Origin of the sequence: Rhodococcus sp. W8901, from assembly GCF_013348805.1 — a bacterium.
Classification (GTDB): Bacteria; Actinomycetota; Actinomycetes; order Mycobacteriales; family Mycobacteriaceae; genus Prescottella.
In genome coordinates, this window is the sequence record NZ_CP054690.1 from 57,672 (window position 1) to 173,014 (window position 115,343).

Annotated in this window: 107 protein-coding genes and 2 pseudogenes (1 of these 109 only partly in view); 59 read left to right on the forward strand and 50 right to left on the reverse strand. The window is 67.6% G+C overall.

Translation table 11 applies throughout. The features are described from left to right. From HUN07_RS00265 to HUN07_RS00280, 4 genes are all read left to right on the forward strand, one after another. Positions 1–1,230: the 3' portion of a glutamate synthase subunit beta gene (locus HUN07_RS00265; protein ID WP_174907225.1), read on the forward strand. The gene continues 234 nt to the left of window position 1, outside the view; only the last 1,230 of its 1,464 coding nucleotides appear in the window; its start codon lies off the left edge, out of view; its stop codon occupies positions 1,228–1,230. Between the two features lie 234 nt (positions 1,231–1,464). Further along, complete coding sequence (locus HUN07_RS00270; RefSeq protein ID WP_254622701.1) at positions 1,465–3,234, forward strand: Ig-like domain-containing protein; 1,770 nt, start codon at positions 1,465–1,467, stop codon at positions 3,232–3,234. A 22-nt stretch (positions 3,235–3,256) separates the two neighbouring features. After that, entirely contained in the window at positions 3,257–5,005 is a 1,749-nt protein-coding gene (locus tag HUN07_RS00275; RefSeq protein WP_114720356.1) for an Ig-like domain-containing protein, read from the forward strand. 267 nt (positions 5,006–5,272) lie between these two features. Then, positions 5,273–6,187, forward strand: a complete 915-nt coding sequence (locus HUN07_RS00280) for a cutinase family protein (protein WP_174907227.1) — start codon at positions 5,273–5,275, stop codon at positions 6,185–6,187. A gap of 51 nt (positions 6,188–6,238) precedes the next feature. Here the strand turns inward: HUN07_RS00280 and HUN07_RS00285 are convergent, their stop codons facing one another. Beyond that, the gene (locus HUN07_RS00285; protein WP_174907228.1) at positions 6,239–6,838 is read right to left on the reverse strand and encodes a DUF732 domain-containing protein; all 600 of its coding nucleotides are present in this window, start codon (positions 6,836–6,838) and stop codon (positions 6,239–6,241) included. A gap of 339 nt (positions 6,839–7,177) precedes the next feature. Between HUN07_RS00285 and HUN07_RS00290 the strand changes: the two genes are divergently transcribed. Beyond that, on the forward strand, positions 7,178–8,068 hold the full coding sequence (locus tag HUN07_RS00290) for a hypothetical protein (RefSeq protein ID WP_174907230.1): 891 nt from the start codon (positions 7,178–7,180) through the stop codon (positions 8,066–8,068). A 62-nt stretch (positions 8,069–8,130) separates the two neighbouring features. Here HUN07_RS00290 and HUN07_RS00295 read toward each other — a convergent pair whose 3' ends face one another. From HUN07_RS00295 to HUN07_RS00305, 3 genes are read right to left on the reverse strand one after another with little or no spacing between them, the layout of a single operon-like run. Further along, on the reverse strand, positions 8,131–8,937 hold the full coding sequence (locus HUN07_RS00295) for an SDR family oxidoreductase (protein WP_174907232.1): 807 nt from the start codon (positions 8,935–8,937) through the stop codon (positions 8,131–8,133). Beyond that, the gene (locus HUN07_RS00300; protein WP_114720364.1) at positions 8,934–10,595 is read right to left on the reverse strand and encodes an FAD-binding dehydrogenase; all 1,662 of its coding nucleotides are present in this window, start codon (positions 10,593–10,595) and stop codon (positions 8,934–8,936) included. Before HUN07_RS00300 ends, HUN07_RS00295 begins: the two co-directional genes overlap by 4 nt. 3 nt (positions 10,596–10,598) lie before the next feature. After that, positions 10,599–11,270 carry a TetR/AcrR family transcriptional regulator gene (locus HUN07_RS00305; protein WP_114720366.1) on the reverse strand — a complete coding sequence of 224 codons (672 nt, stop codon included), beginning with the start codon at positions 11,268–11,270 and terminating at the stop codon, positions 10,599–10,601. Between the two features lie 54 nt (positions 11,271–11,324). On the opposite strand from HUN07_RS00305, the gene HUN07_RS00310 reads away from it, so the two are divergent. The 4 genes from HUN07_RS00310 (at position 11,325) to sigJ (ending at position 14,543) form a co-directional block, all read left to right on the forward strand. Then, complete coding sequence (locus HUN07_RS00310; RefSeq protein ID WP_254622702.1) at positions 11,325–11,846, forward strand: hypothetical protein; 522 nt, start codon at positions 11,325–11,327, stop codon at positions 11,844–11,846. 56 nt (positions 11,847–11,902) lie between these two features. Then, positions 11,903–12,196: a putative quinol monooxygenase gene (locus tag HUN07_RS00315; protein ID WP_114720368.1), complete on the forward strand. Its 294-nt coding sequence runs from the start codon at positions 11,903–11,905 to the stop codon at positions 12,194–12,196. A 197-nt stretch (positions 12,197–12,393) separates the two neighbouring features. Continuing rightward, positions 12,394–13,641: an NAD(P)/FAD-dependent oxidoreductase gene (locus HUN07_RS00320; protein WP_174907234.1), complete on the forward strand. Its 1,248-nt coding sequence runs from the start codon at positions 12,394–12,396 to the stop codon at positions 13,639–13,641. Next, on the forward strand, positions 13,638–14,543 hold the full coding sequence (gene sigJ, locus HUN07_RS00325; RefSeq protein ID WP_174907236.1) for an RNA polymerase sigma factor SigJ: 906 nt from the start codon (positions 13,638–13,640) through the stop codon (positions 14,541–14,543). Before HUN07_RS00320 ends, sigJ begins: the two co-directional genes overlap by 4 nt. Positions 14,544–14,631: 88 nt before the next feature. On the opposite strand, the gene HUN07_RS00330 is transcribed toward sigJ, so the two are convergent. Together HUN07_RS00330 and lysX are read right to left on the reverse strand one after the other, a co-directional pair. Continuing rightward, on the reverse strand, positions 14,632–15,312 hold the full coding sequence (locus HUN07_RS00330) for a DUF998 domain-containing protein (RefSeq protein ID WP_174907238.1): 681 nt from the start codon (positions 15,310–15,312) through the stop codon (positions 14,632–14,634). A 13-nt stretch (positions 15,313–15,325) separates the two neighbouring features. Next, positions 15,326–18,676: a bifunctional lysylphosphatidylglycerol synthetase/lysine--tRNA ligase LysX gene (lysX, locus tag HUN07_RS00335; protein ID WP_174907240.1), complete on the reverse strand. Its 3,351-nt coding sequence runs from the start codon at positions 18,674–18,676 to the stop codon at positions 15,326–15,328. An 85-nt stretch (positions 18,677–18,761) separates the two neighbouring features. On the opposite strand from lysX, the gene HUN07_RS00340 reads away from it, so the two are divergent. Together HUN07_RS00340 and HUN07_RS00345 are read left to right on the forward strand one after the other, a co-directional pair. Continuing rightward, positions 18,762–18,995, forward strand: a complete 234-nt coding sequence (locus HUN07_RS00340; RefSeq protein ID WP_114720376.1) for an RNA-binding S4 domain-containing protein — start codon at positions 18,762–18,764, stop codon at positions 18,993–18,995. A gap of 73 nt (positions 18,996–19,068) precedes the next feature. Beyond that, positions 19,069–20,637, forward strand: coding sequence for a molybdopterin-dependent oxidoreductase (locus HUN07_RS00345; protein ID WP_174907242.1), 1,569 nt, complete (start codon positions 19,069–19,071; stop codon positions 20,635–20,637). Positions 20,638–20,653: 16 nt separating this feature from the next. Here the strand turns inward: HUN07_RS00345 and HUN07_RS00350 are convergent, their stop codons facing one another. Both HUN07_RS00350 and HUN07_RS00355 read right to left on the reverse strand, forming a co-directional pair. Then, complete coding sequence (locus HUN07_RS00350) at positions 20,654–22,150, reverse strand: adenylate/guanylate cyclase domain-containing protein (RefSeq protein WP_114720378.1); 1,497 nt, start codon at positions 22,148–22,150, stop codon at positions 20,654–20,656. 32 nt (positions 22,151–22,182) lie between these two features. Next, a complete protein-coding gene (locus tag HUN07_RS00355) occupies positions 22,183–22,863 on the reverse strand; it encodes a GntR family transcriptional regulator (RefSeq protein WP_174907244.1) in 681 nt (226 codons plus the stop codon). Here HUN07_RS00355 and HUN07_RS00360 point away from each other — a divergent pair. Further along, a pseudogene (locus HUN07_RS00360) lies at positions 22,789–23,098 on the forward strand (FAD-linked oxidase C-terminal domain-containing protein); the annotation flags it as partial. The gene HUN07_RS00355 and the pseudogene HUN07_RS00360 sit on opposite strands and share 75 nt — an antisense overlap. Positions 23,099–23,166: 68 nt before the next feature. Here HUN07_RS00360 and HUN07_RS00365 read toward each other — a convergent pair. Together HUN07_RS00365 and HUN07_RS00370 are read right to left on the reverse strand one after the other, a co-directional pair. Further along, entirely contained in the window at positions 23,167–23,949 is a 783-nt protein-coding gene (locus HUN07_RS00365; protein WP_174907245.1) for an enoyl-CoA hydratase/isomerase family protein, read from the reverse strand. Further along, on the reverse strand, positions 23,946–25,379 hold the full coding sequence (locus HUN07_RS00370; protein WP_174907247.1) for an acyl-CoA synthetase: 1,434 nt from the start codon (positions 25,377–25,379) through the stop codon (positions 23,946–23,948). Before HUN07_RS00370 ends, HUN07_RS00365 begins: the two co-directional genes overlap by 4 nt. 134 nt (positions 25,380–25,513) lie before the next feature. Between HUN07_RS00370 and HUN07_RS00375 the strand changes: the two genes are divergently transcribed. Further along, a complete protein-coding gene (locus tag HUN07_RS00375; protein WP_114720384.1) occupies positions 25,514–26,251 on the forward strand; it encodes an IclR family transcriptional regulator in 738 nt (245 codons plus the stop codon). A gap of 7 nt (positions 26,252–26,258) precedes the next feature. On the opposite strand, the gene HUN07_RS00380 is transcribed toward HUN07_RS00375, so the two are convergent. Further along, complete coding sequence (locus HUN07_RS00380; protein WP_114720386.1) at positions 26,259–26,912, reverse strand: helix-turn-helix domain-containing protein; 654 nt, start codon at positions 26,910–26,912, stop codon at positions 26,259–26,261. A gap of 279 nt (positions 26,913–27,191) precedes the next feature. On the opposite strand from HUN07_RS00380, the gene HUN07_RS00385 reads away from it, so the two are divergent. The 9 genes from HUN07_RS00385 to HUN07_RS00425 all read left to right on the forward strand — a co-directional run bounded on the left by HUN07_RS00385 (position 27,192) and on the right by HUN07_RS00425 (position 37,671). Next, a complete protein-coding gene (locus HUN07_RS00385) occupies positions 27,192–28,385 on the forward strand; it encodes a Rieske 2Fe-2S domain-containing protein (protein WP_174907249.1) in 1,194 nt (397 codons plus the stop codon). Positions 28,386–28,426: 41 nt separating this feature from the next. Next, a complete protein-coding gene (locus HUN07_RS00390; RefSeq protein WP_254622703.1) occupies positions 28,427–29,455 on the forward strand; it encodes an FAD-binding oxidoreductase in 1,029 nt (342 codons plus the stop codon). Between the two features lie 53 nt (positions 29,456–29,508). Then, complete coding sequence (locus tag HUN07_RS00395; protein ID WP_174907253.1) at positions 29,509–30,387, forward strand: VOC family protein; 879 nt, start codon at positions 29,509–29,511, stop codon at positions 30,385–30,387. Next, positions 30,384–31,715, forward strand: coding sequence for an amidase (locus HUN07_RS00400; protein ID WP_174907255.1), 1,332 nt, complete (start codon positions 30,384–30,386; stop codon positions 31,713–31,715). The genes HUN07_RS00395 and HUN07_RS00400 overlap by 4 nt, the downstream gene beginning before the upstream one ends. Further along, positions 31,708–33,042: an acetylornithine deacetylase gene (locus HUN07_RS00405; RefSeq protein WP_114720396.1), complete on the forward strand. Its 1,335-nt coding sequence runs from the start codon at positions 31,708–31,710 to the stop codon at positions 33,040–33,042. The genes HUN07_RS00400 and HUN07_RS00405 overlap by 8 nt, the downstream gene beginning before the upstream one ends. Next, positions 33,039–33,800: an aspartate/glutamate racemase family protein gene (locus HUN07_RS00410; RefSeq protein ID WP_174907257.1), complete on the forward strand. Its 762-nt coding sequence runs from the start codon at positions 33,039–33,041 to the stop codon at positions 33,798–33,800. The genes HUN07_RS00405 and HUN07_RS00410 overlap by 4 nt, the downstream gene beginning before the upstream one ends. Before the next feature lie 2 nt (positions 33,801–33,802). After that, a complete protein-coding gene (locus HUN07_RS00415; RefSeq protein ID WP_174907259.1) occupies positions 33,803–34,660 on the forward strand; it encodes an alpha/beta fold hydrolase in 858 nt (285 codons plus the stop codon). A gap of 55 nt (positions 34,661–34,715) precedes the next feature. Beyond that, positions 34,716–36,221, forward strand: a complete 1,506-nt coding sequence (locus tag HUN07_RS00420; RefSeq protein ID WP_254622704.1) for a flavin-containing monooxygenase — start codon at positions 34,716–34,718, stop codon at positions 36,219–36,221. Between the two features lie 148 nt (positions 36,222–36,369). Then, positions 36,370–37,671, forward strand: coding sequence for an alpha/beta hydrolase family protein (locus HUN07_RS00425; RefSeq protein ID WP_174907261.1), 1,302 nt, complete (start codon positions 36,370–36,372; stop codon positions 37,669–37,671). Between the two features lie 5 nt (positions 37,672–37,676). On the opposite strand, the gene rraA is transcribed toward HUN07_RS00425, so the two are convergent. Then, entirely contained in the window at positions 37,677–38,147 is a 471-nt protein-coding gene (gene rraA / locus HUN07_RS00430) for a ribonuclease E activity regulator RraA (protein WP_114720402.1), read from the reverse strand. A 62-nt stretch (positions 38,148–38,209) separates the two neighbouring features. Continuing rightward, positions 38,210–38,590, reverse strand: coding sequence for a DUF5313 family protein (locus HUN07_RS00435; protein ID WP_114720494.1), 381 nt, complete (start codon positions 38,588–38,590; stop codon positions 38,210–38,212). 307 nt (positions 38,591–38,897) lie between these two features. Between HUN07_RS00435 and HUN07_RS00440 the strand changes: the two genes are divergently transcribed. Continuing rightward, positions 38,898–39,170 carry a TIM barrel protein gene (locus HUN07_RS00440; RefSeq protein ID WP_174907263.1) on the forward strand — a complete coding sequence of 91 codons (273 nt, stop codon included), beginning with the start codon at positions 38,898–38,900 and terminating at the stop codon, positions 39,168–39,170. Between the two features lie 9 nt (positions 39,171–39,179). Here HUN07_RS00440 and HUN07_RS00445 read toward each other — a convergent pair whose 3' ends face one another. From HUN07_RS00445 to HUN07_RS00460, 4 genes are all read right to left on the reverse strand, one after another. Continuing rightward, the gene (locus tag HUN07_RS00445; protein WP_174907265.1) at positions 39,180–41,030 is read right to left on the reverse strand and encodes an AMP-dependent synthetase/ligase; all 1,851 of its coding nucleotides are present in this window, start codon (positions 41,028–41,030) and stop codon (positions 39,180–39,182) included. Between the two features lie 96 nt (positions 41,031–41,126). Beyond that, positions 41,127–42,761, reverse strand: coding sequence for an ABC transporter permease (locus tag HUN07_RS00450; RefSeq protein WP_174907267.1), 1,635 nt, complete (start codon positions 42,759–42,761; stop codon positions 41,127–41,129). Continuing rightward, positions 42,758–43,657 carry an ABC transporter ATP-binding protein gene (locus HUN07_RS00455; RefSeq protein ID WP_174907269.1) on the reverse strand — a complete coding sequence of 300 codons (900 nt, stop codon included), beginning with the start codon at positions 43,655–43,657 and terminating at the stop codon, positions 42,758–42,760. The genes HUN07_RS00450 and HUN07_RS00455 overlap by 4 nt, the downstream gene beginning before the upstream one ends. Positions 43,658–43,740: 83 nt before the next feature. After that, on the reverse strand, positions 43,741–44,391 hold the full coding sequence (locus HUN07_RS00460; protein WP_174907271.1) for a TetR/AcrR family transcriptional regulator: 651 nt from the start codon (positions 44,389–44,391) through the stop codon (positions 43,741–43,743). 183 nt (positions 44,392–44,574) lie between these two features. Between HUN07_RS00460 and HUN07_RS00465 the strand changes: the two genes are divergently transcribed. Beyond that, positions 44,575–46,173: an acyl-CoA synthetase gene (locus HUN07_RS00465; protein ID WP_174907272.1), complete on the forward strand. Its 1,599-nt coding sequence runs from the start codon at positions 44,575–44,577 to the stop codon at positions 46,171–46,173. Positions 46,174–46,326: 153 nt separating this feature from the next. Here the strand turns inward: HUN07_RS00465 and HUN07_RS00470 are convergent, their stop codons facing one another. Next, positions 46,327–47,628 carry an MFS transporter gene (locus HUN07_RS00470; RefSeq protein WP_254622705.1) on the reverse strand — a complete coding sequence of 434 codons (1,302 nt, stop codon included), beginning with the start codon at positions 47,626–47,628 and terminating at the stop codon, positions 46,327–46,329. An 843-nt stretch (positions 47,629–48,471) separates the two neighbouring features. Between HUN07_RS00470 and HUN07_RS00475 the strand changes: the two genes are divergently transcribed. Continuing rightward, positions 48,472–48,630, forward strand: a complete 159-nt coding sequence (locus HUN07_RS00475) for a hypothetical protein (protein ID WP_174907274.1) — start codon at positions 48,472–48,474, stop codon at positions 48,628–48,630. A 362-nt stretch (positions 48,631–48,992) separates the two neighbouring features. Here HUN07_RS00475 and HUN07_RS27335 read toward each other — a convergent pair whose 3' ends face one another. The 3 genes from HUN07_RS27335 to HUN07_RS00490 all read right to left on the reverse strand — a co-directional run bounded on the left by HUN07_RS27335 (position 48,993) and on the right by HUN07_RS00490 (position 50,417). After that, entirely contained in the window at positions 48,993–49,286 is a 294-nt protein-coding gene (locus HUN07_RS27335) for a flavin reductase family protein (protein ID WP_174907276.1), read from the reverse strand. A 146-nt stretch (positions 49,287–49,432) separates the two neighbouring features. Continuing rightward, a complete protein-coding gene (locus HUN07_RS00485; protein ID WP_174907279.1) occupies positions 49,433–50,077 on the reverse strand; it encodes a TetR/AcrR family transcriptional regulator in 645 nt (214 codons plus the stop codon). A gap of 70 nt (positions 50,078–50,147) precedes the next feature. Further along, positions 50,148–50,417 (reverse strand): hypothetical protein, encoded by a 270-nt coding sequence (locus HUN07_RS00490; protein WP_174907280.1) that lies wholly within the window; start codon positions 50,415–50,417, stop codon positions 50,148–50,150. A gap of 397 nt (positions 50,418–50,814) precedes the next feature. Here HUN07_RS00490 and HUN07_RS00495 point away from each other — a divergent pair. From HUN07_RS00495 to HUN07_RS00520, 5 genes and pseudogenes are all read left to right on the forward strand, one after another. Next, a pseudogene (locus HUN07_RS00495) lies at positions 50,815–51,355 on the forward strand (transposase); the annotation flags it as partial. Positions 51,356–51,923: 568 nt separating this feature from the next. Further along, positions 51,924–53,228 (forward strand): ABC transporter substrate-binding protein, encoded by a 1,305-nt coding sequence (locus HUN07_RS00505; RefSeq protein WP_174907282.1) that lies wholly within the window; start codon positions 51,924–51,926, stop codon positions 53,226–53,228. A gap of 11 nt (positions 53,229–53,239) precedes the next feature. After that, positions 53,240–54,184 carry an ABC transporter permease gene (locus HUN07_RS00510; RefSeq protein WP_174907284.1) on the forward strand — a complete coding sequence of 315 codons (945 nt, stop codon included), beginning with the start codon at positions 53,240–53,242 and terminating at the stop codon, positions 54,182–54,184. Then, a complete protein-coding gene (locus HUN07_RS00515; protein WP_174907286.1) occupies positions 54,181–56,118 on the forward strand; it encodes a dipeptide/oligopeptide/nickel ABC transporter permease/ATP-binding protein in 1,938 nt (645 codons plus the stop codon). Before HUN07_RS00510 ends, HUN07_RS00515 begins: the two co-directional genes overlap by 4 nt. Next, entirely contained in the window at positions 56,115–56,981 is an 867-nt protein-coding gene (locus HUN07_RS00520) for an ATP-binding cassette domain-containing protein (protein WP_174907288.1), read from the forward strand. Before HUN07_RS00515 ends, HUN07_RS00520 begins: the two co-directional genes overlap by 4 nt. A gap of 5 nt (positions 56,982–56,986) precedes the next feature. Here the strand turns inward: HUN07_RS00520 and HUN07_RS00525 are convergent, their stop codons facing one another. Further along, positions 56,987–59,233 carry a helix-turn-helix transcriptional regulator gene (locus HUN07_RS00525; RefSeq protein ID WP_174907289.1) on the reverse strand — a complete coding sequence of 749 codons (2,247 nt, stop codon included), beginning with the start codon at positions 59,231–59,233 and terminating at the stop codon, positions 56,987–56,989. A 299-nt stretch (positions 59,234–59,532) separates the two neighbouring features. Between HUN07_RS00525 and HUN07_RS00530 the strand changes: the two genes are divergently transcribed. After that, positions 59,533–61,902 (forward strand): arylsulfatase, encoded by a 2,370-nt coding sequence (locus tag HUN07_RS00530; RefSeq protein WP_254622707.1) that lies wholly within the window; start codon positions 59,533–59,535, stop codon positions 61,900–61,902. A gap of 91 nt (positions 61,903–61,993) precedes the next feature. Here HUN07_RS00530 and HUN07_RS00535 read toward each other — a convergent pair whose 3' ends face one another. The 4 genes from HUN07_RS00535 to HUN07_RS00550 all read right to left on the reverse strand — a co-directional run bounded on the left by HUN07_RS00535 (position 61,994) and on the right by HUN07_RS00550 (position 65,695). Beyond that, positions 61,994–62,290: a putative quinol monooxygenase gene (locus HUN07_RS00535; RefSeq protein WP_174907293.1), complete on the reverse strand. Its 297-nt coding sequence runs from the start codon at positions 62,288–62,290 to the stop codon at positions 61,994–61,996. A gap of 99 nt (positions 62,291–62,389) precedes the next feature. Continuing rightward, positions 62,390–63,547 carry an acyl-CoA dehydrogenase family protein gene (locus tag HUN07_RS00540; protein WP_174907295.1) on the reverse strand — a complete coding sequence of 386 codons (1,158 nt, stop codon included), beginning with the start codon at positions 63,545–63,547 and terminating at the stop codon, positions 62,390–62,392. An 83-nt stretch (positions 63,548–63,630) separates the two neighbouring features. Then, positions 63,631–64,824: a thiolase family protein gene (locus tag HUN07_RS00545; RefSeq protein ID WP_174907297.1), complete on the reverse strand. Its 1,194-nt coding sequence runs from the start codon at positions 64,822–64,824 to the stop codon at positions 63,631–63,633. Between the two features lie 70 nt (positions 64,825–64,894). Further along, on the reverse strand, positions 64,895–65,695 hold the full coding sequence (locus tag HUN07_RS00550) for a crotonase/enoyl-CoA hydratase family protein (RefSeq protein ID WP_174907299.1): 801 nt from the start codon (positions 65,693–65,695) through the stop codon (positions 64,895–64,897). 196 nt (positions 65,696–65,891) lie between these two features. Here HUN07_RS00550 and HUN07_RS00555 point away from each other — a divergent pair, with 196 nt between their 5' ends. Further along, the gene (locus HUN07_RS00555) at positions 65,892–66,311 is read left to right on the forward strand and encodes an enoyl-CoA hydratase-related protein (RefSeq protein WP_174907301.1); all 420 of its coding nucleotides are present in this window, start codon (positions 65,892–65,894) and stop codon (positions 66,309–66,311) included. Here HUN07_RS00555 and HUN07_RS00560 read toward each other — a convergent pair. The 4 genes from HUN07_RS00560 to HUN07_RS00575 all read right to left on the reverse strand — a co-directional run bounded on the left by HUN07_RS00560 (position 66,280) and on the right by HUN07_RS00575 (position 69,959). Then, the gene (locus HUN07_RS00560; protein ID WP_254622708.1) at positions 66,280–66,660 is read right to left on the reverse strand and encodes a ketosteroid isomerase; all 381 of its coding nucleotides are present in this window, start codon (positions 66,658–66,660) and stop codon (positions 66,280–66,282) included. The two genes, HUN07_RS00555 and HUN07_RS00560, sit on opposite strands and share 32 nt — an antisense overlap. Continuing rightward, entirely contained in the window at positions 66,657–67,598 is a 942-nt protein-coding gene (locus HUN07_RS00565; RefSeq protein ID WP_174907303.1) for an SMP-30/gluconolactonase/LRE family protein, read from the reverse strand. Before HUN07_RS00565 ends, HUN07_RS00560 begins: the two co-directional genes overlap by 4 nt. 37 nt (positions 67,599–67,635) lie before the next feature. Then, on the reverse strand, positions 67,636–69,171 hold the full coding sequence (locus HUN07_RS00570) for a class I adenylate-forming enzyme family protein (protein ID WP_174907305.1): 1,536 nt from the start codon (positions 69,169–69,171) through the stop codon (positions 67,636–67,638). Positions 69,172–69,350: 179 nt separating this feature from the next. Further along, entirely contained in the window at positions 69,351–69,959 is a 609-nt protein-coding gene (locus HUN07_RS00575) for a TetR/AcrR family transcriptional regulator (protein WP_254622709.1), read from the reverse strand. Positions 69,960–70,072: 113 nt separating this feature from the next. On the opposite strand from HUN07_RS00575, the gene HUN07_RS00580 reads away from it, so the two are divergent. The 4 genes from HUN07_RS00580 to HUN07_RS00595 are packed head-to-tail and all read left to right on the forward strand — an operon-like array spanning position 70,073 to position 72,858. Continuing rightward, complete coding sequence (locus HUN07_RS00580; protein WP_254622710.1) at positions 70,073–70,624, forward strand: VOC family protein; 552 nt, start codon at positions 70,073–70,075, stop codon at positions 70,622–70,624. 34 nt (positions 70,625–70,658) lie between these two features. Beyond that, on the forward strand, positions 70,659–71,315 hold the full coding sequence (locus HUN07_RS00585; RefSeq protein WP_174907307.1) for a carboxymuconolactone decarboxylase family protein: 657 nt from the start codon (positions 70,659–70,661) through the stop codon (positions 71,313–71,315). Next, positions 71,312–71,671 (forward strand): DUF6285 domain-containing protein, encoded by a 360-nt coding sequence (locus tag HUN07_RS00590; RefSeq protein WP_174907309.1) that lies wholly within the window; start codon positions 71,312–71,314, stop codon positions 71,669–71,671. The genes HUN07_RS00585 and HUN07_RS00590 overlap by 4 nt, the downstream gene beginning before the upstream one ends. After that, positions 71,668–72,858, forward strand: a complete 1,191-nt coding sequence (locus HUN07_RS00595) for an acyl-CoA dehydrogenase family protein (RefSeq protein WP_114723977.1) — start codon at positions 71,668–71,670, stop codon at positions 72,856–72,858. The genes HUN07_RS00590 and HUN07_RS00595 overlap by 4 nt, the downstream gene beginning before the upstream one ends. Before the next feature lie 202 nt (positions 72,859–73,060). On the opposite strand, the gene HUN07_RS00600 is transcribed toward HUN07_RS00595, so the two are convergent. Further along, positions 73,061–74,062, reverse strand: a complete 1,002-nt coding sequence (locus tag HUN07_RS00600) for a phosphotransferase family protein (RefSeq protein ID WP_254622711.1) — start codon at positions 74,060–74,062, stop codon at positions 73,061–73,063. Positions 74,063–74,121: 59 nt separating this feature from the next. On the opposite strand from HUN07_RS00600, the gene HUN07_RS00605 reads away from it, so the two are divergent. Further along, the gene (locus HUN07_RS00605; RefSeq protein ID WP_174907311.1) at positions 74,122–75,057 is read left to right on the forward strand and encodes a hydroxymethylglutaryl-CoA lyase; all 936 of its coding nucleotides are present in this window, start codon (positions 74,122–74,124) and stop codon (positions 75,055–75,057) included. Here HUN07_RS00605 and HUN07_RS00610 read toward each other — a convergent pair. Continuing rightward, complete coding sequence (locus HUN07_RS00610) at positions 75,025–75,756, reverse strand: GntR family transcriptional regulator (protein ID WP_174907312.1); 732 nt, start codon at positions 75,754–75,756, stop codon at positions 75,025–75,027. The genes HUN07_RS00605 and HUN07_RS00610 overlap by 33 nt on opposite strands. A 145-nt stretch (positions 75,757–75,901) precedes the next feature. Here HUN07_RS00610 and HUN07_RS00615 point away from each other — a divergent pair, with 145 nt between their 5' ends. Continuing rightward, a complete protein-coding gene (locus HUN07_RS00615) occupies positions 75,902–77,116 on the forward strand; it encodes a CaiB/BaiF CoA transferase family protein (protein WP_174907314.1) in 1,215 nt (404 codons plus the stop codon). Positions 77,117–77,163: 47 nt separating this feature from the next. On the opposite strand, the gene HUN07_RS00620 is transcribed toward HUN07_RS00615, so the two are convergent. Next, positions 77,164–77,925 (reverse strand): SDR family NAD(P)-dependent oxidoreductase, encoded by a 762-nt coding sequence (locus HUN07_RS00620; RefSeq protein WP_114723980.1) that lies wholly within the window; start codon positions 77,923–77,925, stop codon positions 77,164–77,166. Between the two features lie 302 nt (positions 77,926–78,227). On the opposite strand from HUN07_RS00620, the gene HUN07_RS00625 reads away from it, so the two are divergent. From HUN07_RS00625 to HUN07_RS00660, 8 genes are all read left to right on the forward strand, one after another. Beyond that, positions 78,228–78,755, forward strand: coding sequence for a hypothetical protein (locus HUN07_RS00625; protein WP_174907315.1), 528 nt, complete (start codon positions 78,228–78,230; stop codon positions 78,753–78,755). Positions 78,756–78,796: 41 nt separating this feature from the next. Beyond that, the gene (locus HUN07_RS00630) at positions 78,797–79,807 is read left to right on the forward strand and encodes a COG1470 family protein (protein WP_174907317.1); all 1,011 of its coding nucleotides are present in this window, start codon (positions 78,797–78,799) and stop codon (positions 79,805–79,807) included. A gap of 143 nt (positions 79,808–79,950) precedes the next feature. Then, positions 79,951–81,504 carry a succinic semialdehyde dehydrogenase gene (locus HUN07_RS00635; RefSeq protein ID WP_174907319.1) on the forward strand — a complete coding sequence of 518 codons (1,554 nt, stop codon included), beginning with the start codon at positions 79,951–79,953 and terminating at the stop codon, positions 81,502–81,504. Between the two features lie 152 nt (positions 81,505–81,656). Next, entirely contained in the window at positions 81,657–82,316 is a 660-nt protein-coding gene (locus HUN07_RS00640) for a response regulator (protein ID WP_254622712.1), read from the forward strand. Continuing rightward, positions 82,313–84,052 (forward strand): hypothetical protein, encoded by a 1,740-nt coding sequence (locus HUN07_RS00645; protein ID WP_174907321.1) that lies wholly within the window; start codon positions 82,313–82,315, stop codon positions 84,050–84,052. Before HUN07_RS00640 ends, HUN07_RS00645 begins: the two co-directional genes overlap by 4 nt. A 171-nt stretch (positions 84,053–84,223) precedes the next feature. Next, entirely contained in the window at positions 84,224–84,901 is a 678-nt protein-coding gene (locus HUN07_RS00650) for a GAP family protein (protein ID WP_174907323.1), read from the forward strand. Positions 84,902–84,930: 29 nt separating this feature from the next. Further along, complete coding sequence (locus HUN07_RS00655) at positions 84,931–86,493, forward strand: carboxylesterase/lipase family protein (protein WP_174907325.1); 1,563 nt, start codon at positions 84,931–84,933, stop codon at positions 86,491–86,493. Between the two features lie 137 nt (positions 86,494–86,630). Beyond that, positions 86,631–88,268 carry a DHA2 family efflux MFS transporter permease subunit gene (locus HUN07_RS00660; protein ID WP_174907326.1) on the forward strand — a complete coding sequence of 546 codons (1,638 nt, stop codon included), beginning with the start codon at positions 86,631–86,633 and terminating at the stop codon, positions 88,266–88,268. Positions 88,269–88,288: 20 nt separating this feature from the next. Here the strand turns inward: HUN07_RS00660 and HUN07_RS00665 are convergent, their stop codons facing one another. Together HUN07_RS00665 and HUN07_RS00670 are read right to left on the reverse strand one after the other, a co-directional pair. After that, on the reverse strand, positions 88,289–88,702 hold the full coding sequence (locus HUN07_RS00665; protein ID WP_397484754.1) for an SPW repeat protein: 414 nt from the start codon (positions 88,700–88,702) through the stop codon (positions 88,289–88,291). Between the two features lie 112 nt (positions 88,703–88,814). Further along, entirely contained in the window at positions 88,815–89,675 is an 861-nt protein-coding gene (locus HUN07_RS00670; RefSeq protein ID WP_174907328.1) for an SDR family NAD(P)-dependent oxidoreductase, read from the reverse strand. A 261-nt stretch (positions 89,676–89,936) separates the two neighbouring features. Here HUN07_RS00670 and HUN07_RS00675 point away from each other — a divergent pair, with 261 nt between their 5' ends. The 3 genes from HUN07_RS00675 to HUN07_RS00685 all read left to right on the forward strand — a co-directional run bounded on the left by HUN07_RS00675 (position 89,937) and on the right by HUN07_RS00685 (position 92,311). After that, positions 89,937–90,452 (forward strand): hypothetical protein, encoded by a 516-nt coding sequence (locus HUN07_RS00675; protein WP_114723991.1) that lies wholly within the window; start codon positions 89,937–89,939, stop codon positions 90,450–90,452. A 66-nt stretch (positions 90,453–90,518) separates the two neighbouring features. Continuing rightward, positions 90,519–91,541, forward strand: a complete 1,023-nt coding sequence (locus HUN07_RS00680) for a DUF916 domain-containing protein (protein WP_254622713.1) — start codon at positions 90,519–90,521, stop codon at positions 91,539–91,541. A 2-nt stretch (positions 91,542–91,543) separates the two neighbouring features. Further along, on the forward strand, positions 91,544–92,311 hold the full coding sequence (locus tag HUN07_RS00685) for a hypothetical protein (protein WP_174907330.1): 768 nt from the start codon (positions 91,544–91,546) through the stop codon (positions 92,309–92,311). 10 nt (positions 92,312–92,321) lie between these two features. Here the strand turns inward: HUN07_RS00685 and HUN07_RS00690 are convergent, their stop codons facing one another. The 5 genes from HUN07_RS00690 to HUN07_RS00710 are packed head-to-tail and all read right to left on the reverse strand — an operon-like array spanning position 92,322 to position 95,710. Continuing rightward, positions 92,322–93,266, reverse strand: a complete 945-nt coding sequence (locus HUN07_RS00690) for a CopD family protein (protein ID WP_174907332.1) — start codon at positions 93,264–93,266, stop codon at positions 92,322–92,324. A 19-nt stretch (positions 93,267–93,285) separates the two neighbouring features. After that, positions 93,286–93,831, reverse strand: a complete 546-nt coding sequence (locus tag HUN07_RS00695) for a copper resistance CopC family protein (protein WP_114723994.1) — start codon at positions 93,829–93,831, stop codon at positions 93,286–93,288. Continuing rightward, entirely contained in the window at positions 93,828–94,490 is a 663-nt protein-coding gene (locus HUN07_RS00700; RefSeq protein WP_174907334.1) for a YcnI family copper-binding membrane protein, read from the reverse strand. The genes HUN07_RS00695 and HUN07_RS00700 overlap by 4 nt, the downstream gene beginning before the upstream one ends. Positions 94,491–94,533: 43 nt before the next feature. Beyond that, entirely contained in the window at positions 94,534–95,061 is a 528-nt protein-coding gene (locus HUN07_RS00705; protein ID WP_174907336.1) for a hypothetical protein, read from the reverse strand. A gap of 19 nt (positions 95,062–95,080) precedes the next feature. Further along, positions 95,081–95,710 carry a DUF6474 family protein gene (locus tag HUN07_RS00710; protein WP_114723997.1) on the reverse strand — a complete coding sequence of 210 codons (630 nt, stop codon included), beginning with the start codon at positions 95,708–95,710 and terminating at the stop codon, positions 95,081–95,083. Positions 95,711–95,924: 214 nt separating this feature from the next. Here HUN07_RS00710 and HUN07_RS00715 point away from each other — a divergent pair, with 214 nt between their 5' ends. After that, positions 95,925–97,484: a TM0106 family RecB-like putative nuclease gene (locus tag HUN07_RS00715; protein ID WP_441346838.1), complete on the forward strand. Its 1,560-nt coding sequence runs from the start codon at positions 95,925–95,927 to the stop codon at positions 97,482–97,484. A gap of 159 nt (positions 97,485–97,643) precedes the next feature. Then, complete coding sequence (locus HUN07_RS00720) at positions 97,644–98,153, forward strand: pyridoxamine 5'-phosphate oxidase family protein (protein ID WP_174907338.1); 510 nt, start codon at positions 97,644–97,646, stop codon at positions 98,151–98,153. 4 nt (positions 98,154–98,157) lie between these two features. On the opposite strand, the gene thrS is transcribed toward HUN07_RS00720, so the two are convergent. From thrS to HUN07_RS00755, 7 genes are all read right to left on the reverse strand, one after another. Further along, positions 98,158–99,411, reverse strand: coding sequence for a threonine--tRNA ligase (thrS, locus tag HUN07_RS00725; RefSeq protein ID WP_302675497.1), 1,254 nt, complete (start codon positions 99,409–99,411; stop codon positions 98,158–98,160). Positions 99,412–99,564: 153 nt separating this feature from the next. Then, on the reverse strand, positions 99,565–100,332 hold the full coding sequence (locus tag HUN07_RS00730) for an SDR family NAD(P)-dependent oxidoreductase (protein WP_114724000.1): 768 nt from the start codon (positions 100,330–100,332) through the stop codon (positions 99,565–99,567). 92 nt (positions 100,333–100,424) lie between these two features. Then, complete coding sequence (locus HUN07_RS00735; RefSeq protein ID WP_174907342.1) at positions 100,425–101,612, reverse strand: VWA domain-containing protein; 1,188 nt, start codon at positions 101,610–101,612, stop codon at positions 100,425–100,427. After that, complete coding sequence (locus HUN07_RS00740; RefSeq protein ID WP_174907344.1) at positions 101,609–103,882, reverse strand: DUF5682 family protein; 2,274 nt, start codon at positions 103,880–103,882, stop codon at positions 101,609–101,611. Before HUN07_RS00740 ends, HUN07_RS00735 begins: the two co-directional genes overlap by 4 nt. Beyond that, on the reverse strand, positions 103,840–104,943 hold the full coding sequence (locus HUN07_RS00745) for an ATP-binding protein (protein WP_174907346.1): 1,104 nt from the start codon (positions 104,941–104,943) through the stop codon (positions 103,840–103,842). Before HUN07_RS00745 ends, HUN07_RS00740 begins: the two co-directional genes overlap by 43 nt. Continuing rightward, a complete protein-coding gene (locus HUN07_RS00750; protein WP_254622714.1) occupies positions 104,940–106,355 on the reverse strand; it encodes a DUF5691 domain-containing protein in 1,416 nt (471 codons plus the stop codon). Before HUN07_RS00750 ends, HUN07_RS00745 begins: the two co-directional genes overlap by 4 nt. After that, positions 106,352–107,641, reverse strand: a complete 1,290-nt coding sequence (locus HUN07_RS00755; protein ID WP_174907348.1) for an SWIM zinc finger family protein — start codon at positions 107,639–107,641, stop codon at positions 106,352–106,354. Before HUN07_RS00755 ends, HUN07_RS00750 begins: the two co-directional genes overlap by 4 nt. A gap of 112 nt (positions 107,642–107,753) precedes the next feature. Here HUN07_RS00755 and HUN07_RS00760 point away from each other — a divergent pair, with 112 nt between their 5' ends. The 8 genes from HUN07_RS00760 to HUN07_RS00795 all read left to right on the forward strand — a co-directional run bounded on the left by HUN07_RS00760 (position 107,754) and on the right by HUN07_RS00795 (position 112,824). After that, the gene (locus HUN07_RS00760; RefSeq protein ID WP_174907350.1) at positions 107,754–108,092 is read left to right on the forward strand and encodes an SAV_915 family protein; all 339 of its coding nucleotides are present in this window, start codon (positions 107,754–107,756) and stop codon (positions 108,090–108,092) included. Between the two features lie 10 nt (positions 108,093–108,102). Further along, complete coding sequence (locus HUN07_RS00765) at positions 108,103–108,405, forward strand: hypothetical protein (RefSeq protein WP_174907352.1); 303 nt, start codon at positions 108,103–108,105, stop codon at positions 108,403–108,405. After that, entirely contained in the window at positions 108,405–109,526 is a 1,122-nt protein-coding gene (locus HUN07_RS00770) for a WXG100-like domain-containing protein (protein WP_174907354.1), read from the forward strand. Before HUN07_RS00765 ends, HUN07_RS00770 begins: the two co-directional genes overlap by 1 nt. Before the next feature lie 232 nt (positions 109,527–109,758). Then, a complete protein-coding gene (locus HUN07_RS00775; RefSeq protein WP_254622715.1) occupies positions 109,759–110,154 on the forward strand; it encodes a hypothetical protein in 396 nt (131 codons plus the stop codon). Between the two features lie 643 nt (positions 110,155–110,797). Further along, positions 110,798–111,136 (forward strand): hypothetical protein, encoded by a 339-nt coding sequence (locus HUN07_RS00780; RefSeq protein ID WP_174907355.1) that lies wholly within the window; start codon positions 110,798–110,800, stop codon positions 111,134–111,136. Between the two features lie 67 nt (positions 111,137–111,203). Then, a complete protein-coding gene (locus tag HUN07_RS00785; protein ID WP_174907356.1) occupies positions 111,204–111,593 on the forward strand; it encodes a hypothetical protein in 390 nt (129 codons plus the stop codon). A 115-nt stretch (positions 111,594–111,708) separates the two neighbouring features. Further along, complete coding sequence (locus HUN07_RS00790) at positions 111,709–112,230, forward strand: hypothetical protein (RefSeq protein ID WP_254622716.1); 522 nt, start codon at positions 111,709–111,711, stop codon at positions 112,228–112,230. Between the two features lie 225 nt (positions 112,231–112,455). After that, on the forward strand, positions 112,456–112,824 hold the full coding sequence (locus HUN07_RS00795; RefSeq protein ID WP_174907360.1) for a RidA family protein: 369 nt from the start codon (positions 112,456–112,458) through the stop codon (positions 112,822–112,824). Between the two features lie 37 nt (positions 112,825–112,861). Here HUN07_RS00795 and HUN07_RS00800 read toward each other — a convergent pair whose 3' ends face one another. The 3 genes from HUN07_RS00800 to HUN07_RS00810 all read right to left on the reverse strand — a co-directional run bounded on the left by HUN07_RS00800 (position 112,862) and on the right by HUN07_RS00810 (position 115,328). Next, on the reverse strand, positions 112,862–113,233 hold the full coding sequence (locus HUN07_RS00800) for a hypothetical protein (RefSeq protein WP_174907362.1): 372 nt from the start codon (positions 113,231–113,233) through the stop codon (positions 112,862–112,864). Between the two features lie 16 nt (positions 113,234–113,249). Beyond that, on the reverse strand, positions 113,250–113,783 hold the full coding sequence (locus HUN07_RS00805; protein WP_174907364.1) for a DUF3558 domain-containing protein: 534 nt from the start codon (positions 113,781–113,783) through the stop codon (positions 113,250–113,252). Positions 113,784–114,092: 309 nt separating this feature from the next. Next, complete coding sequence (locus tag HUN07_RS00810) at positions 114,093–115,328, reverse strand: hypothetical protein (protein ID WP_174907366.1); 1,236 nt, start codon at positions 115,326–115,328, stop codon at positions 114,093–114,095. Positions 115,329–115,343: the final 15 nt, after the last annotated feature.

A 115,343-nucleotide genomic window follows, 5' to 3' on the forward strand; every position in this document is an offset into this window, starting at 1 on the left:
GAGAGCATCGACCGGCTGCACGCGACCAACAACTTCCCGGAGTTCACCGGCCGGCTGTGCCCGGCGCCGTGTGAGGCGGCGTGCGTGCTCGGCATCAACCAGGACGCCGTGACCATCAAGCAGGTCGAGGTCGAGATCATCGACCGCGCCTTCGACGAGGGCTGGGTCCAGCCGGTGCGCGCGTCGCACATCACCGGCAAGAAGGTGGCCGTCGTCGGCTCGGGCCCCGCGGGTCTGGCTGCCGCACAGCAGCTCACGCGTGCCGGGCACTCGGTGACGGTGTTCGAGCGTGAGGACCGCATCGGCGGTCTGCTGCGCTACGGCATCCCCGAGTTCAAGATGGAGAAGCGCCACATCGACCGCCGCCTGGCGCAGATGGAGGCCGAGGGCACGGTATTCCGCACCGGCGTCAACGTCGGTGTCGACATCACCGCCGAGCAGCTGCGCGAGCAGTTCGACGCGGTCGTCCTCGCCGGCGGTGCCACCGAGGCGCGCGACCTGCCGATCCCGGGCCGCGAGCTCGACGGCATCCACCAGGCGATGGAGTTCCTGCCGATCGCCAACCGGGTGCAGCTGGGCGATCTGGCCGAGCCGACCATCACGGCGAAGGGCAAGAAGGTCGTCATCATCGGCGGCGGCGACACCGGTGCCGACTGCCTCGGCACCAGCCACCGTCAGGGCGCCGAGAGCGTGCACCAGTTCGAGATCATGCCGCGCCCGCCGGAGCAGCGTGCCGACCAGACCCCGTGGCCGACGTACCCGCTCATGTACCGCGTCTCCTCCGCGCACGAGGAGGGCGGCGAGCGCGTGTTCTCGGTCAACACCGAGGCGTTCGTCGGACGCGAGGAGAACGGCCGGCAGGTCGTCGCTGCTCTGAAGGCCCACGAGGTCAAGATGGTGAACGGGCGCTTCGAGAAGGTCGAGGGCTCGGACTTCGAGCTCGAGGCCGACATCGTGTTCCTCGCGATGGGCTTCGTCGGCCCGGAGAAGCCGGGTCTGCTCACCGACCTGGGCGTCGACCTGGGCGAGCGCGGCAACGTCGCCCGCTCGTCGGAGTGGGCAACCAACGTCGACGGTGTCTTTGTCGCCGGCGACATGGGCCGCGGTCAGTCGCTGATCGTGTGGGCCATCGCCGAGGGTCGCTCGTGCGCGGCCGCGGTCGACCAGTTCCTCGAGGGATCGACGGCCCTGCCGTCACCGATCAAGACCACCAGCGCGCCCCAGCGCTGATTGCAGATTTCGGCGGGGACCAGCGTCGTTCCCCCGCCGATGTGAAGGCCCGAAGGCCCCGTTCCACGCAATTCGCCTCGCGTGGAACGGGGCCTTCGTCCGTTTCGACACCCTCTTTCTGGACGATCGACCAGAAAACGCTTATGCAACGATCCTGCAACGGCTAGGGTCCGCCTCGTGTGATGTACGCCACATAACCGCCAAGTCGGGGGGCGGGCTACCCGAGGAGGATCTGTGTTCTCGTCAACGCTTCGTAGACTCGCGACACCGGCGCTCGCCGCCGGTGCCGCGCTGGCGGTGATGATCGGCGCCGGTGCCGGCGTCGCCGCGGCCGCTGACCCGCCGTCGAGCAATACCGGCGTCGTCGACAACCTCAATTACTCGAAGACCGTCGTCGGCCCTGCGGTCCTGCATCCCGGCGATACCGTCACCTACAAGAGCGAGATCAGCTTCCGAGGCGGCCTCGAGCGGTCGATCGCCAAGATCAGGGACATTCCGCCCACCGGCTTCGTTCTGCAGAGCGCCAAGGCGACCTACCTCGGCGTCACCACCAGGGCCTCGATCACCAACGAGAGCGACGGTGGCGTCTCGGCCAAGTGCACGAGTGGCTGCACCTTTCTGGTCGGCGGCTTCGTGGTCAAGGGCGGTCAGCCCGTCACGTTGGAGGCTACCTACAAGGTGCCGGACACATTCGCGTTCGGAACCTACGACAGCGGTCTCCTCTTCGACGTGAACGCGTTCACCACCCAGTCGGGGCAGAACCCGTTCAACGTGAACGTGCAGGTGGTCGATCCCAACGTGACCACGGCGACCACGCTGCAGGCGCCGGCGTCGGCCAAGACCGGTGAGTCCGTCACTCTCACCGCCACGGTCGATCCGACGAATGCCGCCGGCCAGGTGCAGTTCAAGGACGGCGACAACAACATCGGTTCGCCGGTCACCCCGGTTAACGGTGTTGCGACACTTCCGCACACGTTCGACACAGTCGGCCCGCACTCGATCAGCGCGGTGTTCACCGCCGGTGCCGGGTTCCACAACTCGACGTCCACGGCGCACACCGTCGACGTCACCGCCGACACCACCACGACACTGCAGGCGTCGCCGAACCCGGCTCTCGTCGGCCAAGATGTGACCGTCACGGCGACCGTGACCCCGGCCTCGGCCGCGGGGCACGTCCAGTTCAAGGTGGACGGCGCGAACTACGGTGAGCCCGTTGCGGTCTCGAACGGTACCGCGAGCATCACCCGCACCTTCCCCGAGGCTTCGGCGCACAGCTTCACCGCCGATTTCGTCGGCACGGGCGGCTACAACAACTCCGCCGCGTCGTCGGCCGACTTCACCGTGAACAATCCCGACTGGAGCACCACGACCATCGTGGTCGAACCGGTGAGCGCCGAGGCCGGCAGCCCGACCAACCTCATGGCCACCGTCCGTCCGATCCCGACCGGCGGCGAGGTCGTCTTCCGCGTCGACGGCACCGAGGTCGGACGTGCCGATGTGGGCACCGCAGACGGTGTCGCAGTTCTCGAGCACACCTTCGACACCGCCGGTTCCTACCAGGTGGTCGCCGAGTTCACCGGCACCGAGGGCTTCGGCGCCTCCACCTCCGCCGAGTTCACTGCCACGGTCGCTCCGGCCGCGCCCGTGCTCACCGCGGTGAACGCGGACCTGAAGGTCCAGGGCCTGTCCGTGGTCGGCCAGACCGTCACGCTCACCGTGGACGTCAATCCCGCCGACGCGCAGGGCACCGTCCAGTTCTACAAGGGTACCGAGGCCATCGGCGGCCCGGTGGCCGTCGTGGACGGCAAGGCCACCATCACCACCTCGCTCGACTCCGAGGGCACGCAGGTGCTCAGCGCGAAGTTCCTCGGCGGCGAAGGCTTCCGGGACACCGTCTCGAATCCCGTGGTGCTGAACGTGTCCGCTGCGCCGGAGAACCCGGGCACGGGTGCAGGGAGCTTGGGCTCGCTGAGCGGGCTGTTCACCGGATCGCTGGGGAGCTGACGAGATGAGTGCAGGAGGATCGATGAATTCCAGGCTTTTCCGCTACATCGCACCGGTTGCGGTGGGTGCGACGGTCGCCTCGGGTGCGGCACTGCTCGGCGCCGCCCCGGCGGCGGCAGAGGTGGTCACGACAGCGTTCAAGAACGCGTGCCAGGCGACTCCGGACTCCAGTCTGGCCGGCGGCCCGCAGCACCAGGTGCAGGAGGCATCGGTGACGGTCGACGCGCCTACGTCGGTCGCGCCGGGCGAAGAGTTCGTGGTGACCATCATCCCGCCACCGATCTCGGTACCGAACGATCTGGGCTCGGGTGCGAGTCTCAACAACGTGTCGCGACTGAAGATCGACGTGGCGATGCCGGAGAACGCGCAGTTCCTCGGCGCCGAGGTGGTGGCGGGCACGAGCTCCGGACTGTCCGGTGTCACGCCCAACGTGCTCGTCGTCAACGAGCAGGGCACCGTGGATGCCAACGGCAAGATCATTCGCCTGTCTGGCAACAACCAGACCATCGGTAACGGTCCGAGCGCTTCGAAGAATTCGGAGGGGGGTATCAAGGCCGCCGCGACGGGCGGCGCGAACACGAGCTTCCAATTGCCGCAGGTCAAGGCGCGACTGAAGGCCGGCGCCACTGGCGAGGTCCAGTTGAAGCTGCGCACGGCAGGCAATGCCGGGAATTACGCCGACGACGCCAACTTCCTGACGTTCCTTCCGCGGGCAAATGCGCCGTGGCCGGTGAGCAACGTATGGGCGCCGACCCAGTGCAGCCCGAGAGACAGTTCCAGTGGTCCGCTCAACACGGGTGCCGGCCCTCTCTCGACTGTGCAGATCCAGCGCGCGGTCGTCGATACCGTCACACGTCTGGACGGCCCCAGTGCTGTGACCAACGGCAGCGAGTTCACTCTCAGCGCGACGGTGGTGCCCACCCCGGACAGCGGGCAGGTTCAGTTCACTCTCGGCGGCGAGAATGTCGGTGCTCCGGTCGATCTGGTGAACGGCAAGGCGTCGCTCACCCAGACGCTCGACGTCGACGGCGACTACAACTACGAGGCCAAGTTCCTGGGCGCGGAGTTCTCCAACCCGTCGTCCGGCTCGAAGTCGGTTTCGGTGACCTCGCTGGACATCCAGACCGCCACGTCAGTCACCGGACCGGATCACGACGCCTACCGTGACCAGCCGGTGAACCTCACTGCGAAGGTCGAGCCGGGCGTCTCCGGCGGCACGGTGACCTTCGAGGTCGACGGCACCGCGGTCGGCACCGCGAACGTGATGGACGACGGTTCCGCGGTGCTCCCGCACACCTTCACTACCAACGGCACTCATCGAGTGATCGCTCGCTACTCGGGTGTGGAGGGGATCTCCCCGTCGGTTTCGCTGCAGTACCCGGTGAGCGTGACCGAGGCCCCGGCCGCGGACGTCGCCACCACGATCACCGTCGATCCGGTCGCCTCGACCGCGAAGGGCTCGCCGGTGACGCTCACCGCCCGTCTCGACCCGGCGGACGCGCGTGGCATGGTGCAGTTCAAGCTCGGTGACACGCTCCTCGGCGGACCGGTGCGGGTGGACGGGAACGGTGTCGCGACCTTGACGACGTTCTTCCAGAACCCGGGCGAGTTCGTCGTCACCGCCCAGTTCACGGCCGACGCCGGCTTCATCGACTCGGCTGCGGCACCCGTGAACGTCAGCGTGACCGGTGACCCGGACACGTTGCCGGGGAACGAAGGCCCGGGAAGTCTCGGTAGCTTGTCGGGGTTGTTCGGCAGCTTGGGAGGCTGATCTGAGTCAGGCGGCGGGCCCCCTCGACAAGTCGAGGGGGCCCGCCGTTTTCGATCCCCGCGCACCCGTTTCGTCGGCTCTGCGAAGGACCCCACACGGAACCGTCCGTCCGGTAACGTGCGTTTACCGATCGTGCACCGTCTCGCAACGTAGACCTGCCAGTATCTACGTGTCGCGTCACCCGGAGGCGTTGTCACGGGAGGGGACGTCACGGCTCGTGGCCATGGGGAAGTGGCCACTCGGATCAGTGAGTGGGGTGCGGTGTTGATGCGTGTGAAGAATTCTCTGACAGTGATCGGCGCCTGCGTTGCAACAGTTTTCGCTTCGGCGGTGTCGGTCGGGGTGGGGTCCGCGCAGGCTGCGCCGGCGTGCCCGAACCTCCATGTAGTCGCCATTCCGGGCACTTGGGAGACGTCGACCGAGGCCGACACTCGGCCCGGACCGGGCATGCTGGCCGCCGTCACCGATCCGCTCCCGTCGACGGCGAGGGTCGATTACGTGACGTACGCCGCGACGGCGTTCCCGTGGGAGGCAGAGGTCTACGGGGCCTCCAAGCGTGAGGCCGTCGACAATGCCCGGGCGATCATCGCCGACGCGGCCCAGCGGTGTGGCAACACCAACTTCGCGATCATCGGCTACAGCCAGGGCGCCGACGCGGCCGGTGACCTGGCCGCCGAGATCGGTACCGGACTCGGGGTGGTGCCCCCGTCCCGGATCGTGGCGGTCGGCCTGTTGTCCGATCCTCGCAGGTCCGAGGGCGACACCCTCATCGGTCCGCCTGTGATCGGCAACGGTGCGGGCGGGCCGCGGATCGGCGGCTTCGGAATGGTCACCCCGCAGACCCGGACGTTCTGCGCGGTCGGTGACCTCTACTGCTCCACGCCCAAGGACGACTTCGTCACCCGCCTGGCCGGATTCCTGGCCCAGAACTCGTCGCCGCTCGCGCCGCTCACCGGGCGGTACACGCAGGAGGCGCTGACGATCGTGCAGGATCTGATCGCGGCGGGCGGCGTGCCGACCCTGCAGGCGCAGTCGTCCGACGGCGCCAACCAGGACCGCGCCGAGAAGCTCACGCAGTTCTACGAGTCCCAGGTGCACCAGGACTACCGGGGCTACGTCGTGGACCGCAACGGCGCGACCGCGACGTCGTGGATGGCGAACTGGTTGCGGTCGTCGGCCTGACGAGCACGGGGTAGAGCCCGCGAGCCGACGGCTCGCGGGCCCTCTCGATTGTCAGCAGTACGTCCGCTCCGCGGTCGAGACATAGATCTCCGCGATCCGATCCGCCGGCATCGGGAGGAACTGTGCGTACGCCGTTCCGACCGAATCGAATTCGGCCAGCACGCTCGACCGGGCGTCGCCGCGCGCGAGAGCCTCGCACGTGCCCTGTGCGTACAACACCTCGGCGGCGTCCATGCCCGTCGGTGGGATCCCCGCCACCCGTAACGCGGCGAGATAGCGCTGCCCGCGCTCCCCGGAGTCGGCGACGATCCGGTCGGGGGAGCGGCTGTCGATGCCGCCCGCTGCAGGGGGCGCCGGCGGCAGCGGGGCCGGTGGCGGCACCGTCGTCACCGGTGGCGCAGGGGCCGCGGTCGTGGTGGGCGGGGCTGGAGCAGTGGGCGATTCGGCCGCAGGCGTCGGGGCGGCCGTGGCCTCGGCCGGTATCGACGTTGCCGACGATGCCGACGATGCCGACGACGTGGAGGACGACGCCGCGGCCGTTGTGGTGTCGTGCTCCGCGCGGACCGTGCCGGAGTCCGCGCCGCTGCACCCGGCGAGGAGCAGTGCGCCGGCGGCCGCGACCACGACGGTAACTGCACGTGTGCTGGTCATGGTCGATCAGTCTTGCACGCAAAACTACCGACTGGTAGACCCTAATCTCCGTAGCGGCGGAAAGCGGCGAATTCCCCATTCGTCGGCATTGCGCTGTGGTATAAACCAGCTCAGCTGTTACCGCCTGTAACAGTGGAACTCGCGCAGAGTTCGTTCCCGAAAATGCAGACTGCTGCGGGTTTTCGGGGCCGTCTCCGGTGCTGTGGAACGCTGACCGCGCTGCGCAGCAGATTGATTCACCGTAGTTCGCGGCGGGCTTGCGTCCGTCGCAGTTCGTTACCTCTGCGCGTCCGCAAACGCGGTCGCGTGTGTCGAGTGTTCGGTAACTGAGGAGAACGCGTGAAGAACGATTCGTCTAATTCGTGGTGGCGCGCCGGTAAGCGCGTGGCCGTTGTGGGGGGCGCGATCGGTGCGTCCATGGCATTGCTGGCGCCCTTGGCATCGGCTGATCCGGTGACCACGCCGGTCCCGGGCGGCGCGGTGTGCGACCCGGACCTCACCGAGGCATGCCTGTCCGTCGTCGTCAGAAACGGCACGTTCTCGAACAACGGCTTCACCCTGCCGATCGGTGACGGTGACATGATCATCGCCGGCAACCTGGGCGAGGTGGACTTCGTTCCGCGGGACGACGGCAGCAACGGCGTCTACAGCAAGCCGCTGACCGTGCCCGGTGGCGTGCTCGGGATCGATCTTCCGTTCGACAACCTGTTCGGGCTGGCCGCGGTGACGTCGACCGTGGAGGCGGTGGATGCTCCGGTCTTCAACGGGATCATCACCGATTTCGACATGACGCTGCCGGTGAGGCTGAAGATCGACAACCCGTTCCTCGGCGACAACTGCTACATCGGGACCGAGGATGCCCCCGTGGTGTTCGAGTTGAACAAGTCGAACCCGATGGACGATCTGCCCGTCACCGACATAACCACTCCGTATCCCGCGGGAACCGCTGCGATCGACAACATCCAGAACACGGCGACGGATTTCCAGCTCCCGGGCGCCACGGGTTGCGGTCCGTTCGGGATGCTCAACCCGATCGTCAACTGGCGAGCCAAGGTGCCCGCCGAGTCCGGTACGACGCTGACGACGAAGTCCACCGGATTCCTGTTCCCGGCGAACGCCGGGGGCACCGATCCGCTCGACGACTCGGGGACCGGCGCCGGTTCGAGCGGTTCCGGTGGCTCCAGTGGTTCGAGCGGCTCCGGTGGTTCGAGCGGCTCCAGCGGTAGCTGATCTCGCATGACGCGCGGGCGTCCCGTCGATCCGTCGGGGGATCGGCGGGACGTCCGTCGGCGTCAGCGCAGGCCGTGGAAGCGGGCCATCATCTTCTCGGTGACGGCGCGCGGCGCGAGGCGGCGCACGGTGAACACCAGCGGTGCCATGTTGCCGACGGCGTAGAGCGGCTTCGGCTTGTCCGCCTCGATCGCCTTGACGACCAGCTCGGCCACCTTCTCGGCCCGGATGCCGCGATCCTCGTTGCGCTGCATCGCATTCGCGACGGTCGTGTAGTCGCCCGTGTAGGGGGATCCGTCGCCGATGTAGCGGGTGCGGCGGTCGCCGATGCCGGTCGCGATGGTGCCCGGCTCGACGGTGGTGAGCCACACCCCGAACGGGCTCAGCTCGCGGCGCGCCGCCGACGCGAACCCCTTGAGCGCGCACTTCGCGGCGACGTACGACGATCGGAACGCGAGCGGAAAGCTCGCGAGCATCGAGCCCACCATCACCACTCGGCCGTAGCCTCGCTCGCGCATCCTCGGCAGCAGCAACTGGGTCAGCTGTACCGCGCCGAGGACGTTCACCTGGAACAGCCGGTCGATCGCGTCGGTGGGCAGCTCCTCGAACGGGCCCATCTGGCTCTCGCCGGCGTTGTTGACGAGGACGTCCACATCGCCCGCGGCCCGCGCGCACGCCTCGATGCTCGTCCGGTCGGACAGGTCCAGGGCGAGGTACTCGACCCCCCTGATCCTCGAGTTGTCCTGCAGGGCAGCGGGATTGCGGGTGGTACCCAGCACCCGGTAGCCGCGCGCCACCAGCAGGCGTGCCACCTCCCGGCCGATGCCGGACGACGCACCCGTCACCAGCGCGGTGCGGCCCGCGCTCATCCGAGGCTCCGTCCCAGTGCGCGCCCGGCGGCCCGTCCGGAGAAGATGCAACCACCCAGGAACGTGCCCTCGAGCGCGTTGTAGCCGTGCACGCCGCCGCCGCCGAACCCGGCCACCTCACCGGCCGCGTAGAGGCCGTCGAAGACACTGCCGTCGGGCCGGATCACCTGCGAGTCCAGGTTGGTCTCGAGGCCGCCGAGGGTCTTGCGGGTGAGCAGGTTCAGGCGCACCGCGATCATCGGCCCGTGCGCCGGATCCTGCAGACGGTGCGGCTTGGCGACGCGAATCACCTTGTCCGGCAGGTAGGAACGCGCGTTGTTGATCGCCATCATCTGCATGTCCTTGGAGTAGGAGTTGTCCACCTCGCGGTCGCGGGCGGTCACCTCCCGCTCCACCTGCGCGTAATCGAGCGGGGGACCGGGGTTGATCGCGTTCATGCCGTCGACGAGGTCGCGCAGGTTGTCGCGGACCACGAAGTCCTCGCCGTGCTGCTTGAAGGCCTCGACGGGGCCCGGCGCCCCCTTCTTGACGCGCCCCAGCAGCAGCTTGAGGTCCTTGCCGGTCATGTCGGGGTTCTGTTCGGACCCCGACAACGCGAACTCCTTCTCGATGATCGACTGCGTGAGGATGTACCAGGAGTGGTCCTGCCCGGTGCTCAGGATGTGCTTCAGCGTGGCGAGGGTGTCGAAGCCGGGGAACAGCGGCACCGGCAGGCGCTTGCCGGTCGCGTCCAACCACAGCGAGGACGGGCCGGGAATGATGCGGATCGCGTGGTTGGGCCAGATCGGATCCCAGTTGACGATGCCTTCGGTGTAGTGCCACATGCGGTCCCGGTTGACGATGTTGCCGCCGGCGTCCTCGGTGATCCCGAGCATGCGGCCGTCGACGTGCGCGGGGACCCCGGTGATCATCCGCTCGGGCGCACGGCCCAGGCGGTCGACGGGCCAATTCTTCTTCACCAGTTCGAAGTTGCCGCCGATGCCGCCGGACGTGACGACGACCGCCTGGGCGCGCAACTCGAATTCGCCTGCGGGAGTGCGCGACGACTTCACGCCCCGCGGCTCGGTGGACGGTTCCAGAACGGTGCCGCGCACGCCGACCACGGCGCCGGACTCGACGATCAGCTCGTCCACCTGGTGCCGGTAGCGGAAGGTGACCTGGCCGCGGCTCGCGGCGTCGAGGACGGGCTCGCGGAAGACCCGCACCACCTCGGGGCCGGTGCCCCACGTGATGTGGAACCGCGGCACCGAGTTGCCGTGACCGTACGCGAGTCCGGCGCCGCGCTCGGCCCAGCCGACGTTCGGCATCAGCCGCAGCCCCAGATCGTTCAGGTACGAACGCTTCTCGCCGGCCGCGAAGTCGACGTACGCCTCGGCCCACTGCCGGGGCCAGTGATCCTCACGGTCACGGTCGAAGCCGGCGCTGCCCATCCAGTCCTGCAGGGCCAGTTCACGTGAGTCCTTGATGCCCATCCGGCGCTGCTCGGGGCTGTCGACGAAGAAGAGCCCGCCGAGCGACCAGAAAGCCTGCCCGCCCAGGTTTTCCACGTTCTCCTGGTCGACGACCAGCACCCTGCGCCCGGCCTTGACGAGTTCGTGTGTCGCGACCAGACCTGCCAGTCCCGCTCCGACCACGATGACGTCGGCTTCTGTTGCCACGGCCTATCTCCTGTCCGTATCGGTACTGCTGCTGTAACTGCTCACGACGGTGACGAACAGGCGTTCGCGCGCCTGCCGCACCGCCTCGTTGTGGGGTTCCATGAGGACCTGGATGCTGGTGCCGTCGTGGAGGGCGACGAGCGCGCGGCCGAGCGCCTCCCGATCGGTGACCCGGCGGCCCGCGGCGGCGAGGGCGTCCTCGATGATCGGCATGATCGTCTGCAGGATCGCGTCCTCCCGTGCCACCATCACGCGGGTGAGTGCCGGGTTGCGCAGTGCGTGTGCGGTGAACTCGGCGGTGATGCGGTACCACGCGTCGTCGACGGGGATGGCCGCGAGGACGAGCGCGACGGCCGGCTCGAGTGTCATGGTCGACGGCCGTGAGGCCGCGTCGGCGAGGGCGGTGCGGATGCCGTCGAGCATCTGTGCGGAGCGCTGCTCCCACATGGCGAGGAACAACTCGTCGAGCGAGGTGAAGTTCGAGTAGAACGCGCCCCGGGTGTAGCCGGCCCGATCGCAGACCTGCTCGACGGTGGAGCGTCCGAACCCCTCCGCCGCGAACACCTCGCCGGCGGCGTCGAGCAGGCGCTGGCGGGTCTCCGCGCGTCGCTTCGTGACCCGCCGGGGCTTGGCGTCGGCGCCCGCGGCGCCGGTCGTGGATTCGGACGTCTGCACTGGTCACCCCCGGTTTCAGGATCGGAGAACCCTTTCGATACAAAACTGTATCCGATGAACAGGGCGCGTACCGTCGGAATTGTGCAGGTCTGGTACGTGAGCTACGGGTCCAACATGTCGCGGGCCCGCCTGGACTGCTACCTGCGCGGCGGATGTCCGGCCGGGGGCGGGCGCACGTACACCGGGGCCCGAGATCCGGGCGCGCCCGCCGACCGCGTCGCCGTCCGACTGCCCGGCACGGTGCACTTCGCGGGCGAATCCCTCGTGTGGGGTGGCGGGCGCGCGTTCTACGACCCGGAGGTGCCCGGTGATACCGCCGCCTGCGCGTATCTGGTGACCGCCGAGCAGTTCGACGACATCCACGCGCAGGAACCGGCCTGCTACGACCGCATCGTCGATCTCGGGGACCGCGACGGCGCGCCACTGCGCACGTTCACGTCCGTCGTGGGCCGCGGTGACGTCGCCCCGACCGAGCCGTCGGCCCCGTATCTCGCCACGATGACGACGGGACTTCGCGAGGTGTTCGGTTGGAATTCCGAACGGGCACAGGCCTATCTGCGCCGTTTGGTGGGCTGACCAGGGTACCGTCGGGAAGCCGCACGCTGTGGCGGCGCTCACAGAAAGAGGATCTGATGTCGAATCTGCATGTCGTAGCGACCATTCCGGCCAAGTCCGGATCCGAGAACGTGGTGCGTGCCGCGCTCACCACGCTCGCGGAGGCCACCCGCAAGGAGGATGGCTGCGTGTCGTACGACCTGTACGAGTCGGCGTCGGCGCCGGGCACGTTCGTCGTGGTCGAGGTGTGGGCGGGTCAGGACGCGCTCGACGCGCACATGAAGTCCCCGCACATGCGTGAGGCGGCCGGTGCCTTCGGTTCGCACCTCTCGGCCGCCCCCGGCATCCACCCGCTGCGCCCCGTTTCCTGATCTTGCCCGCGTTTTGCGCACTTACCGGCCCTGTTCGGGCCCGCGGATCAGCGATAAGTGCGCAAAACGCGGTATCGGGGGGTTCCGATCGCCGTGACAGGTGTCCGACACCACGCCGACCGATCTCACGTTTTCGCGTCCTCTGTCGTCAGTAGTGCAGGAGCCCGCACCCGGCGGGCGCGAGGCAGGAGACCGTCATGACGAAGCTGTATTCCGACCGTCCGTCGGCGCCGGTTCACCGCGTGGTGGTCCTGGGCGCAGGGTATGCCGGGGTGCTCGCCGCCAACCGGATCCTGTCGAGCCGGGGCGGTATGCCGGGCGAGGACCCGGCCCGGAACTGTTCTGTGGTCGTGGTCAATCCCCGCGCCGACTTCGTCGAGCGCATCCGCCTGCACGAGGTCGCGGCGGGCACCCGTTCGACGGCGGCGGTGCCGCTACGGGACCTGCTGCACGGCGATGCGGAGATCGTCGTGGGGTCGGCGACGGCGATCGACGCGGCCCGGCGCCGCGTGGACGTGGCCGTCGGTGACGGCGTCGAATCCGTCGGATACGACACCCTCGTGTACGCGGTCGGCAGCAACACCGACCGGTCCGTCCCGGGCGTGGGCGAGCACGCCCACCACGCCGGTGACGTCGATTCGACGGAGGCCCTGCGCGCAGCGGTGGCCGCGCTCGCGCCGGGTTCGATGGTGCGGGTCGTCGGCGGTGGTTCGACGGCGATCGAGATCGCCGGTGAGATCGGTGCCGCCCGCCCGGATCTCGCCGTCGAGATGGTGTCGGCGGGTGGCGTGGCCGGCTTCATGCGCGATGCCGCGCGCAGCCGGGTGCTCGCCGCCCTCCGCCGGCTCGGTGTCGCGTGGCGGGACGACACCCGCGTGACCGAGGTACGCGACCGCGAACTGCTCACCGCCGACGGGACCGTCCTCGGGTTCGACGTGTGCGTGTGGGCCGCCTCGTTCACCGTGCCGGACCTCGCCGCGCGCAGCGGACTGGCGACGGACGCCGCCGGACGCCTCCGCGTCGACTCGACGCTGACCAGCATCGACAGCCCCGCGATCGTCGGCGCCGGTGATGCCGTCGTCGCGCCGCCCGAGGTGGGTGCGCACCTGCGCATGGCGTGCGCGGTGGCGATGCCGCTCGGTGGGCACGCCGCCCACACCGTGCTGGCACGGGTACGGGGCGCGCGGCCCCCGACGCTGTCCCTCGGCCTGGTGGCCCAGTGCATGAGCCTGGGGCGCAAGGCCGGGTACCTCCAACTGGTCCACCCCGACGACCGTCCGCGCCCGGTCGCGGCGTCCGGGCGGCTCGGTGCCATGATCAAGGAGTCGATCTGCCGGATGACCGTCGACAAGATGCGCGCCGAGCGGACCCGGCCCGGCGCCTACAAGACCCCCAAGGGGCCGCGCCCGCGCGCGGCGTCCCGGGTGGTGGAGGAGATCCGATGAATCTCGTTCCCGAATCCTCCGACTACAAACAGCTTTTCGGTGTGGCGTATCGGATGCTCGGCTCGGCCCACGACGCCGAGGACGCCGTGCAGGACGCCGTCGTCCGGTGGCAGGCACTCGGGGACGGCGAGCGGGCGTCGATTCGCGAGCCGCTCGCGTGGATGATGACGGTGGTCAGCCGGATCTGCCTGGATCAGTTGGGGTCTGCTCGTGCCCGGCGGGAGTCGTACGTAGGCATCTGGCTGCCGGAACCGGTGCCCGGCACCATCGGCCCGGCGACCGTGAGCGGACGGCCACCGGATCCCGCCGATGCGGTGACGCTCGACGAGTCGGTGTCGGTGGCGTTGATGCGGGCGATGGAGTCGCTGACGCCGGGCGAGCGGGTCGCGCTGATCCTGCACGACGTGTTCGGTATGCCGTTCGCGGAGATCGGGGACGTCGTCGGCCGGACACCGGACGCGTGCCGTCAGCTCGCGTCCACGGCGCGGCGTCACCTGCGGTCCGCGCCGAGGTTCCAGCCGGAGGACGAGCAGCGGAGGCAGGTGGTGGCCGCGTTCACGGCGGCCTGCGCCACCGGCGACATCGACGCTCTGACGACCGTTCTCGCGCCGGAGGTGGTGTCCCGCGCCGACGGCGGCGGAATGCCGGGCATCGCGCGGGTGCCGGTGGTGGGTGTCGAGCGGGTCGCGCGATATCTGCTGGGCATCGTCGGACTCAGTGAGGCGCGTGGACTCACGCTGGGTGCGCGGTTCGCGTCGGTGAACAACCGCACCGGAGTGGTCATCTCGTTCGACGATCAGGTGGCCGCGGTCCTGGATCTCGCCGTCGCGGACGGACGTGTCCACGAGATCGCGATCATCATGAACCCCGACAAACTGGGGGCCTGGGCCGAGCCGGTCTGACCCCTCCCTGCCGCGTTTTGCGCACTTATCGTTGAGTTTCGGGCTCGCATATCACCGATAAGTGCGCAAAACGCGGGGGAGCGGGGTTTCACGTGGAACCGGCAGAACCGGACACCCCGTGCACGTCCCGCCATGTCCGGTCGTTCAGGACCGTCGCCGCGACCAGGACCATCCACCCGCTCATCGACAGCAGTTCGACGCGCTGGGCGAAGCCGAGCCAGCTGTGGCTGCCCGACGGGTCGTCGACGCCGACGAGCATCCACAGCGTGCCGACGAGGAACAGCACCACGACGGTGAGCCCGGCCCACCACATCGCCTGCGGTGCGCGGTAGACGTAGATCGCGATGATGAACGCGAGCGCCGAGACCACCGCCGCCGTCACCGACAGCGTGCTCGTGAGTGCGTGCCACTGGTGGGTGAGTGGCACCTGCGCCGCCTCGCACGCGGGCTTCGAACACCGCAGCGGCAGCCGGGAATCGGCGATCGTGCCGACGGCGAACACACCGAGCGCGATCCAGCCGACGACGGTGAGGAATCGCCACGGACGGATGGTCAGCCCCACCAGCGCGGCGATCGTCAGCACGATCCCGGTCAGCAGGTCACCGCTGCGGTAGAGGATCCCGTGTTCCTCATCGGTCGCCGCCAGTTGGCTGGCGAACCCCTCGAACGGGCCCTCCCCGGTGTTCAGGACGAACGCGAGTACCCACGACGAGTACAGGATCGCGCCCGCGATCAGCAGCGCGGTGAGCAGGTACCGCCGGACGGTCATCGTCACCGCGTCCTCAGTTCCGCGGCTTGGCGAACGGGAAGGCGAGCGACTCGCGGATGCTGCCGCCGGTGATGAGCATGACGATCCGGTCGACGCCCATGCCGAGGCCACCGGTGGGCGGCATCGCGTGCTCGAGGGCCTGCAGGAAGTCCTCGTCCAGTTCCATCGCCTCGGCGTCGCCGCCGGCCGCGAGCAGTGACTGCTCGGTGAGCCGCTGCCGCTGGTCGATCGGGTCGGTCAGCTCGCTGTATGCGGTGCCCAGTTCCATGCCCCACGCCACCAGGTCCCACTTCGCGGCCACGCCCGCAATGGTGGGGTGTGGCCGGGTCAGCGGCGACATCGACGTCGGGAAGTTGGTGTAGAACGTCGGGAACTCGGTCTGCCCCTCCACCAGGTGTTCGTACATCTCCTGCGCGACGGCACCCGCGTCCCAGCTCTTCTGGTACTCGATCTCGTTCTCGTCGCACAGCTTCTGCAGGATCTCCAGCGGCGTCTCGGGGGTCACCTCGACGCCGACCTTCTCGGCGACCGCACCGTGCATCGTCTTGACCGGCCATTCGCCCGAGATGTCGACGGCGACCAGTTCGCCGTCCGGTCCGGGCCGCATGATCGTCTGGCTGCCGTGCGCGGCGACGGCCGCTGCCTGGATCAGCTCGCGGCACAACACCATCATGCGTTCGTAGTCGCTGTGCGCCTCGTACGCCTCGAGGATCGTGAACTCCGGGTTGTGCTTGAAGTCCACGCCCTCGTTGCGGAATACGCGCCCGATCTCGAACACCTTCTCCATTCCGGCCACGCACAGTCGCTTGAGGAACAGCTCCGGCGCGATCCGCAGGTACAGGTCCAGGTCGTACGCGTTGATGTGGGTGACGAACGGGGCCGCGTTGGCGCCGCCGTGGATGCGCTGCAGGATCGGCGTCTCCACCTCGAGGTAGTCGCGACCGGAAAGCGTGTCGCGCAGCGACTTCACGATCGCGGTGCGTGCGGCCAGCAGCCGCCGCGACTCGGGGTTGATCGCGAGGTCCACGTACCGCTGCCGCACCCGGGTCTCGGCGTCGGTCAGGCCCTTCCACTTGTCGGGCAGCGGGTGCAGGCACTTGCCGTTCATCCGCCAGTCCGTCGCCAGCAGCGACAGCTCACCCTTGCGGCTGCGGCCGATGGTCCCGCTGACCTCCATGAGGTCCCCGAGGTCGAAGTCGGCGGAGAACTCGTCGAGGCGGTCACCGACGGCGGTTCGTTCGATCAGCACCTGGATGTCGCCGGACCAGTCCCGCAGCACCGCGAACGCGACACCGCCGTACGTGCGAATTCGCAGCAGTCGGCCCGCGATCCGCACCCGCGTGCCCTCGGGCGAGGCGGCGGCCGCGGCGACCGTGTGGGTCGGGGGATAGGCGACGGGGTAGGGGTCGATGCCCTCGTCGGCCAGGCGCTCGAGCTTGTCCATCCGTACCCGGACCTGCTCGGGGCGGCGGGGCCCGGTCGGATCGACCTTGGCGGGGACGATCTCCGCGGCAGCCGGGGCGGCGTCCGGTGCGCTGCCGTCCGCGTGCAGGATCCCGGAGTGCGCCAACGCTTCCGGTACCGCGGTGTGACGGCCGGTGTGGGCGAGGGCGTCGGTGCGGTGACCGAAACTCGGCAGCGTCAGGAAGCCCTCGGCGATGGCCGACGCGATCGCGACGCGGGGCAGCTGCCGGTTGTCGTCGAAGCACAGGTAGCGCGGCGCCCACTCCGGCAGGTACTTCACGTTGGAGCGGTACAGCGCCTCGAGCTGCCACCACCGGGAGAAGAACAGCAGCATCGAGCGCCACACGCGCAGGACCGGGCCGGCGCCGATGCGGGCACCCTCCTCGAACGCCGACCGGAACACCGCGAAGTTCAGCGAGATCCGGATCACCCCGAACTCGTCCGCGCGGGTCGCGAGCTCGGTGATCATCAGTTCGTTGACGCCGTTCGGGGCGAGCGGGTTGCGGCGCATCAGGTCGAGCGAGGCCCCGTTGGAACCCCACGGCACGAGCGAGAGCATGCCCAGCACGCCACCGTCGGGTCCGATCGCCTCGACCAGCAGGCAGTCACCGTCGAGGGGGTCGCCGAGCCGTCCGAGGGCCATCGAGAAGCCGCGCTCGGACTCGGTGTCGCGCCAGCTGTCGGCGCGGGAGATCACGTCGGCCATCTTGGCGGGCGGGATGTCGCGGTGGCGTCGGATCCGGACGGTGACGCCCTGCTTGCGGACGCGGTGCACGGCCTGGCGCACCTGCCGCATCTCGCGGCCGTTCAGGCTGAAATCGCGGGTCTCGAGGATCGCCTCGTCGCCGAGTTGGAGGACGGACAGTCCGCCCCGCTTGTAGGCGGTGGCGCCGGCCTCGCTCGCGCCCATCACCGCCGGAGCCCAGCCGTACTTCGACGCGAGCTCGAGCCACGCGTCGATCGCGTGCGACCACGCCTCCGGGTTGCCGATCGGGTCGCCGCTGGCGAGGCACACCCCGGCCTCGACTCGGTAGGTCACCGCGGCCTTGCCGCTCGGAGCGAAGACGACGGCCTTGTCGCGCCGGGTGGCGAAGTAGCCGAGGGAATCGCCTCCGCCGTACGCGTCGAGCAGCCCGCGCAGCGCCGATTCGTCGTTGCCGGTCAACGCGTTCGATGCCCGCTGCGAGCGGAACAGCGTGATCACCGCGGCGAGCAGTGCGAGTGCGCCGAACAGTCCGAGCAGGGTGTTGACGAACGCGTGCGGGTGGCCGTCGAACTGCTCGTTCTCGATCACCACGAGCGCGGTGACGCGGTTGAGGGCCCAGAAGAACCGTTGGCCCGACGGCAGGGTGCCGGGGAACATCTCCACCAGCGCCCAGCCGAGGAGCGTGCCGACCGCGAGACCGGCCACCAGCACCCCGAGGGCTTTCCAGCCGGCGCCGCGTCGGACCCGGGTGTAGAACTCCTTGTGCGCGGCGATCAGGATCCCGATGACCGCCAGCTGCACGACGAACGCGACGGCGGAGTTGATGTTCTTGTCGACCACGGCCGTCACGGCGTTCAACACCGCGAACACCGTCAGGTAGATCGTGAGCAGCCACCACGCGATCCGCTTGCGGCTCGCGAGCGCGGCGGCGACGAGCCCGAGGACCAGTGCCCACGCGAAGCTCGTGTCCGGGGCGTCGAAATAGTAGTTCTCGACGTACACGCGCGGGGTGTGGACGAGGTACCGCAGCGCCGGCGACAGGCTCCACAGGAAGACCAGGACGGAGAACACCCCGAGGACGAGTCCCGCGATGTGTGGAACTTCGCTCAGGTGTCCGCGTTTCGGCGCGAGGGAGGACCGGTGTTGTTCCGGGTTCTCCGCCGCATCGGCAGGGGTGCCGGTGCTCGTGGCCATCGAGGTCCTTCCCGTCACGGTGTGGTGTCTGTCTCCAGTGTGAGGCGTCGAAGGGCTGTTTGGGGCGAAGGAGGATGATGGTGGCATGTCTGACGCTGTGGACGCTGTGCCGATCCGTGACGAGTCGATCCGCCTGGGTCAGTTCCTCAAGCTCGCCAATCTCATCGATTCGGGCGCCGAGGCGAAGGGCGTCATCGCCGACGGGCTCGTGAGCGTCAACGGCGAGGTCGAGATCCGTCGCGGTCGACAGTTGCGCGACGGCGACGTCGTGGAGATCGGTGGGATGTCGGCACGGGTGAGCGGTCCCGAGGCGCAGTAACGCTCGGTCCGATCCACCCGCACGGCGCGTCGGCGCCCACTCCCCGACGGACGCCGGGAGGGAGCGGGACGGCATGACGGCGAGTGAGGGTTCGGGGACCACGACGGTACCGCGTCGGCACCTGCTGTCGCGAGCGTTGTCCGGCGTGCTGGCCGCCGCGATGGTGCTGGGTGTGGGGGAGTTGCTGTCGGTGCCGATCGGCGCGGAGTCCTCACCGTTCTTCGCGGTCGGCTCCACCACCGTCGATCGGAGTCCCGCGTGGGCGCGGGAGTTCGCGATCACCACGTTCGGCACCGGCGACAAGCCGGCCCTGTTCGTCGGCATGAGCATCCTGATCGTGCTGCTCACCGCGGTGGCCGGGATGATCGAACAGCCGCGGCGCCCGTACGGCAGCGCGATCCTGCTCGCGCTCGGCATCGTCGGGGTGTACGCCGCGACCCACCGTCCCGGCGCCACCGCTGTCCACGCGCTGCCGACGATCGCCGGTGTGGCCGCCGGCATCCTCACGCTGCGGGTGCTCACCGCGCGGGCACGGGTTCCGGAGGGAGCTGCCGTCGAGGTCTCGGGCATGCCACGGCGCACCTTCCTGATCCTGGCTGCATCGGTGGCCGCCGCGGCTGCCGCCGCCGCGGCCACCGGCCGCTACCTGGCGGGCACCGTCTCCGGGGCGATCCGGAACCGCAGCAACCTCACCCTGCCCGGCGTCGCCGCAGCCGACCGCGCGGCTCCGATCGCGCCCGGCACCGACATCGCGGTGCCCGACGTCACCCCCTTCATCACCGCCGACGACGACTTCTACCGCATCGACACCGCGCTGCAGGTCCCCATGCTCACCACCGAGAACTGGCGCCTGCGCATCCACGGCATGGTCGATCGCGAGGTCACGCTCACGTGGGACGACCTGACCGCGCGGAAACCGATCGAACGGGCCGTCACGCTCACCTGCGTCTCCAACGAGGTCGGTGGCCACCTCGCGGGCAACGCCACCTGGATCGGCTACCGGATCGCGGATTTGCTCGACGAGGTCGGCGTCTCGCCCACCGCGGACATGCTGCTGTCCACCAGCTCCGACGGGTTCACCGTCGGGACACCGGTCGCGGTGCTGCGCGACGGCCGCGACGCGATCCTCGCGGTCGCGATGAACGGTCGACCGCTGCCGTTCGAGCATGGCTACCCGGTCCGTCAGGTGGTGCCCGGTCTGTACGGGTTCGTCTCGGCGACGAAGTGGGTGGTGGACTGGGAACTGACACGCTTCGACCGCGCGGAGGCGTACTGGACGCGGCGCGGGTGGGCGGAGCAGGCGCCGATCAAGACGGCGTCGCGCATCGACGTGCCCGCGGCGTTCGGGAGGATCACCGCCGGTCCGAGGGTCGTCGCGGGGACCGCGTGGGCGCAGCACCGCGGCATCGCGAGGGTCGAGGTCCGCGTCGACGGCGGCGAGTGGCAGACCGCGACGCTCGCGCCGCCGTACTCGATCGACACGTGGCGGCAGTGGACGTGGCAGTGGGACGCCCCGCCCGGGGTGCACAACCTGCAGGTGCGGGCCACCGACCTCGACGGCAACACCCAGACCGAGAAGCGGACGGCGCCGATCCCCGACGGTGCCAGCGGATGGCACTCGTGCACGGTCACGGTGTCCTGACCGCGGTCCCGGGGTGTCAGTGGGCCCGACGGTGCTGGCGCGAGACGGCGATCCGCCCGGCCGCCCGCAGCAGGTGCGGTGCGTGGCGCGCGGTACCCAGAATTAGACGATCGATCATGTTCAGACTCAACGGGTTTCGGGACATCGCCCGGGAACTGTCGCAGGTTTCGGTGAGTGCGTACAACCGCCAGTGCCCGGGGACGCCCTTGAGGTCGTGGTCACCACGGTCGGTGAAGACCAGTCCGGAGCCGACGACGAGGTCGCGCACCGTCCGTGAGACCAGCACCTCGTCGGGGCCGGCCGCCGCCGCGATGCGCGCGCCGACGTGCACGGTCATCCCGGTCAGTTCGGTTCCGATTCCCTCGAGTTCGCCGGTGTGCACGCCCGCTCGTACGCCGAGCCCCAGTTGGTGGGCCTGGCGGCACACGGTGCGTGCACACCGGACCGCGGCGACCGGACCGTCGAACACGCTCAGCGTGCCGTCGCCGGCGACGTTCACCAGGCGTCCGCCCGTCTCCTCGACCTCGTTGCGCACCTGGCGCTCGTGCGCGGCGCGAAGATCGCGGTAGCGGCTGTCACCGATCCGGGCGAGCGTCTCGGTGGACGCGACCACATCGGTGAACAGCACCGACGCGAGATAGCGTTCGGCGTCGACGAGCCGACGGACCCCGGTCGCGACCTCCTCGATGTGGTCGAGGACCGGTATCCAGGCCTCACCCATCGAGGTGCCGGGCGGCAGCGGGGGCAGCACGTGCAGCGTGCCGTGCGGAATCGCTGCGGCGATCTGCCGGGAGGCTTCCAACGGGACCGCGCTCCGCGCGGAGTGCAGGACACGGGTGGGGCACTGGACGGAGGCCAGTGTGTCGAAGTAGTCGACCCGGAACAACCATTCGAGGTGTGCGCGGGCGGTGGCGGGGGTCGCCGAACAGCGCTCGAGCAGCGCCATCAGCCGCCGATTGAACGGCGAGTCCTGGGTCGGATCCCACATGGCGATGACCTGGCCGGAACCCCAGTCGTCGTAGACGGCCCGCCATCCGTCGACGAAGCGGTCCCGCGACTGGCCGGTCCACCCCCGCGGCAGGTCCACGCCCTCGCGGAGGGCGCCCTCGACGAAGGGCTGCTGGAAGACCATTCCGGTGACCCGGTCCGGGGCGCGGGCCGCGATCAACGCGAGGGCCCCGCAGGTGCTGCCGATGCCGACCAGGGTGGCGCGGTGCATCCCGACCGCGTCCATGACCGCGAGCACGTCGTCGGCCTGCTGTTCGAGGGTGGGGACGTGGTCGACCGGATCGGACAGGCCGAAGCCGCGGCGCTGGAAGTACACCATCCGGCAGAAGGTCGCGGCCCGCTCGAAGACGTAGTGGATGTGGGGATCGGTCCACATGAGATCGGGATGCAGGCCGATCTCGAGAAACAGGACCACGTCCGTGCTGTTCTCGCCGCCCTCGCCCACGACCTGATATGCCAGCGCGTGCCCGTCACGCTCGACGTACCTCGTTCCAGGCGGGTACATAACCCCAGCGTAGGCCGCGGCCCTGATCCGACCTAGTCGGGTTCGGGCAGTGCGGCCTCGGGTCCGGACACCCCGCCCAGCACGGCGGCGAGGCGTTCGCGGGCGCGGCCGAGGTGGTCGGTGAGGAAGTCCACCGCGCGGTCGGCGTCGCCGTCGCCGATCGCGTCGAGGATCTGCTGGTGCTCGGCCGCGATGCTCGACGTGGTGAGCAGGTGTTTGCCCTGCACCTGGACCATGCACAGCCGTACCTCGGAGACGAGGGTCCGGAAGATCCGGCTGGTGCGCGCGCTCCCGACGGCGTCCACGAGCGCGGTGTGGAACCGCATGTCGGGGTCCACCACCGACAGCGGCGCACCATCGGTGAGCACGGCGATCTCGGCGTTCGCGGTCACCGCCTGCTCGGGCACGATCCGGGAGGCCGCGAGTTCGCGCAGCACCTGGGACTCGACCCGGGCGCCGGTGCGGTAGACGCCGCGCACGTCGTCCGGGCCCAGGTGCAGCACCCGGGCGGTCTTGTGCGCGCCCCGCTGGAGCAGCCCCTCGCCGAGGCAACGATGCGGCTGCGGACCCAGCCGTCGGCGGCGTCCACCGTCGTCGCGAGCTTCCCCGAGACCGCGCAGGCCATCGACGCGGTTCTCGCGATCGAGGAGATCGCCGCCCGCCACGACGTGCTCATCGGCACCTTCGGGCACGCCGCCGACGGAAACCTGCACCCCACCATCGTGTTCGACGCCGCCGACCCCGACGTGACCGCGCGGGCGCGGGCCGCGTTCGACGACCTCGTCGCCGCCTGCCTCGCGCTCGGCGGTTCGATCACCGGCGGGTGTCGGCGTCCTCGAGGAGCCCTACATGGAGTCCATGGTGGGTGCCGCCGAGCGCGAACTGATGGCGGGCATCAAGTCCGTCTTCGACCCCACCGGCATCCTCAACCCGGGTCGCGGGTTCTGACGGAACCGAACTTTCCGGCCGCGGATCGCGCGACTGTGACTCGGCAACTGCGCTGTTCGATACATCCTTCAGGGCACCGGACCGCTGAACCTCGGAACTGTGCCGGAGAGGAACGCGTCGAGGCCGACTTCCAGATCCGGGTTGGGCGTCTCGATCCAGCGGTCCTCGAGTCTACTGCCGATTCCCTGCCCCGCTGCCGCGTCGATCATCTGTTTGGCGGCCTGTTGTGTGATCGAGGACCGAGTGGCGATCGTTGCCGCCAAGTCGGCGGCCCGGGACCACAGACTTTCTGCGGGAACGACTTCCGCGACGAGTCCCACGCGTAGTGCCGTCTCGGCGTCCATCCGGTCGCCGGTAATCACCAGGCGTTTCGCGGTCGCGGGCCCGAGCGTGCGGACCAACCGAGTGATCGTCCGGGCCGGGTAGATCACGCCGAGCTTCGCGGGCGTCACCGCGAACTCGGCGTTCTCGGCGGCCACACGGAGGTCACATGCCAGCGCGAGCTGTGCGCCACCGCCGATGCAGTATCCCGCGATCGCCGCGATCGTCGGTTTGGGGAACGCCGCCAGCGCCTCCTCCGCATCGGTCACCCGGTCTTCCATGCGGATGCCGGACGCCCGCGCCGACCGTAGCTCGCGGATATCCATCCCGGCGCAGAAGTGCGACCCGGCGCCGGTCACCAGAACCACGGAGACGGCGGGATCGTCCGCCAGCCGGGTGAGCGTGGCCGTCAATTCGTCGAGCATCGCTCCGGTCAGGGCGTTGTGGCGGCGCCGATGGTCGATCGTGATGACCGCTACACGCTGTTCGACCGTGGTCAGGACCCGGCCCGGTCCTTCCGGTGTATTCATCCACCCGCCTGGAAGGCATCCACGAGCAGTTTCTTCTGCACCTTGCCCATCGCATTTCGGGGCAGGACGTCCACGACGCGAATCTCGCGCGGACGCTTGTGGATCGACAGTGTCTGCGCAACGAAGTTCGACAGTTCGTGATGGTCGTGGCAGTCGCCGACGATGTACGCGACGATCCGTTGTCCGAGATCGTCGTCCGGCACGCCCACGACCGCGGCCTCCTGGACACCGGGGTGGTTCAGCAGCGCCTGTTCCACCTCGCCGGCGCCGATCCGGTAGCCACCCGATTTGATCATGTCGATCGATTCTCGCCCGACGATACGGTGGAAGCCCTGTTCGTCGACGACGGCGATGTCGCCGGTCTTGAACCACCCGTCGTCGGTCATCGATTCGGCGGTCTTGTCGAAGTTGCCCAGGTATCCGTCGAAGAGGGTCGCGCCCGCGATCTCCAACTGACCGAGGGATTCTCCGTCGTGTGCCACCGGGTCACCGGACTGGTCCCGCAGCCGGGCTGTGACTCCCCGGATCGGCAACCCCACCCAACCGGGGCGTCGTTCACCGTCGAACCGCGTGCTCAGCGTGATGAGGGTCTCGCTCATTCCGTAGCGCTCGATCGGCGCGGATCCGGTGAGTGCCGTCATGCGTTCGAAGACGGGAACCGGCAGTGGGGCGCTGCCCGAGACGAGGAGCCGTGCGGAGCAGAGCGCTCGGGCAGCGGACTCGTCGGCGCACATGCGGGACCACACGGTGGGGACGCCGAAGTAGAGCGAACCACGGGCCGCTGCATACGATTCCGGGGTGGGGCGCACCGTGTGCACCAGCGGTGAGCCGTGCCGAAGTGCCCCCACGACTCCGAGAATGAGCCCGTGCACGTGGAACAACGGAAGCCCGTGAACGAGGGTGTCGTCCGGACTCCAGTCCCACGCGTCGGCCAACCCGTCCAGCCCTGCCGCGACGGCGGAACGGGAGAGCACGACGCCCTTCGGGGCGCCGGTCGTACCCGAGGTGTACATGATCATCGCGGGGGTGGCGGGATCGGGCTCGCGGTGCGTCGATCCCGATCGCGCTCGTGCGTCGATCGGGACGTGGGGGAGTGTGACGTCCCCTCGCTGACCGCCTAGCCAGAGTTGCGCGTCCGAGTCCTTCAGGATGTGGTGCCGTTCGGCCGGACCCGAATCGGGTGGTACCGGTACCGCTGCCACGCCGGCCATGAGGCATCCCGTCACCGCGATCACCGTCTCGATCGTTGCCGTCGCATCGATGGCAACGCTTGTGGCGCCGCCGATCTCATCGGCCACGGCAGCCGCCGCAGCGATCAGGTCGGATCGGGTGAGGGTGTCGTCTCCGACGCGGACCGCGGGTCGGCCGTCGATGCCGGTGCCCGGATCGACGAGCGACTTCAGCAGCGGCCGAGGCGTGAGGGTGGTCATCGGTGAAGGGTCCTTTCTCGAAGTCCCTACCGGACGGCATCGGTCCACATGGTGGACCACCGTGCTACGATGTGGTCCGGCTAATCTATAGCCCGCGATGCTCGACGTCAACCGACGTGTGTGAAAGGTCTTGAATGAACAGCGTTCTCACCGCGCTCCGGGTGTTCGAGGAGGTAGCGGCGGCGCAGCCGGTCGGCCTGTCGGAACTCAGTAAGCGGCTCGACGTTCCGAAGAGCACGGTTCAGCGATGCCTCAAGACCCTGGCCGACGCAGGATGGTTGCGGCCCGCGACCAACGATGCGGGTCGGTGGGTGATCACCGGCAAGGCCTTCAGCCTGGGCAGTGCCCTCTCGGCGGGAGACGACCTGCGGGACGTGGCGCTTCCGGAGCTGAGTCGGCTGCAGGTGGAGACGGGAGAGACCGTTCACCTGGCGGTTCCGGACGGCGACGAACTGGTGCTGGTCGAGCGCCTCGACAGCGCTCACCAGCTACGAGCCTTCCTGCCGTTGGGGACGCGGCTGCCCCTGCATGCGGCGTCGAACGGCAAGGCCTACCTCGCGTCGCTTCCCGACGCCCAGGTCGAGCAGTTCCTGTCGGCCGAGCTCGCCCCGGTGACCGGCCGCACGGTGACCGATCCGGAAGCGTTGCGCAGCGAGATCGCGGAGATCCGCCGTCGTGGGTATGCAGTGACCGATCAGGGACTGCACGACGGGATCGCGGCAGTCGCGGTCGCCTTGCGGGGGCGGGGAGGCGCCGTGCGGGGTTGTTTCAGCGTCTCCGGTCCGGCATCTCGCCTGACCCCGGACCTCTATCAGGAGTACGGCGAGAAGGCGCTGGCCGCACGGGCTGCGATCGAGCGGTTCCTGTCCTGACGGGGAGTCAGGACTGAGTGCGCTTGCTCCGCGCGCGTGTCTTGCCGGCCACCTTCTTCGGCGGTTCGGTCTCGGCCGCAGGCGCTTCGTCAGGCAGCGGCTCGAAGAACATCGCGGTGTTGATGGTGGCCAGCTCGCGACTGGCCGCCTCGTAGAGGCCGGTGAGCACCTGCATCGACCGCACTGCATGGTGCATCTTGGTGGTGATGTCGCTCAGCTCTTCGAGGTTGGACACAAGGGTCTGGCGACGCAGCTGCGCGTACCGATCGGTGATCTCGCGGCCCTTCGCGGTGACGGTGAAGACCGACGAGGTTCCGGACTTGGTGCGTTCGAGAAGCCCCATGCTCACGAGTTTGCGCAGGTTGTACTGCAGGTTCGGTAGGTCGTCGCGATTGGTCAGCTGGGCGATCGTGGCGGTGTCCTTCGACCGTTCCTGCATGCGCACGACGTGCAGCGCGACCACCTCGTTGAATCCCAGATCGAGGTCGGCCGCGACACGAATCGACTGGACCGCGAACCGCTGGAAGCTGCCCTCCACCTGGAGAATTGCGAACTCGAACGCTGTCAGCGCTTCCTCGTAGGCATTCTCGGCGAGGTGCCAGCGCCGTCCTGGTGCCAGTGATTCGGGCTCTCCGGGCGACTGGGGGTCGGTGATGCTCATCTTCTCTTTCGCTGTTCGCTCGACGGTCGACCTGTGGGGTGCAGCGGATGAGTGATTCGCGCTGCGTTGCAACGGTAACAGGGGCAAGCATTGCACTAATTCGTAGATGATCCATAAAAAATCTATTGACGATCCACGGATAACTGATACTGTGACTCGCAACACCAGAGGTGTTTCGACTTCTACAGCACTTGCGGCCCCCAGCCCGGGCCATCGCACAGCTGGCACATCCAGGCAGCTGATCAGCCAATCCATCCAGAGCACACGGAGGTCTCTTCGATGACTGCTTCGTCCCACAGCGGCTCGTCCGCCGGCGTCACCCGGCAGTACGCGCCCTACGTCAAAGCCGATTGGGGCTACTCCAACCACTGGTATCCCGCGCTGTTGTCCGACGAGCTCGAGGACGGCACCGTCAAGGGCATCACGATCGGCGGCAACGACATCGCCGTGCGCCGGTCCGCCGGCAAGGCCTACGCGGTCTCGGATCGTTGCATCCATCGTGGTGTGAAGCTGTCCGCCAAGCCGATGTGCTTGTCGGAGGGCACCATCACGTGCTGGTACCACGGCTTCACCTACGGTCTCGAGGACGGCAGCCTCACCACGATCGTCGGCAATCCCGACGACTCGCTGATCGGCAACGCCGGCATCCGCACGTATCCCGTCGAAGAGGTCAACGGGATCATCTACGTGTTCGTCGGGGACGAGGACTACGGAACCCCGCCGCCGCTCAGCAGCGATCTACCGGCCCGAGTCACCAACGACCCCAACGACACTCCGGTTCCGCACCTGCTGGACGAGGGAATCGTCATCCGGGGTATCCACCGCAAGCTCGTCGGCAACTGGCGTCTCGCCGCGGAGAACGGTCTCGACCCGGGCCACCTCCTCGTGCACTGGGACAACCAGATCCTGGTCGCGCTCGACCGTGCGCTGCCGTTGGGTGTCAACGCGCTGACCGACTCCGCGACCGAGGAGATCGACATTCCGGACGGGCCGAAGGGTGTGATGAACCGGTACGACCGTCCGGACCTGTACCAGCCTGTGCTGGACAACCCCAAGGTCAACATGAAGGCGCGCGGTACGGTGCCGCACTACTTCCGTACCTCGCTCTGGGTTCCGGGCGTCCTCATGGTGGAGCACTGGCCCATCACCGACGTCGTCCAGTACGAGTTCTACGTGCCGATCGACGATCATCACCACGAGTACTGGGAGATCATCGCCACTCGCGCCACCACCGACGAGGACATCGCCGAGTTCAACTTCAAGTACGACAACTTCATGCTGCCGCTGGCACTCGAGGGCTTCAACAACAGCGACGTCTTCGCCCGTGAGGCCACCGAGGAGCACTACACACGTTTCGACGGTTGGAACAACGAAATGCTCTGCGACATGGACTATTCCATCATCGCTTGGCGAAAGATGGCAGCGCGTCACCCGCGCGGCTTCTTCGAATCGCCCTTCCAGGACGAGGACTGACCATGTCGATCGTCCCGACCGACGCAATTCCGGAGTGCGCAGTGACCACTGAGAACAACGTCCACCTGAAGTTCACGGACGGAACCAAGACCATTTCGGTGCCGGCCGGTACCACCATTCTCGAAGCAGCGAACGCGGCCGGTGTCCGACTGGTCAGTCAGTGCACGATCGGCACGTGCGGAACCTGCGTCGGTCGGGTCGCGTGTGGTGACCTCGTGATGCCCGAGGGGCGGGTGTACTCGCTGCGGCAGGACGAGATGGCCGCCGGCCACCGCCTGCTGTGTCAGTCTCACGCCTTCGCGGAGTCCGAGGTGGAACTCGACTATCCGGCAGCGATGCTGGACGAGTACCCGGTGATCGTCACCGCCGCGAAGGTCGGTGCGGTCACCTGGCTCGGTGAGTCGGTGGTGGAGCTGCAGCTCAAACTTCCCAAGTCGGTGCGCTTCTCGTTCCGGGCCGGTCAGTACGTGCGGATGCGCGTTCCCGGCACCGACGAGTGGCGCTCCTACTCGATGGCGTCCGGCGAGCGTGAGCGCAAGAAGTTGGCCTTCACGATTCGAGTGCTCCCGTCCGGTGCGATGTCGGACTACCTGCGCACCGCCGCAGCGGTCGGCGACCAGATCGACCTGGAAGGGCCGATCGGGGGATTCGGGCTGGCGGACGATCCGGGACCGAGCCTGATGATCGCCGGCGGCACCGGCCTGGCCCCGATGCTCTCGATGCTCGAGACGCTGCAGACTGCACGTACCGACTTCCCGATTCGGCTCGTCTTCGGGTGCACCCGCGCGGCCGATCTGTTCCACCTCGACGAACTCGATGCGCGCCGGAGCTTCATGCGCAATCTGGGGGTCCGAGTCGTCGTCGACGAACCCGGCAACGAACTCGCAGCCGTCCCCGATGTACTGACGGGCAATCCCGTCAGCGTCCTGACCCCCGAGGACGTCGCGCATCCGCAGACCTCCGCATACCTGTGCGGCCCCCCGGCGATGCTCCAGGCAGCCGAGGTACGCCTGCTCGAACTAGGAATGCCGGCAGAGCGAATCCACGCCGAGCAGTTCCTCCCCAGCTAGATCGCGATCGGACTGCGCCGCGCCGCGGTTCGACTTCCGAACAGAGGCAAGAGATGAGTATTTCCCGTCTGGGCGCTCTGAGCGTCGACGTCACGGACCTCGAGGCTTGGCGCCACGTACTGGTCGACCTCCTGGGGCTCCACGCCCGACCTCGCGCATCCGATCAGGACCCGCTGTTGATCCGAATCGACGACCACCATCATCGAATAGCGCTGTACCCCGCGACCGAGGACCGGATCCGGACCATCACGTGGGACGTGGACAGCCTCGAAGAACTCCAGGCCATCGCGGACCGTGTTACGGCCGAGGGTATTGCCGTCGAATGGGTCCCCGCTGGCCCGCCGGAGGAGCGAATGACGCTGGCGTCCTTCCGGTTCGTCGATGGCGACGGATTTCCGAACGAGGTCCGCTTCGGCCCGACCGTCGATCACCTCCCGCTCGCTCAGGGCGGTGTCATCAGTGGCTTCGTGACCGGCGAGCTCGGTCTCGGCCATGTCGTCCTCATGTGCAAGGACTACCCGGCGGCCGTCGACTTCTACACCCGCGTCCTCGGATTCCGGTTGACGGACTACATCGTGTGGGACGGCGCGGATGCGACCTTCCTGCACTGCAATCCGCGTCACCACAGCCTGGCGCTGATGAACGAGTGCTTCAGCTTCAAGGGTGGGGACTTCAACCACCTGATGCTGGAGGTGGAATCGATCGACGACGTCGGCCGTGCGTACGACCTCATCAACGAGGCCTGCATCGACCTGCAGATGACATTCGGCCGTCACACCAATGACGGTGTGACGTCCTTCTACCTGCGCACGCCTTCCGGATTCGCGATCGAGATCGGGTACGGCGGCGACCTCGTCGACTCGGACGAGTGGGAGGTCAAGACCTTCCTCTCGCCTTCCCGGTGGGGTCACGAACCGCAGAAGGCGGGGTGACCACGTTGTCCGGCGTCGCTTCCCCCTTCTCGGACATCCTGACCGACGAGAACCTCAGTGTCTCCGCGGTCGAGGGCTGTCTGGAACGAATCGAACAGCGCGACAGCGCGATCAAGGCGTGGGCCCACCTCGATCCCGATCTCGCAATGGAGCAGGCCGCGCTGCGCGATGCCGAGCCGCGTCGCTCGGCGTTGCACGGTATCCCGTTCGGTCTCAAGGACATCATCGAGACCGGCGATCAGCCCACCGGTTACGGCTCCGAGTTGTGGGCGGGGTGGCGGCCGGAGCGGGACGCGGAGGTGGTCCGTCGACTCCGCCGTGACGGCGGGGTGGTCCTCGGCAAGACGACCACTACCGAGTTCGCCACCTACCGGCCGACGGACACCCGCAATCCCCACGGGCAGGGACATACGCCCGGCGGATCGTCGAGCGGTTCGGCCGCTGCAGTCGCGGACGGTCAGGTGCCGTTGGCGCTGGGCACCCAGACCGCCGGGTCGGTACTCCGGCCGGGGTCGTTCTGTGGCGTGTTCACCCTCAAACCCACATACGGGCGCTGGCCGTTCGACGGCGTTCTTCCCGTCGCGCTCACCTTCGACACGGTCGGGGCGTTCGCGCGTCATCCTGCGTGGTTGGGGGCGGTCGATGAATCCCTCGCCACCGACGGATCAGAGACGCCGGCGGTCACGGTGCTGGCGCCGATGCGGGAGTTGCGGGTCGGTGTGCTGCGTCCGCCGTGGGCGGACCGTGCGACGCCGGCGGCCGCCGCGCTGCTCGAGGAGTTTGTCTCCCGTCTGCGCGACGTGGTCGCGGACGTCGTCGATGTGGAGGTCCCGAGTGACCTGATCGCACTCGACGAGGCACACACGCTGCTCATGGCTGCCGAGGCCTCCGCCGCCCTCGCCGGGCGCATCCACCGGTCGCACCCTGACCGGATAAGCGACCAGTTACACAGGTTCCTGCAGGCCGGACGGCAGGCCCCTGCGAGTGAGATCCAGTATGCGCGAACAGTTCTGAGGCGAACGCGTTCCTTCGTGGATCGCGCGTTCGATGAGGTGGACCTGCTGGTGACGTTGGCCGCACCCGGCGAGGCGCCGGCGATCGCCGACGGAACGGGTGACCCCGTTTTCAACAAGCTGGCGAGCGTCAGCGGATGTCCCGCCGTCGGGCTTCCCGCCGGACGCGGCGTGCACGGCCTGCCGCTCGGTATCCAGCTCGTGGCACCAGCGCATGCCGACCAGGCGCTGGTGCGGGTGGCGACCTGTCTTACGGATCGTGTGGGCCTGGCATGGCGGCCAGGTGTATCGGAGGAGGAGACGAACGGTGACTGACGTATCGACCACCACGCCACTACCGCTCGACGACACTCGTCGCGAGATGTACGAGGCCGTGTGCGCGAAGCTGGACGCGGATCGCTTCCGCGACCTGCTCGTCGACCTGATCGGCATCCACAGTCCGACGGGCCGCGAGCGGGCCGCGTCCGAGTTCATGGCTACCCACCTGCGGGATCGGGTCGGCATCGACGCTCGGTACCAGCCGATCTCCGAGCACACCGGGAACGCGGTCGGGGGATTGCACGGCACCGGTGGCGGCAGCCGGCTCCTGTTGTACGCGCCCATCGACACCCACATCGATCCCGATTCGGATGTGCCGTGGGTAGGAAAGTCGTTGCGCCCCGACATGATTCCCGAAGCCAAGGTGGACGGTGATCTGGTCGTCGGGCTCGGCGCCTCCAATCCGAAGTGCATGGTCGCCGGTCTTACCGAAGTGATGCACGCCGTCGTCGACGCGGATCTTCCTCTGGTCGGCGACCTCGCGATCGGATTCGCGGGCGGTGGCATGCCCGTGACGATGAGTGGTCGTGACCACGTCGGGATGAGCAGCGGCGTGTTTCACATGCTCACGCACGGCATGGTGCCCGACCACGCCGTCGTGCTCAAGCCGTGGTGGGCGGTCTACCCCGAGGAACCGGGAATGTGCTGGTTCAAGGTGTCCGTGCGGGGCACGTACGGGTACGCGGGAATATCCAGGGGCACCGAGGGTTTCCGTTCGTCGATCGTTCCAGCGGCGACGGTGATCCAGGAGATCGAGGCGTGGCTGCCCGAGTACACCGCACGCAACACCTCGGGCTCCACCATCCCGGAGGGCTGGATCTCCGCGGTGCGGTCGGGGAGCCCGGACAAGCCGGCGTTCCCGTCGGCCACGACGGAGATCTACCTCGACCTCCGGGTCAACCCGCGGGTGACCCCGGGCGACGTCCGCCACCAGTTCGCGCAGATGATCGCCGACATCTGCCGCCGGCACCCCGGTGTCGACATGGACTGGGAGATGTACGGTTCGCTGCCCGGCGGCATGACAGACCCGGACAACTGGATCGTCCAGTCGTGCCGCCGCGGTTGGGAGGAAGTCGAGGGCACACCGTACGAGACGACGCCCCTGCTCGGCGGCCAGACCGACGGAACGCTCATTCGTAGACTCGGAATTCCCTGTGCCCGAATTGGTTACCCATGGCCGCCGGCCGCCGCGCCGGCAGAACTCAATGAGGGGCTCGGTGGCATGGGCGTCGCCTCGGTCACCGACGTCATGATGGCGACGCGTGCTGTCGCGTACGCCGTCGTCGACACCCTCACCCGTACCAGAGAGGAACTCGACCTGTGAAGCGTGTACTCAACATCGTTCCGGTTCCGGTCCCACCGGAATCCTTGGACGCCTTCGCCTCCCAGCTCTCCGCCGACTTGGTCCACCCCGACTTCGAGAACGTGTTCGTGTCGGCACGCGCGGGCGGTGGCACGCTCGACAGCGCGTACGAGACGACATTGGCCGATGCCTTCGTGCTCGACGCGGGGTGCCGCGCCGAGGAACAGGGCTACGCCGCGGTGTGCGTGAACTCGATGAGCGACTCGGCGCTCGCCGCACTTCGCTCGCGGTTGACGATCCCGGTCGTCGCCCCGAGTCAGGCCACCATGCTGCTCGCATGTCTACTGGGCAAGCGTTTCTCGGTCGTGACGATGTGGCCGCAGTGGCACGAGCTCTACCACAAAGCCGCCCGCGAGAACGGGCTTACCGGACGCCTGGCGTCAGTGCGTGACATCGGTGTCCGGCCCGACGCGGCGGAGCTGCTGGCCGGCAAGGAGGAGTTCGTGTTCGCCGCCGTCGAGCGGGAGGCGCGTGCCGCCGTCGAAGAGGACGGTGCTGACGTCATCATCCTGGGTTCGACCACGATGCACCAGAGTCATGCGTATCTCTCGTCAGTGCTCGATGTGCCCGTCCTCAACCCCGGAGTGGTCGCGTACAAGCTGTGCGAGCTGCTGGTGCAGACCGGCCTCGCGCACAGCAAGCGCGCCTACCCGTCCCCGGAGCGACTGCAGGACGATCTCCTGTCGGCAGTGGCCTCCGTCTTCCCGAGCAAGGACTGACAATGACGACTGAATCCAATCCGGAGATCGGACAGCGCCTGCGCACCGGATCCTTCGACACGAACTACCACGACGTCGGTACCGGCGCGCCGGTACTCCTGCTGCACGGGTCCGGCGCCGGAGTCTCGGCCTGGGCGAACTGGCGTGGGCTGATTCCCGTTCTGGCACAGAACTTTCGAGTGATCGCCCCCGACCTCGTCGGCTTCGGCTACACGTCGCTGCCCGAACCGGCACAGTTCGAGATCTTCGACACCTGGATCGATCAGATCCTGGCGCTGCTCGACGCGCTGGACATCCCGAAGGTGCACGTGGTGGGGAACTCGTTCGGTGGCGGCCTGGCGCTGCACCTTGCGACGCGATATCCGGACCGTCTCGATCGCATCGTGCTTATGGGCGCCGGCGGTGTGCAGTTCGACTTCACGCCGGAACTCGACGCGCTGTGGGGCTATACCCCGTCGGTCGCGAACATGAAGAAGATCATGGACATCATGGCGTACGACCGGTCGCTCGTGACCGACGAGCTCGCCGAGCTGCGGTACCGGGCGACGTTGCGTCCGGGGGCGCAGGAGGCGTTCGAGAAGGTGTTCCCGCCGCCGCGGCAGCGGTGGCTCGATGCGCAGATCGTGCCCGACGCCGACCTGGCGAAGATCGAGCACGAGGTGCTGATCCTCCACGGCCGCGAGGACCGAGTGGTTCCGGTGGAGGCGTCGCGGCACATGTTCGAAACGATCCCCAACGCGCAGCTGCACGTGTTCGGAAAGTGTGGTCACTGGACCCAGATCGAGCATGCGTCCCGGTTCCAGCAGCTGGTGGGCCAGTTCCTCGGTGAGTCGCTCGGGCGTGAGGAGGCGTCGGCGTGAGTCCGCGTCGAGCCGATTGCCCGCGGCCGGTAGTCGTCGCGGGTGGTGTGGTCCGGTGAGGGTCGCGATCATCGGAGCCGGCGTCGCCGGCCTGTCCTCGGCGAAGGTGCTGAAACAGTTCGGGTTCGACGTCACCGTGTTCGACCGGACCCCGGACGTCGGCGGCGTGTGGAGTGTGACGCGTCGATATCCGGGGGTGACGACCCAGAACAACAAGGGCACCTATGCCTTCTCCGACTACCCGATGCCGCGGGACTACCCCGAGTGGCCGACGGGGGAGCAGGTGCAAAGGTATCTGGCCGGATACGCCGAGAGCTTCGGGTTGCGCCCGCACCTGCGCCTGGGCACAGAGGTGACGTCGGCGACTCAGGACGAGGGCTCCGGGAACTGGTCGGTGACGACCCGTGAGGTCGAGAGCGGCCGAACAGTGGAGCAGCAGTACGACCGACTCGTGATCGCAAACGGCATCTTCTGTGATCCGTTCGTTCCCCCGTATTCCGGTGCGGCGGAGTACGAGCGGGCAGGCGGCCGGCTGTGTGCCGCCTCCGACTTCCACCGTCTCGAGGACGCGGCCGGCAAGGATGTCCTGGTCGTGGGGTACGGAAAGTCCGCGTGTGACGTCGCGGAGGCCCTCAGCGAGGTCACGTCCTCCATGACGGTGGTGGCCCGCGAGGTCACGTGGAAGATGCCCCGAAAGCTGGGAAATGTGCTGAACTACAAGTACATCCTCCTCACTCGACTCAGTGAGGGGATGTTCGAGCACATCGAGCAGCGCGGATTCGGCCGGTTTCTCACCGGCCCGGGCAGGTTTCTCCGCAACGGTCTGCTCGGCGCCGTCCAGGCGATCACACAGCGGCAACTCCTTCTCGATCGCGTCGGATTGGTTCCCGAGGGGTCGTTCGAGCGGATCGTGCGGCACGCGGTGAGCCTCGCGACGGAACAGTTCTACGAGAAGGTGGCCGACGGCACGATCGGAGTACGGCGAGGAGCGGTCATCTCCTCGCTGCACGAGAAGGACGGCAAGCCGGTCGCCGAACTTGGCGACGGCGCAGTGGTGCCCGCGGACGTCATCGTATGCGCCACCGGATTCGAGCAGCGGGTGCCCTTCCTGACCGATGAGCTTCAGTCACGGCTCACCGACGACGTGGGTAACTTCCAGCTCTACCGGCAGATCCTGCCGCTCGACGTCCCCAATCTCTACTTCGTCGGCTACGGCTCGTCGCTGTTCAGTCCACTCAGTGCCGAGGCCGCCGCGCTCTGGACGGCCGATCACATGCTCGGTGGTGCCCGGTTGCCGTCACTCGAGGACCGGCGTGCCTTGGTCCGCACTCGGCTGGACTGGATGGTCGAGCGCAGCGAGGGTAAACCGGCTCGCGGAACGAACATCATCCCGTTCTCGTTGCGGCAGGTCGACGAGGTGCTCGACGAGATCGACGCGAATGTGGGACCCCTGACGCGGCTGGCGCAGTGGTTCCTGCCGGCGCGCCCGGCGTCCTACCGGCGGTCGACCCGCGTGCTGCTGCGGCGCCACGGCATCACCGCGGCGTCGTCTCGTAGCTAGAAGGCGGATGCAGGGGGCCTCGACTGTCGTCGCGCCCCCTGCGCCCGCTACATCTCGTGGCCCGGTCGACCGTTCTGCCCGGTCAGTGGCGATGATCCAGCCCGCGAAGCCTGCGCCGCGCGGGATACTCGTGCGAGGAGGTGCTGCCGTGGCCGAGTTCAGTGTGCAGGATGACCGGATTGTCCTGAGGCTGTCGCGTCTCGAACGGATCGCCGGAGTGCACGGTGATGTCACCGTTCCCGTCGAGCAGATCCGCGAAGCCGACGTGGTCGCCGATGCGTTCGCCAACATCCGCGGCATGCGAGCGCCGGGCCTCGGTGTTCCACGACGCCTGCGCATCGGGACCTGGCGGGGTGGGGGAGTGCGCACCTACGTTGCCGCGCGTGCCGGCGTGCCGGCCGTGCGCGTGCGCACCGTCGGCCGTGCGGCGGGCGCGGAGTTCGACGAACTGATCGTGACCGCGGCCGACGCGGCGGATGTCGTGGCGCGGATCCGCGCCGCCGCCGACGCCGACCGGCCGGGGACGGCCGAGCGGGACGTGGCGTTCGCGTCGTCGGACGGCACTCGCCTCGCCGGCACCCTCACCGTCCCCGCGGGCGCCGAGGCCGGACCGGTGGCGTTGATCCTCACCGGCTCGGGTGAGATGAACCGCGACGGCGACCATGCGAAGCTTCCGATCGGTGTCAGCCGGGCGCTTGCGGAAGCATTGGCCCGCAACGGGATCGCGTCGCTGCGCTACGACAAGCGCGGTGTCGCGAAGTCGGGTGGCGACTACTATGCGACGGGGTTGACCGACAACCTTGCCGACGCGGCGGCGGCGATCGAATGGCTGCGCAGCTCAGCGGGTTTCGCGCGCGACGCGGTCGGGGTGATCGGCCACAGCGAGGGTGCGTGCCTGGCGATGGCGCTCGGTGCGGACCGGACGGTGGATCCGTCGGCGGTGGTGTTGCTCGCCGGACCGGCGGTGACCGGCCGGGAAGTGCTGCTCTGGCAGTCGGGGAAGGCCGTCGACGGGTTGCCCGTTCCTACCCGTGCGATCCTGCGCGTGCTGCGGGTGGATGTGAAGGCCAGACAGCGCAAGGCACTCGACAAGCTGTATCGATCGACCGGCGACGTCGCGCGGATGGGTGGCCGCAAGGTCAATGCCCGCTGGTTCCGGGAGTTCCTCGACTTCGATCCGAAACCGCTACTGCAGAAGAATCATTCGCCGGTGCTCGCGATCACCGGCGCGAAGGACTTGCAGGTGGATCCCGACGATCTGGCGTCGATAGCGGCGCTCGTACCAGACGGGGTCGACACCGTCCGGATGCCGGACCTGACCCACCTGCTGCGCCGCGATCCGGCGCCGCCGTCGCTGCGGGTCTACCGGAAACTGGTGCGGCAACCGGTGGATCCCGAGGTGCTGTCGCTGGTGGCCGCCTGGACGGCCGGCCACCTGCGACGCGTCTGACGGACTTACCGGACGACGACGCCGTCGTCGTCGCTGTAGACCGTCTCGCCCGGGTTGAAGGTGACGCCGCCGAAGGAGACGGGAACGTTCTTCTCGCCGGAGCCGGTCTGGGTGCTCTTGCGCGGATTGGTGCCGAGGGCCTTGATGCCGATGTCGAGGGTGCGCAGGATCGCGGAGTCGCGGACTGCGCCGTTGACGATGACGCCGGCCCAGCCGTTGGAGACGCCGCGCCCGGCGATGATGTCGCCGACGAGGGCGGTGTGCACGCTCGCGTCGCCGTCGACCACCAGGACGCCGCCGTTGCCGGGCTCGCTCAGGGTCTGCTTCACCAGCAGGTTGTCCTGGAAGCACTTGATGGTGGTGATCGGGCCGGAGAACGCGGCCCGGGCACCGAACTGGATGAACTGGGTGTCGCAGCTGCGAATGTCCGGTCCGATCTCGTCGGCCAGATCGGCGGTCGCTACCTGCTCACTCATGGTTTCTTCCCTTCGTCGGTTCGCGCGTCCACCATAATTGACCGGTCGGTAGCTTGTGGAGGTCAGCCGCGCCCGTGGCGGCGCTCGTAGTCGTCACGGACCCGGTCGGCGCGACGCTGCGCCTTCTCGGCGACCAGCTCGGGGTCCAGGCCGTGGCTGTGCAGGCGATGCCGGCGGTACACCTGCATCAATGCGATCGCGAAGTAGACCAGCGGCAGGAACAGCAGCGCCATCATCGCCAGCGGCACCCACACGGGGCCGGGGATCAGCAGGAACAGCGCGAGGATCGGCAGGATCGGCAGCGTGAACCGGATGAGGTAGCGCACCGACGCGCCCGGACCGACCAGGTCCTGGCGCACCCAGTCCTGGTACTCGTCGGGCAGCGTCCGGCCGAAGAGGTACCCGACGTACTGCCCGAACGTGGGGCGCTGTGGTGCGGACATGGGTCCAGACTAGAGCGGCCCGCAACGGGAACGAACCTAGGTCTCGTACCGAACATTTGCTACCGTCGCGAACGGGCAGACGATGAACTCGACATCTGCACGGCAACAGGAGAATACGTGGACCACACGACGACTGCCGGTGGGCCCGCACTGAGCGTCTGCCTCGCCGCGACGGCCGGGTGGCCACTCGGCGATTCGCTCGCGATGCTCGATCGGATCGGCGCCCGGCGTTTCGGCGTCCTGGCCGCCACCCTGGGCGCCCAGGGCTGGGACACGGCTCCACTCGGCCTGGCAGGAACGGGGTCTGATGCGGACCCTCGCCGACAACCTCGATGCGATTCACCTCGTCCAGCTCGGCGACCACCGGGTCGAGGTCACGTCGGTGCCGAACCGCTGGGTGCCCGGCGACGGGCACATCCCGCTGGATCGGCTGGTGCGGGAGGTGCGCGAGTTGGGTTACGCGGGGCTGGTGGATCTCGAGCTGCTGGGTCCGGCGATCGACGACGAGGGCCCGGAGTCGGCGCTGGGGCGCGGGTTGGACTGGATGCGAACGCACGTCCCCGTTCCGGCCGGGATCTGATCGACGGGCTCAGGCGTACAGGTCGGTGATCCGGTCGGCGAAGTTGTCGACGACCTTCTTGCGCTTGAGCTTCATGCTGGGCGTGATCTCGCCGTTCTCGATGGTCAGTTCGCGTTCGAGGATGGTGAACCGCTTGATCTGCTCCCACCGGTTGAGCCCGGTGTTGAGTTGGTCGATGTAGGCACTCATCATCGCGATGGTCGGTGCCGCCGCGGCGACCTCGCGCATCGGCCGATCGCCCATGCCGTTCTCCTGGGCCCATTCGGCGATCGCCTCGCCGTCGAGACTGATGAGGGCGACGCAGTACGACTTGCCCTCCCCGTGGACGATGATCTCCCCGACATACGGGCAGATGCCCTTGAACGTGGCCGCGATCGCGGACGGTGCGACGTACTTGCCGTTGGACGTCTTGAACATGTCCTTCTTGCGGTCGGTGATCCGCAGGAACCCGTCGGCGTCGATCGTGCCGATATCACCGGTGTGGAACCATCCGTCGCTGCTGAGGGACTCGGCGGTGGCGTCCGGATTGTCGTGGTAGCCGCTCATCACTCCCGGACCCTTGATCAGGATCTCGCCGTCCTCCGCGATCTTCACGTCGGTGCCCGGGATGGGCCAACCCACCGTGCCGAACCGGTACGCCGTCGGCCGGGCCACGAGCGACGCGGCACTGGTCTCGGACAGCCCGTAGCCCTCGAGGACGACGATGCCGACGGCGTCGAACCATTGCGCCACATCGTGATCCAGCGCCGCCGAGCCGGAGATGAAGAACTTCAAGCGTCCGCCGAACCGGTCCCGGATCTTCTGGAACACCAGCCGGTCGGCGAGGGCGTACTGCGCCTTCTGCATCGTCGACGGTGTCTTGCCGGCCTGCCGTGTCTTCGACATCGCCAGCCCCACGCCGATCGCCCAGTCGAAGATCTTCTCCTTCACGCCGCCTTCGGCTTTCACCGTGCCGACGATGCGCGCGTATGCCTTCTCGAAGATGCGTGGCGCGGCGCCCATGAACGTCGGCCGGACCACGGCGAGGTTGTCGACGATCTTGTCGACGTGTCCGTCCACGGCGGTCGCGAATCCGATCTGCAGCGGCAGCGTCAGCAGGATCTTGCCGAACACGTGCGACAGCGGCAGCCACAGGTATTGCAGGTCGTCGGCGTCGAGGATCCCGACCGCGTCGATCGCGGCGGCCTCGTACGTCCACGCCGAGTGCGGCAACCGCACGCCCTTCGGTCGACCGGTGGTGCCGGAGGTGTAGATCAGTGTCGCGAGGCTGTCCGGCGAGATCCCGGCGATCCGCTCGTCGACGGCGTCGGGCCGCTCGGCCAGCAGGCGCTCGCCGAGGGCGGCGAGGTCGTCGAACCCGACCACCCACTCGTCGTCCGCGGGTGCGGTGCCGTCGACGAGCACCACGCGCTGCACGTCGGGGATCTCGGCGCGGTGCTCGCGCAGCTTCGCGAGCTGGGCCTCGTCCTCGGCGACCACGACCCGGCTGCCCGAGTTCGCGATGATGAAGGCGACGTCGGACGCCGTGGTCGTCGGGTACACGGTGGTGGTCGCGGCACCCGCGCACATCACCGCCAGGTCGGCGAGCACCCACTCGTACCGGGTCATCGACGCCAACGCGACGCGCTGCTCCGACTCGACGCCCAGCGCGATCAGCCCGGCCGCCAGCGCGCGCACCCGCTTGCCGACGTCGGCCCACGTCACGCTCGTCCAGCCCGCACCGCCCGGACCGGGGAATCGGAAGGCCTCCGACTGCGGGGATGCGGCCACCCGATCGGTGAACATCCGGGCGACCGACGGCGCCCGCTCCTCGATCTTGGACCAGTCCACGACCTCGTCTGACGCGCGCGAAGCTGTCATAACCCGAGTCTAGAAACCCCCTGCGAACCCCTGAACGGGAATTCACGGCACGGTTCGGTCTCGAAAGTGCGCCGTGCATTCCCGTTCAGGGGTTGATCAGCGGAGGTCCCGGCGGCGTAACGCGGCCAGTCCGGCGAACAGGAGTGCCGCGGCAATCAGCAGCAACCAGACGATCGGGGCGGCCTGGAACTCGCCGCCAGGCAGCTTGGGGAGGTGGGTGAACGGGACGACGTCGAGCAGGGGCTGTGGCAGATCGGCGACCATCCCGAACACGTACAGCGCCATCAACGTCCCGAACACCGCCCAGGCCGCGGGTGCGAAGCGCGGCAGCACCCCGAACAGTGCGACGGTGATGCCGGTGACCAGCCAGACGGCGGGCAGCTGCACCAGAGCGGCGCCCAGGATCCGGGGAACCTCGCCACCGATGTCGTCCACCGACGCGCCGTACGCGAAACCGGCCGCCAGTCCGGCGACGGTGAGCGCGACGGCGGGGCCGATCAGCGCGAACAGGATGTGGCTCATCGCCCACCGGTCCCGCCCGATCGACGCGGCGAGGATCGACTCTGCCCGGCCCGACTCCTCCTCGTCGTGCAGTTGCAGTGTCGCGGAGACGGTGTAGGCGCTGGATACCAGCCCCAGGATCGTGAAGGCCATCGCGATGAACGAGTCCTCGAGCGCCGACGGCCCACCGAGCCGCGCCAGGACCTGGGTGATGAGCTCGCTGTCGCCCAGCTGATCGCTGACACCGTGTGCGGCGCCGCCGATCACGAGTGCGAACACGGTCAGGCCCACCGTCCAGGCGATCATCGACCCGCGCTGCGTGCGCCACGCGAGCCCGACGGGGCCGGCCAGCGACGGCGGTGATGCCGCAGGCCCGGGCCGTTCGGCGATCAGACCGGCGCCGAGGTCGCGTCGGGACAGGAGGCGGTACGCGACGGCGACGAGTACGACGGTCGTGACCGCCGGTAGCAGCAGCACCCACCAGCGTTCGTCGGCGTACGGCCGCACCTGCTGGGCCCAGCCGATGGGGGACAGCCACGACAGCGTCCCGGAGGTGGCGTCGCCCACCGCGCGGAGCAGGAAGGCGAGCGCGAGGACGGCGAAGGCGATGCCGCGCGCGAGCCGTGCCCCGGTGCTCACCTGGGCGGCCACACCGGCGACCCCGGCGAACACCGCACCGGCGCCGAGCACCGCGGCGCCGAATGCGATGGAACCCGTTGCGCCGGTACCGATACCGATCAGACCGAGGGTGCCGACGAGCGCGCTGATCGTGGCGCCGATACCCGCGACGAGCAGCGCGGCGGTGAGGCCCGCGTACCGGCCGATGGACGTGGAGTCGAGTAGTTCGGTACGGCCGGTCTCTTCCTCCGTGCGGGTGTGCCGGACGACGGTGAGGATCACGGCGACGGCCAGGAACGTGAACAGGTAACCGGCGCGCCACGTGGTCAGGGCCCCCACGCTCGAGCCGAAGATCGGTCCTACCAAGGCGATTTCGGACTTCAGGGCCGCGGTCGACTCCGCGAACGCGGTGCGGGCGGCGTCGGTGGTGTACAGCCCGGCGATGGCCTTGCCGTACACGATCGGCAGCAGACCGATCGTGATCGACCACGCCGGCAGGATCAGCCGGTCACGTCGCAGGCACAGGCGTAGCAGTGCGCCGGTCCCGGCAAAATGGGCGGGCGACCGTCGATCCGTCCGGACCGACGTGACCGGCGCGGCGGTGGTGGTCATACCCGCACCTCCTCCGTCAGCTCGTAGTGCCGCAGGAACAGTTCCTCGAGCGTCGGGGGCGTGCTGACCAGACTCCGCACCCCGATGTCGCCGAGCGTGCGAATCAGCGTCCCCAGGGCGTCCGCATCCACCTGACAGTGCAGGGTGCGGCCGTCGAATCGAATGTCCGCGACCCCGGGAATGGCGGCCAGGTCGCCCGGATCGGCGGTGAGTTCGGCGGTGATCGACGTGCGGCTGAGATGACGCATCGAGTCGATCGTGCCGCTCTCGACCGTCCTGCCGGACCGGATGATGGTGACCTTCTGGCACAGCGCCTCCACCTCCGACAGGATGTGGCTCGACAACAGTACGGTCACGCCGCGCGCGCCTGCCTCGGCGATGCAGTCACGGAAGATCTTCTCCATCAACGGATCCAGGCCCGACGTGGGCTCGTCCAGCAGCAGCAGCCGGGCGTGTGACGAGAATGCCGAGATCACGGCGACCTTCTGCCGGTTGCCCTTGGAGTAGGTGCGCGCCTTCTTCCGCGGGTCCAGGTCGAACCGTTCGATCAGGTCGGCCCGGCGTGCGGTGTCGAGGCCACCGCGCATCCGCGCGAGCAGGTCGATGATCTCGCCGCCCGTCAACGACGGCCAGAGCGTGACATCGCCGGGTACGTAGGCGATCTCGCGGTGCAGTTCCACCGCGTCCCGCCACGGGTCGCGGCCCAGCAGTCTCGTCGTCCCGCCGTCGGCGCGGAGGAGTCCGAGGAGAACCCGGATGGTGGTGGACTTCCCGGCGCCGTTGGGGCCGAGGAAACCGTGCACCTCGCCCTCGCTGACCGTGAGATCGAACCCGTCGAGGGCGCGGGTGGCGCCGAACGTCTTCACGAGCTTGTCGATTTCGATGATGTTGGTCATGCCTTCTCCTCGGGAGACGGAATGTGGGGCAACGGATCGGCTGAAGGGTCCCTTTACGCGCTGCGGGCGCACGAGGGGTCCCTTCAGCCCGGGTCGGGGTCGGGGTGGACGCCGGTGTAGGCGTCGAGCATCGACGAATCGACGAACAGTCCCTCGGTGTAGACCTCGAGGCCCGGCAGCATGATCTCGTCCGTCATGTCGCGGATCGCGCGGGCGTAGTCCGTGGACCGGTCATCGTCGGACCGCATCTGCAGGTAGAGCAGGGTCGACCCGAGACTGTTCATGGTGAGGTAGCGTGCGCGTGCGGTCGGGTCGCGACTTGCGCGCACCCGCCCCTCGGCGACCGCCGCCTCGAGATACGCCTCGACGCCCGCAACCATGTGCTCGAACAGTGACGTCGCGAGCCGCCCCCCGGCCTGGAAGCTGCGTACGAGGTACGCCACCAGGGGCGCGTACCGCTCGAGCTCCGACAACGAGGAGAGCATGCGCGCCGGACTGGACGCCGTCAGCACATCCGTCTTCTCGGCGATGATGATGCCGAGGACCTCCTCGTCGCACACCGCCCGTAGGCCCTGTTTGGAGCCGAAATGGTGGTTCACCAGGCCGGGCGAGACCCCCGCCGCGGTCGCGACGGTGCGGATCCCGGCGTCGAACCCCTGTTCACCGAACACGCGGATCGCGGCATCGCGGATCCGGGCGCGGGTGTTGAGGTCCCGGTCGGACGGAACAGCCATGGCTGAACACATGTTCAAAGTCTTACTCGCCTGTTCAACCCCCGCAAGGGGACGGCCGCGTTCCTGACAGGATCTTGACGCGAAACCGGCACAACGATTTTGGTCCCAACAAACACCCGATTGTGTTAGCTTCGCGAACAATTGACCCGCGATCCGGGCCTGCCGAAGTGAGGATGGACTTACGTGACGCTGAACATCGCCGACCTGTACGAAGCGGTCGCGGATGCGATTCCGGACCGGGTGCCGGTGGTGTGTGGGGACGAACGCCGGACCTACGCCGAGCTCGACCGCCGGGCCAACCGGCTCGCGCACCACCTCGAGTCGGTGGGAGTGCAGCCCGGGCAGCACGTGGCGGTCCATATGCGGAACCGGATGGAATACGTGGAGGCCCTGCTGGCCTGCATGAAGATCCGCGCGGTGCCGATCAACGTCAACTTCCGGTACACCGACGCCGAACTGGTGTACCTGTACAGCAACTCCGACAGTGTCGCGCTCATCGTCGAGAACGAGTACCTCGCGACCGCGGGCGTGGCTCTGCCGCAGTGCCCGGGCATCGGGCACGTCGTCGTGGTCGGCGAGCACGACGGGCTGCCGGCCGGTTTCGAGTCCGTGACGGTGGTCGACTACGAGGACGCCCTCGCCGCGCAGCCCGACACCCGGGGCTTCGGACCGCGCAGTTCGGACGACCACTTCGTGATCTACACGGGCGGCACCACGGGGATGCCGAAGGGCGTGGTGTGGCGGCACGAGGACTTCTACTTCGCGGCGCTGTGTGGTGGAAACGTCGGCGGCGCCCCCCGACGTTCGCTCGAGGAGGTGGTGGCCGGCGCCACCGCCAACACCGAACCCTCTGCGTACCTGTTGATTCCGCCGCTGATGCACGGGGCGGCCATCTATTCGCTCCTCATCGCCTTCCTCATGGGCGAGCGGCGCGTCCTCACCCGTACGTTCGACCCGGCCGACGTGCCGCGTCTGGTCGAGGCCGAGCAGCTCGCGGGCATCACGGTCGTCGGCGACGCCATCGCGCGCCCGATCGCCGACGCCATCCGCGAACACGGGGCGGGCCACGACCTGAGTTCGTTGAAGATGATGGGCTCGGGTGGTGCGCTGTTCTCCCCGAAGCTCAAGGACGAACTGCGCGAGATGATCCCGGGTCTGACGATCAAGGACGCATTCGGCGCGTCCGAGACCGGTCACGACGGCATCGTCGAGTTCGGCGAGGACGGCACGAAGCGAATCCGCTCCAACCCCAACATGATCCTCGTCGACGAGAAGTTCCGGCCGATGTCGCCGGGCTCCGACGACGTGGGCTTCATCGCGCGCAGGGGACACGTGCCGCTCGAGTACTACAAGGACGAGGCGAAGACAGCCGCCACGTTCCCGGTGGTCGACGGCGTGCGGATGGCGATCCTGGGCGACATGGGTCGGATGGAGGAGGACGGCACCATCCTGCTGCTCGGTCGGGGATCCACGTGCATCAACACCGGTGGCGAGAAGGTGTACCCCGAAGAGGTGGAGCAGGCACTCAAGACCCACCCCGCCGTGATGGATGCGCTGGTGGCCGGTGCCCCCGACGTCCGGTACGGGGAGCGAGTCGCAGCGGTGGTGCAGTTGCGGCCCGGCTTCGACGACGCCGACCCCGGCCAGATCGCCGAACACTGCCGCGTTCACGTTGCGGGCTACAAGATTCCGCGTGCCGTGGTGGTGGTTCCGTCGATCCGGCGGTCCCCCAGTGGCAAGGCCGACTACCGCTGGGCGCGCGAGGTCGTCACGGCGGGCTAGGTCTGCCGGGATTATCCGCCGCACATGCGTGGGGCCGGTAGTCGTACGACTACCGGCCCCACGCATGTGCCGATCCGCTCACGGCGGCAGAGTCGAGATGTCGACCGCGAACTCCGTCGGCGAGAGGTTCCCGGATCAACAGACGGGTGACGATCAGCCCAGGATGGCGCGGCGGTCGCGGTCCGGATTCGCGAGCAGCAGTGCCGCGACGGCAGCGATGGCGGCGAGGATGCCGATCACCTGGAACACCAGGGTGTAGCCGGCCGTCGGGGTGGCGGCGTTGTCGATGATCACGCCCGTCGCATACGGCGCAATGAGCCCACCGATGGCCATGGTCGCGAGGAAGGCGCCCATGGTGCCGGCCGTCTGCTGAGGTGGGCACAGCTCCGAGATGGCCGCGTTGATGAGAGGAAACGCCATGCTGGCGGCACCGTAGCCGATCGACAACGCAATAACCGCCAGCATCGGTACGTCGACGAGGGGCAGCGCCGCCAGAACAATCCCGCAGACCAGCACGCCGATGCACGGAACGATGATCCGTACCGTGCGGGAGCTCGCGCCACGTCCCATCAGTCGGTCTGTCACGAATCCCGAGGTGATCAACAGGATGAGTGTGACGATGGCGGGTATCGCGAGCATCGATCCGGCCTGCAGCGCGCTGTACCCGAGGCCACGTTCGAAGTATGAAGGGAGCCAGGTCAATACCACAGTAGACAGGCCGTAGACGACGATCGTGAGCGCGCCGCAACTGACGAATGTACGGGAGAGGAGGATCTTCCGCCACGGAACGCTCGCCACGGCGTCGTCAGCATCGCCGGCCTCGGCCTCCGGTGCCTTCCCCGTGTAGGGGCCCTCGGTCCAACCGATGAGCCAGCACACTATCCATGTGACGCCGAGGACGGTCAAGACTGCGACGGTGGTTTTCCAGCCGTAGTTGATGGTGATGAACGTGAGGACCGGGGCGAGCAGGATCTTCGCGATGGATCCCGACGCCATGAGGAAGGCGCCCGGCAGGCCACGCTTGTTCGGTGGATGCCAGGAGTAGGTCGCAGTGTGCATGAGCGCAGAACTCGGACCTTCGGCGAGTCCCAAGAGCATCCGACCCACGATGAGGGTCACCAGGGATGCCGAGATCAGCAGCGGCAGCATCACCACCGACCATGCTGCGGCGAGGATGAGCAGCGCCCAGCGCAGCGTCAGGTACTTGTTCAGGGGACCAGCGAAGAAGCCGCCGATCGTGAAGGTGAGGAAGAACAGCGAGCCGACCATGCCGATCTGGGCGGAGGTGAGGCCCAGTTCACGGGCCATCGGCTGGGCGATGATGCCCAGGACGGCTTTGTCGGCATAGTTGATGATGTAGAGAAACACGACGAGGCCCGTCATGCTCCAGGCGCGGCGCCGGTTGTCGGGTCGGCTTTGGGCGACTATCGGAACAGCAGTCTGCTCTGCGGTCATTCAGTCATTCCTTCGGGCTGATGCTCTCGACCCTCGTGGGCTGAAGCTCTGGATGGGGATGATTTGTTATTACGTTGCGCAAGAGAGTGATCCACTCGGATATGGGCGGCAGTCGACCGCTCCGAAGGTGCGTGGTTGTGCCCGGGTGCGAGTGGAAGAGGCGATGCGGGGAGTCCCGTATCACAGACAATAGCGATGAGTGTCCTATCGAACAAACAATTGATTCGGGTGGATGCGATGGCGTCCTATCGGGACTGGGCTGAAGGTGCGCAGACGTCCGGCTGTTGATGGAGTGCAAGACCACCGATTCCCCGCCATGAGCTTCGCTCTACGGAATCGGTTGATGCGCAACGTCATCGATTTGCAGGGCTGAAGTCTCAGAGCAAGCCGGACTCGCGGTGTTCGCGGCGGTGGTCGGCGATACCGGGGTGCCTAGCTCAGGGGGAATCGTTGCTTGACGTAGTCGGTGATGACGTCGGCGACGCAGACTGCCCGCTATGCCGCACACTCTGAGCGCGGCGGTCACAGCCCTCCTCTGGTCTGGACTGCGTGCCGCATGTGCGTGCCGCATGCGCGCGCCGGCTGCGAGTCAGTTCGGTGGGCGCCGGGTGGGCCGAAGGCATGCTCGGTCGCCATGTGGATTGCCTGAGTCGGTTCGGGCTTCCTCAGCATCGGCTGAACATCCCTTCGAGTGTGTGACCGGACTCACCGGGTATGAGCCAGGACTGATTGAACCGCTGCGACGCTGCTGATGTCAAGACCGATCTATCGATCGGTAAGTCAATATAGTGCCTGTACAGCGCCTTCTTTGTCCATTCGTTTCTGTTTGACAGAGATGGATTCTTGCAACGCGCTGGTGTGGTGACCCGGCGTGTGCGCCGACGATGGCCGGTCGTCCCGGTGCGGTCGCGCCGTCCGGCAGTTGCGGAGGCCACGATGATCCACAAGGCGTCAGTGGGCAAGATCGACAAGAAGGCGCTGCGCGTGCAGTTCGTGCCGTAGCGTCGGTGATCTCGACGGGGCCTCCCGAATGTGAGGCGGAACCTGCCGCGTCGGATATCGAAGGTCCTGGTCGGGTCTAGCATTGAGCGAAACAAATTGCGTAAGAATTTCTTTCGTGCGCAAACAACGATCGGTCAGGGGCTCGTACCGGCCGCGGTTGTATACCGGCGGGCGACCCGACGGCTACCAGGCGGCTTCCATGACCAGGCCCGGGACGATGTTGCGGTCCCTGCCCGGGACAACCGAATCGATAATGCACTCGATATGCGTGAGGGAGCCCTCGATCAGTGGTGACCCTGTTCTTCCTGTGCGCTAGAAGACATCGCCGAATTGGTCATCGCGCCGTTGCGCGATGAGGTTACTCAGCTCGAGCTGGCTCCCGCGAGCGCATTGATGCAGCAGGCACCCGATGTCCTGATCGGCTGCCGGCTCGTCGATGCCTTCGAGGGGCAGAACATTACGATCGGGGGATTGATCGAAAGGGATGAGAACGACTGACAGGTGAGGCTCACCGGTTGCCCGCCGACGGCACCTGTCACGATCAGCACACCCGACGTGAAGTGCCCGAGATCATCCCGCAAGGCGCGACCTCCGTCCCGAACAACAGGGTCGGTGCTTACCTCAGGGGTGATCGACGAATCTCGAGTCTGCGTCATGAAAATACTTCTGGCAGAAACTGATTGAAATGTGATTGATTACGACGTGCGACGCCCGCCGGGAACCGCCGCGCGCCCGGAAGGCCCCCGAGGTCCCCAGGGGGCGTCGCTGTTCGCATAGTTGGAGGGCCGGTACCGGGTCGGTATCAGAGCACTTCGTCACCGATCCCGAGGGACCGCGACCACAGATAACTGATGGTGTCGATCGCTTGGTCGTCGGAAGCCGGCCGTCCGGATCCCTGTGCGCTCATCCCGAGCCACAAGTAGCAGCTGTGCTCGAGCATCGACGAGAGCGCGGAAGCGGCGACGTAGGGGTCCAGATCCTGGTCCACAGAGCCTTTGGCCTGCATCGCCGAGACGAGTCGAGCGATCTTCCGCACACCCACTTCGCGCATACTCATCCATACCTGCACGAACTCGGAATCCACTGCCGCCGCGTGATGGACGCCGACCAACTCGGGCAGGAATTCTGTGTATGCACGCCAGAAGCCGGCGACATCCGATCTGAGGGTAGCCCTGGTGTACCTGCTGACGGGTGTGGCGTCGTCGCTCGGGTCGACAACAAGATCCATGAAGTCCTGCAACAACACTTCGAGGATCTCGCGCTTGTTGTCGAAGTAGTTGTACAGCGCGGCCGGAGACTTCCCGGCCTCGTCAGCGATGTCGGTGATCCTGGCATTGAGGTAGCCATCGCGCGCGAAGACCTTGCGTGCAGCATCCTTGATCGTCTGCTCGGTCTGCCGCCCCTTGGCCCCGATGCGTTGGCGGTCGGTTCGGTTCGTCTGCGCCACGCGGATCTCCTCCAGTTCGAGTCTTGCTGGCACAAATCGTATCGATCGCGACGGAGCGGTGCGCTCAGCGCTAAGGCATCACGTCGGCCGGGAACATGCCCATGGTGTCGACGAGAAGGTCGTGCGGGAGTGCATCGACGTCGAACATCGCGAGGTGAATGTCCGGGTCGACCACTGTCTTCACCTCGTGCACCCGGTCCTTGGCCTCTGCAGGGCCGCCGCACATTGCGGTTGCCTTGATCAGCTCGTCGTAGTCGACAGCGGCCGCAGTGGCGCCGGACTCCGCGACGTGGACGTAGCTGCACGATCCGACCAGAGGTTCCTGGACCTGCGCGGTCATCGGTTCGCGGTAGAGGTCTACGGAGGGGACCCCACGATTCGAGTCGACCGAAGATGCTCGGCAGCATCAGTGGCAGACCCTGCTCGACCGTACGGCGGACAGATACCTCGGTAGTTCTTCCACCGAGCTGTGGACGATGGAGCGCAGTCGCTCGTTCTGTGAATTGCGGATCCCAGTGTGCGGGTCGGGCAGGCGGTCGCCGAGGATCAGAACACCCAGTTCCATGTGAAGCTACTTCTCTCGCCGGTACATAAATCGAAGCGACGGCAGTTTCGGTTCTGGGGTCAAAACCAGGACCCCCGAGGAGCTGTCGAGGGAGGCCGTCGAATGTGTCAGCACCACTGGCGTTTTGAAGTAGCGAGGATCCAGTGTCTTTGCCCATGCCCTCGGTGGGCCCCTGAACGACCGAGAGCTGGATGCGTTGTATGAGCGGTTCTCCGGCCAGTTCGCGTGGCGGAGCCACGCAGTCGGTGCGTGAGTATGTCGCGGGTTGGTTGCCGCTCGAACGGGTGGACGCTAGCCGAGCGTCTGGGGACCGTCTGGGGGTGTTTGATCGTCGATGACACCGTTTACCTGAAGAATGGCACCCGCTCGGCTGGTGCGCTGCGCCAGTATTCGGGCACCACGGGGCGGGTGGAGAACCCCCGTTGGGCCGTTCCTCACCCACGGTGCCGGGCGGGCGGTGATCGACCGGGAGCTGTACCTGCCCGAATCCTGGACCTTCGGACCGGTGCCGCGCCGCTGGAATCGGTGACGAGGTGGAATTCGAAACGAAACCCCTGTTGACGCAGAACATGATCGAACGAGCCCTTGACACGCAGGTCCCGTTTCTCCTCGGCCACCGCCGACGAGGCTCACAGTTAGGTGCAGTACCTACGGGTCTGACTCAAGGAGTGGGCATTGCGTATGTTCTGGCCACCCGGCGCGACGACGACGTGGCTGAGGAACAGGATTGGATCCGATCGATGCGGCGAGGAACGCCAACCCGCACGAAACGAGCGTGACAGGGCGCCCGCATCGGTCGCCGTCAGCACCGCGTTGTTGAAACTGGAACGCTCGTCGGCGCAATCGATTTCGTCGTGGTGCTCCGGTGATGGATCGAAATCGATCGGTGCCATCGCCCGTGACGGGCGGGGGACTGCATCGCGACGGTTCCACGCTGTCAGCGCGCATCGTCGCTATGCCCGGCGGAAGATCACGACGGCGACTGTTCACCTGTTGTCGAGCGATGTGCATCACCCCAAGTGAGTGATGTGTCGCACCTCTCACTGAAGCAGACTTTGCCATTGGATGGCGATGTCGAAAGGGGACACGGTGCGAGGTTGGATGAGGCGGATCTCTATCTGCCTGATGGCTCTGGTGCTCGGAGCTTGCAGTTTGGGTGGTGATCCCCGTGAGAGCGACGAACTTGTCTTCTCGTACGCAGCGAGTCCGCGCACGTGGGATCCCCACCCGGAGACCAGAGCCTTTGTCTACGGCTGGTATTCGCTGATATACGAGGGGTTGATGACCACCGACGCGCAGGGAAAAGTGATTCCGGGCCTGGCCACCGAGTGGCAGCAATCCTCCGACAGCCTGGCGATGACGTTGCGTCCGGGGGTGCAATTCCAGGATGGCACTCCATTCGACGCTGAAGCTGTCGAATGGAATATCCGCAAGCAGCAGAACCAGCCGGGAACCCGCGCGACACTCGGACTCGTCGATCGGATCGATGTGTCCCGGCCGGACGAGGTGGTGCTGCATCTAACGAGACCGGCACCTGACCTGGTCACCCAGCTCGCGTCGTTCGCGGGCCTGATGGTCAGCCCCAATGTCACGCAAGCGGACCTCGAGGGGGGTGCACCAGCGGGAACCGGGCCGTACCAAATCGACGCTGCGTCATCCCAGAAGAACGACACGTACGTCTACCGTGCTTTCGACGAGTACAACGGCCCGCACGCACCGCTCTTTCGGACGGTTACAGGTCGCGTGATCAGCGACGATGTGTCACGAACCAACGCACTGAGATCCGGCCGCATCGATGGAGGGTTCTTGTCGGCGTCGCAAGTGAATGACGTCGACGGACGAGTGGGAATCGAGAGCGCTCGGGCATACGTTCAGGCGCTGGTCATTCTCGACGCATCCCCGGGAAAGCCCCTGGGAGATCCCCTGGTTCGTGAGGCAATCGCGCGTGCGATCGACCGAGATGCCTTCGGCAAGGCTGTCAACTTCGGCCGGTCCTACCCACAGGACGTGCTACTCGAATCGGGGTTGCCCGGCGCCATCGATGGATATATCGGCTACTCCTACGACCCCGAGCGAGCGCGCCGGCTGATTGCGGATTCGGGCTACACCGACATCCGTTTGGAGATTCCGGTTCAAGGCGGGTTCAGACTGGGAGGTGAGGCGCTTGCGTCAATGCTCGAGCAGGTAGGAGTGCACGTCGATCTAGTTCCCGTCGCGATCGGTCAGGATACTGCTGGCATATTGGCCGGTAAGTTCAACAGCACGTACACGTTTGTCCCGGATATCGATCCCGAGAGCTTGTACGCGAAATTCGTGTCACCACGCGCGCCGTTCAATCCGTTCAAGATATCCGATCCCGATATCGAAGCAGCACATGCAAGGGCACTTGCCGCGCCCGAAGGTCAGCCCGAACAGGACGCAGCGTACGAAGACATGTTGCGCAGTCTGTACGACTCGGCGCGCATCATCCCGATCGCTCGGGTCGAGTCGGTGTTCGGGTACGACGAGTCGAGGTTATCGGACGTCCATGCGTGGAGCGGTGTCCCCGGATTCCCGCGATTCGCCGACCTACGACCCCGGAACTGAGGTCATTGAAAATGACGAAAATTGTTCTCCACCGGTTGCTTTCGCTAGTTCCTGTTCTTCTCGTCGTGTCGTGGTTGGCGTTCTTTCTGTTGAACGCGTCGCCCAGCAACATCGTCAGTTCGATCCTGGGCGACACTGCGACGGACGAGTCGATTGCGCAGACGAAAGAAAAGCTGGGACTTGATCAGGGTGTTTGGGCGCGATACTTCGATTGGTTGTCCGCGGTTGTGCGTGGCGACTTCGGGTCGTCGTACTTGGACGGCTCGGGTGTCTGGACTTCGGTCATGGACAGGCTCCCGGTTACGCTCTCGCTCACCCTGGGGGGATTGATCCTTACGGTAGCGTTCGGCGTGCCCGCTGGGATTGCCGCGGCCCGCCGGCCGGGGGGTGTCCTCGATCGGTTCTTGACGATTATCGGGTCGGGACTTATTGCGGTGCCGAGTTTTTGGGCAGGCATGATGCTGTCGACATGGTTTGGGGTCAAGCTCGGGTGGCTACCGTCCGGCGGCTATGTTCCGTTCGCGGAGTCGCCTTCTATGTGGGCCGCGAGCCTCGTATTGCCGAGTATCGCGCTTGCCCTGACGCCCGCCGCATCGGTAGCCCGGCAAATGCGCGTGTCGATGATCGCAAATCTGGACTCCGACTATGTTCGGACTGCACGAGCAAAGGGCGTATCCGAATCGGCGATCATCCGTCGTCACGTGTTACGTAATGCGCTCGGACCGGTCGCCACTGTGATCGGATTCCAGGTCGCAACGATGATCGGTGGCTCGTTCGTCATCGAGGTGATCTTCTCGTTGCCCGGACTGGGCGGCTTGACTGTCCCCGCAGTGCTCGCGTCCGACACGCCGGTGATCATGGTCGTGATCATGGTCGTTGCAGTCGCGGTGCTCATCACCAATCTCATGGTGGACCTGCTGTACAACTACTTCGATCCTCGGGTGCGTGAACTATGACCTTGACATTGTCCGAAGCGCCACAGTCGACACCGGCTGTGCAGATCTCGCAGAACAAGGTTCCACGGACCGGCGTTCTACGTCGGTTCGTCCGGCAACGGCTTCCACTCGCGGCGCTCGTATTTCTGGCGCTGCTCCTGCTTGTCGCGGTGTTCGCGCCGCAGCTCGCTCCCTACGATCCGAACCGTGCAAATTTCGATTCACTTTTGTTGGGTCCAACAGCTGATCATTGGCTCGGAACTGACCACCTTGGTCGAGATACACTGAGTCGCTTGATCTTTGCGACTCGGATTGCGGTGTTCGCCGGGGTCGAGGCAGTTCTCATCGCTGTGGTGATCGGCGTGCCTGTCGGGCTGGCATCGGGATACCTCGGTGGGTGGATTGACCGCCTGATGATGCGTGTTATTGACATCCTGCTGGCTCTGCCCGGCCTGGTGGTCGCACTTGCGATCATTGCCGCGTTGGGTACCGGGCTGACAAACGCGATGCTGGCGGTCGGCTTCTTGTTCTCGATTCGCCTCGCACGATTGGTCCGAGGTTCGGTGTTGTCCGTACGAGAGGAGCTTTACGTCGACGCAGCCGAGTTGTCGGGCGCTCCGCGGTTGCGGGTGGTTGCTCGGTACGTCCTTCCTAATGTGTCGGCGCCAATCCTGGTCGAGGTTGCACTGTTCTTCGGCATCGCGTTGTTGATCGAATCGACCCTGAGTTTCCTCGGTGTCGGTGTTCAACCGCCACAAGCGAGTTGGGGAATCATGTTGTCCGAAGCGCGGATGTACATCGGCCAGCAGCCGTTCCTGGCGATCCCCGCGGGCGTCATGCTGACTGTCACCGTCCTCGCCTTCAACTTGACTGCCGACGGACTGGCCGCCGCGCTAGGTCCGGTGCGGGCAGGTCTGGGACGCCGTCGCGCAATCGATCATGAATTGATTCCGGCTGCAGTCGATGCAGACGCGGTACTGGCGGTCACGGATCTGTCCGTGACGTTCCCGAGTGAGAACGGCGATCTTCCGATCGTGCGGAATGTGTCACTCAGTCTGAAGCCCGGCGAGATCCTCGGGTTAGTGGGGGAGTCCGGATCCGGCAAGAGCGTCACCGCGCTCACCATCATGGGACTGGCGGCTCCGGGAGCGCGCCTTCGGGGGAGCATCTGCGTGACCGGTGAGGAAATGGTCGATGCGGACGAGCGTCAGCTGCGCAAGATCCGCGGTGCGCGTATGGCGATGGTATTCCAGGATCCGTCGAAGGCGCTCAACCCCGCTATGACAATCGGGAAGCAGATCGCTGAATCTCTCATGATCCATCAGGGAATGGACCGTGCGGCTGCGCGGAATGAATCGATCGCACTGCTTGATCGAGTGGGCGTGAGGAATCCGCAGGATCGGGTCGACGACTACCCTCACCAGTTTTCGGGCGGAATGGCACAGCGAGTCGTCATTGCAATCGCCTTGTCCTGCAACCCGGACGTGTTGATCGCCGACGAACCCACGACGGCACTCGACGTCACCACTCAAGCACAGGTTCTCGATCTGTTGCGTGATCTGCGTGACGAAAGAGGTCTTGCCATCCTCCTGATCACACACGACCTCGGTGTGGTGGCTGATATCTGCGACAAGGCTGCAGTGATGTACGCCGGCGAGATCGTCGAGACGGCGGATATCGAGGACCTCTTCTCGGGCCCTCGTCACCCGTATACCCGTGCGCTCATCGACGCGACACCCGACGGCGATGCGGTCGACCGGCCACTCGCTGCTATCCCCGGTATCGTCCCACGACCGGGCTCGGTTCCCGATGGATGTTCGTTCGCCGATCGGTGCACTCTCGTCATGCCCGAGTGCCGTAACGGACGCCCGGCGCTGAGGGTTCTCGAATCCAACCGGGAATCACGGTGCATCCGTACACAAGACAGCGCAGAACTACTGGAGGACGCCCGATGAGCGCAGAGAACGTGTTGGTGTCCGTCGACGAACTGAAGGTGGCGTACCCCGGAAAGCGGGGGTTACTGCGTTCGGAGCCGCCGAAGACCGCAGTACATGGCGTGTCGTTCGACATCGAGTACGGCCAGACAGTGGGACTGGTCGGTGAGTCGGGCTCTGGCAAGAGCACGATCGGCCGCGCGGTTCTCGGTCTACTCCGCGCATCCGGCGGCGATATTCGATTCGCAGGCCATCACTTCCCGCCGCGGACCCGTGCGGAGCGACTCGCTCATTATCGCGAGGTGCAGGCAGTCTTCCAGGATCCGCTCAGCTCGATGAATCCAACCATGCAGATCCGGACTATCCTCGCCGAGCCACTATTGCGGCTTCGTGGAATGACCGACGCAGACGAGCAGACACACGAGATTCACGAATTGCTGCGTTCGGTGGGTCTCCCGACGGACGTCGAAAGTGCTTATCCGAGTGAATTGTCGGGAGGTCAACGACAGCGGGTCGCTATCGCGAGGGCACTGGCCCCGCAGCCGAAGTTGATCATCTGTGACGAGGCGGTCAGTGCCTTGGATGTGTCCACCCAGGCCCAGATCGTCAACTTGTTCGCGGAATTGCAGAAAAGCCGTGGGGTTGCCTACCTGTTCATCGCGCACGACTTGGGGGTAGTCCGTCATCTCAGCCACAAGATCGGCGTTCTGCATCATGGAAACCTCGTCGAGTGGGGAGATGCCGCGGAGGTACACGATCACCCGCGCGAGGATTACACGAAGCGGTTGATCGCGGCTATCCCGGTGCCCGATCCGGCGCGTCAGCGTCAACGCCGCAGCGAGCGGGCGGCGTTCGATGCGGCCGCGAAAATCGGGTCACGCTGATGTGATCAGGGGGACCCGTGAGTACTGCGGAGGATTCCCAACTCGACGAGGCGATCGACGGCCTCGATGCGGCGGGTGACCCCGAGTTTCTCGTAGATGTGTCGAACGTGGGTCTTCATCGTGTTCGCTGAGATCCACAGTTCGGCGGCCATTTCCTTGTTGGTGAGGCGGGTCGGGAGTAATGCGGCGACTGCGATCTCACGTTCACTCAACAGGGAGAATGGTTCGGCGTCTACGCGATTCAGCAGGTCGCGTGCGCGCCGGACCACTCGGCCGCTGGCTTCCGCACTCACGCCCGGATCGTCGACGATCGATCGGAGTATGTGGTCGATGCCAACCGTGTACTCGGAAATCGTCCGGTACAACCCCCATCGGTCCGCGATCTCGAGCGCCGCGATCGTCGACGCGGCCGCCTCGCGGGGTCTGTCTGCGCTCAACCATGCCCGGCCTAGATGTGTGAGCACTGTGTCGATCGGTTCGGGCGACTTCGCCAGTGTCGCAATGAGAGCAGGACCGTGTTCGACAGCGTTCTGCCGCAGGGCATATCGGAGTGCTGCCCGGGCTGCGCCGCCTGTAAATGGACCAATACCGCTACGCACTGCGTCAACCAGGTATTCGAAGGTGGCCCGAGCTCGGTGGTGGGCGCCCGAGTCGGTGTGCAGCGCAAGTGCATTCGCGGCCGTCCGCCGGTGTAGGGCGACGTCGTGGGCCGCGCGGACCGCGTCGATTGAGCCTAGTGTTGCTTCGAGAATGTGGGATGCGTCATCCCAGCGGCGCTCGGCGGCAGCACATTCGGCGAGCGTGAGCTCGATGCGTGCAACGATTGTGGGAAACTGCCCCTGGGCGGCGAGTGACCGGGCGTGTTCGAGTTCGGAGACAGCCCCGGCGAGGTCACCCGACTCGAGAGCGAGCGATCCGAGTGTAAAGTGTGCCTCCGCTGTTACGTGAGTGCCGCTGATGCCCAGGCGGGCGGCTTCGTTGATGGATTCGCGCGCGCGGAACTCCGCTGTCGCAGTGTCGCCGGAATCGAGTGCGAGTATCGCTGTGGCTGCCACGAATCGAACGGTCGAGATCGGGCTCGCTGCCATGTGTATGTCCCGATTGATCGAATCTGTCAGCGACCGAACCGAATCGAGATCGCCTTCCCATAGGCGAACGTCGATCAACTGATTCGTCGAACGAACAGCAAGGTATGCGCGGCGACTGTCCGGGCAACCGACCAAAGTCGACAACAATAGGCGAGCGGAGGTCGCGGCGGCAGCCGATCGCTCGTGATCGAATCGACAACGGTGAGCGAAAGCGAGCGCTGCGTAGTATTCGATGATTTGATCGGTTTCAACCCAGCGGTGCGGATCTACCCGCGAGAGCATGTTTGCCGCTTCGTCGGTGAGGTCGTTCTGAATCAGCGTGTTCGCAAGTACAAGGATCGTCGAGGGGACGAGCTTTACGCCTTCGGGCAACTTCTCGAAAGTTCGCAGTGCCGGCGCGGAGAGGCCCAGGGGCCCCGGGGCATTGACCCGCAGCATTCGCTGCACTTGAGCAATGACGTCTTCGGGTGCAGTACGAAGCATGTAATCGAAGGCGTCCTCCCACATGCCGTTGCGTTCGTACCAGAGTGAGGCGCGACGGAGAATCGTTGCGCTGTCGTCGATGTCGAGGACCTCGGGGTATTCGTTCAGTACTTCGCGGATGACCGGTGGCAAGTGGAACCACCCGCGGCGGTCGGGTGCTGCGAGAACCAATCCGTGGGATCGGCACAGCTCGCGGACCTTCCGGACAGCAGTCGGGTCGTCGAGAGCGTCCGTCGCGAGTTCGATATCGAATCTCTGCAGCTGACCGAGGATGGCGTACGCCCGAAGCTGCGGGTGCGGCAGGGCGTCGACGACCTCGGTACGGATGTACTCTTTGGCGTTCGACGCGAGCTTCGAGATGTCGGCATCGGGCGGCATGCGCTCGGACATGTCGATGATCAGGTCGGTGACCGCCGGCCATCCACCGGTGTACTCACGCAGTAACGAGGCGTCCAGCGCATTCCGGTCGGGGAGTCGCGAAGCGATCAGGTTCGTGGTCTCGGCGTCGTCGAAAGTGAGATCGTCGAATCCGAGGACGGTGACCTCTCGGCGTCCGATACGTCGTTGTAGCCCGATTGCCGGCAGGCCTCGCCCGGCAACGATCACACCGAGACCTTGTGCAAGCAGTTCCGAGACCATCCGGTCCAGCGGTTCCGACGGGGGGACGTCGTCGAGGATCACCACGGTGTCGGTGGAGGTGGGTTCTCGGTTGGTTCCCCACACGGCCCGCCGAGAGCTCGCCCAGTCGAGTAGGGCCGTAGTCTTTCCGGCGCCTGCCGGTGCGACGAGCACGACCAGTCGGGTCCTGGCAAGGGCGGCATCGAGTGCTTCACCGAATCGCACCCGAGCAACCGGCGGGTGGTCAGGGACGAGCTCTCGGAGTCCAGCGTCGGACTGCGACGAGGTCACCTGGAATCACCTCCTTTGGTTGATCCCCGAAGGGGGGGTCGAGAATCACAGTAGTTATTATGGCAAAACACTTGACAACAGCTTCTGGCGGCTTCGACGGGCTCGATGAGCGTGGCGTCCCGTCGTTCGCCCGGGGGTACGAGAAGCACCCGGGCAAGATCGGCCGGACGACGGCGGAGTCCGAGCGGGCGTGGCCGCGTGAGCGTCGTGCACCCGAGGGGGCACCGAACGTCGTTCTGATTCTCCTGGACGACATGGGGTACAGCGACATCGCCCCATTCGGTTCGGAAATCGCGACGCCGAACCTGGACCGACTGGCCAACACCGGGGTTCGTCTCACGAACTATCACACGACTCCAGTCTGCTCACCGGCACGCGCGGCGATCATGACCGGTTTGAATCCCCACCGCGCCGGATTCGCGGGGGTCGCGAACTCCGATCCGGGATTCCCGGGAACGCGGCTCGAACTGGACGAGGACGTCCTGGCTATGCCGGAGATCCTCCGTTCGCACGGGTATGCGACGTTCGCCCTGGGAAAGTGGCATCTCACGCGTGACGCTCTGATGAACGACGCCGGGGACCGGTCGACATGGCCGGTCCAGCGTGGATTCGACCGCTACTACGGCACGACCGAGGGATGCAACAGCTTCTTCCATCCCAATCGTTTGGTCGTAGACAACAGTCCGGTGGATATGGGCGACGTTCCCGACGACTACTACTTGACCGACGACCTGACCGACCAGGCTGTGGGAATGATCAAGGGCCTGCGCGCCAACGATTCCCGTAAACCGTTCTTCATGTACTTCGCTCATCACGCGATGCACGGACCGTTGGGTGTCAAGGCCGACGATCTCGCGAAATACCGTGGCCGCTATGACGTCGGCTGGGACGAGATCCGCAAGCAGCGTCACGCGCGGCAGCTCGAGGACGGGATCTTCCCCGAAGGGACGCCACTACCTCCGCGGGACGTCGGGGCGGCGCGGTTCGACGTCGAGGCTTGGGATTCGCTGCCCGCCGAGGAACGCGAGGTCTATGCGCGGTACATGGAGGTGTACGCGGCCATGGTCGACAACGTCGATCAGAGTCTCGGCCGCATCATGGACACCCTCGAGGAACTCGACGAGTTGGACAACACCATCATCGTCTTCACCTCCGACAACGGCGGCACCATGGAGGGCGGGACGGAGGGCACACGCAGCTACATGAGTCGGTTCGTCCACATCCACGGAATAACGCCGGACTGGGAGCGAGACGTCGAGCGTGACCTCTCGCTCATCGGCGGTCCGCAGACGATGGTTCACTACCCGCGTGGGTGGGGCATGGCGTCGAACACCCCGTTCCGCTTCTACAAGGGACAGACGTTTGCCGGCGGGGTACGTGTGCCGTTCTTGATGTCGTGGCCGGAGGGACTGCGTCGTGACGATGGAGACAACGGAATTCGAGGGCAATACCAGTACGTGACCGACGTGCTGCCCACCTTGCTCGACATGATCGGGGTCAAAACACCGGGCGTGCGCCACGGGCAGCCCACCAAGTCGATCGACGGATACAGTTTCGGTCCTGTTCTCTGGGACGGCGACGCACTCAGTACCCACACCGAGCAGTACGCGGAATACGGCGGAAGCCGTGGGTTCTACCGGGACGGCTGGAAGATTCTGACCGCTCACGCCCCCGGGACCCCGTTCACCGACGCGGAGTGGGAGCTGTACCACGTTGCGGTCGATCCCAACGAGATGAACAACCTAGCGGAGTCCGAGCCGGAGAAGCTCGCCGAACTGGCCGCCGCCTGGGAGCGCGCGGCCTGGGAGAACACGGTCTTCCCGCTGCCAAGTCTCGGACATCTCGAGACATCGATCCGACGACCTGCCGAACGCGAGTTCGAGAAACCGGTCAGGATTCTCCCGGGCACGCCGAAACTCGAACGCTACCGCTCGAGCCAGCTGATCTATCTGCGTTCGTTCGATGTGGAAATCGACGTGAACTACTACCACGGTGACCAGGGAATCCTGGTCGCGCACGGTGACCAGGGTGGAGGCTACGCCGTCTACATCGAGAACGGTCGTGTCGCGTTGGCGTACAACGAGTATGGGCGCATGCACGACGTTGTCGCCGACGAGGAGCTTCGTCAGGGCCCGACGACCCTGCGGTTGTCCGCGGTAGCACTGCCCGACTTCCGGTGGTCGTTCACCCTGTCGGACGGCGACCGCGAACTCGCGACGATCGATTCGGTGATGATGTTGCTCGGGATGGCACCGTTCAGCGGAATCGACGTGGGGGTCAACCGATCCGGGCCCGTGCACTGGGGTATCCACGAGCGCCACCGGACCTTCCCGTACTCCGGTGACCTCCGATCGGTGACATATCTGCCGGGCCGATCCGCGGACTACGATCCCGCGTTGATCCTTGAAGCGGAGCGCAACGCCGCTGCTGCATTCGACTGATCGACGGACGACGCTGCCCTCCCGCTGGAAGGGAGGGCAGCGTCGTCGCTTTCGTGCAACCCGCCTGGCCGGTACAACCTGGTTGGCTCGATCACAGGCCCGGGTCGACGGTTCCCGTCACGAGTGACGGCGAAGCGGCGAGGAGCGGACCGAGATCGGTGATGGCCCCCTCGCCGGCCCGGAACTTGCGATACGCGGCATCGTGCTCGGCTGATTCCCAGGTCTCGACGAAACGCCAGGTATTGGGATCTCTACCGTCGATAACCGACTTCACACTCACGCAGCCGGGGAATCCACGAGTCTCGCCGAGTACCCGTGTCATCACCTCGCGCGCCTTGTCCAGGGATTCCGGCTTGAAGGTCAACTCCAGTACTGCGATCAATTCCATGTCAACTCCTCGGTAGTGGGGCGAATGATGTGTCTGCGATTCGCAGACAGGTCGGTCCGACTGCTCTAGGACCTCGTCGATCGGTTCGGGGCGTCCGTGTCACCGGAACTCGGAGGCAATGTCCCGTCCGACGATCTCCTTCATGATCTCGGTGGTACCGCCGTAGATGGTCTGGATTCTCGAGTCGACATAGGCGCGTCCGATCGGATACTCCATCATGTAGCCGTAACCGCCGTGAAGCTGTACGCAGCGGTCGACTACGCGGGTCTGGAGTTCGGTCGCCCACCACTTGCTCATCGACGCGTCGACGGCAGTGAGCTCGCCGTCGCCGAGTGCGAGAACGCAACGGTCGATGTGCGACTCGGTGACCTCGATTTCGGTGCGCATCTCGGCCAGGGCGAAGCGGGTGTTCTGCAGATCGCCGATCGGCCGTCCGAAGGCCTTGCGTTCGAAGACATACGACTTCGTCCACTCGTATGCTGCCCGCGCCGCTGCGATCGCGTTCACCGCGATGGAGATCCGCTCGAGCGGTAGGTTCTCCATCAGGTGGATGAAACCCCGCCCCTCGGTGCCCAGCAGGTTGTCGGCGGGGACGCGCACGTCCTCGAACACCAACTCGGCGGTGTCCTGGGCGGCCAGCCCGACCTTGTGGAGCTTTCGTCCGCGGCTGAAACCGGGAGCATCACGTTCGACGACGATCAGTGAGAAGCCCCGGGATCCTGCCTCGGGGTCGGTGCGGCACACCACGATCACGATATCGGCGTGGATTCCGTTGGTGATGAACGTCTTCTGTCCGTTGATCACCCATTCGTCGCCATCCCGCACCGCGCTGGTCTTGACACCCTGCAGGTCGCTGCCTGCCCCCGGCTCGGTCATCGCGATCGCGCCGATCAGGTCACCGGCGGCCATGCCCGGCAGCCATCGCCGCTTCTGCTCCTCGGTACCGAGATGCACGATGTAGGGGATCACGATGTCGTCGTGAACACTCAGGCCGGAGCCGAACGAGGTGACCGCCGTCCGGGCGATCTCCTCCGCAACGACGTGTCGGAATCGGTAGTCGGTGACACCCGACCCACCGAACTCTTCGGGAACGCCGAGGCCGACCATTCCGAACCTGCCCGCCGCGGTCCACGCAGAACGATCGATCAGCTTGTCGGTCTCCCAGCGTTCGTAGTGTGGCTCGATCTCGCGAGCGAGAAACTCGCGGACCGATTCGCGGTAAGCCTGGTGGTCGGCCTCGAAGTGTCTACGCTGCATTCCGTCTCCTTGGCGGGTTCATGGGCGGACAGACACCTGCACACCCGGGTGTGCCCGAGTGCGCAGGTGAGTTGTTCTGTGTGTCAGAGGCGTTCGATGATGGTGGCGTTGGCCATGCCGGCGCCTTCGCACATGGTCTGCAGGCCGTAGCGTCCGCCGGTGGCCTCGAGGTGGTTGACGAGGGTGGTGAGCAGGCGGGTGCCGGAGGAGCCGAGGGCGTGGCCGAGGGCGATGGCGCCGCCGCGGGGGTTGAGCTTGGCGGGGTCGGCGCGGAATTCGTGTGCCCACATCAGCGGGACGGGGGCGAAGGCCTCGTTGACCTCGTAGGCGTCGATGTCGTCGATGCTCAGGCCCGACTTGGCGAGGACCTTGTGGGTGGCGGGGATCGGGGCGGTGAGCATGAACATCGGGTCGTCGCCGGCGACGGAGAACGAGTGGAACCGGGCGCGCGGGGTGAGTCCCAGCTTGGATGCCATCTCCTCGCTCATGATCAGGACCGCGGAGGCGCCGTCGGTGAACGGCGAGGAGTTGCCGGGAGTGATGTGCCACTGCGCTTCCGGGAACCGCTGCGAGAACTCGTCGCTGCGGAACGCGGACTTCAGGGCGCCCAGTCCGTCGGCGGTGGTGGAGGCGCGCACGGTCTCGTCGACGGTGTGGGAGACGGTCTCACCGGCGGCGTTCTGCACGTCGATGGGGACGATCTCCTTGTCGAACAGGCCGTTCGCGGCCGCTGCGGCGGCGCGTCGGTGGGATTCGGCGGAGTACGCGTCGAGGGTCTCGCGGTCGAGCTTCCACTTCGCGGCGATCAGTTCGGCCGAAATGCCCTGGTGGATCAGCCCTTCCGGGTACCGGGCGGCGATGCCGGGGCCGGCGGTGTCCTGGCCGATGGGAGAGGTTCCCATGGGGATGCGGCTCATCGATTCGACACCGCAGGCGATGACGATGTCGTAGGCGCCGGCGATGACGCCCTGTGCGGCGAAGTGCGCGGCCTGCTGGCTCGATCCGCACTGGCGGTCGATGGTGGTGGCGGGCACCGATTCGGGGAACCCGGCGGAGAGCAGCGCGGTGCGGGTGATGTTGAGTGCCTGTTCGCCGACCTGCTGGACGCAGCCGCCGATGACGTCGTCGACGAGGACGGGGTCGAGGTCGTTACGGTCGATGATCGAGCGTAGGACTTCGGCGAGGAGTTCGACGGGGTGGGTGCCGGCGAGGGCGCCGCCCTTCTTTCCCTTGCCGGATGCGAGGCGGACGGCGTCGACGATGACTGCGTTCGTCATGGGTGTTCCTTTCGAAATCAGTGGTGACCGGCGAGGTGGGGAGAAGGTCGCCGATACGGGTTGCGTGAGGTCAGCGGCCCTGCCAGACCGGTGGGCGCTTCTCGGCGAAGGCCTTCGGTCCTTCCTGCGCGTCGGCGCTGGTGAACACGATTTCCATGGCCTTGGCGTTCTGGTCCCACACGTCCTGTTCCCAGTCGGAGTAGGCGGCGGTGTGGTGGATCATGGCCTTCGATTCCCGCACCGCGAGCGGTGCGTTCGCGGCGATCTTCGCGGCGAGTTCGAGGGCGACCTCGAGCGCGGTGCCGGCGGGTGCGACGCGGTTGACCAGACCCAGGTTCAGGCCGTCGACCGCGGTGATGGGTGCGCCGGTGAGCGCGAGTTCGAGGGCGATCTTGCGGGGGATCTGCTGCTGCATACGGATCACACCACCGGCCGCGGCGAACAACCCGCGCGTGACCTCGGGCAGGCCGAGTTGGGCGTGTTCGTCGACGACCGACAGGTCCGACGCCAGGACCAGTTCGGTGCCGCCGCCGAGCGCGAAACCGTTGACCGCGGCGATGGTCGGCTTGCTGATCCAGTGCTGGGCGTAGCCGGCGAAACCCCACTCGGGGTGGCCGTCGGCCTCGAGCGGGGCGCCGCTGCCCAGTGCCTTGAGGTCCGCGCCCGCGCAGAAGGCGCGTCCGGCGCCGGTGAGAACGATGACCCGCACCTCGTCGTCCGCGTCGGCCTGCTCGAGCAGCGTCCCCACGGCCGTGGAGAGTGCCGCATTGACCGCGTTCAGTGCCCGCGGGCGGTTGAGGGTGATGATCGCGACACTGCCGCGACGCTCGTACAGCGCGGCGGGCTCGGTGCCGGTCGGCTCGTCGGCCATGCGGCCTCCTTCATCGAAGAACATGATAGCTATTTAGCGCTCGCTAAATAGCTATCATGGTGAGGCTGGCTGGTCAACGCCTGCATCGTCCGCGGTGCTGATTGACTTCGACCTCTTCGCTTCCCTGGAACGAATCCGCCTCCGGCTCAGAGAACCCTTGCGGCCTCGAGGCGCAACCAACCGAAGGGATCTCGAAGTGAGCACGATCGGCTCCGGTGTCCTCACCTCTCTCGACGGAGGCATCCTGCGCATCACGATCGACTGCGCCGCCAGCATGAACGCTGTCCTCACCGAAACTCTCGATGCAATTGCCGAAGCATTCGAGACCTACTCCATGGATCCCGACGTGCGGGTCGCCGTCCTCACCGGTGCGGGGCGATCGTTCTCTACCGGCGGGAGCGAGCCGGCCGGCTCGAGCTGCTCGGCACGCGAGACTTCGCCGAGTCAACGCGTTCCGCGACAAGCGACCGCCGAACTTCGGCAACCACTGATCCGGAATCGACATCAAGGGCAAAGAGTGACAGCCCCGTTGGTCGACCTCGACGCTGATTCGGCGGGCCAGATCTACCAACGGGGCTGTTTGTTCAGTTCTTCGCCGCCGCGAGTCGCACGTTGAGCGGTCCGGGGTCGACGTACTCGTCGATCCGGTGAATGTGCTTGTCGTCGCAGTAGACCCGTAGCATCGCGGGCATACGCAGACCCTGTGCGACCCCGTTGAGTTCCACCACATGCTGCTGCACGAACCCGTCGTCGAGTAGCAGCCGTCGGATCTGTACGTACTCGAGCGGGCCGGCCTTGCGGGCCAGCCACGAGAGCGTGCGGATGCTCTCGTCACGTGTCTGCTCGATGTCGTCGTAGTTGTGCCAGACGACTACATCGGGGCTGTACAAGGTCTCGAGCGTGGCGACATCGGCAGCGGTGACTGCGGCGAAGAACTTGTCCGCGACATCGCCGATCGCGTTCATCGCGCCATGCTCGCCTGGTTGTTCAGCGCCAGTCCCGGACGGGGCCAGTCGAACCTGAGTAGCTTGCCGGTGCTGGATGCGGTGACGTACGCGGTGCGCATGTCCTCTCCGCCCCAGCAGATGTTGGTGATTCCAGGGTCGCCGTCGGTGTCGATCGCCACGAACTCGACGAGTTTGCCCTCCGGGCTGATCACACAGATGCCGGGTGTGGACAGGGATGCGACACAGATGTTGCCGTTGGCCTCGACTCCGAGGGAATCGAAGTAGCGGAAGTCCGGGGATCCGTAGAGGAAGTTCCCGTTGCCGGAGCCGCCGACGATCTCGCCGCCGGCGATCTCGCCCGGACCGCTGACGTTCCACCACCACACACGCGCGGTGAATGTTTCGCTGACGTAGAGCCGGGAACCATCGGGGGAGAGGCCGACCCCATTGGGGCCGTTCATGTCTGATGCCACTTCTCGGATCGACGACCCGTCGGCGGTCGCGTAGTACAGCCGGCCGCGGTCGCTCGTCAGGTGGTTGGTCTTACCGTGATCGGTGAAGTAGAAGCCACCGTGCGCATCGAACACGATGTCGTTGGGCCCTCGGATCTGTAGGCCGTCGCATTCGGTGTAGAGCAGTTCGATTTCGCCGGTCTCGAGATCGACGGCTTGGATGCTGCCCCCGGCGTAGTCCTCGGGTGTGCCGCCGGCGTAGATGTATCCGCCGACGTCGAACGCGTGCATCCCTCCACAGTTGGCGACGTAGGCTCGGCCGTCCGGACCGATCGCAGCACCGTTCGGGCCGCCGCCGAGGTTTGCGACCACGGTCTTCGTGCCGTCAGCGGCTACCCGGGTGAGCCGGCCGCCGTGCAGTTCCACCACCAGTACGTCGCCGTCGGGCAACGCTACGGGGCCTTCCGGGAACTTCAGTCCGGTCGTAAGTGTGCTGAATTGCATGGGATCCTCCAGGATTCATGTGCCGTAGAAGTAGCGGTCAGCTGGTGGTGTACTGGTCGCGCAGGATGTTCTTGCGGATCTTGCCGCTGACGGTCTGTGGCATTGCGTCGGTGAAGATGACCTTGCGGGGCTGTTTGAACGAGGCGATCTGCGACTTGCAGGTACTGACGATGTCGTCGGCCGTCAACTCGACGCCCGGTTTGGGAACGACTACGGCCGTGACGATCTCGCCCCACTTGTCGTCAGGGGTCCCGATGACCGCTGCCGTGAGTACATCGGGGTGGCTGTAGATGGCGTTCTCGACCTCGCTCGAGTAGACGTTCTCCCCGCCGGTGATGATCATGTCCTTCGCACGGTCGACGATGTAGATGAACCCCTCGTCGTCGCGATGTGCGAGGTCGCCGGTGTGGAACCAGCCGTCTTCGAACGCCTGCGCCGTCGCCTCGGGGTTGCGGAAGTATCCCGTGGTCACCTGATCGCCGCGGACGACGATCTCGCCGATTTCTCCTGGAGCGCATTCGGTTCCGTCGTGAGCGACAACGCGGACATCGACCAGCGACATCGGCTTGCCGACCGCGTCGAGGAGGTGTTCTTCGCCGTTGGCCGCACGGATGTGGGCGGCCTTGTCGAGCACGAGCATGTTGCCGCCGAGTTCGGTCATGCCCATGCCCGCGTATACGACGGGACCGAATCGCTCGATGGTCCGCCGGAGAACGTCGGCAGGGATCTTCGATGCGCCGTAGCCCATCCACTCCAGGCTGCTCAGGTCGTAGTCGTCGATCTTCGGGTGTGCGAGCAGCATCTGCATCATGGTGGGCGCGAACCCGCCGCTGGTCACGCGGTGGTCCTGGACCAGCTGCATCCACCGCTCGGGATCCCAGTCCGACATCATCAACACCGAACCGCCCCGGAACTGATGGAGCGGCGTCAGGAAGCCGGCAACGTGACAGAGCGGCATGGCGTTGAGGAAGCACGTGTCCGGTGTCGGCTGGTGCTCGATCGCAGACTGGATCAGCGCGGTGTTCAGATTCCGATGGCTCAGCCGGGCGCCCTTGGGCTTACCCGTCGTTCCGCTGGTGTAGAGCAGCCACGCGTCGTCGTCGTCGCTGATGTCGATCTGCGGTGCGGTCGTCGCGGCTCCACTCAGCAGCTGCTCGTAGGACGTGAACGTGGCGGTGTCCTCGCCGATCACGACGATGTGTTCGACGGTCTCGAGCTCGGCACGATGGTCGGCGATCAGGTCGAGGTACTTCGGCTGCACGAGCAGTACGCGTGCACCCGAGTCGTTGAGAATCCAGACCCACTCCTTCGGGTGAAGGCGGTAGTTGAGCAGTGCGAGGGTCATGCCGGCGGCGGGGACGCCGTAGTAGGCCTCCACGTACTCGAGGCTGTTCTCGGACAGCAGGGCCACTCGGTCGCCGGGGTCAGCGAGGCCGCTGAGGCCGTTGGCCAAGCGCATCGCGCGCTGGTGAAGCTCGAGGTAGGTGCGGGAGTCGGAACCGTCGGCCATCGACAGGGCGGTTCGGTCGGGGAAGCGAGCGGCGTTTCGCCGCAGGAGGTCGCTGAAGAGCATGTGGGACTCCAGTCGGAACGTGGCCTGGATAACAGATATTGCACACAATCTAGACCCCGACCCATGCCTGCGATCAAGCTTTTCGGAGAAGATTCCCATATGTCGGGCAGATTCCGGGTTGATTGTATGGAATCTGGCGAATCGCTCGTCGCCCGTGGAGGTGGGGGTAGGCGCGCGTCTCAGTCGCGGTCGAGGCCGAGTGCTCTGATCGTCAGCAGATTGACGGTGTCGAGCGCAGTGTCGGCATGGTCCGTCTCGCCGAGTACGAAGCGGAGGTAGAGCGTGCGATCGACCATGGCGCCCAACGCTTGAGCCGCGACCTGTGCATCGAGGTCGTGGGGGACCAGTCCTTGTTCCTGCCAGTGCTGGATCGAACGCGCGGTGCGATCGGTCGTCTGTTTGCGATGCTGCTGACGCAGGTCACGGAAGTCGGGGTCGATCGTCGCGACCTGTTCGACGATCGCCATCATGCGCGCTCGCTGCTGGTATCGCTCCCAGTAGACCCGGTTGGCATGGTCGAGTCGAGACCGCGGCGTGTCGCCCTCGAACGTGGTGTCGTCGGGCGCGAACATCTCCTCGAACAGCCGGGATGCGACCTCGTAGAAGATCTCCTCCTTCGAGGAGAAGTGCGTGTAGAAACTCCCGTAGGCAACCTTGGCCGTCTTGGTGATGTGAGTGATTCGTGCGTCGACGAATCCGACTTCCTCGAACACCTCGCGGGCGGCGCGAACAAGGCGCTCGCGGGTGGCGCGACCGCGACTGCTGACCGGGAGGGCGGAGTCCTGCACGAGCGGAATCGTAGCAGCGAGCGTTGACCCGACCGACTTGACTTGACTATCATGTCAAGTTGAGTGGGCCGGCTGTCGCAGCGAGGCCTAACGCCGTGAAAGGGGACTGGACCTTGACGAATTCCGAGTTCGACATCACCGGAATCAATCATCTGGCGCTCGTGTGTTCTGACATGGAGCGCACCGTGGACTTCTACAGCAACGTGCTGGGGATGCCTCTGGTCAAGACGCTCGAGCTCCCGGACGGTGGGGGGCAGCACTTCTTCTTCGACCTCGGTGGCGGGAACCACCTGGCGTTCTTCTGGTTCCCCGATGCTCCGCCGGCCGCGCCGGGAATCGCCGCGGCCGTGACCATTCCCGGCAAGGGCGAAATCACCAGTGCCATCGGCTCGATGAACCACGTGGCGTTCACGATCCCGGCGGACAAGTTCGACGAGTATCGGGCCAAGCTCAAGAGCAAGGGTGTCCGGGTCGGCTACATCCTCAATCACGATGACAGCGAGTCCGGTGTCGCGTCCGAGATGCACGACGGAGTCTTCGTGCGCTCGCTGTACTTCCAGGATCCCGACGGGATCCTGCTCGAGTTCGCCGCGTACACCCGCGAGCTGACCTCCGCCGATGTCCGACACCGTCCGGCCAAGGCCGCCAACGCGGCCGCGATCTGACCGACACCACCTACCACCAGGGAAGGACCCTTCGATGCCCCGTTTGAGGCAGGTTTCACGGACTGAGGCTCAGGCCGACATCGTGCTCACCATGTACGACAAGTTGTTCGGGCCGGACCGGGACCCGGTGGCCGAGCCCGGCACCGAGGCCGGAACCCCGGGCGACTGGTGGACCGTCTTCGCGTTGGTGCCGGACGTGCTCAAGCACGCAGTTCGAGGCTTCTCGCTCTACCGGAGCCCCAATCGGCTTCTCGACCCGGTACTGCGCGAACTCGGTCAGACTCGTGCGGGATGGCTGCGCGGCAGCCAGTTCGTCTTCTCCCAGCACTGCAAGTCGCTCCGCTCGCTCGGAGTCAGCGAGGAGCGGATCGAGGCCATCCCGTCCTGGGGTGTCTCGGATCTGTTCACCCCTCTCGAACGAGCGGTGTTGTCCTACACCGACAGTCTGGTGACGGGCGGCGGCCGTGTCGACGACGGTACCTTCCAGGTGCTGAAGGACGGGCTGACCGACGAACAGATTCTCGAGCTGACCTACATCACCTGCCTGTACGACATGCATGCGGTGATGAGCCGGGCGTTGCGGTTGGAGTTCGACGACCGGGACGAGTCCATCGTCGAGGTCGCCGCACCCGAAGGATACGCCGCCGTCGATGTCGGCGCGGCAATCAGTCTGTCCGAGGATCGCCGATGACGGCACCGGAGACGTTGTACGACGTTCCGACCGCCGCCGAACTCGTTACGGCCGTCCGAGAGTTCCTCGCCGACAAGGTTATCGACGAGTTGGACGGAGCGGTCCGATTCCACGCCCGGGTGGCGATCAACGCGTTGGCGATCGTCGAGCGAGAACTCGAACACGGGGCAGCCGATACCTCCGAGCACCGAGACAGACTGGCCCAGCTCGGATACGCCGACGATGCCGGACTCGCCGAGGCCATCCGCACAGGTCGCGAAGACTCACGATTGGCTGAGGTCAAACGCCTCGTCACCGCGAGCGTGGAGGCCAAGCTCCGCGTGGACAATCCCGGCTACCTCGGAGGGCCTGCATGACATTCGATGTCCCCGATCACATTCGCCCCATGCGCGACAAGGTCTACCAGTTCATGGTGGAGAGGGTCGAGCCGAGCGAGCCGATTCTGGATGCGGGCGGGTCGGAGGCCCGCAGCCTCATCGCGAACCTGCAGAAGGAAGCCAAATCCGAGGGCCTGTGGGCGCTGGGGCATCCGGCCGAGCTCGGTGGCGGAGGGCTTCCGTTCCTCGACTACGTCTACATCAACGAGGTCCAGGGGCGCAGTGAGTACGGCCAGCTGGCGCTGGGCACCTGGACGCTCCAGGACTCGATCATGCTGAACCGGCACGCCAGTCCGAGGTGGCGAGAGGCCTACCTCGAGCCGCTGGTGCAGGGAGAGATCTCGCCGAGCTTCGGCATGACGGAGCCGGATGTCGCGGGGTCGGATCCGACGCAGTTGCAGACCACCGCCACGCTCGACGGTGACGAGTGGGTGATCAACGGCCGCAAGTGGTTCACCACGGGGGCCGCAGACGCCGCGTACACGACGGTCATGTGCCGCACCGAGACCGACGCTGCACCGCATGCTTCGTTCAGCATGATCATCGTTCCGACGGATCATCCCGGCTACCGGATCGTCAGGGACACACCCGTACTCGGTCTGTCCAGCGGACACTACGAGGTCGAGTACGACAACGTACGGGTGCCGGCCGAGAACCTGCTCGGCGAGCGGGGCAACGGGTTCGTGATCGCGCAGGAACGGTTGGGCCCCGGCCGGATCTTCCACTCGATGCGATGGCTCGGCCAGGCGCAGAGGGCCTTCGATCTCATGTGCCACCGCCTCAACGAGCGAGTCGCGTTCGGCGAACCGCTCGCGAACAAGCAGCTGATGCAGCAGCACGTGTTCGACTCCTACACCGAGATCCAGGCCAGCCGGTTGCTCACCCTCAAGGCGGCCGAACAGGTCGACAGAGGTGACCAGGCGCGGGTGGAGATCGGCGCGGTCAAGGTCTTCGGCGCGCGAATGCTGCACAACGTCGTCGATCGCGCTGTCCAGGTCTTCGGTGCGGCCGGCGTCACCGAGGACACGCCGCTGAGCCACATGTACCGTGCCGCACGGTTCGCGCGGATCTACGACGGCGCCGACGAGGTGCACATCCAGAGCGTCGGCCGCAGGATTCTCAGTGAGTACCGCCGCGGCGGAAACTGGGAGTTCGGGCTGCGCTGACCGCGGCACCGTTCCCAGTAAGGGCCCCGAGGGCCGGAGTGTCGACGTTCGAAGTCGCACTCGAATTCCCTCGGGGCCCTTTCGTATCCGACGGGGTCGTCGGATACCGGCCACCGTCGGTCGTCACCGGCCTCGACCGACGGACGAGCCCATCAGCCGGAGCCGGAGCCGGTGACGACGCTGGCGCAGACGCCCGGTGTGGTCAGGGAAGAAGCTCGAGGAGGTCCCATTCGGTCTCACTGACGCGGCGCCCGATCGCTGCGAGTTCCACCGAGCGGGTGGCCCCGGAAAGGTGCCGTTCCGCCTGATGGAGGCACAGGATTCCCCACTTGAGTGTGCCGAGAACCAACCACCAGTGGAGGGCGTCGCGATCGACGGTCGATCCGCCCTCTGCTTCGTAAGCTGCGACCAGATCGTCGACGGTTCCGAATCCACCCACCGGAGGCTGCTGGCCGAAGCGCCACGTCTTCACGCACAGCCAGCCGAGGTCTTCGAGTGGATCTCCGAGGTGGGCCAACTCCCAATCGAGCACGGCACGAATGCCTTCGGGGCCGACGATGAAGTTCCCCAGACGGAAGTCGCCATGGACGACTCGGCGTGCCGCGGCAGGCGGACGGTTCTGGTCCAGCCATCGAATCGCGAGCTCGAAAGCGGGGTGCGCTCGACCGGTGTCCGACAGGGTCTTGCGCCACGTGTCGAGCTCGTCGCGCTCCTCGAGGCCGGCGACCGATGCGGGATCGATGCTGTGGATGCGTGCCAGGATCTGGCCACACTGTCCCGCCATTCGCGGACGGGCCGACGAGTATTCGCTGTCGCGCAGGATTTTTCGTGGGATGGACTCACCCTCGACTCGGCTCATCACGATGTACGCGGCACCGAGTTCATCGTCACCGCTGCCGGAGGTCACAACCCTCGGGGACGGCACCCGGGCGCGACCCGCGGCCGTCATCAGGGCGGACTCGCGGTTCATCGACTCTGCCTCGAACGCGCCGGGCGCGTCGATTCGCAGAATCAGTTCCTGGCGCTCGGTCGTCTCCCCGTATGCATCGAACGACCATGTGTGTCGTGATGCCCCTGCGGGGACGCGGCGCAGGTTCTCCACGCGCAGTGATGGGTCCTGGGTGGCGCGGCTCATGATGAGCGTGAGCCGGCTTTCTATCACGCCGGCCTCGTTTGCAACCGGGGTCGATTCTGCGGTGGACACGGCAATCCCTTTCGAACGACGGCGCGGCGCATCGGCCGGATTCGCTCATTGTATACAATATGCTCGGGACTCGGGCGTTGAGTCACGGATCGGGAAGGGCTGGAGTGACGGTGGAGATTGTTGAGGTAAGCCCCCGCGACGGGCTGCAGAACGAGTCGGTGCAGGTGTCGACGGCCGAGAAGATCGAGCTGATCGAGCGGGCCGTCGACGCGGGACTCCGTCGTATCGAGGCAACCAGCTTCGTGCACCCGAAATCGGTGCCGCAGATGGCCGATGCCGAGGCCGTGATGGCCGGCATCCCCCGCCGCAGCGATGTGTCGTACAGCGGTCTGGTGCTCAACCGTCGAGGATTCGACCGCGCGCTGGCGGCGGGTGTGGACGAGGTCAATTGCGTCGTTGTCGCCTCCGAGACCTTCAGTCAGCGAAACCAGCGCATGTCGGTCGCGGACTCGGTCCGGACCGTGCAGGATCTCGTCGACGACGCCAGGTCGGCCGGTGTGCTGGTGTCGGTGACGATCGCGACCGCTTTCGGGTGTCCCTTCGAGGGCGAGGTCTCCGAGGCCACCGTCGTCGAACTGGCGCGGCGGACAGCGGATTTCGGGGTGGACGAGATCTCGCTGGCCGACACCATCGGTGTCGGGGTGCCGCGCCAGGTGACCCGGCTGGTCGCGGGTGTTGCCGCGGTGGCGCCGGGCGTTCGTCTGCGTTGCCATTTTCACAACACCCGCAACACCGGCTACGCCAATGCGGTCGCGGCGCTCGATGCCGGTGTGACCGTGCTCGATTCGTCCATCGGCGGCATCGGCGGTTGCCCCTTCGCCCCGAACGCGACCGGCAACATCGCGACCGACGACCTGGTCTATCTCCTCGAGCGCAGCGGCGTGGTCACGGGTGCGCGGTTGCCGCAGTTGATCGACGCGTCGAACTGGCTCGGTGGGGTACTCGGCACGCCGGTGCCCGGCCTACTCGTCCGTGCCGGAGCCTTTCCGGGTTGACGGGATCGCGAACAACTCGTCCACCTTGGTGTCGTTTGCCGCGAGGTGTCCGAGCAGGACGTCGCGGCCCTGGAGGACATGCTCGTGCATCAGGGCGGACGCCCGCAGGCCGTCGCCGGCGACGATCGCGTCGCGGATGAGTTGGTGGAACAGATGTGACCGCTCGATCTGGACGCGGTCGTACTGGCGGAAAGCCTGGAAGACGAGGGGGACGTCGGTAGTGCGTTCGAGTAGGCGGGAGAGCCGTTCGTGCCTGGCCGCCGTCAGGATTCCGCGATGGATCTGGCCGTTGGCCGCGTCCACGGCCCGAACCAGGTCGAGTGGATCGGCGGCGTCCATGCCGAGCGCGACGGCGAACGCTTCGATGCCGGCGTCGATCTGCTCACGCTGCGCATCTTCGATGCGTTCCGCGGCCAGTTCGGCGGCGTACGCCTCCAGCCGTGCCCGGAGTCCGTACAGGTCGGCCACATCGGACAGCGAGAGGGTTCGTACCATCGCACCGCGGTTCGGCTCGCTGTGAACAAGTCCTTCCGCCTCGAGTCGGCGCAGTGCCTCACGGACGGGTGTCCGTGAGAGCGAGAACTCCTCGGCGATCCGTTGCTCGATGAGACGCTGTCCCGGCCGATATCTACCCTCGATGATCGCTTGCCGGATCTGTTCGTAAGCGACTCGACTCGGTGTCGATGGTGTCGTCGTCACGTCGCCCCTCTTGCAGTGGTCGGTGCATGGTCGCTGATCAGACTAGCTCCCCCGGAGGGGTTGGCCCGAACCTAGTTTGTATGCAGTCACGCCCGTTTTATCCCGAGATGGCGCCACGTCGACTTAGATTGTGTACAATTTGGAGATGACTAAGACTGCTGGTCCGCTCAGCGGACTTCGGGTGCTCGAGCTGGGAAGTTTCATCGCCGGACCCTTCGCCGGGCAATTGCTGGGCGACTACGGGGCCGAGGTCCTCAAGGTCGAGTCGACCGGCGCCGGTGATTCGATGCGACGGTGGGGCGTCACCGTCGACGGTGAAAGCCTGTGGTGGCCTTCGATCGCACGGAACAAGAAGTCCGTCGCGATCGACCTGCGTCGCCCCGAGGGTCAGGACCTGGTCCGCAAGCTGGCCGCCGAGGCCGACATCGTCCTGGAGAACTTCCGGCCCGGCACGCTGGCCAAGTGGGGACTCGACTACCCGGCTCTCTCGGAGGTCAACCCGCGAGTGATCCTCGTGCACGTCTCCGGATTCGGGCAGACCGGGCCACGCTCGGGCGATGCGGGATTCGGGAGCGTGGGGGAGGCCATGGGCGGCATCCGGCACACCACCGGCAATCCGGATCTTCCGCCGACCCGCAGCGGAGTCAGCCTGGGCGATTCCCTCGCCGCTCTGTTCGCCGTCATCGGGACGCTGGCCGCTGTCCATGAGCGCTCGGTCAGCGGCAGGGGCCAGGAAGTGGACGTGGCGATCTACGAAGCCGTGGCCGCCTTGATGGAGTCCACGATGGCGGATCACGCGATCGGCGGCGTGACCCGAGGACGGACCGGGTCCGTGCTTCCCAAGGTCGCGCCTTCGAATGTCTACCCCACCTCCGACGGTGCGGAAGTTCTGATCGCCGCCAACGCCGACACGGTCTTTCGACGGCTCTGCGTCGCAATGGGCCGACCCGAACTGGCCGACGACCCGAAGTTCGCCGAACACGGCCCTCGTGGCGACAACATGGCCGAGATCGATGCGGTGATCGGTGCCTGGACTCGGGCGATGACCGCCGACGAGTTGCTGAAGGCCATGGAGGACAACGGCGTTCCGGCCGGCCGGATCTACACGGCCGCGGACATGCTCGCCGACCCGCACTATGCTGCCCGGGACATGGTGGTGGAGCTGGTCAACCGGTTCGGTACGGCCGTCCCTGCCACCGGCGTGGTTCCGAAGTTCTCCCGCACGACGCCGCAGACTCCGGTTCCGGGACCGATCCTCGGTGACCACACCCGCCAGGTCCTCGCCGAGCTCGCGGGCATCGACGAATCCCGTTGGGCTGATCTCGAGTCCACCGGTGTCGCGTTCCAGGCGCCCAGCTGACGAGCGTGGGATCGGTTGGCGGGAACGCCATCCGATCCCACGTGCACTCAGACGGCGCTCATGCCGCCGTCGACGACCAGTGACGCTCCGGTCATGTACGACGACGCATCGCTGGCGAGGAACAGCAACGCCGAGTCGAGTTCCTCCTGCGTCCCGAAACGGCCGAGGACGGACTGATCGGCCACCATCTCACGTAGGGCCGATTCGCCCTCGGCGGTCATCTCACTGGCGAAATACCCCGGGCACAGCGCATTGACGCGAATTCCCTTGCGGCGTGACCACTGCTGTGCCAGATCGCGGGTCAGTCCGAGCACGCCCGCCTTGCTGGCGGCATACGCGGCCTGCGGGAATCGGGACGCCACCAGGCCGTGAACGCTGGCGATGTTGACGATGGATGCGCCCTCGTTCATCACCGCGGCGCAGGCCTGCGCCATCCAGAACGTGCCGTTGAGATTGACGTCCACAACGGCCCGGAATCGATCGGGGTCCTCGCGGAGTGCCGGGGTCGACCCGCCGAGACCGGCGTTGTTGACCAGCACGTCGATCCGCCCGAACTCGGCCGCCGCGGCGGCGGCGAGTGCCCGGCAGTCATCGACCGAGCTCACGTCGGTGGCGTGGGTGAGGACGGACGAGCCTTGCGCGCGTAGCTCTTCGGCGAGCGCGACGAGCCGATCCTCGCGCCGCGCCGCGAGAACGACGGTCGCGCCCACCGCGGCAACCGCCCGGGCGAAACCTGCACCCAGCCCGGAGCTTGCCCCGGTGATGAGCACGACTCGGTCGTCGAGGCGAAATCTGGACAACGGATCCATCGGAGGATTCCTTCCGGTCGGAGGTCGGTGGGGTGAAGTAGTGAGGCGGCAGGTGACAGTGCGCCGCGAGTACCGGTGATTGTATACAAAAAATGCCTCGCGGAGGCGCCACGTGACCCCGAGGCGGTGGGGGTGCGGATGTGAAGGAAGTTGCGACCGCAGGCTTGGCCGGGACCTGCCCGGATCTCGATCAGCGAAAATAGACAAGCGTCCAATTGTTTGTTGAAATGAGTCGCTTCGAGCGCATCGTGACCGTCGTCTCGGTAGCCCCTGACTTCCGTAGACCTCACTGGAGGAACCAGATGCGTAAGACGACGGCAGCGCTCGGCGCCGGAGTCATGGCGGTCGCGTTGGCAGTCGTTCCTGCGTCGATCGCCGGCACGGCCTCGGCCGACACCAGCGGTACCACCGATGTGACGTTCACCGTCGCCGGGCAGAGCGGTCCTCTCGAGTTGTCCGTTCCGCGAACAGCTCCCATGGTCTGGGTGAGCGGGCAGAACAACGTCAGCGGGACGGTTCCCACCTCCGCAGTTCGGGACCGTCGTAGCGGGACCGGCCGCTCGGTCACCGTGTCCGCCTCGATCTCCGACTTCACCAACGGCGCCACGACGATCCCCAGGTCCAAGGTGACCTATACGGCGGGCGGCGAGACGATGGGTTTCCGGAGCACCGGCCCTCGGACGCTGGATTCGACCAAGGCCGTGGCCGGGATCGCGCGCCACGACTGGCCGGACGCGACGTTCCGCTGGACCCCGATGCTCTCCATCGACGTATCCGACGGTGTGACTATCGGGAACTACAGCGCGACACTTACCCACTCCGCGGTGTAGGTCGACGTCGGCCTCCATCGGTATCTCACGAAAGCGTCTACATGCGTCTCCTGCTTCGGAACCTGCTCGCACTCCTCGCCCTGCTCGCGTCGTTCGTCGCGGCAGCTACGACGGTCGTCCACGCCGCCCCCGTCGTGGGTGGGATCGGTATCAAGATCGTGGATCCGCAGCGCGATCCGACCTTTCCGAGTTGGGAGACGGAGATCGGCGGCACCCGTGCGCCCGGCGACACGCTCGAGCGAACCGTGCGGGTCTCGAACAACGGGCTCACGGCCCAGACGGTCGACTTCTACACGGGTGCGGCATCGATGAGGAGTGGGCAGTTCACACTCGACGGTCCCGGCAGTACCAACCGGCTGACGTCGTGGACGAGCCTGGACAAGCAGCGAATCTCGCTGGCGCCCGGGGAGGGCGCCGACGTGAAGGTGACCGTTCGGGTCCCTGCGGACGCGCCGACGGGCGACCGGTCCGCGGTGGTCTGGGCGCAGCCCGCTTCCGGTGCTGGTGGCGGGGTGGCGACCCGCGTCGGCGTTCGCGTGAATCTCCGGGTGGAGCCCCGCGCCGGCACGACCGCGGACTTCGCGATCGACCGGTTGACGGCCGACCGGGATTCCGACGGTCAGGCCGTCGTCGTCGCCGGCATCCGCAACACCGGTGGCTGGGCCGTCGAGGTCGGCGGCGAACTCACGCTGTCCGACGGGCCCGGCGGTAGGACCCTCGGCCCGGTGTACGCCGAGGAAGCGGTCGTCGCCGTCGGCGCCGCCGGGACGGTTCGGTTCCGGATCGCGGACAGCGCCGACCTGCCGGCCGGACCGTGGCAGGCATCGGTGAAGTTGCGGAGCGGTGCGATCGAGCGTGCACACACCGCATCGGTCACGTTCCCGACGCCGGACACCGGCGGGACCGGTTCGCTCGGCAGCCTCGGATCGGCCGGCCTCGGATCGTCGAACTCGCCGTTGATGTGGGTTGCCGGCGTCGGCGCGGCCGCTGCGGCCGTCGGCGCGATCGGGTGGACGGTGTGGCAGCAGCAGGACGCCCCGGCAGTCCGCTAGGGGACGGTTCTACGCGGCCTGCGTGCCGCGGAGTCCTGAGCCGGGCCCGGGATCCGGGGCGTTCGACCCGGATCCTGTGACGACGGCCACCGACGGGGTACGTTGTGTGTAACTCGAAATCTACTCACCAGTAGGGGTGCGAAATGCCTGCTCCGTCAGCGGCAACGTTTGCTCGTCTTGCCGATCTCATCGCGATCCCGGACGCGGCGAGCCGTCCGACGAAGCCGATCGTCGAGGCCTTCACCGGGCGCCAGCTCGCGACCGTCCCGGTCGGTACGGCGGCGGACGCGCTCGCCGCGATCGAGAAGGCGCGCGTCGCGCAGAAGGCGTGGGAGAAGCGATCTCCCGTCGAGCGTGCGCAGATCTTCCTCCGCTACCGCGATCTCGTGCTCGAGCACAAGGATGCGCTGATGGACATGGCGCAGGCCGAGACCGGCAAGTCGCGGGCGTCGGCGCAGGAAGAGGTCCTCGACATCGCCATGACGTCGCGATTCTATGCGCGTCTGGCGCCGAAGCTGCTGCGCCCCAAGCGCGTCCAGGGCATGCTGCCGGGCCTGACGAAGACGGTGGTGCGGCACCACGCGAAGGGCGTCGTCGGTGTCATCTCGCCGTGGAACTACCCGATGACCCTCGCGGTGTCCGACGCGATCGCCGCGCTGCTCGCCGGCAATGCCGTGGTGATCAAGCCCGACAGTCAGACGCCGTACTGCGCGCTCGCGTGCGCCGAGCTCCTGTACCGGGCCGGCCTGCCGCGTGAGCTGTTCGCCGTGGTCCCGGGCCCGGGATCGGTGGTGGGTACCGCGCTGGTGGAGAACACCGACTACCTCATGTTCACCGGCTCCACCGCGACCGGCCAGCTGCTGGCGGAGCAGGCCGGACGCCGACTGATCGGCTTCTCCGCCGAGCTCGGCGGCAAGAACCCGATGGTCGTCACGGCCGGTGCGAACCTGCGCCAGGTGTGTGACGCGGCCGTGCGCGCGTGCTTCTCCAACTCGGGTCAGCTGTGCATCTCGATCGAGCGCATCTACGTCGAGGAGACCATCGCGCCCGAGTTCATCCGCCTCTTCGGGGAGCGGGTCCGGAACATGAGCCTCGCGCCCGGCTACGAGTTCGGCATCGAGATGGGCAGCCTCGTGTCCGAGGCGCAGGTCAAGACCGTGTCCGGCCACGTCGACGACGCCGTCGCGAAGGGGGCGACCGTCGTCGCGGGCGGCAAGGCCCGACCCGATCTCGGTCCGCTGTTCTACGAGCCGACCGTGCTCACCGGCGTCACCGACGAGATGGAGTGCTACGCCGCCGAGACGTTCGGACCCCTCGTGTCGATCTACCCGGTCGCGGACGTCGAGGAGGCGATCCGTCGCGCCAACGACACCGAGTACGGCCTCAACGCGAGCGTGTGGGCCGGCAGTCACGCCGAGGGTGAGGCCATCGCGGCCCGCGTCATGGCCGGAACCGTCAACGTGGACGAGGGCTACGGCCCGACGTGGGGCAGCACCGCCGCCCCGATGGGCGGGATGGGCGTGTCCGGTGTCGGCCGCCGTCACGGACCCGACGGCCTGCTCAAGTACACGGAGGCGCAGACGGTCGCCACCACCCGTGTCGTCAATCTCGGTGGCCCGCGGTGGCTTCCGGCCAAGGTGTGGGCCAAGCTGCTGCCGCCGTTCATCAAGGCGATGAAGTACGTACCGGGACGCTGATCCGGGCCTGAACGGACGGGCGTCGTGCGCATCGGTCGCACGGCGCCCGTGTGCGTTGTCGTTCCGGTGGCCCGCTCCCGTCCGCGATCGGCATTTCGTTAGGCGCGGTCACCACCTCCTGGAGTCGGATCAGGCCCGTTAGTCTTTTTCCTGTGAAAGAAGCCATGTGGGTGCGGACAGCCCTGGTCGTCGAGGACCAGCCGCTGATGCGCTCGCTGGTCGCCGACGCGCTCCGTCACGCGGGCTTCGACGTGGAGGAGCGGTCCTCCGCGGCGGCCGCGCTCGCCGACTTCGACGAGATCGATCCCGACGTCCTCATGACCGACATCGATCTCGGGGCACGCCCCAACGGCCTGGAGATGGCGACGATCGTCCATGCTCGGGCGCCGCACTGCGCCATCGTGTTCCTGACGAATTACCCGCGGGCGGGGATCGCTCCGGGCGAGGGCGGCCCGGCGGGTTCGGTGTTCCTCGACAAGGTCGCCCTGGAATCAGTCGAGGATCTGGTGGCGGCTGTCGAGTCGGCACTCGCGGAGAAACCTGTTCCGACCGGCCCTGTGCGCGAGGGCAATCCGGACTCGGTGCTCGACCGTCTCACCCGGACGCAGCTCGACGTGCTGCGCTGCATCGCACTCGGCTGGTCCAACGCCGAGATCGCGCGCCGACGCGAATCGAGTGTGCGCAGCGTCGAGAAGATGGTGACCCGCACCTTCGACGCCCTCGGGGTCGGTCACAGCCCCGAGCTGAACCCGCGGGTCGCGGCCGCCCAGCTGTACGTGCGCCGCTTCGGCATGCCGGTGGAGATCGGTTGAGCAGTCGGTTTTCCTGGCTGACACGGATCGGCGGCAGTTCGGCCGTCACCGCCTGGTCGTGGATCCTGACCGCGCCGTTCGCCGTCACGGTGATGGGCAGCTACATCGCCGCCCGCAGCCCACGGGACTGGCCGGCGTACTTCGGTATCGCGGTGATCGTGCACCTGGTGATGGGTGCGGCCATGCTGATTGCCTGGCTCACGGTCCTGCGCGGCAACCGGATCCGTCCACGACCACTGGTGTCGCTGTCGGTCTTCGCCGCGCTCGGGGCGTGCCGGCCGATCCTGCTCGACGTCCTCGTCGGGTTCCAGGGCCTACCGACCGATCCGCGCACCGTCGGGGTACGGATGGCCATCAACGTGACGACGGCGGTGGTCGCGCTGTCGCTCATCGCGATACTCGTCGACTCGGTGCGCGAGCACAACGCGGTGATGCAGCGCCTGCGCGGCGCCCGCGCGGCGCTCGACGAGCAGCGCCGGATCGACGAGGAGTACCTGGCCGGGATCGGTCGTCGGTGCGCCGAGGACCTGGCGGGCCGGATCGGCTCGGCGCTGTCGCAGACCGATCGGGTGAACATCGATCCGGCGCGTGCGGCGCGACTGCTGAGGGCGATCTCGGAGGATGTCGTGCGGCCCATGAGCCATGCGCTGTTCCGGGACGTCACGCCGCTGCCGAAGCCGCCGGTCGCACCACCTCCGCTGACCCGCCGGGAGTGGCTCGCGAACGTGCTCCGCGCCGTGGAACCAGCACCCCTGGTGCTGCCTGCGGCCCTGTACACATCGGTGATCCTGACGTTTCTGCTGACGAGCTACGGGCTCCGGACAACGGTGCTCCAGGTCGTGCTCGGGATCGCGCTGTGCGTGGCGGGGAACTGGGTGGTGCGGCGCTTCGCGCCCCGGGCGCGCAGCACGACCGTCCGGCTGAGCCTCATGGTGACCACTTACACGGTGGTCGCCGTGGCTACCGCGCTCGGGTTCTACGTCATCCTCGGCGGCGCCGGATTCCCGCCGGCGTTCCTGGTCCCCGGAATCGCCTTCTACCCGTTCGCGGCCGTCGCGGTGCGCGTGATCCGGGCCGCGAACGTGCAACGCGCAGTGGAGGAACAACAGCTCGCGACGGCCCTCGGCGAGCAGAGTCGTCTCGCCGCCGAGGTGCACGGACAGGTGCTGTCCGCGCGCCGGCGCCTCGCGCACGTGCTGCACTCGTCGGTGCAGGGTGAGCTGGTGGCCGCGGCGCTGGTCATGCACGGTGCCGCGACGGGTGCGCCGACGGCCGCGGCGCCGACCGCCGTGGACGCGAGGGTGGACGAGATCATCGACCGCCTCGTGGGCGAGGTGGCACGGGAGGAGGCGCTGCCGACTGTTCCGCGGGCAGACGCCGAGCGGCAGATCACCGAACTGATCGGGATGTGGTCGGCCGCCGTTCCGATGCAGGCAGACATCGCTCCGGAGGTGTGGCCGCTGCTGTCGGACAGCCCTGTTCGCCTCGAGCACGCGATCGACGTGCTGTCCGAGGGATTCACCAACGCGATCCGGCACGGAACCGGCGGGTCGCTGCAGCTGACGATGTCGGTGGATCCCCGAACATCGTTGATCTGCATCGGGATCCGCTCTCCCGGCCGGATCGCCCGCGACCGCGGCGAGGGACTGGGGCTGGCGTCGCTGTCGAGCAAGGTCGATGCCGCCCAGTTGGTCGAGGAGTCCGGATCCGTGCTGCTCTCCGTTCGCCTCGACTGACCGCGCGCACCCCGTCGTGACGGCCGCCACAGGCCGGTGTCGCAATACCCGAACATCGGTCGATGGTCGTGTCCCGCGGTTCCTATCGTTCGTGTCGGATGTCGGCGACGACACCGTCGAGCTGACGATCGACCCCGGCATCCCGCACGAGACGAAGGGATGTGAGCCGCTATGGGACACACAGTGGCGCAATTGGTTCCGCTCGGGGTCGGCATGATCGTGAGCCCCATTCCGCTGGCCGCGTTGATCGCGATCCTGCTCTCCGCTCGCGCCAGGACCAATGCCCTGGCGTTCACTGCGACGGCGCTCGCTGCCTCGACCCTCATCGTGGGCGTGACCGTGTTCACGAGCAAGGGCGGCGCGGACAGGGCGGGCAGTGACGCCCATCCCAGTCAGATCGTGTTCGCCTCCGTGTTCGGTCTGGCGTTCCTGATGCTGGCCGCACTCAGCTGGAGGAGCCGGCCGAAGAACGGTGCCGTCGCTGCGATGCCGTCGTGGATGGCGCAGATCGACACGATGAACGCCGGCAAGACCGCGGTCCTGAGTCTGCTCCTGACCGTCCCCAACGCCAAGAACCTGCCGCTCGAATTGAAGGCGGGCGCCCTCATCGCGGAGGCGCACCTGCCGACCACCCAGGCGGCGCTGCTGACCGTCGCGTTCGCGGCGCTGGCGGGGCTCGGGCTGATCGCCCTCACCGTTCTGGCGGCGGTGCCGTCGAAGCGGGTCACCGCCGCGCTCGGAGTGGTCAAGGAAGAACTGATCCTGCACAACGCCGCCATCATGACCGTCCTGTTCCTGCTGTTGGCCGGGCTGCAGGCCTCGCACGTCGTCACCGCGCTCACCGCGTGAGTTCCCGCCGATCCGAAGGAGTCAACGACATGACACTCATCGCTCCCGACAGCACCACCGTCGTCCGCACCACCAACGGACCCGTGCGCGGCACCACCGACGGGCCCGTCCACGTGTGGAAGGGAATTCGCTACGCGGCCGCACCCACCGGGGACCTCCGGTTCCGGGCGCCGACGCCCTCCGAGCCGTGGACGGAGGTGTTCGAGGCGGACCGTTTCGGCGCAGTCGAACCGCAGAGTCGGCTCGCCGCGATCCCGCTCGGCGACGACATCCGGATGGACGAGGACTGCCTCTCGCTCAACGTCTGGGCCCCGGGCGCCGGAGCGGCGGGGGCGTCCGGCAGGCCGGTGATGGTGTGGATCCACGGGGGCGCCTACTTCCGCGGCGCGTCGAGCCAGCCGGTCTACGACGGGCGCGCGCTCGCGGAGAACGGCGACGTCGTGGTGGTGACCCTGAACTACCGTCTGGGGGTGTTCGGGTTCGTCGACTTCTCGTCGCTGAGCACCGACGAGCATCGCTTCGACACCAATGTCGCGTTGCAGGACATGATCGCCGCGCTGCGCTGGGTGCAGGCGAACATCGCCGCGTTCGGCGGTGACCCGAACGCCGTGACGCTGTTCGGTGAATCGGCCGGTGGCGGTGCTGTCACGACACTGATGACGATGCCGTCCGCGCACGGGTTGTTCCACCGTGCGATCGCCGAGAGCTCACCGGCCACGTCCGTCTACAACCAGGATCGGGCGGCGGGTATCGCGAACACCTTCCTCGAAATACTCGGTGGCGCAGGTGATGCTGCGGATCGGCTGATGTCGGCGACCACCGATGAGCTGCTCGCCGCCTCCGAGGAACTGTTCGCGCGGATTCCGCGCGAGACCCCGGGGACACTGGCCTACGTGCCGATCGTCGACGGTGAACTCGTGCCCGACTATCCGGTCAACGCCTTCTGGAACGGCACCGCCGAGCGGATCCCGTTGCTGATAGGCACCAACAAGGACGAATCGTCGTTGTTCAAGTTGATGAAGTCGCCGCTCATGCCGATCGAGCCGGACGTGATCCGCGCGATGTTCGCGGAGATCTCGGCCGAGCACCCCGACCTCGAACTGCCCGACCAGGCGCGGATCGAGGCGGCGTACTCGGGGCTGGCCACCGAGGACGACGCGTTGGGCCTGACCCGGGACTTCGGGTTCCGGCTGCCGACACTGTGGATCGTGGAGGCGCACAGTAGGTATGCCCCCACCTGGCTGTACCGCTTCGACTACGCCACCCCGATGCTCAGGGCGCTCGAGATCGGCGCCACCCACGCGACCGAGCTTCCGTACGTGTTCGGCAACATCGCGCACGGCCCCAAGGAGATCACCTACCTGCTCGGCGGCCTGTCGACCGGACGCAAGGTGTCGGCACGCATGCAGCACCGGTGGATCGAATTCGCGAAAACCGGTGCGCCGGTCGGTCTCGACGGTGAGCCGCGATGGGACGCCTATGACCGGTTCGGCCGCGACTCGCTGGTGATCGACAAGCACGACCGGGTGGTCCGCGACCTCGACGGCCCGCTCCGCGAGGCGTGGGGCGAACAGGTCATCGCCTTCACATGAGGGCAGGCCCGGTTCAATCGAAAGATTGAAATGCCCGAATTGTGGCCGTCATTCGCCGGTGCGCCCCCGTGTCCTCTGCCGGAATCGCGGTAGCGTCGACGGATGGCGAGCCACATCGTCGGAGGAGGGGCGCAGCAATGACCATGGACCCGGCTGAAGTCGAACCCCGTGTGGGACGACGGGACTGGATAGGTCTGGGGGTTCTCGCTGCCGGACTGTCGCTGATCGTCGTCGACGGCACCATCGTCAACGTCTCGCTGCCGGTGATCATCGATGAACTGGACCTGGACCTCACCGACGCGCAGTGGATCAACAGCATCTACTCGGTGGTGTTCGCGGCGCTGCTGCTCACCGCCGGACGGCTCGGCGACCGGCTGGGTCGGCGGCTGCTGTTCATCGTCGGCGTGGTCGTGTTCATCGTCGGCAGCCTGATGGCCGCGGCGTCGGACAGTTCCACCGCGCTGATCGTGGCCCGTGTCGTGCAGGGCGTCGGCGGAGCCCTGGTGCTGCCGTGCACGCTGTCGACGGTCAACGCGACGTTCCGGGGCCGGGACCGGGCCATCGCATTCGGTGTGTGGGGCGCGGTGATCTCGGGCATGGCGGCCGTCGGCCCGCTGCTCGGCGGCTGGCTCACGACGTCGTTCACGTGGCCGTGGATCTTCCTGGTCAACGTCCCGATCGGCATTCTCGTCATCATCGGCGCGTTCCTAGCGGTCCCCGAGACGCGGGCGAAGATCACCGTCCCGGGACTGGACGTGGTGGGACTGCTGCTGAGCGCAATCGGGTTCGGCGCGTTGATCTTCGCGCTCATCGAGGGCCAGACCCTCGGCTGGTGGAAGCCGATCGCCGAGCTCAACGTGTTCGGGGCGACGTGGCCCGTGACCGCGCCGATCTCCGCGACGCCGGTGATGGCAGCGGTCGGCGCCGTGGCACTCGTGGGGTTCGTGGTGTGGGAGCGGCACCGCGCCAGGATCGCGCATTCGGCGATCCTGGATCTCGCGCTGTTCCGCTTCCGGACGTTCAGCTGGGGCAACTTCACCGCGATGGCCGTCGCGATCGGCGAGTTCGGTCTGCTGCTGGTGCTGCCGCTGTTCCTGGTCAACGCGTACGGGCTCAGCACACTGGGGGCCGGCTACGTCATCGCGGTGATGGCGGCCGGTGCCTTCATGTCCGGCGCCGCGGCCCGGCACGTCACCGCGAGGTTCGGTGCCCCGCGGACCGTGATGATCGGTCTGGCGCTCGAGGTGATCGGCGTGCTGGCCTTCGCGCTGTACCTGCGGCCGTCGTCGTCGGCGTGGCTGCTGGCGCTGCTGTTGGCAATCTACGGGCTCGGCCTGGGCCTGGCGTCGGCGCAGCTCACCGGCACCGTCCTGGTCGACATTCCCACCGAGGAATCCGGTCAGGGGTCGGCGACGCAGAGCACCGTCCGCCAGCTGGGTGCCGCTCTGGGTACCGCGATTCTCGGCACCGTCCTGTCGCTGGGGCTGGCGCACAGCCTCACCAACCGGCTCGAGCCGGTCGCGTTGCCGCCGCAGGTGTCGTCACAGCTGGTCGACAGCACCCGCGACTCGGCCGGCGGCACCATCCCGCCGATTCGCGAGCAGGGCGACCACGGCAAGCTCGGCCCGGCCGGACCGGAGACCGCCGACGCGCTGTCCGACGGGTTCGCCGACGCCACCCGGTGGTCGCTGTTCGTCGCAGCCGGATTCCTGGCCGCGGGCCTGGTCTCGGCCACGCAGCTACAGCCGCGCCGGCGCGAGGAGGCCGCGGCGTAGGGCTGCTCGATCGGGTACCGCTATCGGCGCATCCGTCCTCGGGTCATACCCATGCCCATGATCCCGGCTCCGAGAGCGAGGACCACGGCGCCGACCACGACATTCGACCAGATCATCCCCGTGCTCCTGCTCAAGCCGGAGACCAGCCACGGCGAGACGATCAGCCAGATCCCGAGCAGCGGGGCGACGAACGCGAGGCCGTGGGTGCGGCCGAACGTCGTGGCGTGACCGACGGCCAGCAGCGCGACCGCGAGACCGGCGAACAGGTTGCACATCATCAGCGACGTCTGCCCGCTGAAACCGACGATCCACGGTGACGCGGCCGCGTACAGACCGGCGAGAACCATCAGCCCCTCGGCGACCTGCGGAACCGGGCTCTCACCGAATTCGTCGTAGCGGGCGCGTAGCTCGGCGATGTCAGGGTGGGTTTCCATTGACGTGGACGGTGATGTCGGTGTTGTCGACATGACGAATCATCTCCTCGACCTTGTGTCCCAATGTCGAGACTAGTCCGCTTCCGGGGTGTCGAGTGGGGCCGAAGAGGGCTCAGATACCCGACTTGAACCGGCGGTGCCGTGCGGTGTCGGCCCGTTCCGGATTGATCACGTCCACCAGCTGCTGCAGCCGTCCGAACGTGGGGCCGATGCGGCGCGGACGGTCGACGATCGCGTCGCAGAGGACCCGGCCGGCCTGCTCGGGCGTGAGCGCAGCGGCCTCGAGGTACTGCGCGTTGGGTGCGATCATCGCGGTCCGCACCAGTGGCATGTACACCGACGTGAAAGTGATGTTCTCGTCCAGGGTTTCGGCCTGGAACGACGTGGAGACCTCGTCGAGTGCCGCCTTGGACGCGACGTACGCGGAGTACCCGGGGCCACCGAACAGGTTCGCCGCCGACAGCACGTTGATCACCTGGCCGAAGTGTCGTTCCCGCATTCCCGGTAGCACCGCCAGCATCAGCCGCACCGCCGCGAAGTAGTTGAGCTGCATGGTGCGTTCGAAGTCGTGGGCCCGGTCGTACGACTGGGCGAGGTCCCGCCGGATGGAGCGTCCGGCGTTGTTGACGAGGATGTCCACGCCACCGTGCTCGTCGAGGATCTGGCCGATCGTGGCGTCGGACGCCTCCGCGTCGTTCAGGTCGCACGGATAGGCGAACGCCTTGCCGCCGCGACCGGTCACGGCGTCGACGAGCTCCTGCAGCTCAGGTTCGCGGCGGGCCACCAGCAGCACGACTGCGCCGGCGTCGGCGAGGTCGATCGCGGCGGAGCGACCGATGCCGGACGACGCCCCGGTGATGAGGACGCGACGCCCGGCCACCGCGTCACCGAGCGTGCGGCGCCGCCGCCGCGGGAACGGTCCCCGCGTGTCGAGCCCATGCTTGGCCTGGAACCACCACCCCGTCGAAGTCATGGTGACGGATCCTAGTGCCGCCGGAGGGCTGCAAGTGGGAAAGTAATCAGAGTCGGTGCCCGACAACGGCATCACCTCCCCTGCGGGCACGCCCGCAGGGCCCGGCCCGACAAACAAACGCTCTGCAAATATATTTCGCGCTCCCTACTGGACACTTGACCAACTGTCGAGTATCAATAATCGACCCCCGAATCGGGCCGTTTGGTTCTATTCGGTACGGGCAGCTGTCTGTTCGACCCGAACGCCCCCCGAAGAGGAATCATGCGCAAAGTAACGCTTCTCGCCGCTGGTTTAGCCGCTGCCGCCGGACTTCTGGTCCCGGCCACCGCCGCCAATGCCGCTGACTCGGCCGACACCACCGTCACATTCGCCATCGCCGGCGCAGGCGGGAACCTGTCGCTCATCACGGGCGGGCCGGTCGGCACCATCGTCCCCGGCGCCGGCAAGGCGACCGGCACCCTGCCCACCGTCACGGTGAGCGACAACCGCAACGGCGCGCCGCGCGGGTGGGTCGCCAGTGCCACGTCGACGGACTTCGGGACCATTCCCAAGAGCGCGGTCGTCTACAAGGCCACGGCCCTCGCCGGCAAGGTCGGCCCGGGCACCCTCGAGTCGACCGGTGACCAGGCGCTGGACGCGGCGAAGACGGTCGTCAATCGCACCGGCCTCACCTGGCCGCTCGAGGTCATCACCTGGACCCCGGCGCTCACCGTCAACTACCCCGACGGTGCCGCCATCGGAGAATACTCCGGCACCATCACCGTCTCGGTCGCCTAGAACGACCGGCACCCATCGGCCGGGGACGCTGCATGCGTCCCCGGCCGTTCGGCCAGAAAGTGATCCATGCGTTCTCTCCCCGCGCTGCGTAACCTCCTCGCGTTCCTCGCCGTCGTCCTCGTCGCGGTCGGCGTCCCCGCATCCGCGCTCGCCGCCCCGGATCAGCCCGCGGGCGAAACCCCCGCCGGGTCCATCGGCATCCGTCTGCTCGACGCGCCGGTCGCACTCAAGGACGATCCTCGGGCGCTGCGATACATCGTCGACAACCTTCCGCCCGGGACCACCATCACCCGACATGTGTTGGTGTCCAACGACACCGGCGCGCCCGCGAAGATCGACGTCTACCCCGGCGCCGCCCGCGTCGCCGACGGCGCGTTCGCGCTGGCGGAGCCCGGCGAGAAGAACGCCCTCACGTCGTGGATCACCGTCGATCGCCCGACCGTGGAACTCGCCGACGGTGAGCAGGCCGAGGTGGCGGTGACGATCGCGGTGCCGAAGGATGCGCCGGAGATCGAGCAGTACGCGGTGATCTGGGCGTCGCACAAGGCCCCTGCCTCCAACGGCATCACCAACGAATCGCGGGTAGGGGTTCGCGTCTACCTGTCGGTGGGGCCGGGCAACGGGCCGCCCGCCGACTTCACCATCTCCAGCCTCACCCCGCGGCGCGGGCCGGACGGCCTCGCGTCCGTCGTCGCGACCGTCACCAACACCGGCGGCCGCGCGGTCGATCTGTCCGGCGCACTCAACCTTTCGGGTGGACCCGGTGGGCTGTCCGCCGGCCCCATCGACAGTGCGGTCGCGACCATCGCACCCGGCGAGGACGGCGAGGTCGTCATCTCCGTGCCCGACAGCACCGCCCTGCCCGCCGGTCCGTGGAACGCCGACGTCAAGCTCGAGAGCGGAATCCTCGAGCACGACATGTCGGCGACCCTCACGTTCCCCGACAAGGGTGACGGCGACTCCGTCGGCGCGTCCGATTCGACGTCGTGGCCGCTGATCGGCGGGATCGTGGTGGCCGTGCTCGCTGTCGCCGGAGTCGGTGCCTACCTGGTGGTGCGGAAGCGTCGTCCCTCGGGAACGGATCAGTAGACATGTGGCACAGCAGGATGCCCCGCGCGCTTCGGCTGTCCCTCGCTGCCGCCGGCGTGCTGGTTCTCGCCGGTGCGCCGACCGCGACGGCCGCACCTTCGGACGTGTCGGACGAGGCGACGACGGAATCGACGGCAGAATCGACGACGACAACGGCGCCGACGACTACGACCGCGGCGCCGACGACGACCCCTCGTCGGTACGTCTCCCGGGAAGATTCCGAGGAAGCCACGACCACGCCGTCCACGACCACGAGCGCACCGACCACGACGGCTTCGACGACCGCGGCGCCGACCACGTCGAGTGCGGCTCCGACGACTACCACCGGGCAGACCCGGAGCGGCGCACTTGCTGCCACTGCGGGCCGAGCTGGGCTGTCGATCACCGTCGCCGGGAAGTGGGGCACCATCGTCCCCGGGGCGGAGAGGGCGAGCGGAACCCTGACACTCATCTCCGTGACCGCGACCGGTGGTGTGGTCGGCTCGCCGGTCGATTGGACCGCCACCGCGTCGTCGACCGACTTCGTCGGACCCAACGGCACGATCCCCAAGAGCGCGGTCACCTATTCTGCGACCGCCCTCGCCGGCAATGTCGGCGGCTCGACATCGGCGCCGACGCAGACGCTCGAAGCCCCGAAGACCGTCGTCGCGCGTACGGGCAGCATCTGGCCGTCGGAGACGGTCACCTGGACTCCGGCGCTGCGGGTCGACTACCCCGACGGTGCGGCGGTCGGGACCTACACCGGAACGATCACAGTCTCGGTCGCCTGACCGTTTCGGATCAGGCGGTGGTCGCCAGCGCGGCCGCGAGTCCGAATGCGATTGCCATCGCGGCGGATTCACCGACCGCGCGGCGCAGGGACGCGTCGGCCCCCATCCGGTGCGCGGCGGCCGGGGCCACCCACGTGCGGCGCAGCCACCAACCGGCCGCGACCAGTGCCGCGAGCGCGGCCACCTTGGCGAGCACAACCCGGCCGTATCCGGTGGTCACCAGGGGTGCCACGCCACCGAGGCGGACCGCGGCGTTGACGACGCCGGTGGCCGCGAGCACCCACACGCACCGCCACGCGACGGTCGAATAGCGCGGCAGCAGCGTCGACCACGCACCGCGGGAGCCGGCGGTCAGCGCGAGCGCCGCCAGCATGCCGAACCACGTGGCGGCCGCGAGGACGTGTCCGGCGTCGAGCAGGGATCCGAGCGTCTGCTGCGACATGTGCCCGCTGATCGGGCGCGCGATGAGGGCCAGGCCCGCCAGTGCCAGGACGGGGGCGGCCGGCCACGGCAGGCTGCGGCGGTACGCGATCGCCGAGATCAGGGCCACCAGCGCCGCGCACACCACCGTCGCGGCGCCGAGACGACCGGTGTTCACGACCCGCACGAAGTCGATGACGGTCTCCGGGGCGACCGCGAACCGGGACCGCCCCTCTGCCTCGGCCGCCTCGAGCACCAGCAGCACGGTCTCGGCCGCGGTCCACACACCGGCCACCGCGGCGGTGGTCTGCCACAGCAGGCCGGCGTCCAGTGCGGGCCGACGCTCGTCGCGCTGCAGCCACTGCCACGCGGCGAGACCGAACGCCGTCGCGCCCAGGCCGACGGCGAGCACCCGCACCACGCTGGTGGGGGAGGGCCCGTCGGGAGTGGCGAGCAGCCACCCGACCGCCACCCCGGCCAGCGCGGTGAGGACGGCGAACAGCAGCCAGGGGCGGCCGATGTTCACCGTCTTCATCCGCGCGCTGTCCGGCCGGTCAGTTCTCGCCGCGCGGCTTGCGCAGCGCGAACCACAGGCCGCCGCCGAAGACGACGACGCCGACGCCGACGAGTCCCCAGACCAGCAGGTTCGGTCCGGAGTCGTCGGTGCTGCCGGTCTCGTTCTGTCCGTTGACCTTCGGGCCAGGCGTGCCGGTGCCCTCCTGCGTGAGGGTGAACACCCGGGTACCGCTGACGGGGTGGCCGTCGGCGGAGGTCACCCGGAACGCCATCGTGTACTCGCCGACCGGTCCGAGGCCGTCGAGCGGGACGCTGACGCTGTCGCCCTGGACCGTCGGGTCGCCCTTGGACCACAGGTTGCCGTCCGGGCCGACGACGGTGAGCGACGCGAACTTCTGCTGCAGCGCCTCGTTGAACGTGACGGTGACCCGCTCCGGGGCCGTCGCGATCTGCGCCGCGTTCTCGGGATTGCTGGAGAGGACGGCCGAGTGCGCGGACGCGGTGCCGGCGCCCAGCATGGTCGCGAGCATCGCGACGAATCCGACGGCGATGATGCGGACGCGGTGGACCTTGTGCGCGCTCATGAGCGGCGGTTCCGGATGGTCGCGCCGATGCCCAGGGCAGTGCCCAGCGCGCCCAGCACCAGGCCGATGCCGCCCAGCCAGCGGGCGGTGGTGTCGGCGTTGTTCGTGGTCGCGTCGACCGTGACGGCCGTGTCGGCCGCGGCGTGTGCCTTGCCGCCGCCGCTGCCCGCGGCGAGCGTCAGCGTCGGGGTCGGCTTGTCCGGCTCGCTGCCGTCGGCGCCGGGCTTCTGATCCCACTGCACGACGGTGCCGTCGCTGTAGGTCTGGGTGGTGGGGAACTCCACGGAGCCCTGCTCGGGCAGCGGTCCGGCCGAGAGCACGAACTGCTGGAACTGTCCGGGCCCGACGCTCACGCCGGGATCGGCCGTCCAGGTCACCGACGTCGCGGTGGCCGACGCCGGATCCTTCTGGACCGTCGAGGTCCAGCCGGGCATCGGTTCGGTGCGGGCCGACTTGAGGTTCGGCAGCTGCACCGTGACCGCGGTGGTGCCCGCGGTCTCGGACTCGGTGGGGACGCGGAAGGTGAGGACGGAGTAGCCGCCCTGCTCGGCGCCGGGTGCGGCGACCGAGACGTGGGCGGAGGCCACGCCGGTGGCCAGCAGCAGCGCGCCGCCGGCGGCGCCCACCGTGAGGAGGGCGCGGGAGAGGATTCTCTTCATTGCTCGGGTGTCGTTTCTGTGCGGAGGGTGCGATGGACGCGGCTTACGCGTGCACCGGTGGTCCGCGCCGGGTCAGCCCGGCGGCAAGCACAGTCAGACGGGGTGCGCGGCGGTCGAGCGGCCGCGGCGCGGGTGCCGACGTCGGATCGACGCCGCGAAACAGCGGCGCCAGGACCGTGCGCAGGACATGGGTGATCGGCCCGTACAGGCGTTCGGCACCGTGGACCAGGCTCGCGCACACGACGGTGGCTGCGGCGTGCGCGGTCAGCATCGCGGCGGCGGGCACGCCGGCGTGCGCGTGGGCGTCCGACGCGAGCGTGAGCGTGAGGTGCCCGGCACCCTGCCCGGCCGCGAGCGCCGCGAACAGCGCCGTGCGGCTCCGGCTCAGGACGGGCAGACCGCCGACGATCACGCCGACGCCGGCACACGATGCGAACAATAGGGTCAGGGCCGCCGAGTCGGGGAAACCGCCGCCGGCGATGCCGTGCGCGGCGATGGCCAGGGCGGCCGCCGCCGCGCCCACCGCGCCGCCGCGGAGCGCGGCGGTCGGGGCGGGACGCGTGACGGACACGGCGATCGGGCGGTGACGGCTAGCGGACGCCGAGGCGGGCCAGGATGTCGGCCTCGACGCCGTCGAGTTCGGCGGAGATGGCGTGGTGGGCCTGCTTGCGGCGGGCCGGCGGCATCTGCTCGGCGGCGTGGACCGCGGTGCCGAGGTCGGTGAGGCGGGCGCGGATCGCAGTCGCGAACTGCTGCGTCTCCGCGTCACCGGGGTGGCGGGTGACGATCTCGTCGACGGACTTCTCGGCGCCGGCGATGCGGGCACTGAGCTTGGCGCCGTGGCCGGTGTACTCGCCGAGCTGGTCGACGGCGATGCCCATGCGCTGCGCGCGCTGGGTGTCGAGCTGGCCGCGCAGGGCGGTCGCGCCGCGGTACGCGAGCGGCACCACGACCGGCGCGAGCAGGCGGGCCACACCCAGGTATCGGCGCAGCTGAGCGACCGTCAGACCCTTCTCGGCGGCCTTGACGGCGGCCTTCTCCTGGGCCTTGAGCGCCGAGATCTGGGCCTTGTCGACCTTCTTCTGGGCCTTCGAATCCGACCGGTGCTTCTTGCGGTCGTTCTTCGCACCGAGCTTTGCCTCGAGCTTCGCCTTGTGCTTGAGCGCCTTCGCCTCGGCCTTGCGCGTGGCGCGCCGCTTACGTTTCTTGAACAACCCCACTGGAAAGGCCCCTCCATCTGGTGTTTCGGCGCGGCGGCGGACTGCGTCACAGCTTATCCGTGCTTGTTTATGCTCTGCCGCTTTCGGCTTTACCCTAGGTGAGCACATAATCTTCCACATCGTGTGTTCCCCGATCGGCCCGCAGGACGGCGCCGACACCGCTGATACGGCGGCGTCGGCGAGACTCGGCGCCTCCCTGGTCCCTGTGCCCCCCGTGCTTCTGGAGCCGGGCGCGCTGACGCGGTGCCGCCATCGGGTGCACCTGGATGCCGCCAACCCGGATCTGCTGGTGGCCGCGCCCGAGAACACCGGGGTCAAGCAGCGGCAGGAGGCGGCGGCCGCGCAGCGCGAGGCGGTCCGGGTCCGGCTGATGGACGCCGACCCCGACGCGTGGGTGCGGATCGCACCCGACGGCCCGGCCGGGCAGCGGGCCCGCGACACCCTCGAGGCGTGCCGAGCCGGAGCCGACAAGATCTGGGGCGCGATGCTGCCCGCCGAGCGCGATACCGGACGACGCGGCCGCGTCGAGATCCTGCTGCGCGACGTCGACCGCGGCGGCTACATCCCGGTGATCGTCGTCAACCACAAGGTCACCGATCCGGGTCGGGGCGCCACCACGTCGGGGCTGTTCGAGTGGGCCCCCGCCGTCGACGAGAAGCGCAAGGTGCGCGCGCAGCTGCGCGACCAGATGCGGCTGGCGCAGGTGTACCGGATGCTCGAGCGGCACGACCTCGCCAGCCCCGCCCTGCTGGGCGGCGCCATCGGCTACGGCGCCGACTGCGTGCTGGTGCACGATCTGTCCACCGTGCTGAGCGACTACGACGAGCGCTTCGCGGACCGGATCGCCGTCGCGCGCGGCGAGATCGTGACGGTGCCGTCGCAGATCGGCGAGTGCCGGTCGTGCCCGTGGTGGTCCGGATGCCGCGCGAAGCTCGAGGAGACCCGCGACGTGTCGCTGGTCGCGACAGGCTCCCGCGCCGACGTGCTCCGCGAGCACGGCGTGACCACCATCGAGCAGCTCGCCGCGTGGGAGGGCGATCCCCCGGAGGAGTGGCCGCACAATTCGTTCCACGACACCGTCGTCACCGCGAAGGCGTGGCTGTCCGGTGCCGCGCTGGTGCGCCGGCACGAGACGGTGACCGTGACCCGCGCCGACGTCGAGGTGGACGTCGACATGGAGAGTTACCAGGAGCACGGCGCCTACCTGTGGGGCACGCTGCTCAACGTCGCCGGCACGTCGGTGTACCGGCCGTTCGTGAGCTGGGACCCGGTGCCGACCGCCGACGAGGCCCGGTCCTTCGCCGAATTCTGGACCTGGCTCATGGCCGAACGCGCCGCCGCCGCCGCCGTCGGGAAAACCTTTGCCGCCTACTGCTATTCCCGCTCCGCCGAGGACAAGTGGCTGCTCGACTCGGCGCGCCGCTTCGCCGGCACCCCGGGCATCCCCACCGTCGCCGAGATCCGCGAGTTCATCGACAGCCCGCAGTGGGTGGACATCTACCAGGCCGTCGGCGACAACTTCGTATGCCCGAACGGCAAGGGGCTCAAGAAGATCGCCCCCGTCGCCGGATTCCACTGGCGCGACGCCGAGGCCAGCGGCGAGGCGTCGATGAGCTGGTACCGCGAGGCCGTCGGCTACGACGGCGACCCCGACCTCACCCAGCGGCAGCGACTCCTCGAGTACAACGAGGACGACGTCATCGCCACCAAGGTGCTGCGGGAATGGATGTCCGACCGGGCGATGGACGAGATCCCGCACGAGTCGGAGCTGTAGCGCGGGTATCTCGAGCCCCGGTTCCCGCGTTTTGCGCACTTATCGCTCTTTCGCGGCCCTCGATTCCGCGTTTTGCGCACTTAGCGCGGGGGGCGATGAGTTCTGGGGACGTTGCGGGTCTGTACCTGTGACAGCACCCCACGAGACGGGAGACACCCCATGACCGCGCAGTTGCCCGCCGCCGAACTCGACCGACGGTACAGCGCCGAGAGCGCGCCGCCCTCCACGTGGGAGCAGGTGACGGCGGCGCTCGACGCCGCCGAGGTGTTCTGGCTGTCCACCGTCCGGCCCGACGGGCGACCGCACGTGACACCGCTGATCGCGGTCCGCGTCGACGACCGCATGCACTTCTGCACCGGCCCGGACGAGCAGAAGGCACGCAATCTCTCGGCGGCCGACGCCTGCGTGCTGACGACCGGGACGAACGCCCTCGGATCCGGGTTGGACGCCGTGGTCGAGGGACGGGCGGTGCAGGTCTCGGATCCGGAGTCGTTGACCCGGATCGCCGACGCCTACCGCGCGAAGTACGGGCCGGACTGGAGCTTCGACGTCGCGGACGGCAACTTCGTCAACACCGTCGGCGGGCCGGCGACGGTGTTCCGCGTCGAACCGGCCGCAGTGTTCGCCTTCGCGAAAGGTGAGTACGCGCAGACGCGTTGGCGGTTCTGACGGCTCAGTTCTCCCACAGCTCGGCGCTGCGGGTGTCGATCGACCCGACGATGCGCCGTAGGGCGTCGTCGACCGGTTGCGGGTCGATCCGGCGGCCGTCCCGAAGGCGCAGGGCGACATGGCCGTTGGCGGCCTCCTTGGGGCCGATCACCGCCTGGTACGGCACTCGCCGAGAGTTCCGGATCCGGGCGCCGAGGGTGCCGTCGGCCCGGCTCACCGCGTGCGCACGCAGGCCCGAATCGAGGCAGCGCTGCACCAGACGCTCGGCGTCGTCCGTCTCGTCGTCGGTGACCGGCAGGACCACCACCTGGGTCGGCGCGAGCCAGGCCGGGAAGGCGCCGTCGTGCGCCTCGATCAGGTGCGCGACGACTCGCTCGAGGCTGCCGATGATGCTGCGGTGGATCATCACCGGCCGATGCCTGGCGCCGTCGGAGCCGATGTAGTGCAGGCCGAACTGCTCCGGTTGGTGGAAGTCGACCTGGACGGTGGACAGGGTCGATTCGCGGCCCGCGGCGTCGGAGATCTGCACGTCGATCTTCGGGCCGTAGAACGCGGCCTCGCCAACGACGGCGTCGTACGGGACGCCGGAGGCGTCGAGGACCTCGGTGAGTATCGCGACTGACCGCCGCCACAGTTCGGGTGCCGCGACGTACTTGCCGCCCGGTCCGGGCAGCGACAGCCGGTACCGGGCCGACCGGATGCCGAGCGCGTCGTAGGCACGGCGGATCAGGTCGAGGGCGGCGCGCGCCTCGTCGGCGACCTGGTCCGGGGTGCAGAAGATGTGGGCGTCGTTGAGCTGGATTGCTCGGACGCGGGTGAGGCCGCCCAGCACGCCGGACAGCTCGGAGCGGTACATTCCACCTAATTCGGCTATGCGTAAGGGTAATTCGCGGTGGCTGTGCGATCGGGAGCGGTAGATCAGGGCGTGGTGCGGGCACAGGCTCGGGCGTAGCAGTACCTGCTCGGCGCCGAGTTGCATCGGCGGGAACATGTCGTCGCGGTAGTGCGACCAGTGACCGGAGATCTCGTACAACTCCCGTTTGCCCAGGACCGGCGAGTAGACGTGCCGGTAGCCGGCCCGCCGCTCGATGTCGCGGACGTACTCCTCGAGGGTGTGGCGCACGGCCGCGCCGTCGGGCAGCCAGTAGGGCAGGCCCGCGCCCATCAGTGGGTCGGTGTCGAACAGGTCCAGTTCGCGGCCGAGTTTGCGGTGGTCGATCATCGTCGGTCTCCTCGCGGATGGGGAGCGAGTGACCAGACGACGAAGCCCCGGGGCACTCGCCCCGGGGCTTCGGACTCAGTCAGCAGTCAGCGCGCCGGGACACTCTCCGGCGTCGTCGTCGCAATGGCGCGCTGCATGTCGGCCACGGTAGCAGCCGAATCAGGCACGCGCATCAACTTTTTCGCATTGTTACCGCGGCGCCATGCGCAGCGCGCCGTCCATGCGGATGGTCTCGCCGTTGAGGTAGTCGTGCTCGGCGAGGAACTGCGCGAGCTGCGCATACTCGTCGGGCTTGCCGAGGCGCGACGGGAACGGGATGCCCGCCTCGAGGTTCTTGCGGTACTCGTCGGTGACGCCGGCGAGCATCGGGGTGTCGATGGTGCCGGGGGCGATGGTGTTGACGCGGATGCCGACCTGCGCGAGGTCGCGTGCGGCGGTGATCGTCATCGCGTGCACGCCACCCTTCGACGCGGTGTACGCGATCTGGCCGATCTGACCCTCGAACGCCGCCACCGACGCGGTGTTGACGATCAGGCCGCGCTGGCCCGAGTCGTCGACCGTCGGCAGGTGCTGCATCGCGTTCGCCGCCAGGCGCATCACGTTGAACGTGCCGAGCAGGTTGACGGTGATGACGGTGCGGAACAGTTCCAGGTCGTGCGGGCCGTTCTTCGACAGGATGCGGCCCGCCCAGCCGACACCGGCGCAGTTGACGACGATGCGCAGCGGCACGCCCGACTCGGTGATCTGGTCGATCGCCGCCTGCACCTCTGCCTCACTGGTGACGTCGGTGGGGATGAGGGTGACGCCGGCCGGCACGCTGTCGCCGGCGCGCTCGATGGACTGGGCCAGGTCCAGGCCGAAGACGGTGGCACCCGCATCGGCGAAGCGCTTGGCGGTGGCGGCCCCGAGACCGGATGCCGCTCCGGTGATCAGTGCCGCGGTTCCCTGGATTTCCACTGCTGTTCCCCTTCGGTCCGGGTCGGCCCTCATCGGCCGGCCGTGGTGATCTGCACCCTAACGCGGGGTGGTGGGCGGCGCTGGACCTGTGCTCACATCGGTCCACCCGATGTCGCCGCGAGGTCGTGCCGGTGCGCCCACGCGGCGACGTCGCCGCGCTCGAGCGCCACCGCCAGCAGGTCCGGGAACCGGTCCGGTGTGCACGCGAACGCCGGAACGCCCAGTGCGGCAAGTGCTGCCGCGTTGTCCCGGTCGAACGCCGGTGCGCCGTCGTCGGACAGGGCCAGCAGGACCACCACCTGGACCCCGGCATCACGCATCGCGGCCACCCGGGACAGCATCTCGGCGCGGATCCCGCCCTCGTACAGGTCGGAGATCAGCACGAACAACGATTCGGTGGGGCGGGTGATCAGCGACTGGCTGTACGCGATCGCGCGGTTGATGTCGGTGCCGCCGCCCAACTGGGTACCGAACAGCACGTCCACCGGATCGGACAGCCTGTCGGTGAGGTCCACCACCGCCGTGTCGAAGACCACCAGCGAAGTGCGCAGCGCCCGCATGGATGCGAGGACCGCACCGAACACCGACGCGTACACCACGCTCGACGCCATCGACCCCGACTGGTCGATCGCCAGCACGACGTCGCGCTGCACCGCCTGGGATCGGCGGCCGTAGCCGATCAGCCGTTCCGGCACCACCGTCCGGTACTCCGGCAGATAGTGCTGCAGGTTCGCGCGGATCGTGCGGTGGAAATCCAGGTCGCGCAGCTTCGGATTGGTGGTGCGCGCCGCCCGGTTCAGGGCCCCGGTCACGGCGGAGCGGGTGGCCCGGGCCAGGCGTTCCTCGATGCCGCGCACCACCCGTTCCACCACGATCCGGGCGGTGGCCTTGGTGGCTTCCGGCATCACCCGGTTCAGGCTCAGCAGTGTCCCCACCAGGTGGACGTCCGGTTCGACGGCCTCGAGCAGCTCCGGTTCGAGGAGCAGCTGGGTCAGCCCGAGCCGTTCCATCGCGTCCCGCTGCATCACCTGCACCACCGAGGTGGGGAAGTAGGTACGGATGTCGCCGAGCCAGCGCGCCACGCGCGGTGCGGAGCCGCCGAGACCGGCACTGCGCCGGGGGTTTCCGTCCGCGGAGCCGCGGTCGTCGTACAGCGCGGACAGGGCCGAGTCCATCGCGGTGTCCGACGCCGATGCCAGTCCGCCGGTGGACTCCTCGGCGACGTCGCCGAGCAGCAGCCGCCAGCGGCGCATCCGCTCGTCGTCGATCGGTGTGGTCATGCCGGGATTCCCAGGATCAGGGCGGTGGCCGTCAGGGCGCGACCGCCGCGGTCGGTGTCGAGGGCGCCGTCGGTGACGGCGGCCCGTTTCCCGTCGCGCAGCACCGCGCCGAGCGTGCGGCGTTCCGCGGGTCCGAACCCGCCGAAGGTGCGGCGCAACGCCGGCAGCGCGTCGACGAACTCGTCGGCGTGCAGCCCGGACACCCAGGCGTCGACGAGTGCGAGCAGGTCCCGGTCGTGGACGAACAGCAGTCCGCTGCCACCGGCGAAGCCGTCGATCCACCGGGCCTTCGCGGCGGCCGCGACACCGGCCGACAGCGCCCGACCGACCCGGGCGGTGGTCTCGGGGGTGTCGAGCCGGCCCACGTCGCGCAGCAGTCGCACGGTGCGGCCGGTGAGCAGCCCGTCGGCGTCGTCGCGTCCGGCCAGCGTCGTGAGGGTGTCGAACCACCGGTCGGTCGACGCGGGATCGTCGCGCAGGGTGAGCGCGGCGTGGACGGCGTCGAGCGCGTCGCGCAGCCCGTCCGCCGCGTCGGTGTCGAGACCGGTCACCGCCGCGGGCAGGCCCGCGCAGATGCGCACCAGCAGCGCGTCGACGACGCGGTCGAGCGCGGAGAGGTCGGTGCCGCGTACGTCGCCGTACCGGAGGGTGCGCACCAGCGGCGGCAGCGCCGCCATCAGGTGTGCGACGTCGTGGTCGAGGGCCGCCGCGGTGTCGACGGCGTCGAGCAGGTCCGCGACGGTGTCGCGCAGGTCGGCGAGCAGGGCCTGCTCGAGCAGCCCGGTCACCTCGGCCAGCGTGACGTCGGGCCGGGCGGCGCGGTCGCGCACCACCGCGTCGGCGGCGGTGGCGACGGTGGTGCCCCAGCGCGCCGCCTCCACCACCGCCACCGCGAGTTCGGGACGCCACCGCAGTTTCCACGATTCCCGGAACGTGCCGGTCGACCGCACCGTGGACTGGGTGGGCACCGCCCACTCCACCTCGATCAACCGCAGCCGGTGCAGCAACTGCGACCGCTGCCGGTCGATGTCGGTGCGCAGATCCAGGTCCAGATCCTTGTCCGTCGGGGAACGCTTGAGCCGCAGCGACTTCGATCGGGCCTGCAGGTCGGCCTCGAGCGGGACCGTCGGGGTGGAGTCGGGGACCTCGCCGAGGGACTCCCCGACGACCAGGCGCCGCGTCACCAGGTCGAGCAGCACTTCGTCGCCGTCGCACAGCACCGCGCGCGTGGCCTCGGTGACCTCCGCCAGTCCCGGCAGCGGCCGGTCCCGCAGGGCCGCCAGGGTGTCCGCGAGCCGGGTCGCCTCGATGACGTGTGCGCTCGACACCGGTAGGTCCTCGGCGCGCAGAACCCGCGCGACCCGGGTCAGCCACCGCGCGACCGTGTCGTCGGGGGCGGTGAACAGGTGCTCGTACCAGCCGGGGGAGACGATGCCCGCGCCGTAGCCGGACGCGATGGACAGCCGGGAGTGTGTCCACGGCACCCAGGTGAGCGACGCCTTGACCTTGGGGAGCCCGCGCAGCAGGCGGGCGTCCGGCGCGGCCGGGCCGAGTCTTCCGGCCAGGGCGGGCGCGTGCATCGCCCCGCACACCACCGCGATCCGCAGCGCACCCGCCTTGATCGTCGTGCGGAGCACCTGCCGCATGTGCGCTTCGCGGCGCGCGGTGTGGTCGTCGAGCTCGACGCCGTCGCGCAGCGCCGCCATCGCCTCGGTGATCGCATCGAAGGCCGAGGCCGGGTCGTCTCCGTCGCCGGTATGATCTTCATCTTCGACTGCAGGGCAACGGGATTCGACGACGGTATCCCACCACTGCTCGAAGTCGCCGTAACCGGCCGCCGCCGCGAGTGCGGTCAGCGGATCCGGCCGGGTGGTCTCGTCGGCGCCGCGGTCCGCGGCGAGCGCGAGCGTCGCCGGCAGGTCACAGAACCGGACATCGGCGTCGTGGGTCACCGCCCAGTGCAACGCCTGCCACTCCGGCGAGAACACCGCCAGCGGCCAGAATGCCGCGCGCGCAGGATCGTTCGCGGCGTAGCCGAGCAGGGCCACCGGCGGCCGCAGCCCGTCGTCCGCGGCGAGCGGGACGAGCGCATCGGCGTCGGCCGGCCCCTCGATGAGCACCGTGTCCGGCTCGAACGCGTCGAGGGCGCGCAGCACGGCCCGCGCGGATCCGGGACCGTGGTGGCGGATGCCGAACACCCGCACCTGCGCGCCGGCGGTCGCGGTGGTCACCCCGTCACCTCGCGGCACGCCCGGTAGAAGTCGTCCCATTCGGTGCGGTGGCGCACCACGGCCTCGAGGTATTCGGTCCACACCACCCGGTCGGCCACCGGGTCCTTGAGGACGGAGCCGAGGATGCCGGCGGCGACGTCCGCCGGTCGCAGGGTGCCGTCGCCGAAGTGCGCGGCCAGGGCGAGACCGTTGGTCATCACGGAGATCGCCTCGGCGGTGGACAGCGTGCCCGACGGGGACTTGAGCTTGGTGCGCCCGTCGGCGGTGACACCGTCGCGCAGTTCCCGGAACACGGTGACGACGCGGCGGATCTCCTCTGCGGCGGCCGGTACCGGCGGCAGTTCCAGTGCGGCGCCGAGCTGTTCGACGCGACGGACCACGATCGCGACCTCGTCGTCGGCGCTCGCCGGCAGCGGCAGCACGACGGTGTTGAAGCGGCGACGCAGCGCCGACGACAGGTCGTTGACGCCGCGGTCGCGGTCGTTGGCGGTGGCGATGACGTTGAACCCCTTCGCCGCCTGCACCTCGGTCCCGAGTTCCGGAACGGGCAGGGTCTTCTCGGACAGGATGGTGATGAGCGCGTCCTGCACGTCGGCGGGGATACGGGTCAGTTCCTCGACCCGGGCGATGGCGCCGTCGCGCATCGCGGTCATCACCGGCGACGGCACCACCGCGGCGGGCGTGGGGCCCTCGGCGAGCAGTCGCGCATAGTTCCAGCCGTAGCGCACCGCCTCCTCCGCGGTGCCGGCGGTGCCCTGCACCAGTCGCGTCGACTCGCCGGAGATCGCCGCGGCCAGATGTTCGGACACCCACGTCTTCGCGGTGCCGGGCACGCCGAGCAGGAGCAGGGCACGGTCGGTGGCGAGGGTCGCGACCGCCACCTCCATCAGCCGTCGCGGACCGATGTACTTCGGGGTGATCACGTTGCCGTCGGCCAGAGTGCCGCCGAGGAGGTACGTCACCACGGCGTGCGGCGACAGGCGCCACGACGGCGGCCGGGGGCGGTCGTCGGCCGCGGCGAGCGCCGCGAGTTCGTGTGCGTACTGCTGCTCGGCGTGGGGGCGCAGCAGTGCGGGCTCGGTGGTCAGGGTGTCGGTCACGTCAGCTCCTCGTGAAGGTGTCGGCGGTGGGTGAGGATGTCGGCCGCGGCCGCGAACAGGGCCAGTCGATCGAGGTCCCCGGTGCGTGTCGCGGCGTCGGACAGCACCGACTCGAACTCGAACGGCGCGCGGTGCCCGAGCAGGTCCACCGGGTGCCGCACCCGGGCCGTCTGGTCCCGGGACGCGTACACCGCCCGGAGCACCGCGGCGGTCACGTCGTGCGGCCACGGGGCAGGCAGCGCCTCGAGCAGGCTCGCGTCCGGCAGCACCCCGTCGGGGGTGGCGAGCAGGTGCGCGACGACGACGTCGCGCGGCAGGTGCGCGGCCACCGGCGCGGCGACGGTGCCCTCGCGGCGCAGCAACGCCACCGCCCAGGCAGGGTCGCGCTGCGCCGCGACGGCAGCCGACCACGCGTGCTCGAGCTCCGACCTGAACGGTTCGGCCACCGTCAGATGCGGCAGATCCTCTGGGGTGAAACCGATCTCGGGCCACACCGACAGCGGTGTGGCCTGTACGGCCAGGGTCAGCACGACGTCCGGGCGCCGCGCGGTGCGGTCGTCGAGGCCGTCCCGCCCTGCGGCGTCGTCGAGGCGGTCGGGTAGGGCCACGGTGACCACCCCGTCGGCGACCTCGATCCACTCCCGCAGGCGCCGCGCCATCCGCTGTCCGTACGCGGAGTGCGGCAGCTGACGCAGCAGCCCCGCCGCGGCCTGCCGCACGCGTCGGCTGCGGTCGTCGAGGGCCTGCTCGAGCAGGGGTTCGTCGTCAGGGCCGATACCGACGGCGAGTTCGGAGACCAGGGCGGCGCGCGAGTCGGCGTTCTCGGACCGCCACGCCGCCGACAGTAGCGAGGTCGCCGCGGCCGGGTCGCTGCGGCGCAGGGCCGCGAACCATCGCCGCCGCACGGCGGGGGTGCCGTGCCGCCAGTCCTCGTCGTCGGACGGGTCCGGGTCACGTAGCGCTGCCCAGTCGAGGTTGCGGGCGGCGAGCCATTGTCCGCGCGGTCCCGCGAGCGCGACCAGTCGCTCCCGGTGCGGGGTGGGGCGGACCGCGGCGCCGAGCACCTCGACGAGCATCTCCGGCGGGGATCGGAAACCTGCAGCGGCATCGAACCATTCGGGCAGCAGCGGGGAGTCGACGACGAGCAGGGAACGCAGTCGCGCCGCGGCCGCCGACGGCAGCAGCGGACGCGGATCGTCGGGGGCGGGTGCGGGTATCGCTACCGTCGTCGGTGCGCTTGCCCCGGCGAGGAACACCGACTCCAGCGCCGCCGCCGCGAGAAGCGTCGGAGCAGACTCGCTGTCGAGGGCCGTCGCCGCGGTTGCGGTGTGCAGGCCGGACAGTGGCGTCGTCGATCTCGCGGTCCCGAGAAGTGCTGTCGCCGTGAGGGACTCAGGATAGGGACGGATCATGCGGCGATCACCGTGCCGGCGTCGAACACGGATGCGGGCAGCAGTGCGGTGCCGTCCCAGTCGCCGCACACGGTGACCGGGTGGCCGCCGGAGACGGCGAGCAGCTGCCATCGTCCCGTGTCGTCGCCGCCGACCGGGAGGGCCCGCCCGGTGCGGTCGACGACGTGCCAGGTTCCTGCGGTGACGGTGGGGGTGACGTCGGCGAGGAGCATCGGCCACGCGCGGATCCACGGGTCGGCGGCGAGTGCGGTGGTGTAGCCGTCGAGGGCGGTGACCGGGTCGGTGGCGCCGGGCAGGGTCGTGAACGGTTCCGGGGCGGCGTGCTGGGTGCCCAGTTGCGCACGAAGCGGTGCGGCGCCGGGGTAGTAGTGCAGGTCGGCGTCGATGAGAGTTCCCGGAATCGGTGCAGCCGTAGTGAATTGGGCGCTGCCGTGGGCGAAGTCGAGGAGCAGTGCCCAGCGGCCGGAGTCGCGTCCGCGCAGCCACGCCCGGCGGGTGACCAGACGCCCCTCCTCGGCGGTACGGACCGCCAGCACCTGCCAGCGGTCGCGCACGGCGGGCTCGGCGCGCACCTCGTCGGCGCGCACGGGCACCCCGAGGTGTGTCTGCACCGAGCGATTCAGCGGTTCCGGCAGCCGGCCGCGGTCCCGAAACGCGCGGATCAGCAGGTGCAGGCGCGCGTACTCGGTCAGCAGCGGCGCCGGCCAGTCCGGGGCGGTGGCGACGAGCGTCGGCAGCGCGCGCAGGGTGGCGGCGGCGCCGGGGGCCTGCGCGTCGACCATGCGGGCGGCGATCGCGTCGTAGGCGGCGGCGTCGTGGGCGACGGAGCCCAGGCCGGCGACGATCCGATCGGTCAGCCACCGGTCCAGCTCGTCGAGACCGGCGGCGATCCGCTCGGTGCGGCGCTCGGTGGTGGCCGGATCGGGTGCCGCCTTTGGGGATGCCTCGGGGGTGGCCGCCGCGCGGGCGGCCCGGGTCGCGAGCCAGTCGGTGACGAACTCGGGGGCGTCGGCGGTCGGCACGGCACCGTCTGACCAGCGCAGCAGCAGGCTCACGGCGTGCTTGCACGGGAACTTGCGGCTGGGGCACGAGCAGCGGTACGCGGGGCCGGTGAGGTCGACCGCCGCGAGGTACGGATTCTTGCCGCTGCCGCCGCACGACCCCCACAGAGCGGTGTCGGTGCGGCCGGTGTCGGCCCATTTCGTCGCCAGCCCGCGGGCAGCCGACAGTGACGCCGCATCGGGTGCGGCGGCCGCGACCTGCGCGGAAGACCAGGGTTCTGTCACGTCAGCAAAACGTACGGCAGATGCCCGACAAGATGCCAAGCGCGCAGGCCGTCCGTGGGCTTCGTCACGCAGGGCGTTACCGTGGTCGGCGAGTGTCCTGGGGAGGAGACATATGCAGTCGGGGGAAAATCAGCGGCGCGACGTCCTGTACGTGCCTGTCGCGGGTCGGCCGGGCGCCGCGGCGCACCTGGAGTTGCGCCGTCTGCCCGACGGTCGCCTCGCGCTGCCGGCCTACACGTCGCTGGAACAGTTGGTGAGCTGCTGCGGACCACACCAACCGTGGGGAGCGGTCGACAACGACGGTCTGCGGGAGGTCGGGCGCGCAACGGGATACGACGTCGTCCTGCTCGACGCGAAACTGCCACCCGAACACTGGAAGAAGGACGCCTCGGTTGACGTCGACGACGAGCCGGGGGACCACTTGCCGCCGTCGTGGCTGAGCCGGGCGTAGGGGGAAGAGCATGAGTGGAGTCGAGGTCGGCGACCTCGGAGCGGTTGCCCGGATCCTGGTTTCCGGGGCGGAGGGCTTCGAGGCGATGAGCGCCGATGCCCCGAACATGCCGGATGCCGGCGCGTCGACCGGCGTTGTCGCGGATCTGTTGACCGCGGTGGCGGAGATGATGTCGACGGTGGCCACATCGGCCGCGGTCGCTGCGGACACCGTCGAGGCGAACCGCACCGCCTTCCGGGACGCTGATCTGGGCACCGGTGATCGGTTCCTCGACGTGTCGGGTCTGTTCCCGGTCCAGCGTGGGGAGCCCTGATGCCGATCCCACTATTCGTTCCTGGTGATCCGGCGGCCTGCCGCGAGTGCGCTGATCGTCTACAGGCTCTCGCGAACGGTGTCACCGAGCACGCTGGCGCCTTCGACGACGCGCGGGGGAAGTCCGAGTCCGAATGGGTCGGCACGGCGGGTGACGAATTCCGCGACCGTGTCGCCGAGATGAACCGCGGAACGAATCAGGTGGCCGAATCGGCGGAGGCCGCCGCGGCGGCAATCCGGGCGTTCGCCGACGATCTCGAAACCGCTGCGAACAGGATGCGGCAGGCCGCCGAGATCGCCGCTGCCGCTGGCCTGCGTGTGCAGCCGGGTCCCGGTGCGCCCGGCGTTATCGAGGATCCGGACCCGATTGCCGTCGGTGCCGGGAACATCGACGCCGAGGTTCGATACGCACAGCAGTGCGCGGCGTTCGACGAAGCCGCGGAGATGGCGCGAAGCGGTCGGGCTGCCGAATCCAACGCTCATGCCGTGCTGGCGGGCATCCTCGAACAGACCAGTGCCGCGGTGCGGGACATGCGCGGTCAGTGGTACTGGATGGCCGCCGCGGCTGTAATCGGGTACATCGGAACGGCCGCTGCTGAAGTAGGGACCTGGTCGAAGGTCGCCGAGGTCCGCGCAGGACAACTCGACAAATTTCGGTCCATCGCCGCCGAAGCTGTCCGCAGCGGCGACCCGTACTGGGAAACCACGGCCGCCAAGGCTGTCACCACCTTCCAACCCGCCGCCGATGACGCGGCGAGAGTGATTGCTCAGAACAGCAAACTCGTCGCGGGGGCGACTGACAACACGTTGGCGAAGTTTGTCTCGGCCCCGTTGATGAAGGAGGGCTCTTCGGCAGTGTCCAAGGTGGGGTCGAAGGTTCCATTTGCAGGTGTCGCGCTGACTGGCGTTCAGACCTACTTCGACGTTAGGGCCGCCGACGACAAGGGTGATGCTGCCCTTGCAGTTGCGAAGAACACCAGCGGATTCGTCGCGGGAACCGGCGCCACGACGCTGATCCTTGCGAGCGCTGCGGGAGGCCCCGCAACCATCGCGGCTGTCGGTGTCGGGGTGCTTGTGTCGTGGGGCACCGGATACGCGATCCAGAAGATTTGGGGAGACTGATTTGTCGAGCATTGACGGTCGCTGGGCGTTGCCGCCGGTGCCGGATCGTGAGAATGGTGAGCCCCGTCCTCCGGCTGCGCCGCGGGGTGAGTCGGCCGCGAATGAGATGACGCCGTCCGGGCCGATTCCAGGTTCGCATCCGCCGATTCCGAGTCATCTCGGTCCTGCGCTCGAATGGTCTCTTCCAGGGCGCCGTGAACGTTGGAAGTTTGGGCTGATGATGGTCGCGCTAGTGACTGTATTCCTCACGGTGGTCAATGGCCTGCGATGGATGTCGATGTGGGACATGTGGGTTCTGGTCGCTGTCTGCGGTGCCCTCACCTACTGGCGGTTCGGCGGTGAGTGGTTCGCGGCCGGTGCGGTGTGGGCGCAGGTGGGTAAGTCGTGGGTGAACACCTACGAGCTGGTGGAGATCAAGTTTTCGGTAGACGGTTTGAATCGTGTTCTGCGGTTGAAGGATTCGTCGGGGCAGCAGATCTATTCGTTCCGGTTGCGGAACATGCAGGCGAATCCGCGGATGTGGGATCTGGTGTACAACGGCATCCTGCATTCGGTGGCGTCGGGGAACTGTGAGGTCACGCCGAAAGCCAGGAAGGTGTTGATGCTGCCCGCGGGTCTGGGTGAGTGACCAGGTCGGGGACGTGAGTCGGTCGTTTGCCGCCGCCGACTTGAGATCCGCTGGCGGGCCGGCCTCGGCCCATGCGCCGCGAGACTCTGTGATCAGCAAACTCGGGCCCGACGCTCCGACTCAGCCCGGACCGGTCCCCGGGCGTGTCCCGCCGGGCTCAGTGATCTCGAAGGTGGGTTCCAAGATTCCGGTGGTCGGCGTGGGCCTGATTGTCTTTCAGACTGCGATCGACGTCGCCAATGCGCAGGTTTGGCGGTGACGCAGCGCTCGCGGTTGCGAAGAACACCAGTGGGTTCATTGCGGGCACTGGTGCAACGGCCTTGATCCTCGCGACCATCGCCGCGGTCGGCCTCGGGGCGCTCGTGTCGTGGGGAACGGGCTATGCGATACAGAAGATTTGGGGGGATTGACAGTGTCGAGTTCGGATGGCCGTCGTGTTCTGCCACCAGTGCCCCGACCGTGAGACCGGTGAGCCACGCCCACCTTCGGCGCCGCGGGGCGAGTCGTCGGCCCACGAGATGACGCCTACAGAGCAGACCCGCGGCGGCACTCCGACTCACCGACAGAGTTCGGCCCGATTCTGGAATGGTCGCAGCCGACACGGTGGGAGCGCATCAAGGGCACCGCCGTCATGTTGGGTGTCGTGGTCGTCTTCGCGACGGTGAATGGAACAGGTTGGGTCTCGTTGTGGCAGCCTTGGGCCTTTGCGCTTGTGTTCTGCGCCTTCCTTTACTGGCGCTTTCGGGATGATTGGCTTGCTGCGGGAGCGGTGTGGGTGCAGGTCGACAAGATGTGGGTGAAGACCTACGAGTTAGTGGAGATCACGTTCTCGATCAGCGGGCTGAATCGTGTTCTGCGGTTGAAGGACTCGTCTGGTCGCCAGATCTATTCTTTCCGCCCTGCCCGAATTTCAGGCGAACCCGCTGATGTGGGATCTGGTGTACAACGGGATCCTGCATTCGGTAGTGTCGGGGAGATGTGAGATCAGTCCGAAGGCGCGGATGGTGTTGAAGCTGCCGGATGATCTCGATCGGTTCTAGCCAACGTCCGTGAAACCACAACTGCGAAGGCTGTCCCCCACGTTCCAGCCTGCCTCCGACCACGCGGCGAGGGTCGCGGCGCAGAATAGCAAACTGCTGGGCGGAATGGTCGATAGCCCTTTGGCAAAGGGCCTGTCCGCGCCGGTGATGGAGAGCGGGACATCCGTGATCTCGAAGGTGAGTTCGAATGTTCCGTTTGTGGGTGTTGATGTAGCGAAGGCAGATGACATGGGTGATGCCACGCTTGCTGTTGGCAAGGACGTAGGCGGATTCGTGGCGGGAACTGCTGCCACGAGTTTGATTCTTGCGAGCTCGGCTGGAGGCCCGGCGACATTGGTGGCGGTTGGAACGGGTGTCCTGGTGCGGTGGGGAGTCGGATACGCGATGGAAAAGATCTAGGGGGCTAGAAGTGTCAAGTATGGCTGCCAAGTGGAGTCTTCCCCCTGTACCTGATCGGGATACGGGTGAGCCTCGACCTCCAGTCGCTCCGCGCGGGGAGTCGGCAGGTAATGAGATGACCCCGACCGGTCCGGTAACAGGGCGGAATCCGGTGGTTCCGGAGGCGTTGGGTCCGGTATTGGAATGGTCGCGTCCGACACATCGTGATCTATGGCTGATAACCGGAGGAATGGTTGCCTTACTTGTCGTATACCTGACGGTGGTCAACGGCTTTCAATGGATAACTATGTGGCCCGTATGGCTGTTCATTGCTCTCGTAGTACCTTTCACGTTCTGGCGCTTCGGCGGTGAATGGTTTGCGGCCGGTGCGGTGTGGGCGCAGCTGGGTAAGTCGTGGGTGAACACTTACGAGCTGGTGGAGATCAAGTTCTCGGTCGATGGTCTGAATCGTGTTCTGCGGTTGAAGGATTCGTCAGGGCGGCAGATCTATTCGTTCCGGTTGCGGAACATGCAGGCGAATCCGCGGATGTGGGATCTGGTGTACAACGGCATCCTGCATTCGGTGGCGTCGGGGAACTGTGAGGTCACGCCGAAAGCCAGGAAGGTGTTGATGCTGCCCGCGGGTCTGGGTGAGTGACCAGGTCGGGGACGTGAGTCGGTCGTTGCTGCCGCCGACTCCGGATCCGGTGACGGGTCGGCCTCGGCCCACGCGGCCGCGAGACTCCGTAATCGGCAGTGTGGCATGTAAAGCTGTTGCGAGTAAGCGATTTTCGCGATCGGGTTGCGGGTGGTCGACATGCCGACCCGACTGCGGGCTATGGTCGGGGTCATTCGTTGCTGCCTACCGCAGAGGGAGTTTCCGATGTCGATGACCGAGGTTTCCGCCGACCACCCGTACAGCCCGGCGTTCGTCGCCGCGGGGCTCGTGTTCGTCTCCGGCGCATTGTCCGTCGATGCGACCGGAGTTCCGGTGCCCGGCCGCATGGCAGCGCTCGACGCCGCCGTCGACCGGATGGTCGAGCGACTGGCGACCGTCGGCGGCGAACTGAAGGACGTCGTCAAGCTCACCTACTTCGTGACCGACCTGTCGTTGCGCGAGGAGGCGAACCGACAGTTCGAGCGACTCTTCGACGCCCCGCGCCCGGCGCGCACCTTCGTCGAGGTGAGCGGACTCCCGTACGGCGCGACGGTCGAGATCGACGCCGTCGCGGCGGTGAACGACCGAGGTTGAGGCTCGGGAGTCGGTCGGCGGTCCGTGCCGTGCGGTGTCAGCGTCCGGAATCAATCATGTTGAGCGCCTGTATATTCGACTGCTCTGCTGCGTCGTAGTCGGCCGCGACCTTCTCGAACACGGACCGCATCTGCTCGACGACGGTGATGTGGTCGTCGAGTGCGTGGTCGAGGGAGTGCTCGCCGCCGGATGCCTTTTGCTCGAACTTGCGGGTGAGGGCGAGGCCGGACGGCAGCGAGCCGAGCCCATCGATGCGGGTGAGTTCGCCGGATTGGACCTTCAGTTCGCGGAGTTGATCGATGAGCTCGGAGCATCGCTGCGCGCATTTCTCGGCGACGCCCGGCTCAAGCGTGAGGTGGCCGGTGTCGATCATCGCGCCGATCTCCGGCCAGGATGGGATGCCGTTCATGGGAGTGTCCTTCCGGTCAGTGGGGGATGGACGGGGCGAGCGCCGCACCATTGCGGACCGCCAATGGGCACGGGCTGTCCGAGGCCGGGAGCCCGTCGAAGTAGGTGGATTTGATCATGATGGCGTCGGGTCCGGAGGAGAAGGCGACGTCGCAGTATTCGTTGCGGGTGTCGTTGGACTCGCGGACGGTGAATGCGCTGCGTCCGTCCACGTCGACGGGTGTGACGTCGTGGAAGCGGTCGTTGGCGAGGATGTCGTCGAGGGGACGCCCGGCCGCGAAGACTGTCACGAAGTAGTCGGGGCCGCGCCACCGGCACAGGCTCCACCCGGGTTGCTTGACGCCTACGATGTCGCGCGACTGGGTCGCGGGGTCGACGCCTGCGGCCCGTAGCGCGTCGTCGGGAATGCTGCACGGGTCGAACTGGGGTTCGCCGGACGGTGGCTGCGCCGTCTCGGCCTGCCCCCCGACGGAGGTCGTGCCGCAGCCGGTGAGTGCCAGCAGTCCGGCCGCGATGCAGATCGCGGCCCGGTGCCGATTCGATGACCTCACGCTTCCCCCTCATGTGCGCATATTCGCTCATTGGAACAGACGCACGGGGTACGTTCTCGGTTCCAGCGCGTCGACGAGTGACCGAGCCGAAACCCTGATCGCCCCCGAGCAGACGAGTAATACGAGAGTGGCATTTACCCGAGGAAGGGCGGGCCCTGGATCGGAACACACAGTACGACGTGTGGTCGTCGCCGCTCCGCTTTCGCATCGCATTCGAAGACTGCACCGACATCACCGGTGACCGCACTGCCGTAGCGAGTGTGGTCGGAGCGTCGGCGGCGGGGGACTGCCTCGTTCTCGATGCGGTCTTCAGTTCGTCGTCTGCTGATCGTCGGCCGAGTCGTCGGTCTGCGCTGAGGTTGATTTTTCGGGTGCGGTGCCTGTGCCTGTGACGATCTTGTACCAGTGGGCGATTCGTGAAATACGACCTGGTTCCTTCGTCTCTGTGGGTTCGTTGTCCTGTTCCTGGGGGACCAGACGTTGATGCCGCTTTTCGAGTGCGCCGTGCAGATTGGGGCGTGCAGACGAGCCGGGCATGCGAGCGGGGACGTCCTCGCCGAGTCCGTATCCGATCAGAGCCGAAGGTGCAGCCGCAAACCACAGGAGTGCAACTGTGGCAGCGAGTTTCGTGGTGAATTCAACGGTTGAGGCCCACACGGTCAGGCCGGTCACGAGCCAGCTGATGATCAAGCATGCGGCGGTCAGTACGCACAACAGAAAATTGAAGTGATTCCTGGTGACGAAGTGGAGGACGCCGCCGTACACCGCGAACGTAGACACCGTAACCCAGGCGGCGGCAACAAGCGCTGCGATACCGAGATTTCGCAGTGATTCAGCGCCCGCTCGCGAGCCGGCCGTTGTGCAGATCATGGTCACCAGCGGTATTGCGGTGAGCGCCGTGACCTGCGCCAGGTCTTTGAGCGTGGCGACTGCATTCGCTTCCCGCGTTGTACTCCAGAGGTCTGCGACCTTTCCCAAAGCGGCGGCGTCGCGCTGCCGGCTGACGTCGTCGACCTGTCGGTAAATATCGCGGTTCGTATCGAGGACCGACCTAATATCGGCGGCGAGCACGGCGACCACCACGGCGGCGGCGGCGACGGCCAGCGAACCGACACCGAACGTGTCCGGCGCGTCGTGCAGCAGAGTCGCGGCACCGGTGATGACCGCCACGAAGCCGATCGGGCCGGCGATCTCGCTCAGCAGTTTGCGCCGCGCATGCGCGAGGTTGGCGAGGGGCCCGGAGGGTTTGATCTGCCACGCCACCACGTGCAGGGCGATGATCAGTGCCGTCAGTACGCCCAGCACAGCGGCACCTTCGCTCAGATCGAGGGTGAAGGAGAAGCGAAGCTCGGAGGATTCGCCGCCATCGGTCCCCGTGAGATCGAACCACCAGGAAAGGAGTGTCCACATGCCCATGATCAGGGCATATGCACCCACCCCCGAAACGATGTACCAGACGGCGTTTCGTACGGACCGGTCGTAGTCGTCGACGATTCCGACGGCGCCGCGATCCACAGCCGTTGAATTCTCACAGACCTCGGTCATTCGTTCCCCCTTCGT

Coding starts and splice junctions, on each gene's coding strand:
- HUN07_RS00275 (WP_114720356.1), top strand. CDS start 3,257: ATGAATTCCAGGCTTTTCCGCTACATCGCACCGGTTGCGGTGGGTGCG.
- HUN07_RS00280 (WP_174907227.1), top strand. CDS start 5,273: ATGCGTGTGAAGAATTCTCTGACAGTGATCGGCGCCTGCGTTGCAACA.
- HUN07_RS00285 (WP_174907228.1), bottom strand. CDS start 6,838: ATGACCAGCACACGTGCAGTTACCGTCGTGGTCGCGGCCGCCGGCGCA.
- HUN07_RS00295 (WP_174907232.1), bottom strand. CDS start 8,937: ATGAGCGCGGGCCGCACCGCGCTGGTGACGGGTGCGTCGTCCGGCATC.
- HUN07_RS00310 (WP_254622702.1), top strand. CDS start 11,325: ATGAACAGGGCGCGTACCGTCGGAATTGTGCAGGTCTGGTACGTGAGC.
- HUN07_RS00315 (WP_114720368.1), top strand. CDS start 11,903: ATGTCGAATCTGCATGTCGTAGCGACCATTCCGGCCAAGTCCGGATCC.
- HUN07_RS00320 (WP_174907234.1), top strand. CDS start 12,394: ATGACGAAGCTGTATTCCGACCGTCCGTCGGCGCCGGTTCACCGCGTG.
- sigJ (WP_174907236.1), top strand. CDS start 13,638: ATGAATCTCGTTCCCGAATCCTCCGACTACAAACAGCTTTTCGGTGTG.
- HUN07_RS00330 (WP_174907238.1), bottom strand. CDS start 15,312: ATGACCGTCCGGCGGTACCTGCTCACCGCGCTGCTGATCGCGGGCGCG.
- lysX (WP_174907240.1), bottom strand. CDS start 18,676: ATGGCCACGAGCACCGGCACCCCTGCCGATGCGGCGGAGAACCCGGAA.
- HUN07_RS00340 (WP_114720376.1), top strand. CDS start 18,762: ATGTCTGACGCTGTGGACGCTGTGCCGATCCGTGACGAGTCGATCCGC.
- HUN07_RS00345 (WP_174907242.1), top strand. CDS start 19,069: ATGACGGCGAGTGAGGGTTCGGGGACCACGACGGTACCGCGTCGGCAC.
- HUN07_RS00350 (WP_114720378.1), bottom strand. CDS start 22,150: ATGTACCCGCCTGGAACGAGGTACGTCGAGCGTGACGGGCACGCGCTG.
- HUN07_RS00365 (WP_174907245.1), bottom strand. CDS start 23,949: ATGAATACACCGGAAGGACCGGGCCGGGTCCTGACCACGGTCGAACAG.
- HUN07_RS00370 (WP_174907247.1), bottom strand. CDS start 25,379: ATGACCACCCTCACGCCTCGGCCGCTGCTGAAGTCGCTCGTCGATCCG.
- HUN07_RS00375 (WP_114720384.1), top strand. CDS start 25,514: ATGAACAGCGTTCTCACCGCGCTCCGGGTGTTCGAGGAGGTAGCGGCG.
- HUN07_RS00380 (WP_114720386.1), bottom strand. CDS start 26,912: ATGAGCATCACCGACCCCCAGTCGCCCGGAGAGCCCGAATCACTGGCA.
- HUN07_RS00385 (WP_174907249.1), top strand. CDS start 27,192: ATGACTGCTTCGTCCCACAGCGGCTCGTCCGCCGGCGTCACCCGGCAG.
- HUN07_RS00395 (WP_174907253.1), top strand. CDS start 29,509: ATGAGTATTTCCCGTCTGGGCGCTCTGAGCGTCGACGTCACGGACCTC.
- HUN07_RS00415 (WP_174907259.1), top strand. CDS start 33,803: ATGACGACTGAATCCAATCCGGAGATCGGACAGCGCCTGCGCACCGGA.
- rraA (WP_114720402.1), bottom strand. CDS start 38,147: ATGAGTGAGCAGGTAGCGACCGCCGATCTGGCCGACGAGATCGGACCG.
- HUN07_RS00435 (WP_114720494.1), bottom strand. CDS start 38,590: ATGTCCGCACCACAGCGCCCCACGTTCGGGCAGTACGTCGGGTACCTC.
- HUN07_RS00440 (WP_174907263.1), top strand. CDS start 38,898: ATGCGGACCCTCGCCGACAACCTCGATGCGATTCACCTCGTCCAGCTC.
- HUN07_RS00445 (WP_174907265.1), bottom strand. CDS start 41,030: ATGACAGCTTCGCGCGCGTCAGACGAGGTCGTGGACTGGTCCAAGATC.
- HUN07_RS00450 (WP_174907267.1), bottom strand. CDS start 42,761: ATGACCACCACCGCCGCGCCGGTCACGTCGGTCCGGACGGATCGACGG.
- HUN07_RS00455 (WP_174907269.1), bottom strand. CDS start 43,657: ATGACCAACATCATCGAAATCGACAAGCTCGTGAAGACGTTCGGCGCC.
- HUN07_RS00460 (WP_174907271.1), bottom strand. CDS start 44,391: ATGGCTGTTCCGTCCGACCGGGACCTCAACACCCGCGCCCGGATCCGC.
- HUN07_RS00470 (WP_254622705.1), bottom strand. CDS start 47,628: ATGACCGCAGAGCAGACTGCTGTTCCGATAGTCGCCCAAAGCCGACCC.
- HUN07_RS27335 (WP_174907276.1), bottom strand. CDS start 49,286: ATGACGCAGACTCGAGATTCGTCGATCACCCCTGAGGTAAGCACCGAC.
- HUN07_RS00490 (WP_174907280.1), bottom strand. CDS start 50,417: ATGACCGCGCAGGTCCAGGAACCTCTGGTCGGATCGTGCAGCTACGTC.
- HUN07_RS00505 (WP_174907282.1), top strand. CDS start 51,924: ATGACCACCGACGCGCAGGGAAAAGTGATTCCGGGCCTGGCCACCGAG.
- HUN07_RS00510 (WP_174907284.1), top strand. CDS start 53,240: ATGACGAAAATTGTTCTCCACCGGTTGCTTTCGCTAGTTCCTGTTCTT.
- HUN07_RS00515 (WP_174907286.1), top strand. CDS start 54,181: ATGACCTTGACATTGTCCGAAGCGCCACAGTCGACACCGGCTGTGCAG.
- HUN07_RS00520 (WP_174907288.1), top strand. CDS start 56,115: ATGAGCGCAGAGAACGTGTTGGTGTCCGTCGACGAACTGAAGGTGGCG.
- HUN07_RS00535 (WP_174907293.1), bottom strand. CDS start 62,290: ATGGAATTGATCGCAGTACTGGAGTTGACCTTCAAGCCGGAATCCCTG.
- HUN07_RS00540 (WP_174907295.1), bottom strand. CDS start 63,547: ATGCAGCGTAGACACTTCGAGGCCGACCACCAGGCTTACCGCGAATCG.
- HUN07_RS00545 (WP_174907297.1), bottom strand. CDS start 64,824: ATGACGAACGCAGTCATCGTCGACGCCGTCCGCCTCGCATCCGGCAAG.
- HUN07_RS00550 (WP_174907299.1), bottom strand. CDS start 65,695: ATGGCCGACGAGCCGACCGGCACCGAGCCCGCCGCGCTGTACGAGCGT.
- HUN07_RS00560 (WP_254622708.1), bottom strand. CDS start 66,660: ATGAACGCGATCGGCGATGTCGCGGACAAGTTCTTCGCCGCAGTCACC.
- HUN07_RS00565 (WP_174907303.1), bottom strand. CDS start 67,598: ATGCAATTCAGCACACTTACGACCGGACTGAAGTTCCCGGAAGGCCCC.
- HUN07_RS00570 (WP_174907305.1), bottom strand. CDS start 69,171: ATGCTCTTCAGCGACCTCCTGCGGCGAAACGCCGCTCGCTTCCCCGAC.
- HUN07_RS00585 (WP_174907307.1), top strand. CDS start 70,659: ATGCCCCGTTTGAGGCAGGTTTCACGGACTGAGGCTCAGGCCGACATC.
- HUN07_RS00590 (WP_174907309.1), top strand. CDS start 71,312: ATGACGGCACCGGAGACGTTGTACGACGTTCCGACCGCCGCCGAACTC.
- HUN07_RS00595 (WP_114723977.1), top strand. CDS start 71,668: ATGACATTCGATGTCCCCGATCACATTCGCCCCATGCGCGACAAGGTC.
- HUN07_RS00605 (WP_174907311.1), top strand. CDS start 74,122: ATGCTCGGGACTCGGGCGTTGAGTCACGGATCGGGAAGGGCTGGAGTG.
- HUN07_RS00615 (WP_174907314.1), top strand. CDS start 75,902: ATGACTAAGACTGCTGGTCCGCTCAGCGGACTTCGGGTGCTCGAGCTG.
- HUN07_RS00620 (WP_114723980.1), bottom strand. CDS start 77,925: ATGGATCCGTTGTCCAGATTTCGCCTCGACGACCGAGTCGTGCTCATC.
- HUN07_RS00625 (WP_174907315.1), top strand. CDS start 78,228: ATGCGTAAGACGACGGCAGCGCTCGGCGCCGGAGTCATGGCGGTCGCG.
- HUN07_RS00630 (WP_174907317.1), top strand. CDS start 78,797: ATGCGTCTCCTGCTTCGGAACCTGCTCGCACTCCTCGCCCTGCTCGCG.
- HUN07_RS00635 (WP_174907319.1), top strand. CDS start 79,951: ATGCCTGCTCCGTCAGCGGCAACGTTTGCTCGTCTTGCCGATCTCATC.
- HUN07_RS00650 (WP_174907323.1), top strand. CDS start 84,224: ATGGGACACACAGTGGCGCAATTGGTTCCGCTCGGGGTCGGCATGATC.
- HUN07_RS00655 (WP_174907325.1), top strand. CDS start 84,931: ATGACACTCATCGCTCCCGACAGCACCACCGTCGTCCGCACCACCAAC.
- HUN07_RS00660 (WP_174907326.1), top strand. CDS start 86,631: ATGACCATGGACCCGGCTGAAGTCGAACCCCGTGTGGGACGACGGGAC.
- HUN07_RS00665 (WP_397484754.1), bottom strand. CDS start 88,702: ATGGAAACCCACCCTGACATCGCCGAGCTACGCGCCCGCTACGACGAA.
- HUN07_RS00670 (WP_174907328.1), bottom strand. CDS start 89,675: ATGACTTCGACGGGGTGGTGGTTCCAGGCCAAGCATGGGCTCGACACG.
- HUN07_RS00675 (WP_114723991.1), top strand. CDS start 89,937: ATGCGCAAAGTAACGCTTCTCGCCGCTGGTTTAGCCGCTGCCGCCGGA.
- HUN07_RS00680 (WP_254622713.1), top strand. CDS start 90,519: ATGCGTTCTCTCCCCGCGCTGCGTAACCTCCTCGCGTTCCTCGCCGTC.
- HUN07_RS00685 (WP_174907330.1), top strand. CDS start 91,544: ATGTGGCACAGCAGGATGCCCCGCGCGCTTCGGCTGTCCCTCGCTGCC.
- HUN07_RS00690 (WP_174907332.1), bottom strand. CDS start 93,266: ATGAAGACGGTGAACATCGGCCGCCCCTGGCTGCTGTTCGCCGTCCTC.
- HUN07_RS00695 (WP_114723994.1), bottom strand. CDS start 93,831: ATGAGCGCGCACAAGGTCCACCGCGTCCGCATCATCGCCGTCGGATTC.
- HUN07_RS00700 (WP_174907334.1), bottom strand. CDS start 94,490: ATGAAGAGAATCCTCTCCCGCGCCCTCCTCACGGTGGGCGCCGCCGGC.
- HUN07_RS00720 (WP_174907338.1), top strand. CDS start 97,644: ATGACCGCGCAGTTGCCCGCCGCCGAACTCGACCGACGGTACAGCGCC.
- HUN07_RS00735 (WP_174907342.1), bottom strand. CDS start 101,612: ATGACCACACCGATCGACGACGAGCGGATGCGCCGCTGGCGGCTGCTG.
- HUN07_RS00740 (WP_174907344.1), bottom strand. CDS start 103,882: ATGGGACGACTTCTACCGGGCGTGCCGCGAGGTGACGGGGTGACCACC.
- HUN07_RS00750 (WP_254622714.1), bottom strand. CDS start 106,355: ATGATCCGTCCCTATCCTGAGTCCCTCACGGCGACAGCACTTCTCGGG.
- HUN07_RS00760 (WP_174907350.1), top strand. CDS start 107,754: ATGCAGTCGGGGGAAAATCAGCGGCGCGACGTCCTGTACGTGCCTGTC.
- HUN07_RS00765 (WP_174907352.1), top strand. CDS start 108,103: ATGAGTGGAGTCGAGGTCGGCGACCTCGGAGCGGTTGCCCGGATCCTG.
- HUN07_RS00770 (WP_174907354.1), top strand. CDS start 108,405: ATGCCGATCCCACTATTCGTTCCTGGTGATCCGGCGGCCTGCCGCGAG.
- HUN07_RS00790 (WP_254622716.1), top strand. CDS start 111,709: ATGACCCCGACCGGTCCGGTAACAGGGCGGAATCCGGTGGTTCCGGAG.
- HUN07_RS00795 (WP_174907360.1), top strand. CDS start 112,456: ATGTCGATGACCGAGGTTTCCGCCGACCACCCGTACAGCCCGGCGTTC.
- HUN07_RS00800 (WP_174907362.1), bottom strand. CDS start 113,233: ATGAACGGCATCCCATCCTGGCCGGAGATCGGCGCGATGATCGACACC.
- HUN07_RS00810 (WP_174907366.1), bottom strand. CDS start 115,328: ATGACCGAGGTCTGTGAGAATTCAACGGCTGTGGATCGCGGCGCCGTC.